Raw genomic sequence first — 115040 nt, 5'->3', positions numbered from 1 at the left:
TCGGCTCCGCCTCGCCCGGTCGGGCGAGGGTCGGCGGCCGGGCCGGGGTCGGTGGCGCGGCCGTCCCGAACGCGTCCGGCTCGGGCGGTGGATACGGCGCGGGTCGCTCCGGCGGTCGGGCGAGTGTCGGTGCCGCCTCGGTGAGTGGCGCGGGCGCCGGTGGCGCCGCAGGTCGGGCGACGGTCGGCCGGGCCGTGGTCCCGGTCTCCCCGGCCGGACCGGGTGGACCTGGTGGACCCGACGGCCCCGACGGGCCGACCGGTCCCGGTCGACGCGGTCGGCGCGGTGCCGGCGACGCGGACCCGGCGGCGGTACGCCGGGCCAAGAAGCGCAAGCGGATGAACATGATCATCGCGGCGTTCGCGGTGTTCATCATCCTGACCGGCGGTGGCGTGGTCGGCGCGACCTGGTACTCGACCAAGATGGTGATGCCGGACGAGCTGCCGTTGCCGGTGGCGACGACCGTCTACGCCTACAACAACAAGGACGTCATCGCCAAGCTGGGTGACCAGAACCGGCAGATCGTCACCATCCAGCAGATCCCGCTCGAGGTGCAGCGGGCGGTGGTCTCGGCCGAGGACCGGAAGTTCTACGACCACGACGGCGTCGACTACGTCGGTATCGCCCGGGCCGCCTGGAACAACTTCACCGGTGGCAGCAAGCAGGGTGCCTCGACCATCACCCAGCAGTACGCCCGTAACGCGTACGAGGAACTGAAGGACGACAGCTACCAGCGCAAGGTCAAGGAGGCGGTCCTCGCCTCGAAGCTGAACGACCAGCTGAGCAAGGAACAGATCCTCCAGCACTACCTGAACATCGTCTACTTCGGCCGTGGCGCGTACGGCATCGAGATCGCCGCCCAGACCTACTTCGGCAAGTCGGCCAAGGACCTGAAGGTGGAGGAGGGCGCGGTCCTGGCCGCGCTGATCAAGCAGCCGGAGCCGGACAAGTCCACCGGGCACAAGGGATACGACCCGGCGGACAACGAGGCAGAGGCCAAGGGCCGCTGGGACTACGTCCTCGGAGGCATGGTCGAGAAGGGCTGGCTGTCGGCCGCGGAGCGAGCCACGCTCCAGTACCCGAAGGTGAAGCCGAGGAAGAACGCCAACGAGGCGTTCGGTGTCGCCACCCCCCGGGGCAACGTGATCAACTACGTCAAGGCCGAGATGGCGCAGAAGGGCATCTGCACCATGGGCCCGACCGAGCCGAACGGGAAACCGAACTGCTCCGAGGCGCTCCGCGACGGTGGTTTCAAGATCAGGACGACCATCGACTGGAAGATGCAGAAGGCGGCGGAGGACGCCGCACAGCGCAAGACCGGCTCGGAGATCAAGGGGCAGCCGTCGAACCTGATGGCCGCGATGGCCGCGATCGACCCGAAGACCGGCCGGGTGCTGGCGTACTACGGCGGTGACAGTGGCGCCGGCTACGACTACGCCGGGCTCAACACCGACAGCTCCGGATACCTGAGCGGTGGGCATCCGCCGGGTTCGAGTTTCAAGATCTACACGCTGGCGGCGGCGATCAACGAGGGCATCTCGATCGACTCGCACTGGGACTCGACCGACTACAAGGTGCCGGACACCGAGATCGAGATCGAGAACGCGGGCCGCCAGCCCCGGTGCGCGAAGTGGTGCACGCTCGAACAGTCGACGATCGATTCGTACAACGTGCCCTTCTACCACATCACCGAGAAGATCGGCGCGGACAAGGTCCTGAAGATCGCCAAGGACGCCGGCATCAACACGATGTGGGAGACCAAGGACAACCCGCCGAAGGTGCACGACCTGACGAAGGAAGACCCGGAGGACCTGACCCCGTCGCCGTTCTTCAACGTGCTGGCCTACGGCCAGTACCCGGTCACCGTGCTCGACCACACGAACGGGCTGGCCACGCTCGCCAACGGCGGCGTCTACAACAAGGCCCACTTCGTCTACTCGATCGAGCAGCAGAACAAGGAGACCGGCAAGTGGGAGCGGAAAGACGGCGAGAAGCGCGATCCGAAGCAGCGGATCAAGAAGGAGGTGGCCGACGAGGTCACCTCGGTGCTGAAGAAGCTGGGCGCGGTCCAGCTCGGCGGCCGCGAGGCAGCCGGTAAGACCGGTACCTGGGAATACAGCAAGACCGAGTTCAACGCGCACGCCTGGATGGTCGGCTACACGCCACAACTCGCGTCCGCGGTCTGGGTCGGCAGCAAGGATTCCAAGAGACCCGAGATCAAGGACAAGAACGGTCGCAACATCAACGGTAGCGACCTGCCGGCCAGCATCTGGAACCGCTTCATGAAGGAAGCGCTCCAGGGCACGCCGCTGGTGGCTCTGCCGGACTCCAAGCACATCGGTGACAAGGACGCCGGCAACGGCACCGAGCCGCCGCCGCCCCCACCGAGCAACCCGGGCGGTCCGCCCGGTGGGCCGGGTGACTGCCAGGGCCCGAACCCCAGCCCGCTCTGTCCCGGTGGACCCGGTGGCCCGGGTGGCCCGGGTGGACCAGGAGGTCCCGGTGGACCAGGTGGTCCCGGGGGTCCCACTGATCCGGACAATCCCGGCGGCGGCATCGTCGTCCCACCGCCAGGCGGCGACGATCGCAACCGGACCGGCGGTTAACCGCCGGTCGGAACGGACGGCCATCGTCGGCCGGTAACCAGACAAACAGCAGTCGCGGGGGGGGGGGGGGCGGCCCCCCCCCCCCCCCCCCCGACCGCGTTTTGTGCCCCATTCGCCGACACGACCGAGCCGGGTCGCCCGGATCCCAGACTGGTACGGCAGGATGCCTGTTCATGAGCGCTCAGTCGACGGCTGGCATTGACGGACCTGAAAAGGTCGACCACCCGTCCCGGTCGGACGGCTTCGTCCGCGGGCTCTCCGAGGCCATCGGCGGCCCGATCGGCGAGCACGCGGTGGGAGCAGACCGGCGGGGATCCCAGTGGCGCGGCCGGTTCTGGACCGCGACCCGGATCGTGCTGGCCCTCACCTGTCTGACCCTCGCCCTGCACTGGGTGCAGAAGTCGCCCTGCCAGACCGGCGCCTGGCAGAACAACTCGCAGTACACCCGGTTCTGCTACACCGACGTCCTCGCGCTCTACTTCGCGGAGGGGCTGAACGAGGGCAAGGTGCCGTACCGGGACCACCCGGTCGAGTACCCGGTCGTCACCGGGTTCTTCATGGGCGCGCTCGGCCTGCCGGTGCACGACATCGGCGTGGATCGTCCCGAGATCAACCAGGCGCGGTGGTTCTACAATCTCAACGCCCTGGTGCTCGGTGCCCTCGCGGTCGCGACGGTGGCGATGATCCTCGCGTTGCGCCGTCGCCGACCATGGGACGCCGCGCTGTTCGCGCTGTCGCCGGCACTCCTGCTGACGGCCACGGTCAACTGGGACCTGCTGGCCATCGGACTCGCCGCCATCGGCCTGTACGCCTGGGCGAAACGACGACCCGTGGTCGCCGGCGTACTGCTCGGGCTGGCGACCGCCGCGAAACTCTGGCCGCTCTTCGTACTCTGGCCCCTGGCGGTGCTCGCCCTGCGTACCAACCGGTTCCGGGCGCCGCTGGTGACGATGGCCACGGCGGTCGGCACCATCGTCGCGGTCAACCTGCCGATCGCGATCCTCTATTCGGAGAACTGGCGACGGTTCTTCGACCTGAACAGTGAACGGGCGATCGACTGGGGCACCCTCTGGTACATCGGCCGCTACCTCGACGGCAAGTGGAACACCGGCGCGCCCGGCGACCAGGGGCCGTTCCAGTGGCTCAGCGAACACATCCCCACGCTGAACACCCTGTCGTACGCCCTGATCGTGCTCGCCTTCCTCGGCATCGGCGCGCTGGCCCTGTTCGCGCCGCGCCGGCCCCGGCTGGCCGCGCTGGTCTTCCTGATGGTCGCGGCCTTCCTGATCTTCAGCAAGGTCTGGTCGCAGCAGTTCACGCTCTGGCTGCTGCCGCTGGTCGTGCTGGCCAGGCCCCGCTGGGGTGCCTTCCTGGCCTGGCAGTTCGCCGAGGTCGGCTACTTCCTCGCGTTCTACGGTGAACTGCTCGGTGCCGCCACCAACAAGCCGGTCTTCCCGGAGGGCGTGTTCGTGCTCGCCGCCAGCCTCCGGCTGATCACCGTCGCGGTGCTCTGCGGCCTGATCGTCCGGGACATCCTGCGACCCGAGAAGGACCCGGTCCGGGCCACCTACGCCGACGACCCGGACGGTGGCGTCTTCGACGGTGCCCGGGACGCGGGTTGGCTGCGCGGGCTACGCAGCAGCCTGTCGGAACCACCGGTCCCCGCCCGGAGCTGACGCCGCAGGACCCCTAGAGGCGGTAGACCACCGTCTCGCCGACGTCCTCACGCTGGATGCCGAGCAGGTCGACCGGCTGGTCGATGCCGGCTTCCAGCGTCGTACCGGCGATCCGGTCCCGCAGCACCACCACGGTCCGCACCCCCAGTTGACGCAGGTAGTCGATACTCGCCGCGTCGGGGAAGTTCGCAGTGGCCTGCCGTACCTCTGCCAGTCGGGCCGGGGTGAACCCGCTACCGCCGTTGACGATGTCCTGGAACTTGCTGGTCGACCAGAGCATGACGTGCTGGTCGTTGTTCTGGTTCGACGGCAGCACCAGGATCGGGCCGGTCGCGGTACGCATCGCCGCCGGCTGCGGCGGCACGACCTCGTGCGGCGTGCTGTTGAGGCCCTCGACCAGGACGAGCAGCAGCGGCAGCAGAGTCACCAACCGGAGGAACGGCCCGGGTCGGGGCGGCACCCGTTCGGCCGCCGAGATCAACCGAGCCCGCTCGGCGAAGGCGCCGACCGAACCGGCGGCGAGGACGCCCAGCAGCAGGGTGGTCCAGAGCATCAGTCGACCCGGGGTACGCAGTCCGTCCCAGCCGGGCAGGTGCTCGAAGAGCGGCAGGTAGGTCCAGGTGCCGTCGAAGAACGCCGTGCCCATCGCCAGGATGCCGCTGACCAGTACTCCGGCGAGCAGCAGTAGCCGCTGACGGACGGTCCAGATCGACAGGAACAGGCCGGCGGCGGCGAGGGCGTAGAGCACAAAACCGGGCAGCAGGGTCATCTCCGGCGGCCAGGGCAGCCCGTTCCGGACGGTCTCGTGCAGCTGCCCCCAGATCAGCGACTCCTTGGGAGCGGTCACGAAGCCGCTCGGCGGCGGCGAGTAGGCGTGCAGGTCCGAGGCGGTACGCCGGGCCTCCGGGTACAGGTCGGCGACCTTGAAGTAGGGGATCGCCAACAGGACACCGGCCGCCGCGAAGGCCCCACCGCCGAGCACGTCGGCCAGCACCATCCGGAAGCCGAACTCCCGCCGCGGCCGGCGCCGGATCCGCCGCAGCAGCCAGCCGAGCAGCACCACGACCGAGATCAGCCCCAGCACGTACGCGAAGACCAGGCCGATGCCGAAGCCGAGGCTGAGCTGCCACGCCGCCACCAGCCAACCCGCGACGACCCAGCCGGGCCGACGGCGCTCCGGCCGGTAGCCGTGGCGCAGTGACCAGCCGTGTCCCCGGGCCAGCATGGCCAGCGCCAACGGGATGCCACCGTTGGAGAGGATGTGCAGGTGTCCGGCCTGGGCGAGCAGCCACGGCGCGTACGTGTAGCCGACCCCGGCCACGGCGGCGCCGATCCGACCGGACCCGAGCTGCCGAACCAGCGCGTACGCCCCGAACGTGGCCAGGGCGTGCGCCAGCAGGAAGACAATGTTGTAACGCAGGATCGCGGCTTCCGGACCGTGGCCGAGCATCCCGGCGGGCGCGTAGCCGAGGAGCGTGTCGGAGAACGCGAAGGTCCAGGTCTGCGGGAAGAACGCGTTGCTCTGCCAGAGCTGGGCCGGATCGGTCAGCAGGATGTGTCCCGACCAGGCGACCTGCCAGGCCTGAAGACTGGGGTCCCAGGTGTCCTGCGGCAGCTCGTAGAGCGGGTACTTCAGTGTGGGCCAGTTCATCAGGACGGCCAGTACGAGGCTGGCCAGCGCCGCCAGCGTCCACTCGTGTGTCAACCGCCGGCCCACGGCACGCCCGATCCGGCGCAGCCGTCCCGGTACCGGCTCGGGAGCCGGGGCGAACGAGGCGAACGGATCGGCCGGCTTTTCCGCGTCGGCCGATTTCCCTGCCTCGGCCGTCTTGCCGCTCTTGTCGTTCGTGGCTGCTGACTTGGTGGCGTCGGCCGGCTTCTCTGCGTCGGCCGTTTTGCCGCTCGTGTCGGTCGGCTTGTCGTTCGTGGCTGCTGACTTGGTGGCGTCCGCCGGCTTCTCTGCGTCGGCCGTTTTGCCGCTCGTGTCGGTCGGCTTGTCGTTCGTGGCTGCTGACTTGGTGGCGTCCGCCGGCTTCTCTGCGTCGGCCGTATTGGTGCCGTCCGCCGGTGGGTCGGTGGCGTCGGCCGCCTTGGTGGCGTCCGTTGTCTTGTCGCTGGCGTCGGCCGGCTTCCGGGCGGGCTTCCCGGCGTCGGCCGGTGTGTTCCTGATGTCCGCCGGTGTGTTGGTGTCCACCGGCTTCGCGGCGTCGGCCGGCCGGCCCGGAGTCGTGTTCTGCGCCACGGTGCGCTCGGCGGCAGCGCCCGACGTGCCGCGGTCGCTCGCCGGGTCGGTGACCTTGGACTGGTCCGTCGACATCCCCGCCCCTACCGGCCGAGTCGGTCGCGGAGGTACGCGATGTCCGCGGCCTGTCCCTCGACCCCGCCCGGCGTCTCGACGATCACCGGGGCACCGGCCCTGCGGATCACCTCGACCACCAGTTCGGGATCGATCGTGCCGCTGCCGAGGTTGTCGTGGCGGTCCTGGCCGGAGTTGAAATCGCCCTTGGAACCGTTGGCGTGGATGAGGTCGATCCGGCCCGTGATCGCCTTGACCCGCTCCACGACGTCGATCAGGTCCTCGCCGCCGGCGTGGGCGTGGCAGGTGTCGAGGCAGAAACCAACGCCGTAGTCACCCACCGCGTCCCAGAGCCGGGCCAGGTTGTCGAAGCGTCGGGCACAGGCGTTGTCGCCGCCGGCGGTGTTCTCGATGAACACCGGGGTACGGTGCCCTCCCGCCTCGGCGGCCTGGGCGAACGCCTTGCGCCAGTTGTCGAATCCGACCGCGAGGTCGTCGCCCGCGTTGACGTGCCCACCGTGTACGACCAGGCCCTTCGCGCCCACCTCGGCGGCGGCCTCGGCGTGGCTGGCCAGCAGTTTCCGGCTCGGGATCCGGATCCGGTTGTTGGTCGTCGCGAGATTGATGACGTACGGCGCGTGGATGTAGATGTCCACCTCGGAGGCGCGCAGCAGCGCCGCGTCCTCTCGTGGTCGCGGAGCCTTCCAGTCCTTCTGCGGATCGGCGAGGAAGAACTGGACAGCGTCCGCCTTCCGGAGGGCTGCCTCGTCCAACGGGTCGGTGGCATCGACATGGGCTCCGATACGCATGATGGCGAGCCTACGTCGTGCCGGTGTCAAGGCGGGGAGCGGCGGGTCGGGGGACGACTGTTCCGGCTGATCGGTCGGCGCTCCCCCTACCGCGTCACCTTGCCGAGGTTGCTTCGTTCTTCCTGGTGAGATCGACGGTGTCCGAGGTGTGGGCGCCGGGCGGACTCACAGGCTGTGCCAAGAAGGGAAATCGTCCGTGACCCTGTCGTTCCGATGCTGCCGAGCCGGTGTGGCGACTGCCGCACCCGGTGTCGGTGCGTCGTTGTCGGCATCGGGGAACGGTCCCGGTTTTCCCCGCCGGGTCGGCCGGAGGCGTCGAGGAGGAACCGGTACCGCGAGGTCCCGAAGCGGTCGGTTCCAGGCGTTCCGGGAGCTGCGGAACGCGGCGCCCGTGATGGCCCTCCGTCGTCCGACCGACCCGGCGGGGCCGCTGGTCAGCGAACCGGCAGGCCCGGGAGCCCCGAATCGGGCTATTTGCCATTAACGGCACAAGACTGGCTGTTGTCGCGTAAGATGACAATATAATAAGCTCCGCGGGGCGCCTCCCGTCCAACTCGTCGGTGTGGTCGTTCCTCCCCAGGTCCCACCCAAAGAATGCGGACGGGATGCGCCCCGCGGCTTCGTAGCGGACCCCGCTCCGGCACTCGCCCGGACGGGGTTCCGTCGTCTTCGGGCCGACCTGTCCCCGGTCGATCTTTCCCGGCCATCCGCGTCCGGGGTTGCCCACTCCCGCTCGGTACGGCGGCGGCCGACACGTTTCCGGCCGCGCCGGACACCGGACGCGCCCGCTCCCGGCACACCGGGTATTCTGCTCAGGTTGCCCGTGGCGCTGTGGGATCCCTCCCGAAACCGCCCCGGCAACGACGCACGACCTCCTGCCACGGAAGGACCGTGGCCGCTAGCCCAGAGGAGGTGAGCACGTCTTGCGTCATTACGAGATCATGGTCATCCTCGATTCAAGCCTCGAGGAGCGCACCGTCGCCCCATCGCTCGACACGTACCTCAACGTGATCCGGACCGCGGGTGGCTCGGTGGAGAAGCTCGACGTGTGGGGCCGCCGGCGCCTCGCGTACGAGATCGACAAGAAGACCGAGGGAATCTACGCCGTCATCGATCTGCAGGCGACGCCTGCGGCGGTGGCCGAGCTGGACCGGCAGCTCCGACTCAACGAGTCCGTGCTGCGTACCAAGGTCATCCGGCCGGAAACGCGCTGACGCGTTCCCGGCACGCCCGGATCAGCCTCAGCGGTCCTGTCGTACGGCTCTGGCAGCCTTGACCGGACTGAATGAGTGCGCGAGGAGATGGTCATGGCAGGAGATACCACCATCACGGTCATCGGCAACCTGACCGATGACCCCGAGTTGCGTTTCACGCCCTCCGGCGCCGCGGTCGCCAAGTTCCGGGTCGCCTCGACGCCCCGGTTCATGGACAAGGCATCCGGTGAGTGGAAGGACGGCGAGCCGCTGTTCCTTGCGTGCACCGTCTGGCGGCAGGCCGCCGAGCACGTTGCCGAGTCGCTGCAGCGGGGTGCCCGCGTGATCGTGTCGGGCCGGCTGCGGCAGCGGTCCTACGAGACGCGTGAGGGTGAGAAGCGCACCGTCATCGAGCTGGAGGTCGACGAGATCGGCCCCTCGCTGCGGTACGCCACGGCGAAGGTGCAGAAGATGGCGCGTTCCGCCGGCGGCGGTGGCGGCTTCGGCTCCTCGGGTGGCGGTGGCGGTGGAGGCCAGGGCGGCGGAGGCAACTTCGACGACCCGTGGGCCACGGCCGCTCCGGCCGCCTCGCGCTCGTCCGGTTCGGGCGGCGGAAACTTCGACGAAGAGCCCCCGTTCTGACCCCGGGCAACGCCCGTGGGCCGAGCGCCCGAGATCGCAAACCAGGAGCAAGAGCAATGGCAAAGGCTGCGGCACTGCGCAAGCCGAAGAAGAAGGTGAACCCGCTCGACAAGGACGGGATCACCTACATCGACTACAAGGACACCGCGCTGCTGCGGAAGTTCATCTCCGACCGCGGCAAGATCCGCGCTCGGCGGGTGACCGGGGTCACCTCCCAGCAGCAGCGCCAGATCGCCCGTGCGGTCAAGAACGCCCGCGAGATGGCGCTCCTGCCGTACACGGCCACGGCTCGCTGAGAGGAGACACCAAATGAAGATCATCCTGACTCAGGAGGTGTCCGGCCTCGGCAGCCCGGGTGACATCGTCGAGGTCAAGGACGGCTACGGCCGTAACTACCTGCTGCCGCAGGGCTTCGCGATCACCTGGACCAAGGGCGCGGAGAAGCAGGTCACGGTCATCCGGCGGGCCCGCGAGGCCCGCGAGATCCGGGACCTGGGCCACGCCAACGAGGTCAAGGCCCAGCTCGAGGGGCTCAAGGTCAACCTGACCGCGCGTGCCGGCAACGGCGGGCGGCTCTTCGGCTCGGTCACCCCCGGCGACGTGGTCAACGCGGTCCGGGCGGCCGGTGGGCCCTCGCTGGACCGGCGTCGGCTGGAGCTGCCGGGCGCCATCAAGGCGGTCGGCAGCCACAAGGTGCGGGTCAAGCTGCACCCCGAGGTGACTGCCAGCTTCGACCTGAAGGTCGTCCCCGGCAAGTAGCCAAGACGGAACGATCAGGGGTGTCATCCAGTCGGATGGCACCCCTGATCCGTCTCCGGCCGCAGATCGCGATGCCGAAGTGGCTCCCGGCGTTCCAGCCGCCGGCGCGGCGGCTGGGTCCAGAGCGCCGTTCGGCTGCCGGCGCGTCCAGGGAAGGTCGGGGTGGGTCGGTGTGGGACGGCCGGGCTTTGGGGCGCCGCTCGTCTGTCATCGCGTCCAGGGCAGGTCGGTGTGGGACGGCAGGCTCCCGGGTGGGTGCCGGGTGTCCGGAGCGCGGGGCGGGCCGGGCTCAGCCCAGCGGTTGACCGCTGATCACACTGAACAGCAGCGTGGAGAGCCCGCCACCGACAACGGCGGCGGCGAGTCCGATCGTCACGACCCGCCAGGTCTGGTTGACCCAGCGCAGCAGTGCGGCGATCACCAGGCTGGTCGCCAGCGCCGCGCCGAACCGGGGAAGGCCGTCGATCAGGGCGGCCATCGCCCGTCCCCGCTCCGACTCGCACCCGCCGGCCAGCTCCGGAACGCAGTCCACCGGCAGGCTGGCGTCGAGGGTGAGCACCCAGACGAGCATCGCCAGCACCGGTACGGCGTACCAGGCGGCGGCGTAGAGAACGGCACTGAGCGGACCACGGGGACGGGGATCGAGCAGGTCGTCCTCAAGCCGCCGGCTCAGTGGGGCGGCCCGGCGTCGGGCCGCCTCCGACGTCAGCTTCCGTCCGGGTGCCGTCGGCCGTCCGCCGGGTGTCCGGACGGCCGGATCGGCCCGCCGTGCAGCGGCCGTCGATCCGGTACGGCTGCCGGCCCGAGCCTCCGGGGCGGTGCGTTGCCGCGGTACGCGTACCTGCCCGGCGGGCTGGCGTGCGGGTGGTGCCGAGCGGCGCGGCGGCGGATAGACCACGGCCGGCGACTTGGGTGCGGAGTCGGGGATGCCCATCCACCGTGGATCGTCCTCGGCCAGACGGGTACCGGACCAGAAGGTCTCCTCACGATCCGGGCCGGGTACGCCCCGAGGCTCATCGTCGCGTCCCGCGCCGACGAGCTCGTCCCGGCGCCACTCGGTGGTGTCGGTGAACCGGTCCCACTGGCCGGTGTCGGTGAACCCGTCCCAGCGCGCGGCCTCCCCGCGCCGGCCCCAGCCACCGCCACTGGTCGGATTGGCACCGCCACTGGTCGGGCTTATGCCACCGCCGCTGGTCGGGCTGATGCCGCTGGTCGGGCTGATGCCGCTGGTCGGGCTGATGCCGGTACGGTCACCGCCGGTGAACCCGGTGCGACTCGGGCCGCCCGGGCCCGACGGCTCCCGACCGCCCCGGTCCGGTGCCCGACGGCGGCCACCGGTGACGTCGTCGGTGACCCGGTCCAGGATGCCGGTACCGGTGTCGCTGAACCGGTCCCAGGGGGCGGCCTCCGCCTCCCAGCCCCGCTGCGGCGGGTCGGCGTACCGGCGGGTCGGTCCGGTGTCGGTGTGCCGGCCCGGGTCGACGCCGGGACGTCGTACCGGGTCGGGATCGCTGTGTCGGCCGGCGGAACCGGGATCGCGTGGCCGGCGTACCGGTTCGGTGGGCCGGTCGTCACGCAGACGACGACGGCGGCCCTCGGTGCCGGCGCCGCCCGGCCTGCCGTCGGGGCCCCCGGCCGGGTCGTCGCCCGGGCCGACCTCGTTCGGCGACCGGATCCAGCGGGGGGCCGGACTGGTCAGGCCCCCCGGCTCGGCTCCCGGGGACTCGAACCCGTTCCGGCGTCCGGCAGCGGCCCGTCGGCCGCCCCGGTCATCCGCCGCCTCGATTCCGTCGCGCCCACCGGCCGGGTCGGCCCAGCCGGCGGCCGGGTTGCTTTCCGCCATGGTGGCGGAGCCGGCGAGCGTCTCCTCCGGGTCCGGCCGACGCCGTCGACCCGGCCTCCTCGGCCGGTCGTCGAGGTACCCCGGAGTGGTGCCGGCGCCGGCCAGGTCGGCCCGGCTCCAACTGTCGGCGTCGTCGTCGTCCGAGTGGCGCCCGGCCCGGGTCGGAGGGTCGTCGGACGCGCTGCCACTCCAGCCGTCGCCGGCCGGCGTCGGAACCTCGTCGGACGCGCTGCCGCGCCAACTCCCGCGGCCCCGCCGCCAACTGTCCGTGCTGTCCCCGGTGCTCCGCTCGGCGCGCCGACGTCCGACACCCGCGCTGTCGTCGTCGCGTGATCCCGTGGGGGTGCCCGCACCGTCGCGTCGACCGCCGATGTCCCGCCAACTCTCCGTCGTGGCCGCACCGGCGCGCCATCCACCGGGAGTGCTGTCGCTGTCGCGCGAGTCCCCGGTCGTCGGGGTGTCGCGGCTGTCCCGCCAACTGTCCGTCGAGGCTGTGCGCTCCTGCCAGCCCTCGGGTGGGGTCGTGCTGTCCCGCCAGCCGTCGGCGGTACGTTCACGTCGGCGGCGGGTGCCGGCGCCGCCGCCCGGGGGACGCCAGCCGCCTTCCACCTCGCCCGCCGACTCCGGTGGCTCGGTCACGCCCCAGCGCCGGCCCGGTCCGCTCTCCGGTGCCGCCTCGGCCCGGTGGTGCCGGCCGCCGTCGCGCGGCGACGTGCCGGTGTCGGTACGCCAGGAGTCGTCGGCACGCCACGTTTCGGCAGGCGGAGCCGGCTCCGGAGTGGAGCTCAACGCCCAGGGCGGAGTGTAGGTGTCGACCGGGTCCGGGGCCCCACGGTGCCGGGCCCGTCGGCGACTCGGCGTGCGGTAGCTGCCCTCGGGACGGGAGTAGGGGTCACTTGGCCGACCGGTGACCGGGTCGCCCCAGCCGACGCTTTCCTGCCGTTCGTGTCGGGCGAGGTCACCTCGCCCCCGGTCCCTGTGGTCCACGGCCGCAGCGTGACCTTTCTGCTGAGTCGATCGCGAGGAGCCGTACCGAAGATTGTCGCTGCCTGATGATACGCCGTCCGACTGACCCAGATTCAGGTGGTTTCTTTCCTCCACAAGGTGGGGACCGTGTTTGCCCAGCTCAGGGCGGGCTCAAGGTATCTTCCCCAGTTGTTTTCCACAACCTGTGCACAGGGCTGCGCACATCCCACCGACGGCCGTCCACAGGTTGTCCCGAGTTCCGTCCACCGCCGTTGTTGAGCAGCTGACCTCGGCTTACGTATGGTTGCGCCCTGGCCTCGTCAGGTCGCACCGACTTCCCCCGGTCGCGCGGACCGCCGGGGCCGACACGAACGGCACCGGTCGACCGCGGACGGCGGCAGCGGACCGACGGCGGCCGTCGGATTCGGGACCGGGCGTCGCCGGTGGCGAAACTGTCGTACGGCGGCGGTTCGCTAGGACCGGGTCGGGTGGACGAAGGGGGGATGGTCTGATGTCGATCACAGACGACATTCGCGGCGAGTCACGGTCGGCATCGTCGTCCGACGGTCCCGGCCCCCGCGACGGGCAGTACGACAAGACACCACCCCAGGACATCGCGGCCGAGCAGTGCGTGCTCGGCGGCATGCTGCTCTCCAAGGACGCGATCGCCGACGTCGTCGAGATCCTCAAGTCCAACGACTTCTACCGGCCGGTGCACGCCACCGTCTTCGACGCGATCCTCGACCTCTACGGGCGCGGCGAACCGGCCGACGCGATCACCGTCGCCGCCGCCCTCGCCGACTCCGGCGACCTGGGGCGGATCGGCGGCGCGCCGTACCTGCACACCCTGATCGCCAGCGTGCCGACCGCCGCCAACGCGTCCTACTACGCCCGGATCGTCGGCGAGCGGGCGGTGCTGCGGCGCCTGGTCGAGGCCGGCACCCGGATCGTCCAGCTCGGGTACGGCGCGTCCGGTGGCGGTGGGCGGGACGTCGACGACGTGGTCGACCTGGCCCAGCAGGCGATCTACGACGTCACCGAGAAGCGGGTCAGCGAGGACTTCGCCGTACTCGCCGACATGCTGCAGCCGACGCTCGACGAGATCGAGGCGGTCGGCGCGCAGGGCGGGGTGATGACCGGTGTGCCGACCGGCTTCACCGACCTGGACCGGCTGCTCAACGGCCTGCATCCGGGGCAGCTGATCATCGTTGCGGGACGACCGGGTCTCGGTAAATCGACCGCTTCGATGGACTTCGCCCGAAATGCCGCTATCCGGTCCAACTGCGCGAGCGCCATCTTCTCCCTGGAAATGAGCAAGGTCGAGATCGTCATGCGACTGCTCTCCGCCGAGGCCCGGGTGCCGTTGCACGTGCTGCGCAGTGGGCAGCTCTCCGACGACGACTGGACCAAGCTGGCCCGCCGGATGGGCGAGATCAGCGAGGCGCCGCTCTTCGTCGACGACACCCCGAACATGAACCTGATGGAGATCCGCGCCAAGGCCCGGCGGCTCAAGCAGCGGCACGACCTCAAGATGATCGTCGTCGACTATCTCCAGCTGATGAGTTCGCCGAAGCGCACCGAGAGTCGGCAGCAGGAGGTCGCGGAGCTGTCCCGGGGCCTGAAGCTGCTGGCCAAAGAGGTCGAGTGCCCGGTGATCGCGGTCAGCCAGCTGAACCGTGGTCCGGAGCAGCGGACCGACAAGCGGCCTCAGTTGTCTGACCTGCGTGAGTCGGGTTGCCTGACCGCCGATACTCGGATACTGCGAGCGGACACCGGCGCCGAAACGACCATGGGGGAACTGTTCGCCACCGGCGCCCGGGACGTGCCGGTGTGGGCGCTCGACGAGCGGCTGAAATACGTACGGCGGCACCTCACGCACGTATTCAGTACCGGTGAGCAGCCGGTGTTCCGGCTACGCCTGGCATCCGGGAGGGAAGTCCGCGCCACCGCCAATCACCCGTTCCTTGCCTACGAGGGCTGGACCCCGCTGGAGAGCCTGGCGGTGGGAGGCCGGATTGCCGCGCCCCGGCACGTGTGCGCTCCCGAGCAGGTAACCGCCTGGGATGACCAACAGGTCATCCTCCTGGCCCACATGATCGGCGACGGCTCGATGCTGCCCCGACAGCCAATCAGGTACGCGAGTATCGACGAGGCCAACCTCGAAGCGGTTCGCGACGCCGCGACGTTCTTCGGGATTACGACGCTTCGAGACGAGTATCCGCAGGCAAGACGCGTGACGCTTCGGCTGCCCGCTCCGTACCGGCTCGTGCGTGGCAAGCGCAACCCGGTAGCCGCCTGGATCGATTCACTGGGGTTGCTGGGCAAGCGTAGTCACGAGAAGTTCGTGCCTGCGGAGGTGTTCAGCCTGCCGAAGAATCAGATCGCGTTGTTCCTGCGCCACCTCTGGGCGACCGACGGCTCCGTGTATTTGAGACCGAACACGGTCGAGGGGTCAGTCGGCCAGGTCAGCTATGCCTCCACCAGCCGCCGGCTGGTGGACGACGTGGCCCGCCTGTTGTGGCGGTTCGGCATCCAGTCGCGGATCGAGACCGTCAGGAAGACCGGCTACCGGGACGGCTACCAGCTTTACATTTACGGGGTTGGAGATCAGGAGGCGTTCTGCCGGGTCATCGGCGTTCACGGGAAGCGCGGCGAGGCCGCCGAGCTGTTGCGTGAAAAGCTCAAGGATGTCAAGGCGAACACCAACGTCGACACCATTCCCCGAGTGGTGTGGCAACGGGTGAGAGACATCCTCGATGAACGCGGTACTACCCACCGCCAGTCTGCCGCCGCTACGGGCACGCAGCTTTGCGGCAGCACGTCGTGGACGCGCAACCCGTCCCGTGGCCGAATCGCGCGGGTCGCGGCCCTCCTGGACGACAACCGCCTGGAAATGTTGGCCACCAACGACGTCACCTGGGATGAGATCGTCGCCATCGAACCTGACGGTGTCGAGACCGTCTACGACGCCACGGTCGTCGGAGCGCACAACTTTGTTGCCAACGGCATCGCGGTGCACAACTCGATCGAGCAGGATGCCGACGTTGTCATCCTGCTCCACCGGGACGACTACTACGACAAGGAGTCCCCGCGGGCCGGCGAGGCGGACTTCATCGTCGCCAAACACCGGAACGGCCCCACCGACACGGTGACGGTGGCCGCCCAGCTCCACCTCTCGCGTTTCGTGGACATGGCGATCGTCTGAGCGACACGAGCAGTGGCAGCGGCCTCGGCCGCTACGCCGGACGGCCGTCGCCCGAGCCGCCGGTCGCGCCGGGGCCGGTGTCGCCCGAGCCGCTGGTCGCGCCAGGGCTGGTGTCGTGCGAGCGGCCGGTCGCGCCCGGACGGCCGTCGTGCAAGCCGCTGGTCGCGCCGGGGCCGGTGTCGCCGCGAACCGCCTGTCGCGGCCGGGCGGGGAGGCCCGCCGGGGCTCAGCCGAGCAGTGGGAACCAGCCGGCGGCCTCGCCGAGCGCCAGCCGGTCGGACGCGGTCAACGGCACGCGGCCGGTCGCCTTCAACAGATAGTCGAGATCCGACCAGTCGGCGGGGCGTACCGCGTCGTCGCTGAGTAGTCCGTCGAGCGTCGCGACAGCGATCTCCACCGCGGCCGGGTCGGGCTCCGGAGGGCTCGGCAGGTCGACGGTCAGGTCGAGATGGTGCACCACCGCCTCGGTGACCAGGGTGGCGAGGAACTCCGGCACCGCGAGCACATGCCCCTGGGTCGCGACAAAACCGGCCGGGTCGGCCAGCCCGGCGGCCCGTACCGCGGCAGGGGCGGTGTCCGTCCAGAGCCGGACCACCCCGGTCGGGCGGTCGAAGGCGGCGGCGGAGCGGCGTACCCAGGTGGCGTGCCGGCCCTCGTCCGGATCAACCGGCGTACGCCAGTAGCTGACCCCGTCCACGTCGGCCGGCCCGGCCGCCGGGGTGGCCAACGTGACCAGCGCCCGCTGGGCGTCCAGGGTCAGATGGAAGAGCAGGTCGACGACGAGCCAACCCCGGCAGCGCGTCGGCCGGAGCAGATCGGTGTCCGCGAGGTTGACGACGGTCGCGGTGATCAGGGCGTACGCCTCCGCGAGCGCGGCATGCTCGTCCGCCGATCCACGCGATCCGGGGCCGGGCCGCCCCGCACCGGGTCCGCTCAGCCTGCTCACCCCGCCCGTTGTGCCGCGCCACGCCACTCGGCTCAGCCGTCCCCGCGACCAGGGACCCGACAGGGTGCCCTGGTCACGAGGATTCCGAGCGTCGGCCGGACCGTCAGTCGAAGAGCTCGTTCAGGAAGCTCTTCTTACGCTTCTGCCGGTAGTGCCCGTGGTAGCCGTGGTGCTGCTGCCCATGGCCGTAGGCCGGAGCCGGCGGGTAGCCGTGGGCGGGCGGCGGCGGCGGGACATGGCTCGGGGCGCCGTAGCCCGGCTGGTGCGGGGCGGGCGGCGGAGGCGGGTAGCCCCCACCCGGCGCGGGCGGCACGTGCGAGGGCCGCGGCGCCTGCTGCTGGCTCCAGTTGGCCTCGGCCTCGAAGAGCTTCTCCAGCTCGCCTCGGTCGAGGAAAATGCCACGGCACTCGGTGCACTGGTCGACCGTGACGCTGCTGCGCTCGTACTGCCGCATCTCGCCACGACACTTCGGACAGGTCATCTGCATCACTCGACGGTACCCGGTGAAGTCACCCGGATCCCGTCAGCGCGGCCACCACTTCGGCATCCGACACCTCGTGGAAGTCTTCGTAGAAGCGGCTGACCGCGCCGAAGTCGGCCGGTCGCTGCGGGCAGACAACCTCGTCGGCGGTCTGGCTGAGCAGTGCGTACGCCTCGGGCGCGCCGACCGGAACGGCGACCACCACCCGGCGGGCGCCGAGTTGCCGGGCGACCCCGACCGCGGCCCGCGCGGTGGCTCCGGTGGCCAGCCCGTCGTCGACGATCACCCCGATCCGGCCGTCGAGCCGCAGCGGCGGCCGGCCCTCCCGGTACCGCCGCTCGCGACGTTCCAGCTCGACCGTCTCCGCCCGGACGACCTCGTCCACCTCGTCCGGGTCCAGCCGGTCGGCGATCTCCTCGTTGAGCACCCGCAGCCCGCCCGGCCCGACCGCGCCGAAGGCCAGTTCCGGCACCGCCGGCAGACCCAGCTTGCGGACGACCAGTACGTCGAGCGGGGCGCCGAGCCGGTCCGCCACCGCCGCCGCCACCGGTACGCCGCCCCGGACCAGCCCGAGCACCGTCACGTCCGACCGGCCGGCGAGGGAGTCCAGCCGGTCCGCGAGTACGGTCCCGGCCTCGGCCCGGTTCCGGTAGGTGGTGTCCACGTCTCAGGTTTACGCCCTACCGGCCGGGACTGCTGGCGGACCGACCAGAAATGTCCGGCAGGCACCGGTCCGAAGGCCGGGGTGCCAGTGTCGGTGCGGTGTACGGCGGTGTTGACGGCGGCCGGAGTGACAACCGGCGGGGTGCCCGGCGTCGGTGCGCTGAGCGGACGCCGGCGGGTTCAGCAGTGCTGGCCGACAACCCAGGGCACCGGCAGGGATCAGCGGTGCTGGCCGACGAGCCGACTTAGAGCCGCGGCGGGGGTCAGCGGTGCTGGCCGGCGAGCCAACCCAGAGCTGCGGCGCCGAGGCCGAAGGCGAGGGTGAGCGTGACGTTGAGTGCCGCCCAGCCGCGCCCGGCCGGTCCGGTCCCGGCCAGCCGTACCGTCTCGTGGGCGAAGGTGGACCAGGTCGTCAGGGCACCGCAGAAGCCGGTGCCGAGCAACACGCCCACCCATCCCGGCAGGGCGGTGCCCAGCCCGGCGAGCAGGCCGAGCAGGAAGGAGCCGGCCAGGTTGACGCCGAACGTGGCCCACGTCGAGGGCCGGGAGCGGCGTTCGACCAGCCAGTTGACCCCGAACCGGCAGACCGCCCCGACCGCGCCGCCGAGCAGCACCAGCAGCCAGGTCACGACGAACGGATCCGGTCGACGGCCCACATCCCGAGCCGTACGGCGAGCAGCGCCCCGGCGAGGGTGCCGAACAGGTAGCCGAGGGCGGTTCCGGGACGTCCTGCCCCGAGCAGCCCCCGGATCTCCACCGCGTACGTCGAGAAGGTGGTGAACCCGCCGAGCACCCCGGTGCCGAAGAACGGCCGGACCAGTCGGTGCGGTGCGACCTGGGTGCCGATCAGTTGCATCAGCACGCCGATCAGGGCGCAGCCGGCGAGGTTGATCACCAGGGTCGCCCAGGGGAAGCCGTGCGGTGGGTGCGGCCAGCCGAGCGACACGGCGTAGCGGGCGACAGAGCCGAGTGCCCCGCCGAGGCCGACGACCGCGACCACGTCCCAGCGGGGTCGGCCGCCCGTACCACCGGTCGCCGGTGGTGGCAGCGGTCCGGCGGGCGCGGCGGAGCGGGGCGGGCTCATGGGGTGGACGCCGCCAGTGAGTTCCGCCGGCTGTCCGCCGTCCGACCGGTGCTGCCGGCCAGCCGGAGGGCGGGGGCCCAGGCCAGGAAGGCGACCGGGTAGAGCAGATAGCCGAACCGGGTGGACGGCATCAGCAGGATCGCCGCGAGCAGTCCGTACCCGCAGAAGAGCGCGGTGGAGGCGGCGGTGCGCGGCGGACGGCGCAGCAGTTGGACGGCGATCGCCAGTCCGGCCGCGACCAGCAGCCCGGCCGCGACGAGCCGGCCACCCGGCAGCGCCTGGGCGATCAGATGGCCGGGGAACGGCGACTGGGCGGGACTGGTCACCAGTCCGTGGCCGAGCGGGAAGCGCAGCACGTTCTCGACCAGCGCGGCCGAGTCGACCAGTTGGGCCGGGATGAGCGTGACGAGCGGTAGACCGACCGCGCCGATGGCGAAGCGCGGGCCGGGACGGGTGGGCCACGGGCCTGCGGACCGGCGGTGTCGGGCCTGGACCACGGTGTGGATCAGCAGTACGAGCAGCACCGGCCAGGCGAAGAGCTTCAGCGCGGCGGCCAGCCCGACCGCCAGCCCCGCCCCGAGGTACCGGTCCCGGGCCGCGCAGGCGAGGGCGAGCAGGCAGAGCGCGAGTACGGGCAGGTCGTCGCCGCCGGTGGCCAGGGTCAGCGCGCAGACCGGCAGTACGGTCGCGAGCTGTACCGCCCGGACCAGGGCGGCGTCCCGCGCGGCGACACCGCCGGTGGGCGGCGTCGCATCCGGTGCCGCACCGCCGGTGGTGGACACGGCGGCGTCCCGGCGGAGCAGGCGCACAGCGGCGACCAGGGCGACGGCGGTGGCGACCGCGAACCAGATCCGCGCGTCGGTCCACCACACGGTGCCGACCGCCGCCCGGGGCAGGCCGAAGATCGCCATCCCGGGCTGGTACGGCGTGTAGCCGAGCAGTTGTTCGCCGGCCGGAAGTGCCGCGATCGCGTCCCGGGTGAGGTACGGCGTGCCGTGGTCGAGCAGCCGGGCACCGGAGTGCTCGATCACCAGCACCTCCTCCTGGGCCCGGTCCAGCCGTCCGCCGGCCCGTTCGACCGCCTGCCAGACCAGGGGCAGCAGGGCGGTGCCGGCCCAGGTGGCCGCGACCAGTACGGCCCGGCCGGCGGCGCCGGACAGTCGGCTTGCCGGCCGGCGACGTCGGACGAGCAGTTGACCGAGGACGGCGACGGTGGCGGCCAGGTAGCCGACCGCGGCGACCGCCCCCCAGGCCCGGTGCGGCAGCAGGGTGGAGGTGACCGCGGTGACCGCCGCGAACGCGGTGGAGAGCGCGTAGAGCACCAGGTCGGCGGCGAGCCCGCCGGCCGCCCGGTCGGCCCGGTGCCACCAGCCGATCAGCGGGGCACGGGCGGGGACCGTACGGTTCGGTGCGGCCCCTGGGTTGTCCGCAGCACTCACGCGGGCAAGTGTGGCAGACGCTCCGGACGTCGCGGACCGGATCGCCGGCCGGGTGACAGTCGTACCACCGCACCGCTGTCGTGCAGCGCGGGAGCGAGTGTGCCGGGGCGCCCCTCGGCTCCCTGTTGCAGGGCGGAGAGCAGCCGGGCGGCCGTCATCGGCCGGGCGAAAAGGTGTCCCTGGCCGGCGGTGCAGCCGAGTTCCCAGAGCGTACGGCGCTGCGGCTCGCTCTCCACCCCTTCGGCGACCACCGCCAGGTCGAGGCTGCGGCCGAGGTCGACGGTGGAGCGGATCACCGCGGTCGCCTCGGCGGAGGTCTCCATCGCGGTGACAAAACCCCTGTCGATCTTCAGTTCGTGCACGGGGATCCGGGACAGCACCGACAGGGACGAGTAGCCGGTGCCGAAGTCGTCGAGGGCGAGTCGGATGCCGGCGTCCCGGAGCTGGCCGAGCACCTGGTCGACCACTTCGAGCTGGCTGAGGGTCAGGGTCTCGGTGAGTTCGAGGACGAGCCGGTCCGGCGGCAGGTCGTGGGCGCGCAGCCGGGCGAGCACCGCACCCGGGAACCGGGCGTCGAGCAGACTGCGTGGCGAGACGTTGACCGCGACCGGCAGGTCGAAGCCGGCCTCCCGCCAGGTGCGGACGGCCAGCAGCGACTGGTCGAGGACCGCTTCGGCGAAGGCCGGCAGCAGACCGGAGCGTTCCACCGTCTCCAGGAAGCGGAGCGGGTCGATGGTGCCCCGGGCCGGGTGCCGCCAGCGGGCCAGCGCCTCGGCCGAGACCACCTCGCCGCTGCCGAGGTCGACGATCGGCTGGAAGTTGACCGTGAACTCCTGTTCGGCGACGGCCCGGGGCAGGTCGCCGCCGAGCGCCAGCCGGCCGAGGTCGGCGGTGTCCCGGGTCGGGGCGTAGGTGGCGATCCGCCGGCCGGCCCGCTTGGCCTGGTACATCGCCACGTCGGCGCGGCGGAGCAGTTCGGTCATGCCGCCGCTGCTCGGTGCGACCGCGATGCCGCCGCTGGCCTCGACGCTGATCCGCATCCCGTCCAGGTCGATCGGTTCGTGCAACGCGCTCAGCAGGGTTTCCGCCCGGTGCGCGGCGACCGCCGGGGCGGGCAGCGCGTGGAAGAGTACGGCGAACTCGTCGCCGCCGAGCCGGGCGACCAGGTCGTCGGCGTGTACGGCGGCCCGCAGCCGCTCGGCGACCCGGGTCAGCACCCGGTCCCCGGCGGCGTGGCCGAGGGTGTCGTTGACCTCCTTGAAGTGGTTGAGGTCGATCAGCAGCAGCGCCATCACACCCTCGGTGCGGCGCCGGCCGAGCTGTTCCGCGCCCCGGTCGAGGAGTTGCCGGCGGTTGGCGAGGCCGGTGAGCGCGTCGTGGCGGGCGGCGTGCGCGTGTTCCTCCGCGACCCGGTTCAGTTCGGCGTACGCGGTGGCGTTGCGGACCGCCGTGCAGAGCGCGGAGCCGAAGGTACGCAGGGTGTAGCGCTCCCGCTCGGACAGTTTGACCGGCCCGTGGAAGCGCAGGCGCAGCATGCCGATCGCGGTGTCGTCGTACCCCTTGAGCTCGATCGGGATGACGGTGCCGTTGATCGCGGAGGGCTGGTCGGGTGAGCCGTCGTAGGTGATGGTCTCGCTGTTGCCCCGTACCGTGCGTCCGGCCTCCTCCAACTCCACCTCGACCTCGTCGGCGGAGAAGAGGTTGGCGGCCTGCGCCACCGCGGTGTGCAGTACGGCGTCCAGGTCGACGACGTTGAGCGCGTCGGTGGTGTGTGCCAGTCGTTGCCAGGCCTGCCGTTCGGCCCGCGCCCGGACCCGGGTGGAGTACGCCAGGTGCAGGCTGAGCGCCAGTGGCGGTACCGCCACGAGCAGCCAGGGTTCGACCTTGAGCAGGACCAGGGTGACGAGGGCGACGACAAACCGTACGGCGAAGCCGATGATCCTAAGGTCCCAGTTCGTTTTGAACTGGTGGCGTATGGGTGTCCGGGAGGCGATGGCAACCACTGGAATGGCGAGGGCTTCGTCGAGCAGCGCCGCGACCAGGTACGCCACCGCGAGTGGAGCGACGATGTGACCGAGCCGGTCCGGTGGCCAGTCCCAGTCGAGAAGCGCCAATGCCAGCCCGGCTGCCGCGGCCAGCAGCATGTTCTTGCTGACGGTGAAGATCGTCTTTATCAGCGAGAGTCGCATGATCCGGGTCGCGATCGCGACTCCGAGGCCCGTGCAGAGCACCACCCAGGCGGTGGGCGCGACGGCGACGCCGATGACGATGGCCGTCTCGACCCAGGCGGTGGCGTGGGTCGCTGATCGGGTTCGAATCGGCACCTTGACCGGCAAACTGATCGTGACCGTAGCGAGCAACGTCGCGAGGACGAGCAGCTCTCGTCCTGTATCGGGCGGCGCACTGACGGTATGGAAGAGTGACAGGACCGCCGCACAACCGGCAAAAACAGCGACGAGACCGATGAGCAGCGGTAGCCGCTGATCGGTCCCGTTGTCGCGGTGCTGTCTCTGACTCACGCCGGGTCCTGTGTCTAGGGTGCTGAACTGTCACCGTAGCAACTTTGATGCCTCAGCGTGATGGACCTATCGCTCTCAGACCCACTCGGTGCCGCGCATGTCACGTCCTTTCCACGAAAGCCTCTCGGGACCCCATCCAAAAGATGGTGAATGGTCCGTCTATGCCTATTGCCTGAACGGCATGGACAAACCATAAAGGGGTTAGCGCATGGTTGGCGACAATAAATGTCGCAATGCTCAGTATTAGCCAACTACCACCTGATTCGCTACGCTCTGTCCATATATGAGAACTCAGAGCGGCGATCGGAAGGCTGTTCTTGGGGGCGGGAAGTGGCTTGGGGGCTTCATCTGGGATACCCCGTCGCGACGCGTAGCGGAAGATCCTCTCCGCGTCTTTCTGGCATTGCACCTGAGGACCCGGGCGCGGCTGTGGGGGGCACATGGCGATGTGATGCACTGCACTCGACTGGCAAGAGTGTCGCCGTAACAGCTGCCAGCTCGCATCGGATGACCTGCCAGAACTCGCCTCGTGTTGAGGAAATCACCCTACGTGCAGACCGGTGGACGAAAAGTGATCTTTGCGGAGATCGAGTCAACGGACATGAATGCGGACCGTGGTGACGCCCGAAAGGGAATGACGTCGGTCGATCTGTGACTTTCGTGGCCGATAGACTGCAGGGTCGCACCACCCGTGTCCTTTTCGCACGACGAGGACGATCAATGATCGAGGTACGGCTCTTCGGCGCGATGGAACTCCTCGTGGGGGCACCTCCCGACCGCTCGGTACGCCCAAGCAGCAGGTCACACTCGCCATGCTGACGGTGCGACCCGGCCGCCTCGTCACCGTCGAAGAGTTGGTCGACGAACTGTGGCCGGAAACGCCCCCGCCTCGGCGATCGCGAACACCCGTACCTACGCGGCCAACCTCCGCGGACCCTTGACGAAACGACGGCGACTTTCATCAACAGGCGGTCGAGGTCGGCGAGCGGGACGCCGAGGCGGCGGCACCCAACGATCTCGGGCTGACGCCCGCCGCATGGGCCAAGGCGAGTCGGCGGTCGAGGCGCATCGGAGGGCGCCCTGTTCGGCGGCGGGAAACTGCGATCGCGTACCAGATGCAGAAGTTCCTGGGCTGATCGCCCGCTCGGTAGGCTCGCGAGCGTGACCGAACCCGCGCACCTCACCCACGTCGATGCCGCCGGGGCGGCCCGGATGGTCGACGTCTCCGGCAAGACGGTCTCGGTACGGCGGGCGGTCGCCGCCGGCCGACTGCGTACCACCGCGGAGGTCATCGAACTGTTGCGCCGGGACGGCCTGCCGAAGGGCGACGCGCTCGCCGTCGGCCGGCTCGCCGGCATCATGGGCGCCAAGCGCACCCCCGACCTGATCCCGCTCTGCCATCCGATCGCCCTGCACGGCGTCACCGTCGACCTGGAACCCGGCACCGACACCGTCGAGATCACCGCGACGGTCCGGACCGCCGACCGGACCGGCGTCGAGATGGAGGCGCTGACCGCGGTCGCCACCGCCGGGCTCGCGCTGATCGACATGGTGAAGGCCGTCGACCCGGCGGCCTCGATCGAGGAGGTACGCGTGCTGCGCAAGGAAGGCGGCAAGACCGGCGACTGGACCCGACCGGCGGACCGGCCGTGATCCGGGCCCGGGTCGTGGTGGCCTCCAACCGGGCGGCCTTCGGGGTGTACGCCGACACGAGCGGCCCGCTGCTGGTCGCCGGGCTGACCGAACTCGGTTGCCAGGTCGACGAGCCGATCGTGGTACCGGACGGCGACCCGGTCGGCGAACAGCTGCGCCGGGCCGCCGTCGACGGGATCGACGTGGTGCTGACCAGTGGCGGCACCGGGATCAACCCGACCGACCGGACCCCGGACGTCACCCGCGCGCTGCTCGACTACGAGATCCCCGGCATCGCCGAGGCGATCCGGGCGTACAGCCGGGACAAGGTGCCGACCGCCGTACTGTCCAGAGGGCTGGCCGGGGTGATCGGCCGGACGCTGGTGGTCAACCTGCCCGGCTCGACCGGCGGGGCCAAGGACGGCCTCGCGGTACTCGGGCCGATCCTGGCGCACGCGGTCGACCAGTTGCGTGGCGGCGACCACCCCCGGACGGACTGATCCGTCGGGCCGGCCGCAGAGATTGATCTGACTCACCCACCGACGGTCGGACCCCGGCGATAGGCTCGGACGGTGAACGCGAGGAAGCGATGAGCGCCGGAGCCACCGTGAGCGCCGCCGGGGTGACCGTGGGTGCCCAACCCGCTGTCGCCGTTGACCCGGGCACGCTCGACTGGACCGAGGCCCGCGCCCGGGTCTACGCCGCCGGTCGGGCCGCCGCGCCGGAGCCGGTCGAGCTGCCGTTGGCCGAGGCGGACGGTCAGACCCTGGCCGACCCGTTGACCACCCTCACCGACCTGCCCGCCTTCCCGACCTCCAGTGTGGACGGCTGGGCGGTGTGCGGCCCCGGACCCTGGCGGATCGTCGGCCGGGTCCTCGCCGGCGGCACCCCGCCCCCGCTGCCCGGGGACGGCACCGCCGTCGAGATCGCCACCGGTGCGATGCTGCCGGACGGCGCCACCGGAGTCCTCCGCGTCGAGGAGTCGAGCCGGACAGCCGACGGGCTGGTCAGCGGCACGTTGCGGGAGACGCCGGAGTGGCGGGACCCGGGCGAGGAGGCGTACGCCGGTGAGGAGTTGCTCCCGGCCGGCACCGCGGTTGATCCCGGGGTGATCGGGCTCGCCGCCTCCTGCGGCTACGACACGCTCCGGGTCCGGCGCGCGCCCCGGGCCGCCCTGATCATCTTCGGTGACGAACTGCTCACCGCCGGCCGTCCCGGCGCCGGCCGGGTCCGCGACTCGCTCGGCCCGTCCGTGCCGGCCTGGCTGCGCCGGTACGGCTGCACCGCTACCGCCGACGTCGTCGGTCCGGTCGCGGACACCCTCGACGCGCACGTCGCCGCGTTGCGTCAGGCGCTGGAGACCGCCGATCTGGTCTGCACCACCGGCGGCACCATGAACGGGCCGGTCGACCACCTGCACCCGACGCTCGCCGCGCTCGGCGCGGAGTACGTGGTGAACACCGTCGCCGTCCGTCCCGGTTTCCCGATGCTGCTGGCCCGGGTCGCCGGCGCCGACGGGCGTACCCGGTTCGTCGCCGGCCTGCCCGGCAACCCGCAGTCGGCGATCGTCGCGACCGTCTCGCTGGTCGCGCCGCTGCTCGCCGGGCTGCGTGGCCGGCCGATGCCGGAGTTGCCGCAGGTGACGCTCGCCGAGCCGGTCGCTGGCCGGGGCGACCACACCCACCTGGCACTGGTCCGGGTCGACCCGGTACGCGGCACCGCGCACCCGGTACGACACGTCGGCTCGGCGATGCTGCGCGGGCTCGCCCAGGCGGACGGTTTCGCGGTCATCGCCCCCGGCACCGAGGGGCGCCCCGGTGACCGGGTGCCGGTCGTGCCGCTGCCGCTGCTGCCCGGTGAACGGTTCCAGGGAGGGGACAGATGAGCGTCGAGACCGAGCGGAGCGTCGAGCCGGGGGCGCCGCCCCGGGTGTACACCACGGTCGGCGTCGAGCCGCTGGACCTCGCCTTCCACGAGGCGTCGGTCGCCGACGTCAGGGCCGGGGCGGTCGTCTCCTTCCAGGGGGTCGTCCGCGACCACGACCACGGCCGGTCGGTGACCCGGCTGGAGTACGAGGGCCACCCGAGCGCCGCCGACGTGCTGCGGGAGGTGGCCGACGAGATCGCCGCCGACCCGGACGTCTACGCCGTCGCGGTGTCGCACCGGCTCGGGCCGCTGGAGATCGGCGACGTCGCCCTGGTGGCGGCGGTCAGCACCGCGCACCGGGCGGCGGCGTTCGCCGCCTGCGCCCGGCTGGTCGACGAGGTGAAGGACCGGCTGCCGGTCTGGAAGCGTCAGCTCTTCGTCGACGGCACCGAGGAGTGGGTCAACTGCGCCTGAGTCGCCCGACCGGTGCGGCGCCGACCGCGAGGGGCAGCGCCGACCGGATCAGCGGGGTGACCGGGTGCTGAGTCGACGCTCGAACCGCGTCTGCTCGGTGTAGAACGCCGGCTCCGCGCCCGGGCGCCACGGCAGGGCGGCGAGCAGCACGATGATCGCCAGCGCCAGCGAGTTCTCCATCAGGACGCCGAAGAAGCCGTCCTGGTAGTGCGAGACCTCGGGCAGTTGGTGCTCGTACGGCCAGATCGGCGAGATCAGGAAGAGCAGGTAGAGGCCGACCGCCGCGATCCCGTGCCGGAGCCCGACCAGGGTCGGGAACCAGATCGGCGCCCGCAGTCCGCCGAGGCTGGACAGACCGGAGCCGGCCGGCCCGAGCGGGGTCCGGTGCGCCGGTAGTCGACTCGCCGAGCGGCGTCGGCTGGCGGCGTCGGCGAGCACCAGGATCGCCGGGATGACCCAGACCAGGTGGTGCGACCAGGAGATCGGGCTGATCACGTTGGTGGTGAGCCCGACCAGGGTGAACGCGGTCAACTCGTCGCCGTCGGCGTGCGAGTGGGAGGCCCGGGAGAGTCCGAGGGCGAGGACCAGCATCGCGAACGAGAACCAGAGCAGGGTCGGCGTCTCGATCGAGTCGTAGAGCCGGGCGAGCACGCCGGCCAGGGACTGGTTCGGCGTCATGTCCGCCGCCCCGACCCGCTCGGTCTGCCACAGCACCGAGGTGAAGTAGGCGGTCGACTCCCGGCCGGTGACCGCGAAGGTGCCGATGGTGACGGCGACGGCGGCGCCGATCGCGGTCATCGCGGCCCGCCACTGGCGGGTCAGCATCAGGTAGACGATGAACAGCGCCGGGGTGAGCTTGATCGAGGTGGCCAGACCGATGCCGACGCCGGCCCAGGCGCCGCTGAAGAAGAGCCGGCGCAGCGGCCCGTCCGTCGGCCTGACCCGGGAGCCCCGGCGGGCCCGCCAGCGCAGTGCCACCAGGTCGGCCATGATGAGGCCGAAGAGCAGCAGGTTGACCTGGCCGTACCCGAGCGTCTCGCGGGCCGGCTCGATGGCCACCGCCGCCGGGACCGCGATACCCAGGGTGAACCAGAGCGACCAGCCCAGCCGGTCGGTGATCGGCTTGAGCAGCGCGGCGAGGATGACCGCGAGCGCGGCGACGCTGGCGATGCCGTTGAGCCAGCCGGCGAGGCCGAGCGGGATCTTCGCCATCGGCAGCATGACCAGCCCGGCGAAGGGTGGATAGGTGAAGCCGAGGGTGGTCCTGGGTGCGATGAACTCGTAAAGGTCGTGTCCGCTCGCCCACCAGACCACCGCGCCGTGGTAGATCTTCATGTCGAAGAAGTTGTACGGCCGTCCGAACGTGGCTATGGCGAGCCACGATGCGTAGCAGACGGCGGCGACGATGCCGACCCGTACGACTGCTCGACGGTCGATCCCACGAGCAAAGCGGCGGACTGGGGCGAGGCGGCTCAGCCGTCTCGCGACGGTCGCCGGCATGGCGTGGCCACCCCCGTACCGATGTCGGTGTTCCGCCCAGGTCCTCCAGGGAGCCTAGAACGGTGGGTCACTCGAATGCCTCCTGCGTTATGCGACCGTGTCCGATCCCACACTGGTTCGCGACATTTCCACCGCGTTAACGCAGGGAGTGCGGTTCAGGTGATTCACGGCCGCTCAGTGAGGCGAAACTAGCATATGTCCGGCGTGGACCAGGGCCGACCAGGCAAACTGGAAACCCTCCGAACTGGCCGTAGCGCCAGCGCCGAGGGTTACGCCCGGGAGCCGGCGCCGAGGGCCTGGCCAGGAGCCGGCACGGCCGGGCCGCTTCCGCACGTCACCCGGGCAGCTTCCGGGCCGCCGACGCGGACCGCACGGCGATCCGGGCGTCCCGGCGGGCGGTCCGCACGGCCCGGCGTACGGTGCGTTGCCCGGTCCCGACCGCGTGACCGGCCCGCCAGCGCAGTCCGGGCCGCCCCTGGGTGTCGGCGACCGCGAGCAGCAGCCCACCGAACAGGCCGAGGTTCTTCAGGAAGTGGATCTGATGGGTACGACGGTCCGTCGGGTCGTCGAAGTCCCAGAACGGGTGCCCGGCGAGCGTGGTCGGTACCAGCGAGCCGGCCAACAGGGCGGCGGCCGGCCGGGTCAGGTGGCCGGTGGCCAGCAACACGCCTCCGACGACCTGGGCGGCCCCGTTGAGCCGGACCAGGGTCGCGGCGTCGGTCGGGATCGAGGCGTTCATCCGGCCCAGCGCGGGTCCGACCGTGTCGGTCACCCGCTTCGCCCGCTCCACGTGCGCTTCCGGACTGGTGACGGCACGTGCCCCGCTGACCACGAAGATCGCGCTCAACAGCGTACGGGCGACGGTGCGTACGGGTCTCATGGGTCAAGTCTTACCCGTCCGGCGCACATTTCACCCGTGGATGGGACGGACTGGATGCTCCGGTACCGGTACCGTCGCCAGCTGTGACGACTGTACGGCTGCGACCGGAGCAGCAGTCCGACAGCGCGGTGATCCGACGACTCGTCGCCCAGGCCTTCGCCCGGCCGGACGGTGGCGTACCGGCGGAGGTCCGACTCGTCGAGACGCTGCGCCGCAGCGAGGCGTGGCTTCCCGAACTGTCCATGGTGGCCGAGGTGGACGGCGAGTTGGTGGGCTACGCCCTGCTCACCCGGGTCTGGGTGCAGCCGGGTCGGGTCCCGGCGCTCGCCCTGGGCCCGGTGGCGGTACGCCCCGACCGGCAGCGCCGGGGTTACGGCCGGGATGTCGTGCAGGCCGCGCTCGACGCGGCGGCCGAGCTCGGCGAGCGGCTGGTGGTGGTGCTCGGCAACCCCGCCTACTACGGCCGTTTCGGCTTCACCCCGGCGGCCCGCTCCGGCCTGACCAGCCCGTGGTCCGGGCTCGGCGACCCGTGGCAGGTGCTGGTGCTGCCGTCGGTCGACGGGACCGAGCCGGTGGTGCCCCGCGGTGAGGTGGCGTTCCCGGCACCCTGGTCCCAGGTCTGACCGCCGTCCGGACCCGGACGCGCTGAGCCAGCACACCCGTTGCCCGCGCCTGACCCTGGTCCCAGGTCTGACCGCCGTCCCGACCCGGTGGTCGCCGGTCAGGCCGGCTGGGTACGCAGGTAGCGGCCGAAGTGCGGCACGGTGAACGCCACCGTGCCCCGCTCGCCGGAGTAGATCAGGCCCTTCTTGATCAGGGCGTCCCGGGCCGGGGAGAGGCTCGCCGGTTTGCGGCCGAGTGACCGGGCGATCTCGGCGGTGGAGACCGCGGCGTCCATGTCGTCCCGGACCGTGTCCTCCCCGCCTCCGCCCTCGCCCGGCTCGACCAGGGAGAGCGCGGCCATCGCCCGCATGTACTCACGCTCTGCCGGCGTGGCCCGCTCGAACCGGGAGCCGAAGAAGCCGACGGCCAGTTCGGCCTCGGCCTCCGGCGCGGCGACCCGGACGTCGGCGGCGGTGACCGGGGACCGGGGCGCATGGTCCCAGGTGGCCTTGCCGTACGCCTGGACGAAGTACGGGTAGCCGCCGGACTTCTCGTAGAGCAGGTCCAGCGCCTTCTGCTCGTACTCCACGTCCTCCCGGGCGGCCGGTGCGCAGAGCGCCTGGTCGGCGGCGATCCGGTCCAGCCGGTCGATGCGCTGGTAGCGGAAGAGCCGCTCCGAGTAGGACTTCGCCGCGGAGAGTACGGCCGGCAGGTGTGGCAGCCCGGCGCCGACCACGATCAGCGGCGCACCGAGTTGGGACAGCTCGTGGCAGGCGGCGCAGAGCCCGGAGACGTCCTCCGGGCCGAGGTCCTGCATCTCGTCGATGAAAACGGCGACGCCGGTGCCGACGTCGGCGGCCACCTCGGCCGCGTCGGTGAAGAGTTCCACCAGGTCGATCTCGATGTCGCCGGAGTCGGCCCGGCCGCTTGCCGCCGGTACGTCGATCCCCGGCTGCCAGCGGTCCCGCAGCTTCGCCGGGCCGGCCGTACCGCGACCGGTCGGCGCGGCGCGGAGCGCGAACGCCTTGAGTACGCCGAGGAAGTCGTCGATCCGGTCCGGGGCGCGGTGCCGGGGAGCCAGCTCCCGGATCGCCATGTGCAGGGCGGCGGCGACCGGCCGGCGGATCGACTGGTCCGGCCGCGCCTCGATCTTGCCGGTGCCCCAGAGCCGGCTGATGGCCTGGGAGCGGAGGGTGTTGAGCAGCACGGTCTTGCCGACGCCGCGCAGCCCGGTGAGCATCAGGCTGCGTTCGGGGCGGCCCCGGGCGATCCGTTCCAGCACGATGTCGAAGACCTCGAGCTCGCGACCCCGGCCGGCGAGTTCGGGTGGGCGCTGGCCGGCGCCGGGCGCGTACGGGTTGCGGACCGGATCCACGTATCGCACCGTATCGGTCCGTCTAGCCGACGGGCTAGAGATGGATAGATCGGCGTAGGCGTGTCGCGGTCCGGGGTGGAGGGTCGCCGCGTCGAGCGGAAACTAGGGCTGTCTAGCGGATCCGCTAGACAGCCCTAGTTTTTTCTGTCATCACCGCCGTGCAGCTGTGCTCGTCGCCCTGGAGAGTGCTACCCGACTCGCCCTGGAGGGTGCAACCCGACCGACGTCGGCCGCCCCTTCCAGCGCCCGCGCCGGGCATGGTCCCCGGCCGCCGGCTCAGCGCTCCTTCAGGCAGAGCACAAAGTCGCCGATGTCCATCGAGTCGTCGTAGACGTAGTTGACGTCGGTCTGCGGCGAACCGAAGATCGGGTCGTCCTTGCACCGGTCGCCGTCGATGGTGAACGGGATCCGGGAGAGCACCTCGTAGGTGTTCGGGCCGCACGGCACCTTACGCAACTCGGGGTCGTCGTCGGAGCCGTCGTTGACCAGGCAGTCGCCCGTCTTGAAGTCCTCCTCGTCGCCCGTGGTCGGGGCGTCGGCCGTGGTCGGGGCGCTGGAGGGCCGGGACGGGCCGGCGGAGGCGGACGCCGACGGGGTCGGCGCGCCGACCGGGTCGTTCGGGTCGTCGTCACCCTGGTTGACCGCCCACACCACGCCACCGATGCCGCAGAGACAGAGCAGCAGGAGCACGATGCCGCCGATGATCAGGGCGATCTTCAGGCCGCCACCCTTCTTCTCCGCGGTCGGCGGACCGAGCGGCGCACCGGGCTGGCCGTAGCCCCCACCCGGCTGACCGTAGCCCGCACCCGGCTGACCGTACGGAGCGGCCGGCGGCCCGGACTGCGGCTGGTCCGACCCGTACGGTGGCTGCTGCGGCCCGCCGCTGGTCGGCGGCTGACCCCACTCCCCGCCAGTGGGCGGCGGCGGGTAACCGGGGTTGGCGGGCTGACCCCACTCCGGGGTCGGCGGCGGGTAGCCGGTGCCCGGTGGCGGCGGGTACCCGGACGCCGGGTCGGACGGCGGCGGGTAGCCGCCGGGCGATGACGTCGGGTAGCTGCCCGGCGGCGGTGGCGGAGGCGGGTAGCCACCCCCCGGCGGGCTCGACGAAGGCTGCTGCTGATAGGGGTCTTCGGGCTGGCCTGGGCTCGGAGAGCCGTAGATCGACATGTTGCTCCAGGGTCGGGGCCACGCTGGTTCACGGGACCTGGGGATGGTCAGGAGTTACGGAGTGGTGGAGCCGCGGGGTGACCGGCCGGCAGGTGTGGCCACACCGGGACGTCCGCACCACATTCTGGGTGACGGCGTCGAGCCGGTCGGAAACCCTTATCGTTCCCTGAGACAGAGCACGAAGTCCAGGTCGTCCAGTTCGCTGTTGAAGAAGTAATAGTTGGTATAGCTTTTCACCTTCGCGCACTTGGCCTTGGCGTCGGCGTCGCCGGTGGTGCGCTCGTCGATCCGGGCGAGCACCTCGTACGTCTCCGGCCCGCACTCGGCGATCACCAGCTTCGGCCGCTCGACCGAGCCCTCGTTCGCCACACACTGCCCCGCCTCGACGAACCGGGCGTCGGTCGACGGCGCCGGAGCCGGGGTGGTCGGAACCGGCTCGGTCGGCTCCGGCGATTCCTCGCCGCCGACCACACCGTCGGTCGGTTCCGTGGTCGGCAGCACCTTCGGGGTCGAGTCGTCCACGTTCGAGAGATAGATGCCGAGGCCGATCCCACCGAGCGTCAGGACCAGCAGTGTGGCGACGACCCCGAAGACGAGCCGCCCCGCACCCCGCTTCGGTGCCGGTACCGGCTCCGCCGTCGACCAGTTGGCGTCCGCAGCGGGCGGGGCCCACATCGACTCAGGGGGCTCGGGCGGCGTCCAACCGGGCGGCCCGCCGGCCGTCCCGGCGGGGTGGTGCGGGGAAGGACCGTACCCGGCGTCGTACCGACCGGTCTGCGGTTGGCCCGGTCCGGGCGCACCGGCACCGGACCCCGGATAGCCGTCGCCGGCACCGGACCTCGGATAACCGTCACCAGCGCCGACGCCCGGGTCCGGATAGCCGTGACCCGGCTGGCCGGGCGGAGTCTGGTACGGATATCCGGGATGGCTGACCGGCGAGCCAGGGCCGCCGGGCGGGACGGACGACGGTGCGCCGCCCCAGCGCTGCTCCCCACCGAACTGGTCCTGACCGCCCCACGGGTCGGCCGGTTGACCGTACTCGTCAGTGGATTCCCGGTCCGGTCGCGGCCAGGGCTCCGGCGACGAGCCGGGGTACGGCCCGCCGGGCGGTCCGTAGTTAGCCATCGGAGGTCCTCCTGGTACGCCGTCGTGAGAGGCACGCCACTCACCGGTTACGCGGGTTGCTGTGGTCACCGTAGCGTGACCCCCCGATGAGCTCACCTCTCGGAAACGCGCCAATCACCGCGACGAACGGCGGAGCGGGCGGACCGTGAACCCCGGCGTGGCGGCGACACTGGCCGGACTCGTCGGGGTCCTGCTGGGACCGTCGCTGCGCGGACAGATTCTCCGGTACGCCGTACCGGCCGGTGAACCGACCCGGCGACGCTGCCCACACTGCGCCGCGACACTGTTTCGTCCCGGCGTCCCCCGCCTGCTCGGCGCGGTGTCCCCCACCGCCAGGTGCCCGCACTGCCGGCAGCGGACCGGCCCCCACCCCGGCACGGTGGAGGTGCTCACCGGTGTCCTGCTCGCCGCCCTCGCCTGGCGGATCACCGAGCCGCTGCCGCTGCTGGCGTACGGCTGGCTCGCGCTCTGCGGAGTTGTCCTCGGCGCCGTCGACGTGGCGGTACGCCGACTCCCGGACCGGCTCACCCGGTGCGCGACCGGCGGCACCGTACTGCTGTTCACCGTCGCGGTCCTCGCCGGGGAACCGGCCGGCCGGCTCGGCGTGGCCCTGGCCTGCGGACTCGGCGTCGCCCTGCTCTACCTCGTCCTGGTCCTCGCCTCCCCGACCGGGCTCGGTGCCGGTGACGTACGGCTCGGACTCCTGCTCGGCACCGCCGCCGGCTGGTACGGCTGGCCCACCGCGCTCAACGCGCTGCTCGCCGGCCTGCTGCTCGCCAGCGGCACCGCCGCCGTACTGCTCGGACTGCGCCGGGTCAACCGCCAGGACCAGCTGCCGCACGGTCCCGCGATGCTGGTCGGCACCTTCGGCGCGGTCCTGCTCGCGGCGTGAGCCCGACCCCGGATGCCAGCCCGGCCCGGATGCCAACGCGGCCCGGGTGTTAGGAAGGGCCCCTTCCTATACAAAATGCGATAAGAAGGGGCCCTTCCTTACACCTCAGAGGAGGCGGAGCTGTCGGTCCTTCGGGCGTCGCGGCACGGTGTCGCCGAGCCGTTCGAACAGCCCCGGGTCAATGTCGGACAGGAACGGGGAGGGGGAGCAGTCCCGCTCCTGACCGTGGCGGAGTCGTCGTCCGACGTGGCTGACGTAGAGGCGGTCCTGGGCCCGGGTGAGACCGACGAAGAACAGCCGCCGCTCCTCCGCCACCTCGTCCTCGGTCGGGGTCGAGCCCGGGAACCGTAGCGGCAGCAGCCCGTCCTCGCAGCCGACCAGGAAGACCACCGGAAACTCCAGGCCCTTGGCGGCGTGCAGGGTGAGCAGGGTGACCGCCTCGGCGCGTGGGTCGAGCGCGTCCACCTCGGCCCCGGTGGCGAGCTGGCCGAGGAACGACGCCAGGTCGTCGCCGCAGCGCTGGGCGAGCGGGGTCAGCACCTCCACCGCCGACCAGATGTCCTCCGGGCCGACGCCGCCGGTCACGTCCAGGGTCGGTGCCGCGTACCGCTCGGCGAGGACCTGGCCGGCCAGGCGTACCCGGGCGGCGACCGAGCCGCCGAGGCCGTCGGCGTGCCGCAGTTCGCGGGCGATGACCGAGACGCCGGGCCGGTCCCGGAGCCGGTTGTGCGAGCGCTTCTGCACCGGCACGTTCGCCCGGGCCAGCGCGTCGCGGATCGGCGCCGCCTGGGTGTCGGTGCGGTACAGCACGGCGATGTCGGAGAAGGAGATGTCGGAGGTCCGGCCGTCGATCTGGCCGGAGTCCAGCGACCGGTGCGACAGTCCACCGACGAGGTCGTCGATGGTGCGTACGACAAAATCGGCCTCGTCCGCGACGGAGGCCGCCGGGTAGCGGCCGACCAGCGGAGCCTCCGGGTCCAGCCGGGCCGGGTCGAGCCGCCGACCCCGGACCAGGGACGACGGCGCGATCGCCTGTACGGCGGTGGCCAGGATCGGCGCCGACGACCGGTAGTTGCGGGTCAGTCGGACCAGCCGGGCGTCGACGAAATCCGCCGAGAAGCGCAGGAAGTACGCCACGTCCGCACCCCGGAACGAGTAGATCGCCTGGTCCGGGTCGCCGATCGCGCAGAGGTTGCCGTCCGCCGGGCTGAGCAGCCGGAGCAGCTCGTACTGGGTGGCGTCGACGTCCTGGTACTCGTCGACGAAGATCCACCGCCACCGGTCCCGGTACCGTTCGACCAGCGCCGGATCGTCGCGCAGCAGTTCGACCGGCAGGGTGACCAGTTCGTCCAGGTCGACCAGGTCCTGCGCGCGGAGCAGCTTGACGTACGTGGCGTCGTCGTCGCCGGCCTCGGCCCGGGCGGTCGCCCGTTCGGTGTCGTCGGCGATCCGGAAGGTGGTCGGCAACCCGGCCGCCCTGGCGTTCTCCCGCAGGATGGTCAGGCCGAGCGAGTGGAAGGTGCCGACGGTGACGTCCTCGGCGACCGGCCCGAGCAGTCCGTCGAGCCGGTGCCGCAGTTCCTCGGCGGCCCGCCGGGTGAAGGTGATCGCCAGGCAGTGCTCGGGATAGACGTTCAGCTCGGCGCAGAGGTACGCGATCCGGTGGGTCAGGGTCCGGGTCTTGCCGGTGCCGGGACCGGCGACGATCAGCAGCGGGCCGCCCGGCGCGGACGCGGCCACCCGCTGCATCGCGTCGAGCCGGTCGAGCAGCCCGGTGCCGACCTCCTCCATGCCGGCGAGCATCGGCTCGAACGGCTCGTGCGGGGAGGGCGCGGGGGGCAGCGGCGGGACCGGGTCGGCGGGGGCCGCCGGCTTCGTCCGTCGACGCGGCGGTTCGGCCGGCGCGGCCGCCGTCGTGCTCTTGGCCCGGGGCGTCGGTTTCGGCTCCGCCGCCGGTCGCGGTTTCGGCACCGGTACGTCGAACAGCGCGTCCGCGAAGAGGGTGTCGCCCTGCTGACCGCCCCGGCCGCCGGGCAGCTCACCGGGTTCGAAGAGGGTGATCACGCCGTACTCGCCGTCGTAGCCCGGAACCCGGCGGACCTGCCCGCGACGGAGTCGGCCGATCGCCTCGGCGAGCAGTTCGCCACCGACCCGGCGGATCTCGTCGACCGGGGTGACGGTGAGGATGTCCAGTTCGGCGCCGAGCGCGGCGACCAGGGTGTTGAGCTGCCCCTCCACCGTCTTCGACTTCGGCCCGACCTGGTTGACCTCGCCGACGATCTCGGCGAGTTGGATCAGGTGGGTGACCCGGGGAGCGTTCGCCGGGCGGTGTCCGTCCGGCCGGTCGGCGAGGTCCTCGACCCGGCTGAGTACGCCGACGGTGAGCGGTTTGCCGCACTCCGGGCAGCGTCCGCCCGCCTGGCGGGTCCGTTCCGGCTCCCAGTTGACCCCGCAGAGCCGGTGCCCGTCGGCGTGGTACTTCCCCTCCTCGGGGAAGAACTCGATGGTGCCGTGCAACCCGTCACCGGTACGCAGCGCCTGCCGGACCGCGTAGTAGTCGAGTGCGGTGTCGAAGACCGTGGCCTCCCGGGCCAGCGCCGCCGGCGAGTGCGCGTCCGAGTTCGAGACCAGCCGGTACGCGTCCAGACTGGACACCCGCCAGTTCATCGCCGGGTCGGAGGAGAGCCCGGTCTCCACCGCGAAGATGTGCTCGGCGAGGTCGGCGTAGCAGTCCGCGATCGCGTCGAAGCCGGACTTCGAGCCGAGCGCGGAGAACCACGGGGTCCAGATGTGCGCCGGCACCAGGTACCCGTCCGGGCTGGCCTCCAGGGTGATCTCCAGCAGGTCCCGCGAGTCGAGTCCGAGGATCGGCCGGCCGTCCGAGCCGAGGTTGCCGATCCGGCCGAGCGCGGTGTTGAACCGGGCCACCGCGTCCAGATCCGGCAGGTAGATCAGGTGGTGCACCTTCCGGGTCCGGTCGCCCCGCTTGTAGATGGTGGAGATCTCGACGCTGAGCATGAACCGCATCGGGGCGGTCTCGGCGACGCTGGCCAGCCGGGGCGGAAGGCGGCGGCTGATCTCCTGTTCCGCCTCCGGACTGAGCCGGTGCAGGCCGGGCTCCGCGGGACGCAGCGTCTCCCGCAGGTGCTCGTACCAGGCCGGGTGGGTGAAGTCACCGGTGCCGAGCAGGCTGATCCCCTTGCGCCGGGCCCACCAGGTGAGGTTCGGCAGGGTCAGGTCGCGGCTGCAGGCCCGGGAGTACTTCGAGTGGATGTGCAGGTCCGCGACGAAGGGCACGGCGGCGCTGGGAGAGCCGTCAGCGGGTGCGGTGCGCAACGGAGACACGCCGCATCCTGTCACGGGCCGGTATGTGAGCGCCTGTCGCCACGCGCGAATGTGATTTCTCGCCCGCGCCGCAGTCACTGTCAGTGGCGGCGGTCTGACGGCGACCACCGCCACCGGGAGCCGGCGCGGCAGCGCCGCCCGTTCGCACGGGATCGGGGTCCGGGGAGCCGGTACGGTCAGCAGCTGCGGCTGACCGTACCGGTCGGGTGGTGGATCTGCTTCCCGTTGACGGTGGCCTGGACGTACCAGCTGGTGGACGAGCGGGTCAGTTCGCTGCCGCCGACCGTCGGGTGGACCTCGCCGGAGAACGAGGTGCCGCTGCCGATGCTCCATCCGTGGTACGCGTAGTCGTCGTCCTGGGCGAATCCCCACACCGTGCTGGCGCTGCCGTTCTTCACCCGTCCCGTGATGCGTACCGACCAGGTGCCGTCGCTGTAGCAGATCGCCGACGCCGAGGCGGTGATGGACGGCGGCTCCGCCGGTGCCGGTGGGGCCTGCGACCGGGGCGTCCTCGGTGGCTTCGTCGTCCGTCTCGGGGTCGGTTCCGGCTGGTTGTCGTCGGCGGATGGTCGTCGCGGGTCGTCCGCCGGGTCCCGGTCACCGGCCGGCTTCCGGTTGTCGTCGCGCGGTCGGCCCGACCCGCCCGGCTCTGTCGGCGCGGTGAGCGCGGGTTCGATGCTCGGCAGACTGCTCGGCATCGGTTGGCCGACCGGTGCGGGCGGTGGCGGTACGGTGGCCTGCTGCCGCGCCGGATCGCCGTCCCGGACGAGTACGACAACGGTCCCGAACAGCAGCAGCCCGAGTACGGCGGCGGCGACGGCGAGGGTCCGACCGAGCGGTCTCGCCAGGCCCTCCTTCTGCCCCGTCGCGCCGTCGTCCGACCCGGTTCCGGTGCTCTGCGGGCCCGTCGGACCGTGCCCGGGCGGTGTTGCGCCACTGCCCGGCTTCGTGGCGGCATCGGCCGGTCCCGCGGCGACGATGCCCGGGTCCGCGCCGGTCCTGCCTGGTCTCGTGGTGGTGTCGCCCGGCGTGGGCACGGCCTGATCCGGCGTCGCGGCCGGCTCCTCCGGCGGGTCCGGTGTGTCACTGCCGGGGGCGGCCGCCGTCTCGGCGCGTTCCTCCCGCTCTTCGACGTCGGTCAGGGGCAGGCGGGCTCCGCACTCGGGCCGCAGACAGTACGTCGCCCCGGGCTCGGCGTCCTCTCCACACTTCGGACAGCTCATTCGGCCCGCCTCGGTCGATCGGTCGGTTGCGACAGTGAGCGGATGTTATAAGGGTGGGGTCTCGGCCGCCCTCCCGCCTTCCGGCCGGATCGGGCCTCGACGACGGTCGTGCCTCCCGAGACCGATCCGTGTTCCCAGGTCGACGGCCCGGCGGGCGGATACGGGGAGCGACCATCGCGGTCTGCGGTCTGTGTATCTGCTGTGTATGTCGCCCCTGCGGCAGTGGCCGGCCCGGCGTTCCACGCTGGCCAGAACCTCTGGCCAGACGACGGGTCGGACGTGGAGGTCGAGCCCTTCCTACCGTGGAGCCGCTGGTCTCCGGTCCGCGGTTTCCAGCGGCGGTTCGTGGTTGGCCTTCAGCGGCAGTTCGTAGCGGCTGACCGGGGTGGTCGGCCCGTCCTTCCGACGCTGGCCCGGAGCCCCGCCCACCGTCACGTCGCCCCGGTGGAGAAAACCGGCCGACTCGTAGTAGTCGCGCAGCCGCCGGTTGGTGGCGACGCAGTCCAGCCGCAGCGCGTCGCGGCCGTGTCGGCGTACGGTGTCGCCCGCCCAGGCCAGGAGGAGGGTGCCGAGGCCGGCGGTCGAGCGGCGTACCGCCGAGCGGTGCAGGTAACCGGCGTTGCCCCCGATGTCGTTCCAGAGCGGGTCGGACCAGTCCAGGGTGAAGGTCGCGGCGACCCGGTCGCCGACCCGGACCAGCCAGGTCTCGTTCCGACCGATCGCACCGGTCACCCAGCCCGGTTCGAAGCGCGCCGGCCACTGGCTGACGCCCCGCGTCCGGAGCCAGCCCGCCGCCTCGTCCAGCACGCCGAGTACGTCGGCCGTTTCGTCGATCCCGGCGGTCCGGAAGGTGACCGGTTCGCCGTTCCAGGTCCCTGTCACCCTTCAAGCTTCCATCTGGGACTCGTGCTTGGCGAGGTCGAGGTGTGGACGGCCCGCGGCGCGCCAATGTGGATCTTTGCGCTACACCTACGCCTGCTGTTTGTCGGCCACGGACGCCGCGGCCGGGACGGCTGACCAGTACGCCGCGCTCGTGAAGCTTGGCTACGGCGCGTGAAACGGTCTTCGTGGATACGTCGTAGTGGTCCGCCAGCTTCCCTGCCGAGGGGATCTGGGCGCCAAGCGGAAAGACTCCCTGCTCGATGCGCTTCACAAGATCGTCGATTCTGAGAGCGTCATGACCTGCGTTCGGCGGACCGGAAAGAGGTATAAAAGGGACATGACGGAACGGCGAGACGACCAGTCGATACCGACGATCCGCCGTCCGCGCGGTTCCGTCGAACCTCCGTCGTTCCTCGAACTCTTCTTCGATATCGCCTTCATCATCGTCTTCGCCCAGCTGTCGCAGGAGCTGACGCAGCATCTGACCGGTGAGGGCGCTTTCGAGACGGTTCTGCTGCTCCTGACCGCGTGGTGGGTCTGGGTACTGACTGTCTGGCTGACCGACCTGTTCAATCCGCGCCTGTCGAAGATCCAGGTGGTCACGATCCTGATCATGCTCGGCGTCATGTTGATGGCGCTGGTGATGCCGACCGCGTTCGAGACGCGCGGTCTGTACTTCGCCGGCGCGTACCTCGCCATCCATGTCGTGCGCGACGGTTTCCTCATCCCCAGTACCAGGGTCAACCGGACCGTGCAGGCCAGGAGCATCCGGGTCATCTTCTGGCACGGTCTCACCAGCCCGCTCTGGATCGGCGGGGCGATCGCGGGCGGTGACACCCAGTTGGTGCTCTGGTCCGCCGCGCTCGTCATCGAATACGTCTCGGCAACCGACGGATGGCCGACGCCGCGCCTTGGCCGGACCGAACTGGCCTCCCGGATCTTCGCCGGTCCCCACCTCTACGAGCGGCACCGCCAGATATTCGTCGTCGCGCTCGGGGAGATGATCCTGAGCGTGGGCCTGCGGGTCCTGCCGGTCGGACTCGCGACCGAGAGTGTCGCCGCGGCGGCGGCCGCGATCGTCGGCGCGCTCCTGGTCTTCCAGATTTACATCAACCGGGCGAGGGAACTGCTCGCCGGTGCGTCCATCGGACTCCTGGCGCAGGTGCGTCGCGGAATCCTCATGTCGCACAGCCACCTGGTGATGGTCGCCGGTGTCGTGGTGATGGCGGCCGCCGCCGACCTGGCCGTGCATGATCCGCTGCGCAGGGAGGAGGTGGCGTGGACGATCTGCGTGGTTGCCGGACCCACGCTCTTCCTGCTCGGCAGTGCACTGTTCGACCTGGTGGTCCACCGGTCGTTCCGCCCCCGGCTCATCGGGATGCTCGTCCTGCTCGCCACAGTGCCGGCCCTGCATGTGCTGCCGATGTACGCCGCGCTGGTCCTGATCGACGTCGTGCTCGCCGTGACGCTGGTCGTCGAGGTCACGGTCGCGTACCGCCGGCCGGTCGCGCCGGGCGTCCTCGGCCGAGGACGCTCGTAATGACACCGCCCCGCCCGCTCCCGCCAACGGACGTCGGTGTCGGGGTGGTGCGGGTTACGAGACGAATCAGTGACGTATCCGTGGGGGCGAGGCCTGTCGCGTTCGGAACTCGACCGTGTACGCGATCGCGACGCCGAGCAGGATCAGTGGAACGAGCGCCATGACGCTGAGTTGCGGGAGGACGGGAAAGGTGAGCACGAGCAGGCCGAGCAGGATGATTCCGACGGGGCGGGTCCAGGACACTCGGCTGAAGACGGTGTAGTCGAGCAGACCGCAGCCGACCAGGAACAGTGCCGGTCCGCCGAGAATGATCATGCCCCAGCCCAGGTGGGGGCGGCGCAACGGGTCGTCGATGGCGAGTGCGGTCCCGGCCGCCGTGAGGATGAGGCCAGCGACCATGACGAGGTGCCCCAACACCGCGAACTGACAGAACCTGGATGGGTTCGGCGAGGCGACGATCGCCTCGGGCAGCACTTCGCCGGCACGGAATATGTAGATCCGCCACATCAGCACCGCCGTCGCGAACGCCATTCCGAAGGCGGTGAGCCGGTGGATCGTGTAGTTCTCCGGGCCGATCGTCAGCGCGGCTATGAAGATCAACATGCCGAGCGCGATGACCAGAAACTCCCGGTAGCGTTCGGCGACGCGCTCACCGACGAGTTTCCACTCCCACCCTGAGGAGCGGCCGAGTCTCGGAGTGGGCCAGCCGAGCACCACCGCCACGTACTCGATCGATATCGCTACCGCCCAGAGCGCGGTGCGCGCGGTGTCGGGAAGGAACGCGCCGGCGAGCCAGGCCGTCCCGGAGATGCCGACCCAGAACAGGATCCGACGGTTACGGGTCCGTAGAATCTGTTGTCGACCGGCGATCACAAGATACGTGCTCGACCCGAAATGGATCGCGAGATATGCGATCGCGAAGAGCGGCCCCCGTTCGCTGAACGCCTGCGGAACCGCGATCGACATCACCAGGCTGCCCGTCATCACCCAGAAAACCTGCACCTGGCCGCGCGGATGATTCAGGTCGAAGGTGTCCGCCGCCCACGAGGTGAGGGCCCACACCAGCGAGAACGCCAGGAAAAGGATCAGCGTTTGTGCGGAGGCCAGCCAGGTCGGCGTCGCGGACAGGTCCGCCGCCAGCACGATGAACGCAAGGACGAACACCAGGTCGAAAAAGAGTTCGAGAAACGCCGGGCGGTGTTCTCCCGCTGCTTCCCGAACCACGCCGACGTCATCAGTCATTGCGACTTATTCTGCCAGGATCATTTTGTTACGGTGGTGGTAACGCCACTGCGGTGATGACGACCGTCCGAACCGATGACGACAAACTGTCGGTGCGGTTCGTGAAACGCTCACCGGTCAGGTTCGATCTCCTGCTCGGTGCCGGGATGGACGGCTCTTCCGTTGCGTCGCGAACGGACGGTGGCCAGGTCAGACCGAGCGGAGTTCGACCAGGGTCACCTGCGGCGGGGCACCGACCCGGACCGGCGGCCCCCAGAACCCGGCGCCGTTGGTGACGTACAGCTGGGTGCCGTCGATGGTGGCGTGGCCGGAGACGACCGGCTGCTGCAACCCGACCAGGAGATTGAACGGCACGATCTGACCGCCGTGGGTGTGCCCGGACAGTTGCAGGTCGACCCCGTGCTTCGCCGCCTCGTACACGTTGACCGGCTGGTGGGCCAGCAGTACCACCGGGCGGCTCGGGTCCCGGCCGCCCAGCGCGGCGGTGAAGTCGGGGCCCTCGGCGAAGCCCAGGTCGGCGCCGGCCGGGTCGTTCACCCCGGCCAGGTCGAGCGCCCCGCCCCGGGCCAGGATCTCCTGCCGCCGGTTCTGCAGCACCCGCAACCCGAGCCGGTCAACCTCGACCACCCACTCCTCGACACCGGAGTAGTACTCGTGGTTGCCGGTGACGAAGAAGCTGCCGTACCGGGAGCGGAGGTCGCGCAGTGGGGCGGCGGCGTCGCCGAGTTCGCCGACCGTGCCGTCGACCAGATCGCCGACCACGGCCACCAGGTCGGCGTCGAGCCGGTTGATGGTGGCGACGATCCGTTCGGTGTGGGCTTTACCGGTCAACGGTCCGATGTGGATGTCGGAGACGGTGGCTATCCGCAGCCCGTCCATGGCCCGGGGAAGCTTGGCGAGCGGGATCCGCACCCGGTCGACCCGTGGCGGCCCGAGCGCGGTGTGGACGCCGTAGCCGACGATCGCGGGGGCGGTGAGCCCGGCGAAGATCGCGGCGCCCCGGGCCAGCAGCCGCCGCCGGTCCGGATCGTGCCCGGGCTCGACCGACGGGGCACCGCCGGATGCCGGTGGCACCGTGGCCGGCTGGGGCGGCACGTCGCCCGGCCCGGCGGCCGGACCGGACGTCACCCCGGCCGGAGCCGACACCGACCCGGTCGAGGCCGTGGTGGCGTTCGGCGTCGCCGGCTCCGCCACCTCGGCGCCCGCCGGCACGGCAACCGGCAACCTGGTGGCCGGGCCGGCACGACGGGTACGCCGGCGCAGCACCAGCCGGGCCACCAGCGTCGGCACTTCCAGTACGACCAGGATGACCAGCAGGTAGAACATCACCGCGAGCCAGAGGTAACCCGGCCAGGCGAGCCAGTAGAACCCCTGCCGGGTGCTGATCAGCGTGGCCGGTGCGAGTACGGCCAGCACCAGGGCCGCGATCGTCCCGAGCCGACGCCAGCGCCCCGGCCGGGTGGTATCCCGGATCAGCCGTTTCCAGAGGTATAGGTGGATCAGGCTGATGGCCAGCACCAATGTCCCGACAAAGCCCAGGACCCCGAACAACTGGCCTCCTCAGCCGCCGGCGAACGGCGGCAGGACGTCCACTGTCGTGCCCGCCGGCAACGGGGCCTGACGATCATGACAGGCGACGCCGTCGACCAGGAAACTCGCCAAACTGAGCACCCTGCCGAGTTGCTCGCCGTGCCGTCGGGTCAGGTCACCGACGAGTTCGTCGAGGTTACGCCCGCCGGGAACGGTCTCCTCGGCGACTCCGGCGGCGGCCCGGGCCGCCGCGAAGTAGCGTACGACCACGGTCGTCCGGGTGGCCGCTCCGTCCACAGTCAACCCCCGATCGCGGACATCGGGCGTACCGGCTGCAGGAAGCTCGGATCGTCGATGCCGTGCCCGGCCCGCTTGCCCCACATCGCCACCCGCCACCGGCGGGCCAGCTCCTCGTCGTCCGCCCCGCCGCGCAGTGCCGCCCGCAGATCCGACTCGTCCATCGCGAAGAGGCAGTTCCGGACCTGCCCGTCGGCGGTGAGCCGGGTCCGGTCGCAGTCCCCGCAGAACGGCCGGGTGACACTGGCGATCACCCCGACCCGGGCCGGTCGGCCGTCGGCGGCGGTCCACCCCTCCACCAGCCAGGTCTCGGCCGGCGCCCCGCCCCGCTCGACCGGATCCGGCAGCAGGGTGAACTCGGCCCGCAGCGCGGCGAGGATCTCCTCGGCGGTGACCATCGTCGAACGGTCCCAGCCGTGCTGGGCGTCCAGCGGCATCTGCTCGATGAAGCGCAGCTCGTAACCGTGGGCCAGGGCGAACCGCAGCAACTCCGGAGCGTCCCCCTCGTTGACGCCGCGCATCAGCACCGAGTTGATTTTGACCGGGGTCAGCCCGGCGGCGACCGCTCCGGCCAGCCCGTCGAGCACGTCCGACAGGCGCGACCGTCGGGTCAGCGCGGTGAACCGCTCTGGATCCAGGGTGTCCAGCGAGACGTTGACCCGGTCGAGCCCGGCCGCGCGCAACGGCGCGGCGAGCCGGTCGAGCCCGATCCCGTTGGTGGTCAACGAGATGACCGGCCGTGGCTCCAGCGCGGCGACGGCAGCGACGATCTTCATCAGGCCGGGTCGGATCAACGGCTCGCCGCCGGTGAACCGGACCTCGGTCACGCCGAGCAGGCGTACCGCCACGCCGACGAGTCGGGCCACCTCGTCGTCGGTCAGCACCTCCGACTTCGGCAGCCAGGGCAGCCCTTCGGCCGGCATGCAGTAGGTGCAGCGCAGGTTGCACCGGTCGGTCAGGGAGACACGGAGGTCGGTGGCCATCCGACCGTACCGGTCGACGAGTCCCCCGACCTCCGGCCGGGAACCCGGAATGGTCATCGTTCGACGGTAGCGCGTCACACCGACAGCGCGGCGCGAGCGGCCGTACCTACCGCATTTCGATACGTCGCACCGAAGATCGCGGTGTGCACCAGCAGCAGGTGCAGTTGGTGCAGCGGAACCCGTGCCCGCCAACCGTCGGCCAGCGGCCACACCTCCTGGTAGGCGTCGAGGATCTGGTCCAGGTGCGGGGCGCCGCCGAAGAGGGCGAGCTGGGCCAGGTCGGTCTCCCGGTGCCCGCCGTGCGCGGCCGGGTCGACCAGCCAGGCCCGTCCGTCGGCGCCCCAGAGCACGTTGCCCGGCCACAGGTCACCGTGGATCCGGGCGGGCGGCTCGACTCCGCCGTACCCGTCGATCCGGGAGATCAGCCGCTCGACCAGGGTGACCTCGGCCGCGGAGAGCGCGCCGCCGTCGACCGAGCGCCGCAGGTACGGCGTGAGCCGGTGTTCCGCGAACCAGCCCGGCCAGTCGCCGTCGCTCGGGGTGTTGTCCTGCGGCAGCGACCCGATGAAGCCCGGCCATTCGGCACCGAAGGCGGGCGCACCGGCCCGGTGCAGCGCGGCCAGTTCGGCGCCGAACCGCCGGGCGGCCGAGGGCGTCGGCTCGCCCGGCTCCACCCACTCCAGGGCCAGCAGCTCCGGCAACGCCACGATCACCTCCGGTACCCCGACCGCGTCCGCCTCCCGCAGCCACCGCAGCCCGGCCGCCTCGGTGGCGAAGAAGTTCTCCGGGGCACCGCCGGCCGCTCCCGCCGGACCCTCGGGCCAGCTCTTGGTGAAGATCGAACTGCCGTCGTCCAGGGTCAGCCGGCTCGCGGTGCAGATGTTGCCGCCGGGCACCGGCGTCTCCCGGATCCGCTGGTGGGTGAGGAAGAGCGGGAGCTGCCCGGGATGCGCCCGCAGATACGCCAGGTCCATCAGGGCAAGGTAGCCGTTCTTCGGCAACCCGGTGCCGGGCGGCCGGGCGGCGGGGTAGACATGACTCTGTGAGCGCCGCCGTCATCCGTCCGTACCGGCCGGCTGACCATCGGGTCGGCCGCCGACTCTGGGCGGAACTCGCGGACCACCACCACGAGCTGTACGACGCCCCGGGCGACGACCCGACGTACGGCGGTGCCGACCCGGGAGTGGGGTTCGACGAGTACCTGACCCGCCTCGACCTCTCCGGGGTGTGGGTCGCCGAGCGGGACGGCGCGGGCGTGGTCGGACTGGTCGGCCTGATCATGGAGGGCCGGAACGGTCGGATCGAACCGGTGGTGGTCACCGCTCCGCTGCGCGGCCAGGGCATCGGCCGGGCACTGCTCGGTCAGGTCGCCGAGGAGGCCAGGCGTCGGGGGCTGCGACGGCTGACCGTGAAGCCCCGGTCCCGCAACGTCGCCGCGCTGCGTCGGCTGCACGCCGCCGGGTACGACGTCCTCTCCGCCGTCGAGCTGACCGTGGAACTCCGGCCCGGCCCGGGCACCCGTCGCGACGTGGTCGAGCTGCACGGCCACCGGTTCCACACCTGACGAACCGGCCGGCTCGGGTGGAAGCCGGGAGCCGGCCGGAATTCCACGGCGGCGCGGGACGGGCCGGGGTTCGAGCCTGACCAGGGAGACTACGCGGAGTAGCTGTGGATAGTCGGGCGTGTCGTCCACAGGCCGGCGAGCGCGTACTTCTGATCATCGATGCGTTTCGTCAGGCTGCCCGGCATGACCTCGACCGATCAGGCGACCCTCGCCGTCCGGTGCACCGCCGACCTGCTCGCCGCCGTGCCGTATCTGCTCGGCTTCCGTCCCGCCGACAGCGTGGTGGTGATCGCGCTGCGTGCCAACCGGATCATCTTCGTGGCCCGGGGAGACCTGCCCGACTTCCTCGCACCGGATCCGCCCGGCGTCGGCCCTGACCATCCGGCCGGCCGAGCCGGTGGGCCGGGCGAGGCCGCCGCGCAGCTCGCGGCCGTCGTCGCCCGGCAGGGTGTCGAGGCGACCACGATCGTCGGGTACGGCACGCCGGCCCGGGTCACCCCGATCATCGACTCCCTGACCGTCGCGCTCGGCCGGGTCGGCCTGCCCGTCCTGGACGCGCTCCGGGTGACCGGCGACCGCTACTGGTCGTACGTCTGTGCCGATCCGGGCTGCTGTCCCCCGGAGGGAACCCGGTTCGACGCCTCGACCAGCCAGTTCGCCGCGGCGGCCACCTTCGCCGGGCAGGTGGCGCTCCCCGACCGCGAGACGCTGGTCCGACAGGTGGCACCGGTCGACGGTCCACCCCGGCAGGCGATGCGTCAGGCGACCCGGAAGGCGGAGGTTCGGCTGCAGGAGCTGTTGGACCGGGCGTCGGCGGCCGATCCGCTGGGGCGACGGGCGCTGCGTCGGGCCGGGCGGTCCGCCGTACGGCTCGCGATGCTGCGGCACCGTACCGGCGGCCAGCTCACCGACGACGAGCTGGCCTGGCTCAGTCTGCTGCTGGTGCATCTGCCGACCCGGGACGAGGCCTGGCAGCGCACCGGCGGGGAGGACTGGCACCTGGCGCTCTGGACGGACGTGCTCCGCCGGGCCGAGCCGGACCTGGTCGCCGCCCCGGCGAGCCTGCTGGCCTTCGCAGCCTGGCGTACCGGGCAGGGAGCCCTGGCCAGCGTGGCGATCGAGCGGGCGCTGGAGGCGCAGCCCGACTACTCGCTCGCGTTGCTCCTCGCCGAGACACTGCAGGCCGGCATCCCCCCGTCCACACTGGACGGGTGGGGCGGGCCCGGCCGGTCGCGCCGGGAGGCGTTCCGTGCCCGGTAACGGGTGTGCGCCGTTCCGCCGGCCACTTCCGGCGCTGTTGACCGTACGGCGGCAACCCCGGTTACCGTTACCCGGATGACGGGGCCTGCGGGAGTGTCGCGCTTCGCGGCGGTGGTGCTGACGGGTGGCGCCGGCCGCCGGATGGGTGGCGTCGACAAGCCGGCGCTGCCGGTGGCCGGCCGTTCGATGCGGGAGCGGGTGCTCGCCGCCGTTTCCGACGCGGAGCCCCGGGTCGTCGTCGGTACGACCGAGGGCCTGCCGCCCGGGGTGCACGGGGTCCGCGAGCGGCCGGCCGGTGGCGGACCCGTCGCGGCCACCGCAGCCGGCCTGGCCCTGCTGATCATGGCGGGTACGCCCGACGGGAGCACGGCCACCGAAGAGGGCGCGGCCGACGACGCGAGCACGGCAACGGAAATCGACGCCGTCGACGGGAACGCGGCCGTCGACGCGGGCACGGTGACGGAAATGCGCGCCGTCGACGGGAGCGCGGCCGACAACGCGGGCACGGCAACGGAAATCGGCGCCGTCGACGGGCGCGGGGTGGCGACCGTGGCGCTGCTCGCCGCCGACCTGCCACTGTTGACGGCGGCGGCGGTGCGGGAACTGCGTACCGCACTGGAGCGGGTCCCGGACGCCGACGGTGTCGTCTATCTCGACGACGCCGGTCGTCCCCAGTGGCTGTGCGGGGTCTGGCGGGTCGCCCCGCTGCGGCGCGCGTTGGGCCGGCTCGCGGCCCGCCGCGACGGTGTGCTCACGGGTGCGTCGGTACGGACCCTGATGGCCGAGCTGACCGTGGCCGAGCTGGCATGGCGGGGATCCGGCCCCCCGCCGTGGTTCGATTGCGACACTGACGAGGACCTACGCCGGGCTGAGGAGTGGATTCGATGAGCAGGATGGACGACTGGGTGACGGCGGCCTGCGCCGAACTCGACCTGACACCGGCCGACGTCGACGTGCGGGTGGTGCTGGACCTGGCCCGTGACGTCGCCCACCACGTGCTCCGGCCCGGGGCGCCGGTCACGGCGTACCTGCTCGGGATCGCGGTCGGCCGGGGCGCCGACCCGTCCACGGCGGCGGCCGCCCTGGCCCGACTCGCCACCGGCTGGCCGAGCGCCGACTCCGACACGGCGACGCCGACCGGTACCAACCCCGCCGCCGCAGCAGCGGGCGAGTCCGACGGAACGGCGAGCGATTCCGGGGCTATCGCACCGGCCTGACCCACCACGGGCCGGCAACCGGGAGCCGTGCTCCTGCCGGGCGCGGTCGGGGTGACCAGCGCATCGGCGGGCGCTGTCGGGGTGAGCAGAGCGTCGGCGGGGGTGACTAGGGGGTCGGCGGGTCGGTCGGGGTGTTCCGGAGCCTGCCGAGGTCGGTCATCTTCTCCGCCAGCCAGCGGTACCAGGCGATCCGGGCCGGGAAACTGGCCAGCGCCAGTTCCAGGGTGGCGTACGCCCCGAACTGCGGATGGCGGGGGTCGTCCGCCCTGCGGGGAGGATTGTCCGCGTCCCGGGAGAGCAGGTCGGCGTGCTGTGCCCGGAAGTCGTCGAGCCGGCGCTGGTACGCCTCGGCCTCGGCGAGGTAGAACCCCCGCATCCGCTCCGGGTCGGCCGCCGCGAGCGCGTACGTCTTCAGCACCGCCTCGTCCCGGGGAGCGCGCGGCGCGGGCGGCTCGACCAGCCAGGCGGCCAGTGCCTCGCGGCCGGCGTCGGTGAGCCGGTGGGTCTTGCGCTGTCTCGGCCCCGGACCGGCATCGGCCTCGTGCTCGATCAGGCCGGCGGCCGACAGTCGGGCCAACTCGGGATAAATCTGACTCTGCTGCGCCGTCCAGTAGTAACCGATGGGTTTGCGCATCCTCCGCACGATGTCGTACCCGGTCAGCGGACCGCGGTGCAGGGTGCAGAGCAGGGCGTAACCCAGTGTGCTCACAGTGGCCAAACTGTTACCTCCCGGTACCTCCCGGCTGCAGCATAGCTATGTCAGTTTTGACATAGTGCCGGCGGCGACGACACGGCAGAACAACACCACACCGCAGAAGCGATGCGGTGCATCGAACGGGGGACTCATGTCGTGGAAGCTCGGACGCGGAATCCTGGCGGTAACGATCACGGCCGTGCTCGGCGGCACCATCGGCTGCGGCACGGACGAGGCGACGGGCCCGGGAGGCACATCGAACCCGTCGCGCCCGGCCCGGCCGGAGGTGCCGCCGGCGCCGGGTGACCACACGCTGGGTCTCGACCAGGCGGGCACCGAGCGCACCTGGGAGGTGCACGCCCCGCCCGGATACCGACCGGGTACGCCGACCCCGCTGGTGGTCGCCCTGCACGGCACCGACCAGAGCGTCGAGGCGCTCCGCGAGAACAGTGGACTCGACGCGATCGCCGACCGGGAGGGCTTTCTGGTCGCCTATCCGAAGGCGAAGAGTCGCCAGTTCAGCCGGCTGCCCGACGAGGGCGACGACGTCAACTTCGTCCGGGCGGTGGTCGACGAGCTGGTGAAGAAGTGGTCGGTGGACCCGACCCGGGTGTACGCGACAGGCTTCTCCTCCGGCGCCGGGATGACGTACACCCTCGGGGTCGAGGCCGCCGAGGTGTTCGCCGCCATCGCCCCGGTCAGCGGCCCGTTCTCCGGTGGCCCGGCCGGGAACGACCCCGGTTACAAGCCGTCCCGTCCGGTCTCGCTGATCACCTTCATCGGCAACGACGACCGTAACGCCGCCGGGATGTACTCCGGGCTGACGAAGTGGCACAGGAACCTCGGCTGCCAGGTCGGGGAGCCGGTCTGGGTCGACAGGGGCAAGACGGTGAACCGTACGGTCAGCGAGTGCCCGGACGGCAGCGAGGTGGTCGACTACACGGTGAACCGGATGGGGCACGCCTGGCCGTCGCCCACCGGATACCGGGCGGCCGTCGACGCCACCGAGGTGATGTGGGAGTTCTTCGCCGCCCACGCCCGCCGCGCCTAGCACACGTTCGCGCCCCGAAGCCGGCCTATTGTCCGATCCGGGTCCGCACTATCCCGTGCTTTCCGTTCGCTGGGTAGGGTGTGCGGTGCCTGACGGACGGAGGCGACTAATGACGGCTGACAACCCGGAACTGCCGGGAGGCGAGCTAGCCGAGGGACACCTGGCCGATCAGTACGAGCCGATCCTGCTCGACGAGCCCACCACCGCCGACCTGCGGGTCAAGGTGACCGAGGCGTGGCAGGACTTCGCTCGGGCGTTGGCCAACCAGGTGCGGGGTCTGCCACCCGGGACGCAGATCGCCCTGACCCTCGATCCGACCGCCTCCGGCACCGGGGACGCCGTCTACTCGGTCAGCATCGAGATCGCCGAGGACGGCCGGATCGACGTACGGGCGGTAGGCAACGCCGTGCTGCCGCAGGGTTACCGGCTCGACCGGTCGGCGATCGCCGACATGATCGCGCTCGGCTGGTCGCCGCCCGGTGTGGTCGAGGGTTCCGGCGACCACTTCGGGATGCGTACGACCACGACCGAGGCGAGCCGGCTGGCCACCACGGTGTCGCGGACCCTGCGCGACGTCTACGGGGCACCACACCCGGCCTTCCTGGTCTTCCTGGTGCACGACGCCGAGGACGAGCCGATCCCGGTCGAGCCGCTCGGCACCGCCCGGCCGGAGGTGGCCGCGGATGTGAGCGTGGACCTCGACCTCGAGGAGGCACTTTCCGCCGCCCGGGCCGCCCAGGCCGCCGACGAGTCGATGGCGTTGGAGGAGCGGGTCCGGACGGTCGTCTCGGCGATGATGAAGTCGTCGGCGGACCAGCTCCAGGTCGACTCCGACGGCGACATCGGCATCCGGGCCGGCTCGGCGATGGTCTTCGTCCGGGTCCGGGACAATCCGCCGCTTGTCGACGTGTTCTCCCCGGTACTCACCGAGGTCGAACCGACCGAGCAGCTCTACGTCAAGCTCTCCGAGCTGACCAACCGGATGCCGATCGGGCGGCTCTACTGCACCAACGACACCGTGTGGGCCTCGATCCCGGTCTTCGGCCGCAACTTCCAGGCCACCCACCTGATGCTCGCCGTGCAGGTGATGACCGGCCTGGCAGACGAACTCGACGACCGGCTGCACGGCGAGTTCGGTGGTCGGCGGTTCTTCGTCGAGGGGGACAAGCCGGGGCAGCGGGACAGCGAGCACCGCACCGGGATGTACCTCTAACCGGCCCACCTCCCGGTGCGGGAACGGACGTCGTTCCCGCACCGGCGGCGACCCGCCCGGCCCGAGGTCCTCGGCGTCGGACGACGCCGAGCCCGCTCAGAGCCGGACGACGCCGAGGGTGCCGAGCGTGGTCAGGTCGGTGGCCTGGAGAGCGGTGTCGGAGACGGTCCAGAGCACGTTGCCCACCACCAGCGACCGCCGGATCGAACCCGTCTCCGGGGTGGCCGACCCGGCGTGGTCCACCAGGCCCGCCTCGGTGAGGCTGTTGGCGCCGACCCGCAGCACCATCGCCCCGCCGCCCGGCGCACCACCCTGCGGCTGGTACGTGGTCAGCGGCACCACCAGGGTGCCGTCGTCCGGCCAGTAGAGGAACGCGTGCGGGTCGAACTCGGCCTCGGAGTGCCCGTATCGGACGTGGTGCTGGGCGATCCGGGTCGGCCGGGTGAGGTCGGAGACGTCGAAGAGCGAGATCTGGGTGCCCTGGGTACGCCCCTGCGTGTCCGCCTCCTGGCCGATCCCGATCAACCGGCCGTCGCCGAGCGGGTGCAGGTACGCCGAGTAGCCGGTGATCTTCAGTTCGCCGGTGACCCTCGGTGCCCGGGGATCCCGCAGATCGACGGTGTAGAGCGGATCGGTCTGCCGGAACGTCACCACGTAACCGGTGCCCTGGACGAAGCGGACGCTGTAGATCCGTTCACCCTTGCCGAGCCCGGTGACCCGACCGGTCTCGGTCAGCGTCGACCCGTCCGCGCGCAGGACGTACACCGCGGAGCTCGACTTCGGGTTCTCGCCCCAGCTCTCGCCGGTGGTGGTGGCGACCCGGAGGTGACCGTCCCACTCCGACATCGCGTACTGGTTGACCAGCCAGCCGGGTACGGCGGCGGCGGTGACGTACCGGGGTCGGCCGGGACCGGCGATGTCGAACTGGTAGATCTCGGTCTGCTCGTCCTTCGGGTCCGGAGTGGCGGCGGTGCCGTCGGCGCGCGTCGGCAGCGCCCGCCAGCGCTGGTCGGCGGCGATGTAGAGCCGACTTCCGTTGCTGTAGACGGCGTCGCCGTCGGCGGCGACCGTGACCGGGTCGCCGTCGCCGATGCGGTCCGCGCCGAGGTCGAAGCTGAGCAGCGAGACCAGCGAGGTACCGGAGTAGACCGCCGGTCGGCTCAGCCGCTCGCAGTCGACCCGGCCGGTGGTGACCCGGCCGTCCACGATGGTCTGGTAGCGGGGCAGCCAGGCGCCGATTTCCGCCTGTTCGACGATCCTCCGGTTGGTGGCGAGGTTCTTCCTCTCGTCGACCGGCTTCGGTCCCTTGTTCAGCGGGAAGGTCAGCCGTGGCCCGGAGCGGGCCACCACCCGGACGGTCGATCCGACCTGACGGGCGTCGACCAGGTCACCGTCGAACCGGTACTCGCCGAGCACCTTCGGCGCGCCGGCCAGGTCGACCAGGATCAACCGGGGACCGACAACCGCGTTCTCGTCGATCGGTGGCATCTCGGCCCCGCCCCGCCGGACCCCCGGGTCGGGCAGTGCGATGCCGTACTGCCGGACCAGCACCAGGGCCCGGTCGCCGTGCAGCAGGAGGTTCGCCTCGGGCCACCCGTCGCGGTCCGCGCCGGGATCCAGTTCGAGGCTGCCGGTCACCCGCCGGCTCGTCGGCTCGACCACCCGCAGTACGCCCCGGCTGACCGTGACGATGCGCCGGCCGTCGGTCTTCACCAGGTCGGGCTCGTCCACGCCGGCCTCGTGCGTGTTGGTGCCGGAGTGGCCCGGACCGGCCGGTTCGGCCTGGCGGCTTCCCGCGTCCGCGGCCCGCTCGCCGCCACCGGCGGTGTCCGTGGCCACCTCCGGGCCGCCGAAGGTGCGGGCCCGGCCGTTCTGGAAGCCGTACGGCCCGACGCTCGCGCCGGCGGCGGTGCGGAGTCCGGCCAGCGCGTCGGCGCAGGAGCTGAAGGAGACGAGTCGCATCCCACCGGCCGCCGGTACGCCGGGATCGCGCGGTGGCGTCGCCACCGGATCGGGCTCGGTGGTGCAACCGGTCAGCAGGGTGCCGGTGAGCAGTGCCAACCCCGCGGAGAGCGCGGTGCCGGCGGTGCGGGAGCGACGTGCCCGGTCAGCGGTCATGCCGGCTCTGACGCGACGGCGGGCGTTCGCGTTCCCACCGGCGACGGGCCCGGCCGGCGGCCGGTTGACGGATTCCCGCGAAGAAGCTGGTCAGACGGGCGCCGGGACCACCGTCGGCGAGTCGACCAGGCGGGAGAGCACGATCATGCTCCGGGTCGAGGTGACGAAGGGTTCGGCGCGGAGCCGTTCCAGGGCCTGTTCCAGGTGGGCGATGTCGGCGGCCCGCAGGTGCACCAGGGCGTCCGCCTCGCCGGAGACGGTGTACGAGCCGACCACCTCCGGGTGCCGCCGGGTCGCGACGGCGATCTGCGCCGGGGTGGTCCGCCCGGTGCAGAAGAGCTCGACGAACGCCTCGGTGTTCCAGCCGACCGCGGCCGGGTCGATGACGGCGGTGAATCCCCGGATGACCCCGACGGCACGGAGTCGGTCGACCCGCCGCTTCACCGCGGGCGCCGAGAGTGAGACCCGGGCGCCGATCTCCGCGTACGACATTCGGGCGTCGGCGACCAGTGACGCAATGATTCGCTGGTCCACGTCGTCTATCTGCAACGTTCAGCCTCTCATAGGCAACGGTTTCGGCTGTTAGTTAACCTGCACCGTACCTACCCTTGGATCCGTGAACCAGCCGAGGATCCCCAGAAAGCGGACATACCTTCTCTGTCCGCCGGAGTACTTCACCGTGGAGTACGCGATCAACCCCTGGATGGACGTCACCACCCCGGTCGACTCCGAACTCGCCGTCAAGCAGTGGTACCGGCTGCGGGAGACCCTGCTGGACCTCGGCCACACGGTGCACGAACTCACCCCGGAGCCGGGACTGCCCGACATGGTCTACGCGGCCAACGGTGCCTTCGTGGTGGACGGCACCAGCTACGGCGCCCGGTTCCGGCACCGGCAGCGGGCCGCCGAGGCGGAGAGCCACCGGGCCTTCTACGAGGCGTACGGCTGGCGTCACGTGTCGCCCACCGAGACCAACGAGGGCGAGGGCGACTTCGCCTACCTCCCCGACGCCTACGGCGGCCTGATCCTCGCCGGCTACGGCTTCCGTACCTCCGCCGCCGCGCACGCCGAGGCACAGGAGGTGCTCGGCCGGCCGGTGGTCTCGCTGCGCCTGGTCGACCCGCGCTTCTACCACCTGGACACCGCGCTGGCCGCGCTCGACGACCGGACCGTCGTCTACTTCCCCGAGGCGTTCTCCCCGGCCTCCCAGCAGGTCCTGGCCCAGCTCTTCCCGGACGCGATCCGGGCGGACGAGGCCGACGCGGTCGCGTTTGGGCTGAACCTGGTCAGCGACGGCCGGCACGTCGTACTGAACAGCGAGGCGACCGGGATGGCGGCCAAGGTCGCGGCGGCCGGCTACCTCCCGGTGCCGGTCGAGCTCTCCGAGCTGAAGAAGGGCGGCGGCAGCGTGAAGTGCTGCGTCGCCGAACTCCGGCCGTAGCCGTACCGGTCGTCCGTACCGGTCGGAGCGGAGTTCGTCTGTCGAGGTGTCGACGACCCTGTGCCGGGTAGCACCCGCCATGACGGACTCCGGTGTTCCTCCCCGGCCCCCGCTCGTCGCGCTCCTCGCCCGGCTGCGTCGGTACGCGACGGGCGCCAGGCGGCGGGGCACCGAGGAGACCCGGCTCCGGGTCCGACAGTTGGAGATCATCGTCGTGATCTCGGTGCAGGCGGGACTCGCGGCGGCGCTCGCCTGGTGGGTCGCCCACAACCTGCTCGGCAACCCCAGCCCGGTCTTCGCGCCCAGCGCGGCGGTGGGCACCATCGTCACCGCCATCGGGCAGCGCAGCCGACGCACCCTCGAGCTGCTGGCCGGCGTCGGGTTCGGCATCGCCGTCGCCGACCTGATGGTCTACGCCCTCGGCACCGGACCCTGGCAGATCGCACTCATCGTCAGCGTCTCCATCGGGATAGCCCTGGGCCTGACCGGCCGTACCGGAACGCTGGTCGCCCAGGTCGGGGGTACCGCCGTACTGATCGCCACCCTCTCCCCCAGCGAACGCGACCTGGAACTGCCCCGGATCGTCGACGCGGTGACCGGCGGTGTCGTCGGCCTGGTCGTGGTCGCGCTGCTGCTGCCGGTCAATCCGGTCCGGGTGGTCGACCGGGCGGCCGAACCGGTGTTCACTCTCCTCACCACACAGTTCAGGGAGATCAGCCTGGCGCTGCGCGAGCGCGACCAGGAACGGGCCCGCCGGGCGTTGGACGCGCTGTGCGGGATGGGACCCGACCGGGACCGGTTGCGGGACGCGATCAGCGGCGCGGCGGAGGTGGTTCTCCTCGCACCGGCGCGGTGGCCCCTCCGCCAGGAGTTCGAGCGGTACACCCGAGGGATCGACCGACTCAACCGGGTGATCGAGGGGAGTCAGGAACTCGCGCACCGCGCGGCGGTGACGATCGAATGCGGGGAGCCGGTGCCCCGTCGCCTGCCCGACGCGATCGAGCGGCTGGCGGACACCCTGGCCCACCTGCACAGCGCCGGGCGTGCCGGGCGGGACCTGGCACCGGTCCGGCGTCGTGCGGTCGTGGTGGCCCGGCTGGCGGGGCGGGCCCGCAGTGCGGGGCTGGACAACTTCGGTGACGCCATCGCCGCGCAGATCCGGATCTCCGCGGTCGACGTGATCCGGGCGACCGGCTGCCCGGGCGGCGCGGCCGTCCAGATGGTCCGGGGCGCCGCACAGCGCGGCGAGCACACCGGACGGCCCGGTGCCGGACGCGACGAGCGGGGTCGGCGGGATGGACCACGCGCCGGCAGGCTGACCAGGGGATTCAGCCCAACGTCGCCAACTCGTTGATCAGTACGTTCGACAGCACCTGACCGTCCCGCTGCACCCGGCGCAGGTACCACTTCTGCTGCGGGGTACGGGGCTGGTTGAACTGCCACGCCCCACGGGGGCTGTCGATCTGCCCGACCCGGCCGAGCGCCAGGTTCAGGTTCAGCGAGGTCAGGTCGTTGCCGGCGAGCCGGATCCCCTTGTCGAGCACCTGCGCCGCGTCGTACGACGCCATCGCGTACGTGGTCGGGGTCGAGCCGTGGGCCTTGCGGAAGGCGGAGGCGAACCGGCGGTTGGCCGCGTTGTTCAGGTCCGCCGAGTAGTTGAGCGAGGTGACGATCCCCTCGGCCTCGGCGACCTTGAGCTGGTCGAGCACGGTCCCCTCGGTGAGGAAGCCCGGCGCGTAGATGTCCTTGCGGTAGCCGGCCTCGTGCAGCCGCTTGAGGAACTCGACGGCGGAGTCACCGGAGAAGAAGCAGTAGACCGCCTCGGGATCACGGGCCATCACCTGGTTGATCACCGTGGCGTACGCGTTCTTGCCGGGTTTGCCCTTGATGTAGCTGGTCCAGATGACCGGGTCGGCGATCCGCTGGTCGGACTCGCCGAAGCTCTGCCGGAAGCCCTGGACCGCGTCGAACCCGGCGTCGTAGTCCGGCGCGACGATCGCGATCCGGCCGCCGGCGGGGATCCGCTGTGCCATGTACGGGGCCAGCGCCCGCCCCGGCTCGTCGTTGATGTACGAGGTGCGCCAGATGTAGACGACGCTCTGCAGCGTCGCCGGGGAGGCGTTGGAGCTGATCAGCGGAATCTTCGACTGCTCGACCTTCTCGCGGATCGCGGACATGACCGCCGAGGTGACCACCCCGGTCAGCGCCAGGACCCGCTTGCCGATCAGGTTGTCCAGCGCGGCGGTGCCGGACTGGACCGTGTCCCCCTCGTCGGCGATGATCAGATCCACCGGGTGGCCGCCGAGTCGTTGGTCGTTCAGGTCGAGGTAGAGCTGGAATCCCCGGACCATCTCGTCGCCGATCGCCTTGTAGGCGCCGGACTGGGCGGCGATCATGCCGATCCGGACCGGTTCGTCACTGAGCCCGTCCCCGGTCTCGCTGTTGCTCCACCGACCGCACGCGGCGGCCAGCCCGGTGGCACCCAGCGCACCCAGCAGCCTGAGGGCCTGTCTGCGGTCCATCTGCGACACGAATTTCCTCCCGGAGGGGCGGTCGGATCGCAGCCCCTCCGGCGTTCTACCGGCTACGCGACGCTGCGTCAATGGCGAGGAGATCACTCGACGAAGGAATGTAACGCGGCTATCACCGCAGACCACGCGGGGGATAGCGGGTCGATGACGGCGAAATGCTCACAGTCCGGCAACTCGATCAGACGGGGCCCGGCCGGGGTGAGCGTCGCGTAACCGACACTCAGTTCCACCGGTACCCGCTGGTCCTGACGTCCGTGCACGATCACGGTCGGTGCCTTCGGTGGAGCGTTCCGTGCCGGGTCCGCCGCCGCGTACCGTTCGGGCACCTCCTCGGGACCGCCACCGAGCAGCTCGGCGACCGCGCCACCGTCCAGGTCCAGCCGGTACGCCTCGGCCAGGTCCGTCACCGGGGCCAGGGCGAGTACGCCCCGTACGTCGTCCGGCGCCTGGAGGGCGTACCAGAGCGCGAGATGGCCACCGGCGGAGTGGCCGAGCAGGATCGGCCCGCCCGGGGCGACCCGACCGGTGGGGAGCGCCGCCCGGGCCAGCCCCGGCAGGGCGGAGACGCCGGCCAGGACGTCGTCGAAGGTGCCCGGCCAGCCGCCGCCCGGTTGACCGGTCCGCCGGTACTCCAGTTGGGCCACCGGCCAACCCCGGACGGCGAGGTCGGCGGCGAGCGGGCCGGTGTGCTGACGGTCGTACTCGACCCGCCAGAAGCCGCCGTGGATCACCACGACCAGTGGCCGGGGCGGTCCAGGGGCGGGTATCCGCAAATCGGCGACCTGATCGGGGTGATCGCCGTACCGGATCCGCAGGTCGGGCGGCGGTGCCGGCCGGTCGAGGACGGCCCGTGGGTCGGCGGGCGCGGCCACCGGTTCGCCGGAGACGGCGGCGGGGTTGTCGGCCATGCGCGGACCGTACCGGGGGGTGCCCGCCCACCCACAACCGGTGCCGTACCGACGGGCGGAGCGGTGCCGACGCGCGCCGACCCGACCGGTTGCGCAAAGATGGGAGCATGACCGACGTGCCACGCTCCCCGGAAGACAACAACGAGTCGACCAGCCAGGGAAACCGGCCCGGCGGTGCGGTGCTGGTGGTCGGCCCGGACGGGCGGCCGGTCGGCACCGTGCCGACCGAGGGCGATCATCCGGGCGAGGACCCGTCCCGGCTGATCGAGCAGCCGGCGAAGGTGATGCGGATCGGCAGCATGATCAAGCAGCTGCTGGAGGAGGTCAAGGCCGCCCCGCTGGACGACGCCAGCCGGCAGCGGCTCCGGGAGATCCACCAGCGGTCGATCGTCGAGCTGGAGGACGGGCTCGCTCCCGAGCTGCGCGAGGAGCTGGCCCGGTTGTCCCTGCCGTTCGGCGAGGACGCGACGCCGAGCGAGGCCGAGCTGCGGGTCGCCCAGGCCCAGCTGGTCGGCTGGCTGGAGGGGCTGTTCCACGGCATCCAGGCCGCTCTGGTCGCCCAGCAGATGGCCGCCCGGATGCAGTTGGAGCAGATGCGTTCCGGCGGTCGCCCGGCACTGCCGATGGGTCCCGCCGGCATGCCCGGGATGCCTGGCGGCCACGGGCCGCAGGGTGAAGGACCCAGCCCCGGCCAGTACCTCTGAACTCCGCCGCCGGTCACGAACCGTGACTCGGGAGAGAGCCGGTCGGTCCGGCCCGGCTCTCAGATCCGGACGGCCGGTCGGGGCCCCGACGGGGCGCCCGGCGTCTCCCGGGTGGCCGGACCCGGCCGACGACCGGAGCGGACGAGCGCGAAGGCGAGCACCGCGCCGACCAGACCGAGCGCGCCGGCCAGCAGGTAGCTGGTGTTGAGCGCGGTGGCGACGTCGGCGGCCGGCCCGGCCGGTCCGTCGGCCGCGGCGAAGACGCTGCCCAGCACCGCCACCCCGATCGCCAGCCCGAGCTGGCGGGCCGAGTTGAGCGCACCGCCGGCCATCCCGGCCCGCTCCCGGGGCACCGCGCCGAGCAGCGCCGACGACAGCGGCGGCAGGGCCAGCCCGGCACCCAGGCCGACGCAGACCATGCCGGGGATGAGCACCTCCGCGCCCGAGTCGGCGTGCACCCGGGCCTGCAGCAGGTCTCCGACCCCGATCAGCAGCAGCCCGACCGAGACCGACCAGCGGGCCGGCACACCGTGCCCGAAGCGGCCCATCAGCAGCGGCACCACAAACGAGACCAGACTCATCGGCATGATCACCAGGCCGGTGCCGACCGGCCCCAGCCCGAGCCGGTCCTGCATCCAGATCGAGGCGTACGGGAACATCGCCCACGCCGACAGGGACAGCAACGCCCCGGCCACGATGAGCCCGACGAACGTCCGGTTCCGGAAGAGCCCGAGGTCCAGCATCGGCTCGGCGGTCCGGCGCTCGACGGCGACAAACGCCAACAGCGCCAGCGCGGCCAGCAGCAGCGGAGCCCAGGAACCCGGCTCGGACCAGCCGGCCTCGCCGCTGTGGATCAGCCCGTACGTCGCCGCACCCGCCGCCACGGTGAAGGTGAGCATGCCGAGCGGGTCCAGCCGTCGGTGCCCCCGCCCGTGCCCCGGGGCGACGGTCAGCAGCGTGATCACGATGGCCAGTACCGCCACCGGTACGTTCACCGCGAAGATCCACGGCCAGCCCAGGTGTTCGGTGAGCAGCCCGCCGATGATCGGGCCGGCGGCCGCGGCGGCGCCGTTGACCGCCCCCCAGACGCCGAACGCCAGCGCCCGGTCCCGCCCGTGGTACGTCGTACCGAGCAGGGCGAGCGTGGTGGCGAACATCGCCGCCGCCCCGATCCCCTGCACCGCTCGTCCGGTGATCAGCAGTCCGGTCGACGGGGCCAGGGCGCAGCCCAGCGAGGCGAGCGCGAAGAGCCCGAGCCCGCCGACGTAGACCCGGCGGTGACCGAGCCGGTCGGCGACCGTACCGGCGCCGAGCAGCAGCGCGGCCAGGGCCAGCGCGTACATGTCGACGACCCACTGCAGGCCGCCGAAGGACGTACCAAGGTCGGCCGACATGGCGGGCAGCGCGACGTTGACGATGGTGACGTCGACCAGCAGCATGAACGCGCCCAGACCGACCGCGACCAGTGGACACCACTTCCGCATGGGCTGCGCTCCCGAGGTACGACCCGACAGGTCCGTGTCCCACTCTGCGGCCGGGAGAACCGGAACGACTCGTTCCACCGCCTACTGCGGCGGAAACCCGCATTCGCCCAGACTGGGACGGTGGAAAGCGGCATGGACGAGCGCGACCAGTGGATCATCCAGGCGCTCCAGTTCGACGGCCGGGCCTCCTTCGAACGGATCGGCCGGGCCGTCGGGCTGCCCGCCCAGACCGTCGCCCGTCGCTACCAGCGACTCCGTGCCGACCGGACGGTACGGGTGGTCGGGCGCAGCCCGTACTGGGCCGTCGGCGCGACGCCGTGGCTGCTGCGGATCCAGTGCACCCCCGACCGCGCCGACCGGATCGCGCTGGCGCTGGCCGAGCGGACGGCCACCACCTGGGTACGTACCTCCGGCGGTGGCGAGATCGTCTGCGGGCTGCGCGCCGGTTCGCCCGAGGAGGAGGAGAACCTGCTGACCCGGCTGGACCGTACGCCCCGGGTGGTCGGCTTCACCGCGTACTGCATCCTGCACCGGTTCCGGGCCGGTCGGGCGCCGTGGCGCGGCTGGCCCGCCCCGCTCGACCCGGCCGCGGTGGCCCTGCTCACCGCCGACCAGCCCCCCACCCCCCACCCGGCGGCCCCCGACCGGGCCGAGCCGACGGGCCGGGGCCAGCCAGCCGACCCGCCGCAGGACAGCGGGCGGCGGCGAAGACCCGAACTGACCCCCGTCGACCTGCACATCCTGGCGGAACTGGGAGTCGACGGCCGTACCCCGGTCAGCGACCTCGCCGCCCGGGTCGGCGTCTCCGAGTCAGCGGTCCGGCGCCGGCTCCGGGCACTCCAGGAGGCCGGCGTGCTCCACTTCGAGGTGGACTTCGACCCCCGGGCCGTCGGCATGCGCACCGAGGCGATGCTCTGGCTCACCGTGCCGCCGTCCGCCCTCGCCGAGGTCGGCGACACCCTCGCCGGGCACCCCGATGTCTCCTTCGCGGCGGCGACCAGCGGCCCGGTCCCGCTCGCGGTCAGCCTGCTGCTGCCCGACCTGTCGGCCGTCTACGCCCATCTGACCGGTACGGTCGGGGCGCTGCCGGCGGTCAGCCGGGCCGACACCACGATCTTCGCCCGCACCTGGAAGCGGCAGGGCGGCCCGCCGCTCAGCGGTGTGCCGCGTCGGAGTCCGGGCTGACCTCCCGACCGGCGGTCCCGAGCAGCGTCTCCAGGTACGCCGCGACCCCGTCGGCGTTGTGGTCGTCGGTCACGTCGTCGGCGATCTCCCGTACGGCGGGATGCGCGTTCGCCACCGCGACCCCCCGGCCGACCCAGGTCAGCATCGGTACGTCGTTCGGCATGTCCCCGAAGGCGATCACGTCGGCCGCGTCCACCCCGTGTCGGGCGCAGTACCAGGCCAGTCCGGCCGCCTTGGTCACCCCGACCGCCGAGATCTCCACCAGCCCGCTGTACGAGGAGTGCGTCGACTCGGCGAGCCCGGCGAGCGCGCCAGCGACGACCCGCAGGAACGCGTCCGGATCCTGCTGGCCGGCGCGGACCAGCAGCTTCACCGCTGGTGCGGCGTGCAGTTCGGTCGGGTCCCCGACCTCCCGGCTGGTCGGGATCCCGTAGTCCCAGCGCGCCTCGTAGCCCGCCTCGTGCCGGAACTCCCGACCGTCGGTGATCTCCACGGCGAAACTCGCCCCGGGCACCTCGGCGCGGAGTCGCCGGACCACCTCGGCGAGCAGTTCGGGGGCGAGCGGGTCGGCGCGCAGCACGGTGTCGGTGTGCGGGTCGTACACCACCGCGCCGTTGGCGCAGACGGTCGGCAGCGGCTCGCCGAGCTGGTCGTACACGTGGTGCAGCCAGCGGATCGGACGACCGGTGACCAGGACGACGCCGACCCCGGCGGCGGTGATCCGGCCCAGCGCCTCGACAGTGCGCGTGCTCAGGGTGCCGTCGGAGCGGAGCAGTGTGCCGTCGAGATCGGTGGCGACCAGCCGGGGTAGTTCTCCCATCAACGGGAGAGTAACCGATCGAGGTAGACCGCGACGCCGTCGTCGTCGTTGCGCAGGGTGACCTCGTCGGCGGCCCGCCGGACCAGGGGGTGGGCGTTGGAGACCGCCACCCGGGCCCAGCCGGCCCACTCGAACATCGGCAGGTCGTTGGGCATGTCGCCGAAGACCAGGACCTCGGCGGGGTCGACGCCGAGGGTCTCGGCCACGACGGCGAGCCCGGTCGCCTTGTCCACCCCGGGCGGGCAGATCTCGATGAATCCGAGGCCGGCCTGGGTGACCGTGGCCTGGGTCGGCGGCACGATCCGGCGGGCGATGGCGAGCAGGGTGTCGACGTCGTGTTCCGGCGCCCGGGCGAATGCCTTGATCACGTCGTTGCTCAGGCAGTCGAGGCGGGCCCGCGCCTCGAACCGGTCCTGGTAGGGCCAGCTCGGGTCGAAATCACCCCAGAGCGGGGCGTTCGGCGCGTCCGACGCCTCGACCATCACGGTCATCGGGCCGACCTCGGCCTCCAGCGCGTGCAGCAGCGCGGCCAGCGTCGGGCCGGACAGCCGCTCGTCCCGGAGTACCACCGGGCCGGCCGGGTCGGTCTGGTCGACCACCCGGCCGCCACCGGCCATCACCAGGAAGTCGGCGGCCCGGATGTCGTTACGGGTGAGCTCGGTGAGGCGTGGGCCACGACCGGTGGCGCCGACCACCGGGATGCCGGCGGCCCGCACCCGGTCCAGCACCTCGTGCGTGTACGCCGAGACGGTGTCGTCGGTGCGGACCAGCGTTCCGTCGAGGTCGGTGGCGATCAGCTTGGGCAGTCCGGGTCGGGGCATGGCTCCTCCTTCCGCCCTGCCACCCGTCGGCCGCCCGTGAACAGCGGAAACGCCGGTCCTACCGGGTCAGCTGGCGATGGCGGGGCAGCAACCGTACCTCACGTTGTGCTGCCGTTCCATGACTTTTGTGTGAAGTACGGCTCGCCTTCCCGGGTCAGTTCGGTTCGAGCACATCCCGACCGCCGAGGTACGGCTGGAGTGCCTTCGGGACCCGTACCGAGCCGTCCGGCTGCTGGTGGTTCTCCAGGATCGGCACCAGCCAGCGGGTGGTGGCGAGGGTGCCGTTCAGGGTGGCGGCGGTCTGTGGCCGGCCCTGCTCGTCCCGGTACCGCACGTTCAGTCGACGGGCCTGGAACGTGGTGCAGTTCGAGGTCGAGGTGACCTCGCGGTACCGACCCTGCGACGGCACCCAGGCCTCGCAGTCGTACTTGCGGGCGGCGCTGCTGCCGAGGTCGCCGGCGGCCACGTCGATCACCCGGTACGGGATCTCGACCTTCGCCAGCATCTCCTCCTCCCAGGCCAGCAGTCGCAGGTGCTCGTCGTGCGCCTCCTCCGGACGGCAGTAGGAGAACATCTCCACCTTGTCGAACTGGTGCACCCGCATGATGCCCCGGGTGTCCCGGCCGTACGAGCCGGCCTCCCGACGGAAGCAGGACGACCAGCCGGCGTACCGGATCGGCCCGGTCAGGTCGAGGATCTCCCCCGAGTGGTACGCGGCGAGCGCGACCTCGCTGGTGCCGACCAGGTAGAGGTCGTCGGCCTCCAGCCGGTACACCTCGCTGGCGTGCGCGCCGAGGAAACCGGTGCCCTCCATCGACTCCGGCTTGACCAGGCTCGGGGTGATGCTGGGGACGAAGCCGTACTCCACCGCCTGGGCGATCGCCAGTTGCAGCAGGCCGAGCTGGAGCAGCGCACCGACCCCGGTGAGGTAGTAGAAGCGGCTGCCGGACGCCTTCGCGCCCCGCTCGACGTCGATCGCCCGCAGCCCCTCGCCCAGTTCCAGGTGGTCGCGCGGGTTCTCGATCTCCGGCTTGGTGCCGACCTCGCGGAGCACCAGGTAGTCGTCCTCGCCGCCGGGCGGCGTACCCGGCTCGACGACGTTCGGAATCGCCAACTGGGCTCGACGCAGGGCCGCCTCGGCCTCGCCGACCCCCGCCTCGGCCGCCTTCACCTCGGCGGAGAGTTCCTTGGTCCGGGCCAGCAGCTCCGTCCGCTCGGCCGGGTCGGCCTTCGGCATCCGCTTGCCGAGCTGTTTCTGCTCGGCCCGGAGCGCCTCGAAGCGCTGGACCGCCGCCCGCCGCTCCTCGTCGGCGCGGAGCAGGTCGTCGACCACGGATTCGGATTCGCCACGGGCACGTTGGCTGGCACGTACGGTGTCCGGGTCGTCGCGGAGCAGGCGCAGGTCAATCACGGGAACCGAGCCTACCGGGGGCGGCGGCACGCCCGCATCGACATATGCCCGGGCCCGGAGGGCGGGACCGCCCGGTCCGGAGTGACTAGCGGACGAAGGGCTTGGTCGGACTGACGGTCAGGTCGATCGGTGCTCCCCGGCCGTCGTCGTCGACCGGTTCGGACGGGTCGGCGGAGCGCGGCCGGCGCCATGGCCAGTCCGACTGTTCGCGCTGGTCGGCGTCGACCCCACCCGAGTTGGCGCCGGCTCCGGGCGGGGCCGGTCGGTCGACGCCGGGAGCCGGGACGAAGCGGCCGGCGAGCAGCAGGGTGAGGCCGAAGATCCCGGTCCCGAGGTACGCCAGGACCAGGCCACGGCCGTGGATGGTCTCCATCCCCTCGACCTGGCCGTACACCTGTAAGCGGTCGGTGACGACGGCGTCGAGCGATCCGGTGGCGCCGGCCAGGACGGCGAGCACCGCGCCGACCCCGGCCAACCCGGCCACCCGGGCGTTGTGCCGCGACCCGGGCGTACCGAAGAAGACCAGCGCCAGACAGCCGAGCACGCCGAGCACCCCGATCAGGTATCCGGCGCCGAACGTGGTTATCTGGCCCAGGCCGTTGGTCAGCTCGATCATGCTGGCGTCCCCGACCGCGTTCTCACCGCCGTCGGGAATCCGGGTGACCGCCCACTCCTCCACCAGGGAGCCGAAGAACGCCAGCGCCCCGAGGCCGGCGACCATCGGCAGGAGGCGCCCGTCCCGGGCGAGCCGGCCGAGGGAACGTCCCGCCCGTCCGCCGCCGCGTACGCGGTCTCCCCAGGCGACGACGCTGGCGCCGGCGTCCGTTGTGGCCGTCGCGGAACTGCCCCGCCCTGGCGGTTCCTCCGGCGTGGCGGGGACGTCCGGCGCGGATTCCCGGTGGTCGGTCGCACCGTCCGGCCGGGGCACTCCGTCCTGCCGGGGAATGGGGAAGCCCTCGGCCATCTCCTGCCCCCTCACGCGGTGCGGATCCTGACGTCGATGATGGCACAGCAACCCGCCCGGTACCCGTGAGCGCGAGCCGGGTCTGCGAGTCCCGCAGCGCGACACGACCGGTTAGCCCCGCCACCCCTGCGGGGAGAGCGTCGCGTCGCCCCGGCCCATGAGCTAGCGTCGTGACCATGCCTATCCGCACCGCATCCGCCCGCTGGCAGGGCAATCTGACCGAAGGTTCCGGCACGATCCGCACCGGCAAGGGCGGACTCGAGGGGGCCTACTCGTTCAAGTCGCGTTTCGAGGAGGGGGAGGGCACCAACCCCGAGGAGCTGATCGGCGCGGCCCACGCCGGGTGCTTCTCGATGGCCTTCTCGAAGGCGCTGGCCGACGCCGGCCACACCGCCACCTCGGTGGAGACCACCGCCAAGGTGCACCTGGACAAGACCGACGCCGGCATGACGGTGACCCGGATCGACCTCGACACCGTCGGTGAGGTTCCCGGCATCGACGAGGCCGAGTTCCAGAAGCTGGCCGAGGCGGCCAAGGCCGGCTGCCCGATCTCCCGGCTGCTCTCCCCGGGCGCCGACATCTCGCTGACCGCCCGTCTCTCCGCCTGACCCGAGCAATCTTCCCGGTCGCGGTGACCGGAACCTGAGCCTGGCGGAAACCGCCGCAGGCCTGGTCACCGCGACCGGTACGCCCGCGCGCCGTCCGGGCACCCCCGCCGCCCCGCTGCGGCCGACCAGCCCGGTGGGCGTACGGGTACGGCACAATGGGTGCCGTGCCGGTCGAGATGAGCCGCGAACGTTTTGAGGAACTGGTCGCCGAGGCTCTCGACGAGGTGCCTGAGGAACTGCTCGGCCTGATGAGCAACGTGGTCATCCTGGTCGAGGACGATTCGCCGGAGGGCGAGCCGGAGCTGCTCGGCCTCTACGAGGGGCACGCGCTGACCACCCGGGGCTGGGACTACGCCGGGGTGCTGCCGGACCGGATCCTCATCTACCGGAACCCGATCCTGCGGATCTGTGACAACGACGACGACGTGGTCGACGAGATCGCGATCACCGTCGTGCACGAGATCGCCCATCACTTCGGCATCGACGACGACCGCCTCCACGAACTCGGCTGGGCGTGAACCGGCCCGGACGTCGGCCCGTGTGAGGTAGGTGGTCGGCCTCCGGCTCCTTGCACCGGTTGCCTACCCTCGCCTCAGCCACTCATCAGGAGGAACGTGATGCGCAGCGCCCTGTTTTCCGCGGAGAACCTGGAGAAGGAATCCCACCAGCCCGGCATGCGGCTGCAGAACTCGAAGATGTTGAAGATCGAGCTCAACGGCGAGGCGATGGCCCGGGTCGGCTCGATGGTGGCGTACCAGGGGAACGTGCAGTTCCAGGCGCTGGGCTCCGGCGGCCTCGGCAAGTTCCTCAAGCAGAAGCTCACCGGCGAGGGTGTCCCGCTGATGAAGGTGAGCGGCCACGGGGACGTCTTCCTCGCCGACTACGCCGCGGACGTACACCTCATCGACCTGGAGCCCGGTGACGCGTTGTCGATCAACGGTTCCAGCGTGCTCGCCTTCGACTCCACCCTGCAGTACGACATCAAGATGGTCGGCGGCGCCGGCATGATGTCCTCGTCCGGGCTGTTCAACTGTGTCTTCAGCGGTTACGGGCGGATCGCGATCACCACCAAGGGCACCCCGGTGGTGCTCAACGTGGACGCGCCGACGTACGTCGACCCGCAGGCGGCGGTCTGCTGGTCGGCGAGCCTGCAGACCGGCTACCACCGGGCCGAGCAGCTCGGTCTCGGCACGCTGCTCGGACGTCGTACCGGGGAGGCGTTCACGATGAGCTTCGCCGGCCAGGGCTTCGTGATCGTCCAGCCGTCCGAGGAGCCCCCGCTGATGGGTAGTGGCCAGCAGGGTGGCAGCCAGGGCGGCGGCGGTTTTCTGGGCGGCCTGCTGGACGACTGACCGGCCCGCCGGGCCCGACCAGGATCGGGCCGGGCCGCCGGACGACCGGCCGGGCTGCCGGGAGCGGGCCGGCCCGTCGATCGGCCGGCGCCTCGACAACGTCGGCGGCCCGCTCCGCTCGGCGGCGGGTCAGCCGAGTTCGCCGGCGCGGAGCCGGGCCAGCCAGGCCGTCGCGTCGGCGTAGTCGTGGTCGGACAGACCCGCCGGGGCCGGCACCGGCCGGTCCGCGGCTCCCGCCGCCCGGCGATGCCTGGGATACGACCCGAGGAACCGGACCTGGGCGCAGATCCGGTGCAGCCCCTGCAGTGCCTCGCCGACCCGGTCGTCGGCGACGTGCCCGGTGCAGTCCAGGAAGAAGGCGTACCGCCCGAGCGCCTCACCGGTCGGCCGGGACTCGATCCGGGTGAGGTTGACGCCGCGTACCGCGAGCTCCATCAGCACGGCGAGCAGTGCGCCGACCCGGTCGTGCGCGATGTAGACGGCGAGCGAGGTCAGGTCGTCACCGGTCCGGGGCGGCGGTGGGCCGGGCCGGGTGAGCAGGACGAACCGGGTCACCGCGTCGTCATGGTCGGCGATCTTGTCGGCCAGTACGGCCAGCCGTTGCCGGGTGGCGCTGAACGGCGCGCAGATCGCGGCGTCCTGCCGGCCCTCGACCACGGCGCCCGCCGCGGCGGAGTTGGAGAGTACGTCCACCACGGCCGCGTCGGGCAGGTGCTCCCGGAGCCAGCGCCGGCACTGGGTGGACGCCTGCGGGTGGGCCGCCACCGTGCGTATCTCGGTGAGGTGCCGGCCCGGTCGGGTGGCGAGCACGAACTCGACCGGCAGCACCACCTCGCGGGTGATCACCAGGGGATCGCCCTCGACCATCTCGTCCAGGGTGACCGCGACAACGCCGCCGATCGAGTTCTCCAGCGGCACCAGGGCGGCGTCGGCATCACCGGTCCGGACCGCGTCCAGGGCCTCGGGCACACTGCGGGCCGGCGTACGGGTCCCCCGCTCGGCGGCGGGAATCGTCCGCAGGGCCTGCTCGGCGAAGGTCCCCTCGGGGCCGAGGTAGACGAAGCGGGTCGGTGGCGTTCCGGGCATGACGTCCAGCCTACGTAACCTTCGGTGGGTCGGCGGATTCACGCGCAGGCGACGGTGCGGATTCCCGCCGGCGCTTCGACGCGTACCCGGATGTTGCACACGTCGTTGCCGGCGGTGACCAGCTTGAGCTTGTCGGCGGGCCCGGTGGTGACCACCTGGAGCAGGTCCCGGCCGGGCACCTCGATCACGCTGTACTGCCAGTCTGCGGCACAGACCGGTGCGTTCCGGAAGGTGACCCGGGCGCTGCGGGGCAGCAGGTCGACCCGACGCAGCAGCGCGACGACCTGGTCCCGGCTCGGCTGGCCGCCGCAGTCGACCGCGATCGCGCCGTTGCCGCTCGGCGTCGTGGTCGGGGTCGGTGGCGGAGTCGGGATGGCGGTGGGGGTGGCGGACGCCGTCGGGGTCGGAGTCGGGGCGGGTGGGGTCGCCGCGCGGGACTGTTCAAGCTCGGGCGGCACGCCGCAGGCTGCCGTCGCGACGCAGCCGATCAGGGTGAGCAGCACGAGGAGCGGTACGCCGCCGGTCCGTCGGCGGGCCGTCGTCGTGGCGGGTGACGGGGACATGGACAGTGCCGGATCCTCGGGCGTAGGTGGACGCCGTGGTGCTGGCGGCGGAATCTTCCGGCCAATGGTAGGGCGTGGCGTCCGGCGGGTGCCGTCGACCGGTGCGCAGCGGCTCAGACCTCGGAGAAGAAGGTCAGTGAGCCGACCACCTCGCCGTGCGCCAGGATCGGGGTGGCGATCGCGTCGACGGTGGCGTCCGCCCCGTCCGCCCCGGCGCGTTCGACCCGGAGCAGGCCCCGGGCGAGCCGCTCCGAGCTGACGGCGAGCAGCGGGGGGATCCGCTCGACGTCCTGCTCGGTCAGCTCACCCCGGGCGGCGGTGAAGTCGAGCAGTCGGAGGGTGCCGAGCAGCGGACGGCCGAAGACGGCGCGTGGGCTGCCGAACCCGAGCAGCTGGCAGCAGGCGGACGAGACCGCCGCGACGGTGGTGTCCTTGGCGATGAGCAGGCAGGGTTCGGCGGCGACCGAGACAGTGTCGCCCCACTGGTCGAAGCCGTCGCCCTCGGGCTCCGCGAATCCGGCCGGGTGCTGACCCGGCGCCGAGGTCGCTGACGGCGCGAACGCCTCCGAGATCGAGAGTTCGACGTGGGCCACCCGCGCCTCCTATTCAACTAACCTGCACACCCACGCTAGCCGGTCCGCGCCGGGAGTCGCGACTCCCGGCGCGCGCCGGACGAGCTGGGTCGTCCCGCCGCCCCCACCCGTCGGCCCGTGGTCGGCCGTTGACGGTCGGTCACGTCCTGTCGGCCGTGAATGTCCGGTGGATGCGTCGGGTGGTGACGCTACCGCCGACCGGCCGGCTTGTCAGCGGCCATTCGGCCGTCCTCGTACCACCGGTAGTCCGCCGCCGACCGGTAAGGGGCGTTCAGCCAGGTGGACGGTGACTGGGCGACCCGGGAGAGCTTCTCGGCGGTCGCCGCGCTGATCCGGTTGCCACCCGCCACGAGCAGCCGGTCCAGCTCCCGGTGCGTAGCCACCAGGCATTCCTTCGGCAGCCCGTAGACGCTGAGATCGCCGGAGCCGACGAAGGTCAGCACCGGCGTCACGGGAATGGTGAGGCCCACGGCCGCGGAGAGCGCCTTGCTGGCCCGCTTCGCGTCCCGGCGGGCCTCGGTGACGTACGCCGGCCGCTTGCCGTTGATCTGCACGACGTCTCCGGCGATCAGGACCCGGGCCCGTCCGTGGTCGGCCACGGTGACCGCGAAGAGGCCGCTGGGACCGATCGCGAGGAAGCCGGCCCGCTCGTCCCGGGACCGGTAGTCCAGGTCGAGGAGACTGGCGTCGGTCAATTCGGTACGCGGCCACTCGACAACGTGCCACGATGGACCGAGGTGGTCCAACCGGCTCAACGCCCGGGCTCCCGCCGCTTCGATCCGTCGTTCCACCCGCTCGGCCCGTCGCCGACGTGCCCAGTCCATCGGGGTCGGCCGGACGGCCTCCAGCGGTGGTGGTGAACCGGTCGGTGCGGGCGGCAGGGCCCGGGGGGCGGGCACCGCTGATCGTGCAGAGAAGACAGTCATCGTGACCTCCGGCAAAAGGTCCCTCGAAGTTATCTTCTCACTACGGTACGTGGCCAGCCCCCGGGGTCGGCAAGTCGAAGCGCCGGAGTGAGTGTGGATGAATGCCCCATTCATCCGAAGCCCTTTTTCCCGGATGGTGCCAACTGCTGCCTTACGCTGCGAGGATGACCCATTTCGTGGACAGCGAGGTGGGGCGTCTGCGCACCGTTCTCCTGCACCGCCCCGGACCGGAACTCGCCCGACTCACGCCCCGCAACAACGACTCGTTGCTCTTCGACGCCATCCCCTGGGTCGGTCGGGCCCAGGAGGAGCACGACGCCTTCGCCGCCGCCCTGCGCGAGCGTGACGTCGAAGTGCTCTACCTCGGCACCCTACTCGCCGAGACGCTGGCCGTGGCCGACGCCCGCACCGAACTCACCGAGCGGGTACTCGCCGACCCGCGACTCGGCGACACCCTGCGTCGGCGGGTCGCCGAACACCTGTCCTACCTCGACCCGGTCGCGCTCGCCGGCGTGCTGATCGCCGGGCTCGCCCACGAGGAGTTACGGCTCGGTTGGGACCGTGGCGGCGGACTGGTCTACCGGTTGATGAACCGGCAGGACTTCGTGATCGACCCACTGCCGAACCTGCTGTTCACCCGCGACTCGTCGACCTGGATCGGTGACCACGCGGTGGTGACCAGCCTGGCCATGCCGGCGCGCCGCCGGGAGACCACGCTGACCGACACCATCTACCGGCACCACCCGCGGTTCGTCGGCACCCCGTTCGGGTACGCCCCCGAACTGGAGCCCCTGGAGGGCGGCGACGTACTGCTGCTCGCCCCGGGAGTGGTGGCGGTCGGGGTCGGCGAGCGGACCACCCCGGCCGGCGCGGAGCGGCTCGCCCGCCGGGTCTTCGCCGCCGAACTGGCGCACACCATCCTGGTCGTACCGATCGCCCAGGAACGCGCCACCATGCACCTGGACACCGTCTGCACCATGGTCGACTCGGACGCCGTACTGATGTATCCACAGGTGGCGGACACGCTGTCGGCGTACACCGTGATCGCCGACGCGGACGGAGAACTCCAACTCGACGGGCCGGCGCCGTTCCTGCGGGCGGCGGCGGACGCGATGGACCTGAACACCCTGCGGGTCATCGACACCGGACTCGACCCGGTCACCGCCGAACGGGAACAGTGGGACGACGGCAACAACACCCTGGCGATCGCGCCCCGGCTCTGTGTCGCGTACGAACGCAACGTGGAGACCAACGCCCAGCTGGAACGGGCCGGCATCGAGGTGATCCGGATCGCCGGCTCGGAACTCGGCTCGGGCCGGGGCGGACCACGCTGCATGTCCTGCCCACTGGTCCGGGAACCGTTCCGCCGGACCGACCCGCCGGAGGAGGTCGCCCGGCTCGGTCAGCTCACCGGAGTGTGAGCTGACCGGTCGCTGGGTCGTGCGCGGACGACCTACGCGAGATCCAACAGACGCAGCTCGTCGCTACGGATCATCCAGTCGTCCCAGTAGCCGAGCCGCCCGCACGCGACACAGCGACTCGTGATGGCGATCGCCCTGATTCCGCCGCGATCGGCGTAGAGGGAGTAGCCCACCGCGACATTGAAGTCTTCCTCGTCGCCGTCACCGTCGCACTCGCAGACCATGATGCCGAACCTGGTGTCGTCCCAGTACTCGCCGCTGTCCGCGATGAAGTGCTCCGAGCCGCAGCCACGACATACGCGCTTCGCCGCTTGGTTCTCGAGATCACCATGGATGCCGAAGACAGATCCGCCGCACTCCGCGCACCCGCACAGCCGTACCTCATGCACGTCGTAACCCTCGGCGCCCTGCGCCAACGCGTACTCGGTGAGGTCCTTGAGATCCTCGCCTCTCGGCCAGCCGTCAACTTCGCTGATCGCCACATCCGCCATCTGACCATGCCGTCGTGGCGGTGCCGACTGTCGGACCTCGGCGCTATCTTGCCGGCCACGGCGATCCCCGAGCGTGCGCCGACCCTGGTTCAGCGGCGGCGTGGTACCCAGTGGAGGAGCTGCCCGACGATCAGCGCGGGGTGCCGGTCAGGCAGTTCCCGCATCGCGTGGGCGAGGTGGGCGCCGAGGTACATCAACAGGCCGACCCGGTCGCCCTCGAAGCCGAGGAGCAGGGACATCCGGGCCTCCCGGCACGGCCACGGGTGCTCGCACTCGCGGCAGTCGTAGGTCCGGGTCGGGAGGTGTACGCCGGCCCGGCGTTCCTGCCGTCGCCGTCGTCGTGCGGCGGACCGCTCCCAGCGTGCCCATGGCCCGATCACCGGTCACGCCCGCCCACCGCGCCGGGCGCGGTGCTCCTGTCCCGGGTGAGGGCTCCTGGCCGGCCGTTGGCCAGGTACGGGCGGGTGGGTGCGTTCCAGACGGTTCGCTGGTTGGTCGCCCGGTGTCGATCCGCAGCGGGCGGTGCCGGTGGGGTGTCCGACGTCAGGGCGCGGATCTCGGCCCGTTCGCCTCGGTCAGCTCGATCCGTGAGGGCGCCTGCGGCGGCGGCACCTGCGACGGCGCGGGCGCTGCCGGCCGACACCGGTGACCGCACCGGCAGTAGCGCCAGAGCTGCCACCAGGCACGGCGGTGGCGGGGGGTGAGAAGGCGGACGTGTCTCATCTGTTGCCTCCCGTTGGCGAGATGGGAACGGGGTGCGGCGCCGGCCCGGAGACCGGCGCCGTACCCCGTGGACGCTCCGCCCGGAGTGGAGGGGGCAGTGAGGGGGACGAGCGGGGCGCTTGACCTCCACCCTGGAGGTTTCACACCTTGTAACGAAAGGCATGCAGAGGGGAATATAGATGTCTATAGCATCCCTCTCTGCATGTGGGAGTACTACGTGAACGACTTGCGGGAAGTTCTCCGGAGGCACCGGATCGCGCGGCGGATGACCCAGGCACAGCTCGGCAGGGCGATCAAGGTGAGTGGTTCCCTGATCGCCGCGATCGAGCAGGGCCGGCTCATCCCCCAGCCCGAGACCGCCGTCCGGCTCGACGAGTTCTTCGGTACCGAGGACGAAATCCAGCAGGCCGCCGTCGAGGCCCGGCAGGACGCTCGACCGCCCTGGCTGCGGCCGTGGACCGAGCACGAGGAACGCGCGACCCTGCTCCGCTGGTGGGAGCCGCTGCTGCTGCCGGGCCTGCTGCAGACCGAGGAGTACGCCCGCGCCGTGCTGCGCGGAGGATGGCTGTCGGACGAGGTGGTCGACCGCACCATCGACGTCCGGCGGGACCGGCGGGCCGTCACGATCGACCGGCCCCAGCCGCCGAGGATTTCCGCCCTCATCGGCGAGTTCGCGCTGACCTGTGGTGAGCCCGAGGTGCGTCGGGAGCAGTTGAAACACCTGCTGGACCTGAGCCAGCGGCCGACGGTCCAGGTGCTCGTGGTGCCTCGGTCAGCCGGCCTGCATCGCGGCCTCCAGGGCGCGTTTGTGCTGGCCACGTTGCCGGCGGGCCGCCGGGCCGGCTACGTGGACGACCAGTTGCAGGGTCGGGTGGTGACGGACAGCGGAGATCTGGACCAGTTGGAAGTATCGTGGGAGATTGTCAGCGGTCTGGCCCTCCCCGTGCACACGTCACGGGACCTCATCCAGAAGGCGATCAACGATCATGACTGACCTGTCGCCCCGGTGGCGTAAGAGCACCCGTAGCGGCGCGAACCAGGGTGCCTGTGTCGAGGTGGCCGACAACCTGCCCGGCCGGGTGCTGGTCCGGGACACCAAGAACCGGGACGGTGGCACGCTTGTCTTCGGCCCGGCCGGTTGGCAGGCGTTCGTCGACCTGGCGAAGCGAATCGGCCCGGTCGGCTGACCGGTCGCCCCGACACTCACCGCTCCACCCCGACGAGGGCGCCGAGGCGCAGTGGGCGGGCGAGGCGAAGATCGCCGGCCGGGCGGTCGCCGCCGGCCCGATCACCGAAGGCCCGGCCGGCGACCGCTTCCACGCCGACATCACCGAGGTGGTGCCCACCCACCTCAACCCGGAGGCGACGATGCTGGTCATCGAGTGGTGGACGCCCAAGCACGGGCTGCGCACCGTCGCCCGCGAGTGAGGTTGGGGCGGTGGCTGTGACAAATCAACGTGTCTTCACCAGGGCAGACGCGAGCAAGGTGGGCCGATGGCGACGATAAGACGATTCGACCACGCCGACGCCCCCGCCGTGGCGGGCCTCATCCAGCGCTGCCTGCGTGAGGTCAACAGTCGGGACTATCCGAGCGAACTCATCGAGCGGATGTGCGACCACTTCACGGAACAACGCATCAAGGAACTCGCCACGCAACGACAGATGTTCGTCGCGGAGGCAAACGGGATCGCCGGCACGGTCTCCCGCGACGGCAACAAGGTCTACACCATGTTCGTGCACCCCCGGGCCGCCGGTCGCGGCATAGGACGGCTGCTCATGCGCCACATCGAGGCGCTGGCCGTGATCGACGGATATGACCGCATGGAAACCGGCGCGAGCATTACCGCCCATGACTTCTACCGCCGGCTCGGCTACGTCGACGTCCGCTCCACGGAGACAGATTTCGGCTTCAACTACATCCTGCGCCGCGATCTGCCCTGACCAAAACAACCGCCGGAGCCGGACCCAGGTGTTCCCTCATGCCGCCCTCCGGGGCAGCAGCCACGTCAGCTTGCCGTGCCGTACGACCGGTGCAGCGCGACGTCCGGCTTCATCCGTAGCCACAGAGCGGAGGCCGGCGACCCGTCCGGGAAATCGACCCGTAGCAGGTAGCTGACCCGCCGATAGACGTGCCTCCTCACGCCAGTTGCTGTCCAGTCGCTGTCCAGTCGCTCTCCGTAGGCTGTCGCCACTTTGATCACTTTCTGGTCTGCAGGAGGCGCTGATGAGTCGATTCGTGCAAAGAAAACTGATTGCCGTACTGGTGGTGGCGACCGCCGCGCTGGCACCGACGGGCGCGGCGTCGGCCGCCCCGGCCGACGCCGACCGTCTGCCGGAGCCGCCGGCCGAGGCGGTCGCCGCCGCGGAACGGGCCGGCACCGGCCCCGTCCTCACCGAGAAGTGCGCGAAGGAGCGCCGGCAGGCGGTCGCGGCAGCACGGGCCACGGCCGGCGACGCGACCGGCAAGGCGACGGTGGCGACGTGCAGCGACTACAAGCCCGCCAATGGAGCCGGCGGCGCCCGGCCCAACGCCGTTCCGAGCAACTGCCCCAGCACCTGGGGCTACACCCGTACGACGGGGTGCATCAACACCACGGCGGGGGTGATCGTCTACATCGTCCAGACCGGCGCGATCGTCGGCGGGTTCGACTACCAGGTTGTCAGCTACGCCAACGTTTCGGTGACGTCGAGGTCCTGGACGCACGAAACCGAGTTCACGATGCTGCTGGCCTGGGGCCAGGTCGCGGGCACGTTCATCCGGGGTGACGCCTGGTGTACCGGGCCGTGCTCGGGCAACCCGTCGGTACCGGACCAGTGGTTCTACGCGCTCACCGCCAGGGCGCGGATGGCCGTCACGGCCAACGCGATCACCGGTGGTGAGCCGGTCAACGTGCAGACCAACGTCGGCTGGTGGTTCTGCAACGTAGCCTGGTACAACGGCTGCACCAACGCCCTCATCGCCACGCCCCAGCCGGTGCGATGCGACACCTCGGTCCCGGGCGCGTCGCCGGGCTGCGTCTTCGGCCATGTGGTCCCGGTGTTCAACGTGTACAGCTTCGAGCATCCGAGCTTTGCCCGGCACGTGGCGCTGGCCATCGGCTACGGAATCAAGTCCCGGCTGACCCGGCTGACCGACCCGACCAGTCAACAGAACAACGGCAACCGGGCCTGCCCGGCCAGCATCCCGAAGCCGAGCAGTGACTGGAGCTGCGACGAGTACCCGTTCCGATCGACGTGGGAGGGCGCCTACACCGGCGGCCACCAGTACGGGCGCACTTTCGAGGGCTGCCAGATCGCCCCGGACATCGCGCAGGTCAGGCAACCGGGTGACAGCGGCGGGTACAGCATCTGCCTGATTCCGGCGTCGGAGAACAGCGGCGGCGGCACGGACCTCAGCGTTTTCTACCGGACCAATCGGGTGCTCGAACGTGAGGCGTTCGACGTGGTCGTCAACTGACTCCCCGCGTGTACCCCCCGAGGACCATTTGGTCCTCGGGGGGCTGTCCCTACGCGGGCTCACCGGCTTCACCGTTCGTGGCAGCACCAACCACTTCGCACCGTTGACCCTCGAAATCCTCGACGGCCCGCGCGATTCTCCATGGTCTTCGCGCTAGCGGATCACGCTCGGTGCCGGCATGGGCAGCCAATGTGAGAGCGACAGCCCAGACGCCTCGACCGAGGGCCTGACCGGGCCTGGCCGGGCCACGGGCGCAGGTCAAGGAACAGGTCGCCGATGAGCGGATGCCGGTGACGGTGATCGACGCCGGACCCGGGAAAGGACACAGGCGGGCGGTTGAACGCTGGTCGTAGCCGTAGAGATGAATGCGATCGCACCTACCGCAGTGACGTCGTTCCGGGCATTGCCTTCTCTACGGCCGCGACCAGTTCGGCGGAGTCCGGGGTGACGGTGGGAGCGAACCGTGCCACAACCGTACCGTCCGGCCCGACGAGGAACTTCTCGAAGTTCCACCGGATGTCGCCGGTGTATCCCTCGTCGTCCGGAGTGTCGACCAGCTCCTGGTAGAGCGGGTGTCGTCCGGCGCCGTTCACCTCGACCTTCTCGGTGAGCGGGAAGGTCACCCCGTACGTGGTCGAGCAGAACTCGGCGATCTCGTCGGCGGTGCCCGGCTCCTGGCCGTGGAACTGGTTGCAGGGCACCCCGAGCACGGTTAGCCCCTGCTCGCGGTAGCGCTCGGCGAGTGCCTCCAGGCCGGCGTACTGCGGGGTCAGCCCACACCGGGAGGCCACGTTCACTATGAGTAGTGCCCGGCCTCGGTACTGGCCGAGATTCGCCGAACCGCCGCCGAGGGCGCCGATCTCCACTTCGAATACTGACATGGGCCCGACGCTACCGCGCCGCCCCGCCGACCACCCGACTCGGCGGATCCGATCACCTAGCGCAGTGTGAGCTGGCGCCCCAACAGGCCCTGCCGCGCCCGGCGTCCGGCGGCGTCGAGTTCGGTCGGGTCGGCGAGCGCCGCCGCGTACCGTTTCGCGAAGTCCGCCAGCGGTGACTCCCACGACTCCGGCGCGGCGTTCCGGGGGATGTCCCAGACCGGTACGAGTCGGCCGTGTGCCCGGAACATGCCGGCGAACTTCGTCTCGTCACCGAGCGTGAGCTCGCCGGCGGCGGAGAGCCGGGACAGCGCGGCGAGCGCGGCGTCCTCGTCGTCCGGCAGCACCCAGCGGACGTGGCTCTTGTCGCTGACCTGGCACCAGTACGCGGCCGGCGCGGCGGTGAGTTTGGTGGTCGGATAGATCGAGGCGTCCGCCCGTTCGAGTGACGCCTTCACGTTCGGGTCCTCGTCGGCACCCGGGTCGAGCCAGAACTCGAAGCCGTCGTGCATGGTGATGTCGAGCGGCCCGTCGACCAGCACGTCCTGCAGCCGGGGCCCCTCGCCGGGCAGCGGCGGCACCGAGACCGTCCCACCGGGCTCGGTACGCAACGCGCAGAGCAGCGCCTCGGCGAGATCCCGGGAGACGTCACCGGACTGCACGTGCCGCTGCAACCCGATGAGGATCCGTCCGTCCGGTTTCGCGATCGCCGGCATCGCCATCGGCAGCACCGTGGCCAGGGTGACCGGCCGCTCCCCGAACTGCTCGACGAGCTCGGCGGTGAGGGTCAGCGGGGCCGAGGCCGCCGGCACCAGTTCGCGCAGCGCGATCCACTCCGCCTCGTCGGTCAGCCCCTCGAACGGGCGGGGCACGAAGATGTCGCGTACCTTCTGGCGCTTCTCCGCCCGTCCGCCGGCTCCGCTCGCGGAACCGGTCAGATCGGTGGACCGGGAACTCTTTCGACGCTTACCCACGGCGAGACAGCCTAGGCCCATCCGGCCTACGCCGTGCACCCGGCGGGGTGCCGGAGCTTGGCCCAGACGCTCTGACCCAGCCCGTCGCGGGCCACACCCCAGTCGGCGGCCAGCGCGGCCACCAGGTACAGGCCCCGGCCGTCGGCCGAGTCCGGGCCCACCCGGCGGATCCGTGGGGTGGCACCGGCGCCACCGTCGGTCACCCGGATCTCGACCACCTGGCTCGTGGTGTCGGTACACAGCCGCCAGGAGAGCCGGACCGTTCCGCCGGGCAGCGGCGCGGCGTGCCGTACCGCGTTGCCGAGGAGTTCGGCCGCCACCGTCGTCGCGTCGGTGAGCAGTACGGCCGGTACGGACTCGGCGAGTTCGGCCCGGAGACGGTGCCGGGCGGCACGGGTGCCCTGGGCGTGGTGTGGCACGGTCATGTGCCACGAACGCTCGGTCGCCACGTGCCTTCCGCCCGTAGCGGCTGACGCTCCGGGCGTCGGGACGGCTGACGCTCCGGGCGTCGGGACGGCTGACGCTCCGGGCGTCGGGACGGTCGACATCGTGGACGCCTCCTCAGCGGGCCGTGGGGCCAGGTGCCGTGGGTCAACCTCGGGGCAGCCGCACCTCTGCGACCGTACCGCCGCCGTCGCGTGGACGCAGCGAAACCCATCCGTTCTGTCGCTCGATGATCCGTCGGACGAGGTAGAGACCGAGGCCGGCACCCGGATAGCGGCGCCGGTCTCCCGACTCGGCCTGCCAGAACCGCTCGAACGCCCGCTCCACATGGTCTGGACGTACCCCGATTCCCCGGTCGCTCACCCGGAACGCCACGGTCCGCCGGTCCGACTCGGCGGTCAGCTGCACCGCGCTGCCGTCCGGGGAGTACTTGCCGGCGTTCGTGACCAGCTCCGTGAGCACGGTGGCCAGGCTCGCCCGGTTGCCGAGCGCCTTCGGCAGGTGCTCCGGCAGTCGGATGGTGAGCCGGTGGCGCAGGTCCGCGGGCAGGTCGGCGGCGGCGGCCCGGAGCGCCTCGGCCAGGTCGAAGGGTACCGGCGGCGCGCCGCCCACCGTGCCCGCGTCGTTGGTGCTGGAGAGCAGCCGGTCGACCAGCCGGGCCAGCTCGCCGGCCCGCTGGCCGATCGCACCGGCCGCCTGCCGGCGATCCGACTCGGAGAGCGAGTCCCAGTGCGCGGTCAGGGTGTCGGCGTACCCCTTCACCACGGTGACCGGAGTTCGGAGTTCGTGGCTGGTAACCGCGACGAACAGGTCCCGGTCGTGGTCGCGGAGGTGCTGCTCCCCGCTGTCCGAGAAGGTGACCACCCGGGCGGCGCCGCCGGGCAGCTCCCCCGAGGTGATCTTCAACCAGCGCCCGTCCGGCAGTCGGTGGTCGACCACCTGACCCGGCGGCGGGACGGGAAACGGCAGACGCCGGTCGAGCAGGTCCGCGACGCGCAGACCGGTCACCTTCTCCGCCGCCGGGTTCCAGAGCTGGACGGTGCCGTCCCGGCTGACGATCGCCAGACCGTCGGCGAGTGCGGCCACCACGCTGCCGTCGCCGTGTACCGGCAACCCGGCCTGGTCGCGGTACAGGTGCGCGACACACGCCGCCAGGTAGCCGAGCACCGCCTGGTGCGCGGCACTGCCCGGGCGCTCCCGATCCGGGTACAGCGCGTGCAGACTGCCGATGGTCAGGCCGCCGATCTCCACCCGGGCGGCGAGCAACTGACCCAGGCCCGAGTCGTCCAACTCCTGGGCCAGTTCGGGTGGAAGCACGTCGACACCGAGGGCCCGTACCCGGGGGCCGGTCAGCAACTGCTCCGCCATCCGGTCGGCGGCCGGGAGCGGGCGGCCCACCGCCCACTCGACGCTGCCAATGGCGGCGACGACCCGGCCGCCACTGGGCGCGTACTCCACGAACGCGACACCGGGGGCGCCGAGTGTCCGGGCGGCGACCTGGAGCAGGCGGTCGAGGATCGGCAGACCCACCTCACCCGAATTGACCGCCTCCAGCACGGTCAGCTGGCCGGCGAGGAGAGCGGAGTAATCGGGGTGTTCCGGCATGCCCCGAGTCTGCCCGTTCGGTCTCACTTTGGGCAGTGGCCGGGAGCGTCAGCGGCCCAGCCGGTCGAGCACCATGGCCGGCCGGTCGGTGATGATCCCGTCAACCCCACGGGCCAGCGCGAGGTCGAGGGCGTCCTCGTCGTTGACGGTCCACACGTACACCCGGTTCCCGGCCGCGTGCAGCGCCGGCACCAGGCCGGGACGGGTGTTGAGCAACTTGACGCTCGGACCGGCGATCCGGGCGCCGTACGGCAGCCGACCCCGTCGTACGACCGGCGGCAGCAGGTCCATCAGCAGTACGGTCGACAGTCGCGGGGCGAGTCGGTGGACCTGTCGTACCGCCAGGGGTGAGAAGGACATCACGGTCGTCCGTACCGGATCGCCGGGCCGGGGATCGGCCAACCCGTACCGGTGCAACAGCGTGACGAGGCGCCGCTCGACGGCGGAGCCGGACCGGGTCGGATGTTTCGTCTCGATCAGCAACTCGATCTCCCGGCCGGCGTCCCGGACGGCCCCGAGCAGCGTGTCCAGCGTGAGCAGCCGGGTACGGTCCGGGTCCGGCGGTACGTCGTCGCCGGCTCCCGCACCGGTGTGCCACGAGCCGTAGTCGAGACGTTCCAACTCGGCCAGGGTGTACGCGCTCACCCGGCCCCGCCCGTTGCTGGTCCGCTCCAGCCGACGGTCGTGTACGCAGACCAGGTGGCCGTCGCGGCTGAGTCGGACGTCGCACTCCAGCCCGTCCGCGCCCTCCTCGATGGCCCGCAGGTACGCGGCGAGGGTGTGCTCCGGCAGGCTCGCCGACGAGCCCCGGTGCGCGAAGACCAGCGGTCCCCCGGACCGTGGCTCCGTCGGCCCGCCGACCCGTGGCCGGGGCGGCCCGACACGCCACACGCCCCGCAAGCCCCGCAGACCCCGCAGACCGCGCTCACTCCTCGCGCTCACGGGGCTGGCGGTCTGTTCGCGCTGCGGGGCTCGCACACCCCGCTCACTCCTCGCGCGCACGGGGCTGGCGGTCTGTTCGCGCTGCGGGGCTCGCACACCCCGCTCACTCCTCGCGCTCACGGGGCTGGCGGGTTGTTCGCGCTGCGGGGCTCGCACACCCCGCTCACTCCTCGCGCTCACGGGGCCCACATCTTTCTAGATGACCCGCGCCGGCTGGCCGTCCTCGCTCAGCATCGGCTGGCCGGCGGCGGCCCAGTCGCGCATCCCGCCGTCGAGGTTGCGGACGTTGTCCCAGCCGTTGTTCATCAGGTAGCCCACCACCTGCGCCGAGCGACCACCGGAACGACAGACCACCACCACGTCGCCGTCGGTGGGGATCTCGGACATCCGGGCGGGGATCTCCATCATCGGCAGGTGGTGGGCGCCCGGGGCGTGTCCGGCCGCCCACTCGTCCGGTTCGCGGACGTCGAGGAGGTAGGCGTCGGTCGGCACCTGGGTGGCGGTCACGGAGGGAAGATTGGCTGCGAACACGGTTACCAAGCGTAGACCCGTCGGCGGGTCCGCACCTCTCGGTACCGGGCGGGTCGGCCCGGCGACTCTCAGAGCCGGCTGACCCATTTCGGGTTGGCCCGTGCCCAACTGTCCAGATCCGCGTTCTGGATCGAGGTGAAGAGGGTGTTCGCCGGCTCGTCCATCAGCACGTACGACACCTCGTCGATCGTCTCGGCGTGGGCGGGCAGTCGGATTCCGTGCAGGGCGTCGGCACGCATCCGGCGCATCCCGAAGATCAGGTCCTCCAGCGGTACGCCGTTGGTGTCGACGGTGAACGAGGAGCCGATGGCCCGGATCACCTGGTCCAGTCGGATCGGGTTGCGCAGCATGTCCGTCGCGGTGGCCTTCTCCATCATCGCCTGGAGCAACTGCTGCTGGTGACGCTGCCGGTCGAAGTCGCCGTTCGGCAGGCCGTACCGCTGACGGGCGAAGTCGAGGGCCTGTGCGCCGGTCATCTGGTGACAGCCCGGGGTGAAGACGGCCTGGGTGTGGATCGACCGGACCTCGGTGTCGACACACATCCGCACTCCGCCGAGCAGGTCGATGGCCCGCTGGAAGCCGGCGAAGTTGACCAGGGCCGCGCCGTCGAACCGTAGCCCGGTGAGCTGGGTCAGGGTCGCCGAGAGCAGTTGGGTGCCGCCCTGGCCGCCGCCGCCGTACTGGAAGGCGGCGTTGACCTTGTCGGCTCCGCCCGGCCAGCCGCTTGCCGGCGACGCGGGGATCTCGACGAGCAGGTCCCGGGGTACGGAGATCAGGTACGCGCGGTCCAGTCCGGCCGGCAGATGGGCGATCATGATGGTGTCGGACCGCTGGTCCGTACCCGGGGTCGCGTTCACCCGCTCGTCCGAGCCGACCAGCAGGTAGTTCAGCGGACCTGAGACGTCGCCCCGCTCCTCGCGGGCGGCCGGGTCGAGGAGCAACTCCTTGACCACGGCGTTGTCGTAGCGGTTGGCCAGCATGCGCAGGCCCATCCCACCGACAGCGGAGAGCACCACCAGGACCACTCCGAATCCGAGGGCCAGCTTGGCCCAGGCCGGCGCTTTGCGGCGCGGTCGGGCGGGTGTGGCGTCCTCCGTGGCAGGGCCGGAGCCGGGGGCGGGATCTCCTCGCCCCTCGGGTTCGTCCGGAGCCGACCGTCTCGATGTGAACGTGACCCCTCCCCGGACCCGGCTGAGCGAAGCTTCTTCACCTCAGGCTAGGGGTCCGTTTTGGGTGTCCAGTGGCTTTTGCGATTTCCGGTCGCCCCACCGTGCCGTCGGGGCGACCGGAATGCCGAGGCTGTGCCCGGTTGACCGGGTACGTCATCACCCGCCGTTGCCGGCCGGGCTCTCCTTCGGGGTGACGTTCGCGGTGACCCAGGCGTCCATGGTGTCCTTCGCCATCGCCTGGTACATGGCGAGCGCCTTCTCCCGGTCCGAGACCACCACCGACTCGCCGTTGATGGTCTGGCTGCCGAGGTGCGGGCTGGTGATGAACTGGAGGTTCTCGCCCCGCAGGTTGCGGAACTGGACCGCCATGTCGACCAGGGAGAAGCCCTCGTCCACGGTGACCGCCTTGGTCACCGACTTGAGGAAGGCGTTGAGTTTGCCCGGATTGGTCAGCGTTCCGCTGCTGGCCGCCTTGTCCATCAGGGCCCGGAGGAACTCCTGCTGGTGGCGCATCCGGGCGAAGTCGCCGTCGGGGAACTGGTAGCGCTGGCGGACCCAGTCCAGCGCCTCCGCCCCGTTCATGTGGTTGACGCCCTTCTTGAACTTCCGGAACGGCTTGTGGATCGAGGTGATGTCCCGTTCGACCTTCAGGTCGACCCCGCCGAGGGCGTCGGTCACCTCTTTGAAGCCGGCGAAGTCGATCGCCATCACGTGGTCGATCCGGACGTCGGTGAAGCACTCCACGGTGCGGACCGCCAACGGCAGGCCGCCGATCGCGAACGCCGAGTTGATCTTGTGTCGTTCGCCGCTGCCGCACTCCGCCTTGGCGTTGTCCGGAACGGGCACGTAGAGGTCGCGTGGGATCGAGACCAGGTACGCCTTGTCGTGGCTGGCCGGGATGTGCATCACGATGATCGTGTCGGCCCGCCACTTGCTGGCCTGGTCGACCGGGGCGTCCGGGTCCCGCGAGTCGCTGCCCACCATCAGGATGTTCAGCGCGCCGCTGACCGACTTGGGCCGGCCGCCGGCCAGTTCGGCGAACGGGTCGGTCCGCTTCAGGTCGTTGTCGAGCCCCTTGACGTACACCCAGAGGCCCCCACCGGCGAGCAGCCCGAGCACCAGCACCGCGATGCCGGCGACCAGGGCGATCCGCTTCCAGCGGGGCCGGGGTCCGCGCCGGGCGGGGCCGCCGGGGCCGCCCGGCAGACGCGGGCCACCGGGACCGCCCGGACCACCGGGACCGGGTGGACCGTCGTACCCGGTACGGGGCTGGCCGGGCACGCCGACCTGGGCGCGTCCGGAGATCCGGCTCGGGCTGGCCGCGCCGGGCGTCGACGCCCCGCCGGCGGCACCGCCAGGGGTCATCCGGTGGCCGTGGACAGGTCCGTTCGGGGGATGGCTCGCGAACATGGCCTCAGGGTACGTAGCGGAACCAAGAAACCGCTGGGTGCCACGTCCGACCTGGCACGAACCTGGTACTCTGCCCCGCCCCGGCCGCCCGGTGGCTGCCGTCTCCGGTCAGCCCAGCCGGTGGCTGAAGTGTTCGATCGTGCGGCGCAGCCCCTCCTGCGGAGAGATCGTCGGCTGGTAGCCGAGTCGCTCCCGGGCGAGGGTCAGGTCCGGTCGACGCATCTCCGGATCGTCCGCGGTCCGGGTGACGTAGGTGATGTTCGACTCACTCCCGGTCAGCGCCACGATCGTCTCGGCGAGCTCCCGCATGGTGACCTCGTGCTCGGTGCCGCAGTTGATCGGACCGGTCTCGGTCGAGTCGAGCAGCAGCAGGATGCCGCGGACCAGGTCGTCGACGTAGCAGATCGACCGGGTCTGGGTGCCCGTGCCGTGCACGGTCAGCGATTCGCCGCGTAGTGCCTGGGTGATGAAGGTGGGAATCGCCCGGCCGTCGTCCGGCCGCATCCGTGGGCCGTACGTGTTGAAGATCCGGACGATGCCGACGTCGAGCCCGTGGTAGCGGTGGTACGCCATCGTGCTGGCCTCGGCGAAGCGCTTGGCCTCGTCGTAGACGCTGCGTACGCCGACCGGGTTGACGTTGCCCCAGTACGTCTCGACCTGGGGGTGCACCTGCGGGTCGCCGTACGCCTCGGAGGTGGAGGCGAGGATGAACCGGGCCCGGTCGGTGACCGCCCGGTCGAGCAGGTGCAGGGTGGCCAGCGAGCCGACCCGGAGGATCTCGATCGGGATGCTGGCGAAGTCGGTGGGGCTGGCCGGTGAGGCCAGGTGCATGATCGCGTCGAACGGCTCGGTCATCGCCGGGTGGTGACTCGGCAGTCCGTCCGAGACGTCGGCCTCGACGAGGGTGAACCGGGGGTGGTCCGCCAGGTGGGCGACGTTGTCCTTCGAGCCGGTGATGAAGTTGTCCACCGCGACGACCGTGCAGCCCCGCGCGACCAGCGCGTCGACCAGATGGGAGGGGACGAATCCGGCACCACCGGTGACGAGGACACGGTGTTCTGCTCCGAAGCGCTGGGCTACCGCCATGTCGCCAGCCTACCCAGGACGCTGATCTCGGGCAGGGTGAGGGAGTGTCGGATTTGCCCTCGGGGGCGTACGACGGAACGGGTGGCGCCGGGTAACTGACGCTACCCGACACCACCCGTCACTTGGCGGTGACTCGCGGTCGAACCACCGGGTCAGTGCGCTCCCGAGCCGGTGAGTGCCCGGACCTCGAGTTCGGCGTACTTGTCGGCGTCCGTCTCCTTGGAGACCAGGGTGCCGATCCAGCCGCAGAGGAAGCCGACCGGGATCGAGATGAGCCCCGGGTTGGACAGCGGGAACCACTGCCAGTCCTGGTTCGGGAACATCGAGGTGGCCGCCCCGGAGACCACCGGGGAGAAGAAGACCAGCCCGACCGCGCTGATCAGACCGCCGTAGATCGCCCAGACCGCGCCGGAGGTGTTGAACCGCTTCCAGAACAGGCTGTAGAGGATCGCCGGCAGGTTTCCGGACGCCGCCACCGCGAAGGCCAGGGCCACCAGGAAGGCGACGTTCAGGTTCTGCGCGAAGATCGACAGCACGATCGAGATCGCGCCGATCACCAGTGCCGAGATCCGGGCGACGTTGACCTCCTGCCGCTCCGACACCTGCCCGCCCTTGACCACGTTGGCGTAGAAGTCGTGGGCGAGGCTGGACGAGGAGGCCAAAGTCAGCCCGGCCACCACGGCGAGAATGGTCGCGAAGGCGACCGCCGCGATGATCGCGAGCATCGCCGCACCACCGACGTCACCGCCGAGGAAGTCGACGCCGAGCGCCTCGGCGAGCTGCGGCGCGGCGGTGTTGCCGGCCGCGTCCTGCGCGGTGATCGCCTCCCGGCCCACCAGGGCCGCCGCGCCGAAGCCGAGGGCCAGGGTGAACAGGTAGAAGGTGCCGATGATGCCGATCGCCCAGAGCACGCTCTTCCGGGCCGTCTTGGCGGTCGGCACCGTGTAGAAGCGGATCAGGATGTGCGGCAGCCCGGCGGTGCCGAGCACCAGCGCGATGCCGAGCGAGAGCAGGTCCATCTTGTTGTAGAAGGTCTGCGCCGAGTTGCCGGCCACCTCCACGCCGTACCGCAGCCCCGGTTCGAGGAACGCGCTGCCCTTGCCCGACGCGTTCGCGGCGTCACCGAGCAGGTTGGAGAGGTTGAACTTGTAGTGGGCGAGCACCAGGATGGTCATCACCAGGGCGCCGCTCATCAGCAGGAACGCCTTGACGATCTGTACGTAGGTGGTGCCCTTCATGCCGCCGACCGTGACGTAGATGATCATCAGGGCACCGACCATGATGATCGTGGCGATCTTCGCCGCGTCCGCGTCCATGCCGAGGAACGTCGTACCGGGGCGGATGCCGAGCAGGAGCGCGACCAGGGCGCCCGCACCCACCATCTGGGCCAGCAGGTAGAAGATCGAGACGGTGATCGTGGAGACCGCCGCCGCGGTCCGGACCGGCTTCTGCCGCATCCGGAACGCCAGTACGTCGGCCATCGTGTAACGGCCCGAGTTCCGGAGCAGTTCGGCGACCAGCAGCAGGGCCACCAGCCAGGCGACCAGGAAGCCGATCGAGTAGAGGAAGCCGTCGTAGCCGTACAGCGCGATGATGCCGGCGATGCCGAGGAAGGACGCCGCCGACATGTAGTCGCCGCCGATCGCCATCCCGTTCTGGAAACCGGAGAACGAGCGACCGCCGGCGTAGTAGTCGGTGGCCGTCTTGGTCTGCCGGCTGGCCCAGACGGTGATCCCGAGGGTCACCGCGACGAAGACCAGGAAGAGCGTGATGGTGAGGGTACGGGCGGTGCTGTTGCCCGCCTCCGCCGCCAGCAGGATCCCCTTCACTTGGCCACCTCGCTGTCCGCGCTCCCGCTGTTCTCCGCCTGCGGCGTTGCGTCCATCTCCTCCCGGATCCGGTCGGCGACCGGGTCCAGCTTCCGGCCCGCGTACCGGGCGTAGAACCAGGCGATCAGGAAGGTGGAGACGAACTGCAGCAGCCCGAAGACGAGGGCGACGTTGATGTTGCCGATCAGCTTGGTGCCCATGAAGTCGCGGGCGTACGCGGAGAGGATGACGTAGAGGGCGTACCAGATGAAGAACGCCGCGGTCATCGGGAAGACGAAGCCGCGCAGCGCCTTACGTAGCCCGACGAACTCATCCGATCGTTGTATCGCGACGTACCGGTCCGGCGTGGCGCTGGCCGGTGCGGGCGTATCCGTGGACATGCAGGTCTCACCACCTTCACAGGGGGTCCGGAGTTTCGCGCACCGTATGAAGTGCCCCGGAGATCGGAAAGCGGTGATCCGAAGGCCGGTCGACGGCTGCGCCGAACGGACCGGTGGCTGCGCCGAGTGACGCCGGTCACGCCATTCGGCGACACGGCCCGTCGGTAAGGAAGGGCCCCTTGTTGACACGTTGACCGGTGGTGAGGGTCAGCCGTCCAGTTGCCGGTAGCGGCCCCGGTGGTGCACCAGGGGCGGTGCCTCGGCGGTGAGCTCAGTCGTCTCGACCGTCGCCTCGACCAGCAGGGACCAGCCGTACTCCCGGAAGGCGTCGAGCCGGCAACCGGCCCAGCCACCCGCGTCGGCCGGCACCGGCCCGTACGGCGTACCCGTCCACTCGCCGGTGGCGAAGAGGCCGCCCGGCGCCGGGGACAGGCCGGCGAAGCGGTCCGCGAGCTGCCGGTGTGCCGGACCGAGCAGGGCGACGGCGAACCGCCCAGCGGTCGACACGGCTTCCCACAGCTCCGATTCCTCGTCGACCAGGCCAAGCAGTCGGGCCGGTTCCCCGTCGGCGACCAGCGTCGACGAGACGGTCAGTCCGGCCGGCGCACCGGGCCGGGCGGCGGTGCCGGATCCGCTGTCCGGCGGATCGGCGTACGCGGTCCAGAGGGTGACCGGCGCGGCGAGCCGGCCCCGCAGCCGACGGGCCGGCGAGCGCTGCTGCTCCGGGGTGGCGAACGGATCGCTGTGATGGATCCGTCCACCCGGCGGCTCGGCTCGGTTCACGCCGCCCATTGTGCCGGCCACACCGGCCCGGTTGGCTGACCGGGCTCTTGCCGGCGGTGCCGGACCGGGGGTCGTCAGCCCGGCCCGGTTGGCTGACCGGGCTCTTTCCGGCCGTGCCGGACCGGCCCCGAATCCGGCCCGACGGTCCGGCCGTGCCGGACCGGCCCCGAACCCGGTACGACGGTCCGGTGGCGGTGCGCGGCGGGAAGCCGGACGGGTGAAACCTGGGACGGGCCCCGGGGGTGACAGCGGTAGTGCTCTCGACGGGAGGGGCGATGGCCCAGGAAGACAACTTCGAGGACTTCTACCAGTCGACCCGCCACCGGGTGGTGACCGTCCTGTACGCGCTCAGCGGCAACCTGGCGGACGCCCAGGACGCCACCCAGGAGGCGTACGCGCGCGCCTGGCAACGGTGGCCGAGGGTCGGCTCGTACGCGGACCCGGAGGCGTGGGTCCGGACGGTTGCCCGACGGATCCAGCTCAACCGCTGGCGCAAGCTGCGCAACGGCCTGGCCGCCTATCGCAGGCATGGGCCGGATCCTGCGGTCGCGCCTCCCTCGGAGAACACGATGGCGCTGGTGGCGGCGCTGCGTCGGCTTCCCGACGAGCAACGGGAGTCGATCGTCCTGCACCACCTGGTGGACCTGCCGGTGGCGGAGGTGGCGAGGCAGCTCGGCGTGCCGGTCAACACGGTCAAGACCCGGCTGGCCCGGGGGCGCCGGGGCCTGGCCCAACTGGTCGGTGACCAACCCACGGAGGAGAACGTCCATGCCTGACCCACTCTTCGACGACCTGTACCGCGAGACCGAACAACTGCGTTGGGCACCGGCGGACCAGGTGCGGCGACGCGGCGCGCGGCTGGCCAGGCGGCGGGCCGTCACGGCGCTGGCGGCGGCGTCCGTACTGGTTCTCTCCGGTGGTGTCGGGGCGTACAACGCGCTGGCCGACGAGGGTCCGGAGGCCCCGAACCTGGTGGCGACCGCGCCGACCGGGAAGGTGCCGTCGCCGCCTCCGGCGACGCCGACCGAGACGCCCACCCCGGGCGGCGGCCGGAACACCGGGGACCCGTTGCCGCCGGGCGGTGCCGGCGGCCCCGGTACGGCGATTCCGGGCGCGGCGTTCCTGCAGGCCCCCGACCTGCCGTCCGGGTACCAGCTGGACAAGAGGGGCCACGGCGGTGACTGGACCGTGCAGGCACTGTCGACGGTCTGCGGCAACCAATGGGCGGCCGCCGGAATCTCGGAGACGGCGAGCGCGGAGCGCTACTTCAGCACCGGCCGGGAGCATCTCCAGCAGCGGATCGAGCGGTACGCCGGCACCGACGCGCATCGGTACGTCCCGGTGCTGCGCAGCAATCTGCAGGGCTGCCGGGAGTACGAGGTCACGGTTCGGGACGTACGGCTTCCGGGGGACGAGGCGTTGGTGGTCGGCACCGCTGACAACAGTGGTTGGCTGGTGCTGCGCCGGGGTGACCTGGTGACCCAGGTCGCGGTCGACGACATCACCGATCCGGCGGCGTTGGGTGAGCTGGCCGGTCGGGCGGCCGATCGGCTCTGTGCCGGCACCGCCAGCTGCTGAACCGCACCGGCGGTCCGGTTGAGCCGAGCCGCGTCGACGTCGGCCATCCGTTCACTTCGGCCTGCGATGGCGACCCCCGGAGTCCCGGCGCCTGCCCGCGCCGACGACCCGGTACACCGAGGCGGCGGTGTGCCGGCCCGTCACCCCTGGCAGGACCGCCGACGCGTCCGGCCGTCGCCGCCTTGACGATCACTATTCGCTCAGTGAATAGTGGCGGTCATGTCCACCCCACACGTGCTGCTCGGGCTGCTGGCGACCGGGCCGAAGCACGGTTACGACCTCAAACGTGACTACGACCTCCGGCTCCCCAAGGCCAAACCCCTGCCGTACGGGCAGGTCTACGCCACCCTCGGCCGGCTGGAACGGGACGGTCTGGTGGCCCGGGCCGGCCAGGACCGGGAGGCCGGCCCCGACCGGACGTCGTACGCGGTCACCATGCCCGGCCAGGACGCCCTCGACGGCTGGCTCGACGCGGTCGAGCCCCCGCTGCCGCACCTGAACAGCGTGCTGCTCGCCAAGGTGATCATCACGTTGCTGGTCGCCGACATCAGCCGGGCCCGCGACTACCTGAGCCGGCAGCGGCAGGCGCACACCGTCCGACTGCGTGAACTCACCGCGGTCAAGACCGACCCGACCGCCTCGGTCGCCGACGTGATCGCCGCCGACTACGGCATCAACCACCTCGACGCCGACCTCAGGTGGTTGCACACCACCCTGGACCGGGTCGTCGACCTGCACCGAGAGGTGACCACCCGATGACCTTCCTGGGTACCCGAGCGGCCGTGAAGTCGTACGGCCCGACGCCGGCGCTGCGTGGCGTCACCGTGGACGTGGCCGAGGGCGAGATTCTCGCGGTGACCGGCCCGAGCGGCTGCGGCAAGTCCACCCTGCTGCACTGTCTGGCCGGCATCATGCGGGTCGACGCCGGCGAGGTCGTCTACCGGGGACGGCGGATCGACACCACCTCCGAGGGCGAACGCGCCCGACTGCGCCGTACCGAGTTCGGGGTGCTGTTCCAGTTCGGCCAGCTGGTCGCCGAGCTGACCGCCGCCGAGAACGTGGCGTTGCCGCTGCTGCTCGCCGGCGCCCGCCGTCGGGACGCGCGGACCGCGGCGATGTCCTGGCTGGACCGGCTCGGCGTGGCGGACCTGGCCGACCAGCACCCCGGCGAGATGTCCGGCGGGCAACAGCAACGGTGCGCCCTGGCCCGGTCCCTGGTCACCGAGCCACGGGTGCTCTTCGCCGACGAACCGACCGGTGCGCTGGACACCCTCGCCGGGGAGCAGGTCCTCGGTCACCTGGTCCGCCTCGCCCGCGAGCAGCGGACCACCGTCGTGCTGGTCACCCACGACGCGCGGGTGGCCGGGTACGCCGACCGCGAGGTGATGCTCCGCGACGGCGCGCTCGATCCGACCGGCCTCGGTCTCACGGCGGTCCGGTCGTGAGGCCCACCGTCCTGCTCCGGCTCGCCCTGGCCGGCAGTCGTACGGACACCGTCCGGGTGGTGCTGACCGGGTTCAGCGCCGCGCTCGCCACCCTGGCGATCGTCGCCGCCCTGACCGTGGCGGCGATCCCGATCGTCCACGACGGCAACAGCAACGTCTCGCCGCAGTACCGCAACCCGCTGATCGCCGAGGCCGGGCTCCGGATCGGGGTGGAGATCGCACTTGTCCTGCTGACCATCCCGGTCCTGGTCCTGGCCGCCCAGTGCGCCCGACTCGGCGCGCCGGCCCGCGACCGTCGACTGGCGGCGATCCGGATGGCCGGTGCCGGGCCCCGGCAGGCGGTGGCGATCGCCGCCACCGAGGCGTCCCTGGCCAGTGGCCTCGGCGCACTCGCCGGGCTCGGGATCTACCTGGTCGGTCGGCAGGTGCTGGGCCGGCCGGGTGCCGACGGCAAGCTGGCCCTGCCGACCGACGTACTGCCGCCGGCCTGGCAACTCGCCGTGGTGGTGATCAGCCTTCCGGTGCTGGCCGGGCTGATCGCGACGCTCCTACTGCGCCGGGTCGCGATGACCCCGTACGGGGTGGTCCGTCGGGTCCGGACCCGGGCACCGGGGCCCTGGGCGGGACTGCTGATCCTCGGCGGCCTCGGAGTCGCCGCGCTGCTGCCCCCGGTCACCCGTCACCTCGAAGCCCGGGGCCGGAGCGTGTCGTTCGAAGTGTTCGGACTGGTCCTGCTCGTGTCGGAACTGGCGGTCACCGTCGGGGTGATCGTCGGCACCGGCTGGATCTCCCACTTCAGCGGACGAGTGCTGCACCGGTTCGCCCGCCGTCCCGCCGCGCTGCTCGCCGCCCGACGCCTGATGGCCGACCCGTGGACCGGCAGCCGTACCCTCGCCGCCCTGCTGGCCGCCGTGCTGTTCGGTGCCTTCACCGCCGGGCTCCGGATCAGGATGAGCACGACGTTCGCGGCGGAGGACGAGCACCAGCGGCGGATGGCGGCCGCGCAGAACCAACCGTACGTCCCCACCGACCACACGTTCTACGAGCGGGCGTACGAGATGGTCTACCTCGCCCTCACCGTCGCCCTGGTGATCACCGCCGGTGGTCTGCTGGTCGCGTTGGCCGAGTCCATCGTGAGCCGGCGCCGGGCACTCGCCGCGCTGGTCGCGACCGGAGTACCCCGGTCCATCCTGGCCCGGGCCCTCGCCTGGCAGACGCTGACCCCGGCGGTCTTCGGCATCGGGGTGGCCGCCGCGATGGGCATCACCCTCCAGCGCGGCCTGTACGACGGCGACGTCTCCAGCTCCTCGACGACCGTGTGTTCGGCCGAGAACCAGTGCGTCGACCTGCCGAGGATCGTGCACACCGTGCCACTGCCGCTCGCCGACGTCGCCGGGTTCGCGGGCGTCGCCCTCGCGGCGGTGCTCGTACTGCTCTCGGTCAGTCTGCTCTTTCTGCGGAACAGCACCGCTCTGGACGAACTCCGCGCGGCGTAGACAGGTGTTAGGAGGGGGCCCTTCCTATACAAGAAGCGATAACAGGGGGCCCTTCCTTAGATGTCAGAGGCGGAGGGCCTCCGGGGCGTGCAGCCGGAGCATCGTCGCCGCCACGTCCGACGGGGCCCGGCGTCGGGTAGCCCACGAGGCGGTGACCATCACGGTGAAGGCGAGCGGCACGGTCCAGGCGGCCGGCTGGGCGATCAGTACGGCGGGCCAACCGGACAGTTCCGGTCCGACGACGGTGAAGAGCACCGCCCCGACCGCCGCCCCGCCACCGGCCAGGATTCCCGCCGCCGCCCCGACGTCGGTCAACCCTCGCCACCAGATGCCGAGCACCAGCAGCGGGCAGAAACTGGACGCGGCGACCGCGAAGGCCAGCCCGACGACCTGCGAGACGTCCAGCCCGGAGACGTTCAGCGCCAACACCACCGGAACCGCTCCGGCGACGATCGTGGCCAGCCGGAAGTCGCGTACCGAACCGTGGCCGAGCACGTCGGTGGAGAGCACTCCGGCCACGCTGGTCAGCAGTCCGGACGAGGTGGAGAGGAAGGCGGCGAACGCCCCGGCGGCGACCAGGGCGGCCAGCAGCTGCCCGGTCAGCCCACCGCCGAGCGCCGCCTCGGGCAGCAGCACCACCACGGCGTCGGTCCGGCCGGTCAACAGCAGCTGTGGGGTGTAGATCCGGCCGAGTACGCCGTACAGGGTGGGGAAGAGGTAGAAGGCGCCGACCATGGCCAGCACCACCAGGGTGGTCCGGCGGGCGGCGGCGCCGTCCGGGTTGGTGTAGAAGCGGACGAGTACGTGCGGCAGCCCCATCGTGCCGAGGAAGGTCGCCAGGATCAGTGAGTAGGTGGCGAAGAGTCCCCGGTCGTCGTCGCCGGCCATGCTCGGCAGCAGCCAGTCGGGTCCGTTGACGGCGTCCACACTGGAGATCTCCGGCACCGGGTCACCGGCCGCGAACGAGAGCTGCTCGCCGGGGCGTACCTCCCGGGTCGTGCCGTCGGCCAGGGTGAGCGTGGCGGCCTGCTCGACCGTGACGGTGGTCGCGGCCGGGAAGACCGCGCCGGCCTCCGGCGTCACCGCCGGCCGGCCGTCCGACTGCCACTGCAGGACCAGGAAGATCGCCGGTACGGCGAGCGCGGTCAGCTTCAGCCAGTACTGGAACGCCTGCACGAAGGTGACCGCCCGCATCCCGCCGAGTGCCACGTTCGCGGTCACCACCGCCCCGACCAGCAGTGCGCCCAGCTCGTACGGCCCGCCGGCGACCGTGGTCAGGGTCAGCCCGGCGCCTTGCAACTGCGGCACCAGGTAGAGCCAGCCGATGAAGACCACAAAAACCGTGGCGAGCTTGCGCAGCCGCCGCGAGCCGAGCCGCAGTTCGCAGAAGTCGGGCAGGGTGAACGCCCCGGACCGGCGCAGCGGCGCGGCGACGAAGAGCAGCAGCGCCAGGTAGCCGGCGGCGAACCCGACCGGGTACCAGAGCACGTCGACGCCGTACTTGAGCACCAGGCCGGCGATGCCGAGGAAGGAGGCGGCGGAGAGGTATTCACCGCCGATCGCCGCCGCGTTCCAGGTCGGACTGACCATCCGGGAGGCGACCAGGAAGTCGGAGGTGGTCCGGGCCAGGGTCAGGCCGTAGAAGCCGATCGCGACCGTGACCAGGGTCACCGCGATGATCGCCGGCACCGTGTACGGGTTGCCCACCGCTCAACGCTCCGGCCGCTGGACGACGTCGGTGAAGTCCTGCTCGTTCCGTTCGGCCAGGTGCACGTACGTCCAGCCGACGGCGACCAGGAACGGGAACGCGGCGGCCCCCAGCAGCAGCCAGGGCAGGTTGACCCCGAACAGTTTCGCCGCCCCCGTCTCCGGGGCGATGGCGAAGAGCAGCGGCAGCCCGCCGAGACCGACCGCGACCACCAGGGACAGCCGCAGCGCGAGGGCGAGTTGGGCCCGGACCAGTCCCCGCACCAGTGCCTCGCCGACCTGGGTCTGCTGGGTCAGCTCCGCCCGGGTCGCCTCGGTGCCGGTCCGTCGCCGGGTCACCTCGGCCAGCACCACCCGGGTCCGTCGGGGCGGTGCCGCCGGCGGACCCGGATCCGGTGCAGGATCGATGGGGCTGGCCATTCCGGCAGTCTCACCGCCCCGGCCCGGATGTCAAGTGGTGCGGCCCGGATGCCGGACGATCGGACGGGTCAGCTGCACCCGGTGGATGGCAGGGACATCGACGACCGTGCCGAGGGGACCGGATGTTCGGTGAGAATCCGCCGGGCCTCGGCACGGCCGAGATTGAACTCGTGCCAGTCGTCGTTCCGCTCGCGCCGGTTGTCGCGGAACCCGTTCGCGTCGCCCCGCTCCGCCAGCTCGGTGAAGATCGGGGTCAGGGCGCAGCGGCGCAGCGACTCGGGCAGCCGGTCCAACGCCGGTACCGCGTCGGCGGAGAGCCCGGAGAGGTACCAGATGTCGATCCGTCCGGTCTTCGCCCACAGGTCGACGTTGCGTTCGGCGATCAGCCGGTCGGGGTTGGCGATCGCGAGGCCGAGCAGGGCGAGCACCGCCGTACCGACGGCGAGCCGGGGCAGCCAGGCGCCGGTCAGCCGGATCCCGGCCGCCGCGACCAGGACGAAGAGCAGTCCGATCCAGAGTTCGCAGACCGCCACCAGCAGGCGGAGCCGGGTGGCGCCGTACGCGTCGGCGTAGACGTCCATCCGGTACAGCGCGGAGCCGACGATCACCAGGCTGAGCAGGGTGAGCGCGCCGAGCAGCAGTCGGATCAGCACCCGGTCGGTACGCCCGTTCCGGGGCGCCCACCAGCCGGCGGCACCGATCACCAGCAGGACGAGTACCGAGACGGCCAGCAGTTGCCAGAACCCACTGCGGGCGTACTCGGCGTAGGTCAGTCCGGCCGTACGCAGCACGTGGTCGTCGCCGCCGAACAGGGTGGTGAGCTGGACGGCGACGAAACCGGCGAAGAGCAGGTCCAGCAGGGCCACCGGCAGCATCCACTCGAAGCGGCGCAGCCGGCCCCGGCCGGTCCCGACGGCCAGGCCGGTCAGGTCGGGCGGGGCGGCGAGCACGTACGCCGCGCCGATCAGGCCCGCGCCGACCGCGACGAACAGGAAGATCCACCGGAACACCACGGGCACCGAGAGGTCCGGCAGTACCCGGTCGAGTTGCACGGCGAAGGCGGCGTCGGCCGAGGAGAGCAGCAGTCCGAAGACCAGCAGCAGGAGGAGCGAGACGGCTACGGCGCCGAAGGTACGGCCGAACCTGCCCCCGCCCTCCGGGCGTTGCGGGCCGTTCAGTCCCCGGGCGGCCCAGGGCAGCGCCCGCAACACCGCCGCCAGCGGGATCAGCCCGGAGAGCAGGAGTCCGCGTAGCGAACGTCCGTCCGCCACGGTCAGTGCCGCGGTCACCCCGGCGGTCAGCAGGCAGAGCACGAACAGCCAGCCGGCCGCCCGTACGGTGCCGACCGCGAGCAGCGCCAGGGTCGCGAGCGCCCAGAGCGGCCGGGTCGGGCCGATCCGCCGCAGCCGCCCGACGGCCGGGCCGGTGACCTGTCCGGCGTCGGTGCCGGGATGCTGCCGGTTGGCGGGTGCCGCCGGATCCTGGCCGGTGCCGGTGCCGGTGCCGGTGCCGGTGGCGGTGGCGGTGGCGGTGGCGGTGCCGGTGGAGGCGGTGGCGGTGGCGTCCGGGCGGGTGGCGGGCTCCGACGGTTGGGTGGCGGAGGTCCCGGTCGACTGTCCTCCGTCGGTTGCCGCCGGTTGTCCACTGTCGGCCGCCGCTGGCCGGCCGTTCGCCGACCAGGCGGCGACCACCAGCGCGGCCGTACCGGCGATCCCGGCCAGCAGCCAGCCGAGGCCGGGTCGGCTCAGCGGGATGGTGACCGCCGCGACGGCCGCCGCCGCGGCCACACTGCCGACGACCGCGCGAGGTGCGCCGGCCCGGGGCCCGGGCCAGCGCCGGTGCAGCACCGACGGCGGTCGGGGTGCGTGCCAGCCCGCCGCCATGGCCGGATAACCGGTGCGGTCCGCCCACGCCGGCGCACCAGCCGGCCGCCCGGCCGCCCCCGGCGCCGCGCCTGCGGGTACGCCGGTCATCGTGGCAACTGCCGCCCCCGGCGCCGCGCCTGCGGGTACGCCGGTCATCGTGGCAACTGCCGCCCCCGTCGGCGTACCGCCGGCACCGCCCGGGACAGCGCCAGGGCCACCGCCCGGGACGGCGTTGGCGCCGCCCGGGACAGCGCCAGGGCCGCTCGGGACGGCGTTGGCATTGCCCGGGACGGCTCCGGGGCCACCGCCCGGGACGGCGTTGGCGTTGCCCGGTGCGGGCCTGTCGGCGGGTGCCCCACCCGGTGGCTGCCAACCTCCGGACGGCTGGCCGCCGGACGGCTGGCCTCCGGGCGGGAGCACCCCCTCCGGCACCGACCCCCGTGGTGTCGGTGCCGGAGTGGGCGTCGGTCCCGGTTTCGGGTCACGGCCCGCCGTCGGTGCGGACTCGTTCGGTTCGGTGCTGCTCATCGTCGCTCCAGGAGGGGATCGGACAGCTCGACTTCGGTGGACAGCGGCAGGCTCACCTGGATGCGACAGCCGCTCGGAGGCGCCGCACCGGGCTGGTCGGCGGTGGTGACCGGCGGGTCGGTGACCGCGATGGTGCCGCCGTGCAGTTCCACGACCCAGTGCGCGATGGCGAGTCCGAGGCCGGTCCCGCCGCCGCTGGGTCGTTCGCCTCGGGTGAAGCGTTCGAACACCTCCGACCGGAGACGTTCCGGGATGCCCTCGCCCTCGTCGATGACCTCGAACCGCAGTTGGTTGCCGACCCGGTCGGCGGTGACCAGCACGGTGCCGCCGGGCGGGCTGTGTCGGGCGGCGTTGTCCAGCAGGTTGGCGAAGACCTGGTGCAGTCGCCGGGGGTCGGCCTCGACGTGCAGTTTCGTCAACTCCGGGCGTACCTCGAACCGGACGTCGCGCCCGGCGCCGACGGCGTTGACGGTGGCCTGTTGGACGACCTCGTCCAGGAAGTCGGCGACGTCGAGTTGCTGCCGACGCAGCGGCAGCACACCGGCGTCCAACCGGGACAGGTCGAGCAGGTCGGCGACCAGGTGGCCGAGCCGCTCGGTCTGGGTCAGCGCGATCCGCAGGGTGGGCAGGTCCGGCTCCGCGACGCCGTCGACGATGTTCTCCAGTACACCCTGCAGCGCGGTGATCGGCGTACGCAGTTCGTGCGAGACGTTGGCGATGAGTTCCCGGCGCCGCCGGTCGGCCTCGGCCAAGTCGCCGGCCATCTGGTTGAACGCCACCGCCAGCTCGCCGACCTCGTCCCGGGAGGTGGCCCGCACCCGCCGGGTGTAGTCGCCCCGGGCCATCGCCCGGGCCGCGGCGGTCATCTCGCGCAGCGGGGAGGTGACGCCGTGGGCGAGGATCTGCGAGGTCAGCAGGGCGAGCCCGATCGCGGTGAGGGTGGTCTTCGGTGGCAGCCAGCCGATGCCGAGCCGGAACACCAGGATTCCGACAGCTCCCGAGCCGACCAGCAGGATGCCGAGTTTGAACTTGATCGACCGGATCGGGTCCAGCGGCCTGGGCAGTACGTCCATCGCCCGGTCGTACGCGGTCAGCAGGGCTTTCACGCCGGGACCTCCAGGGCGTAACCGACACCGTGCACGGTTCGGATCAGATCGGGGCCGAGTTTGCGGCGCAGGGCCTTGACGTGGCTGTCGACGGTCCGGGTGCCGAAGCCGTCCGCCCAGCCCCAGACGTCGGCGAGCAGCCGTTCCCGGGGCAGTACGGCGCGGGGCCGGCTGGCGAAGTGGACCAGCAGGTCGAACTCGGTCGGGGTCAGGTGTGCCTCGACCCCCTGCCGTCGGACCCGGCGTTCCGCCTGGTTGATCTCCAGGTCGCCGATCCGGAGGATCTCCGGGCGCTGACTCGCCGCGCTCGCCGCCCGGTCGACCCGGCGCAGCAGTGCGTGCACCCGGGCGGCCAGCTCGCGCAGCGAGAACGGCTTCGTCAGGTAGTCGTCGGCACCGACCGCGAGCCCGACCAGCAGATCCGTCTCGTCGTCGCGGGCGGTCAGCATCAGTACCGGCACCGGGCGGTCAGCCTGGATCCGGCGGCAGACCTCCAGCCCGTCGAAGCCGGGCAGCATGACGTCGAGCACCACCAGTTCGGGGCGGTAGCGGCGGAAGGCGTCGACCGCACCCGGCCCGTCCCGGGCTATCTCCACCAGGAATCCCTCGGCCCGCAGTCGGGCCGCGACCGACTCGGCGATGGTGTGTTCGTCCTCCACGACCAGGATCCGGCGTTCATGCATGCCGCCGACTGTAGGGACCGGGCGTGGTCAATCGGGGCTGGCGTTGTGAACAACCTGTGGAGAACCGCGCGGCCCTGTGGATAACCGGTGGACCGCCGGCGATCCGGGGTGGTTCAGGTCGTCACCCGGTGCTGCGTTCGCCCGCCCGTGGCGCCGGGCCCGCGGCTCAGTCGGCGGGTCCGCCGAGGTCGGCCGCGTGGAGCAGGCTGACCAGCCGTAGCTCGCTGGCCACCGCCGGTGGACATTCGGCGATGATCGCGCTCGTCCCGACCACCGTGGCGCCCCGGGCGGCGACCAGTTCGTGCAGGGCCCGCAGTTGGGCGCCGCTGGCCACCCAGTCGTCCACCACCAGGGCCCGGTCGGCGGGGCCGAGGTGCCGTTCGCGTACGCCGAGGGCGAGCCGGCGCCCCCGGTAGTCCGTTCCGGTCCAGGCCCAGGTGGTCGCTTCGGCGATCTGCCGCTCCCCGGTGTTCTTGTACGCCGGCAGGAAGCCGGTGCCGAGCGCGTACGCCACCAGCGGGCCGAGCAGCAGGCCGGTGGCCTCGGGGGCGATGACGACGGTGGGCTGTGCCGCCCGGAACGGCTCGGCCAGGGCCGGTCCGAGGGCGCCGAGGATGGTGGGGTCCCGCCACCAGCCGGAGGTGTCGCTGACCAGGTGGGTGCTCTCCGGACCGGGGTCGGTCCAGCGGAACGCTTCGATCAGCCGTCCGGTCAGCTCAGCCCGCATCCTGGCCATTCTCCCGGTCCGGGCCCGGCCTGGACCGACGTGGGCCCGTACGACCCAGCGGGGGTCGGATGATCGGCTAGAGGTTTCACCACAAATCCGGACGAATAGCCGTGATCACGTTGACTTCCGAAGTACCGCTCTCGTTACGGTCCGACCCGATCTCAGTCGTCGTACGAAAGGACGCGCCCGTGGCGGGAAAGCATGCCCGAGTACGGTTCTTCAGGTCCCGGACCGGCCTGGTGGCGGCCGGCGCGGTCGCCGTCGCGCTGGTCGGTGGCGGTGCCGCCGGGGCGGTGCAGCTCAGCGCCGGGCAGGACACCGCGGCGGTGTCGTCCGTGGCGGACACGGTGACGCCGACGGGTCTGGACACCCCCACCCCGACCGCGACCAGCCCCATCCCGAGCCCGACCACCGTCGCGCCGACCCGCGCGCCGGAGCACGCCTCCAGGTCGACGACCCGGCCGACCCCGTCCCGGTCCACCCCCACCAAGCGGTCGACCGCGACCAGGAAGCCGTCGCCCAGCAGCACCGCCAAGGAGCAGGTGGTCGGGAGCGGGTCCTGCGGAGCGTCGTACTACGACCAGGGCCAGGTCACCGCGAACGGCGAGGCGTTCAACCCGGACGCGTTGACCGCCGCGCACAAGACCCTGCCGTTCAACACCCGGGTACGGGTCACCAACCCGGCGAACGGCAAGTCGGTGGTGGTCCGGATCAACGACCGGGGCCCGTACGTCGACGGTCGCTGCATCGACCTGTCCCGGGCGGCGTTCGCCGCGATCGCCCCGCTCGGCCAGGGCGAGGCCGACGTCACGTACCAGATCCTCGGCTGAACGGGTTCCGGAGGTCGGGTCGCCGCATGCCGGCGGGTCGGCCGATCCGGAGTGTGAGGAATGTTCATTCGACCTGCAACCGTTGGCTGACCGCCTGACGAAGTCCGGCGGAACCGTGAGGGTTGGATGCGCCAGTGGCCAGAACCCGCTCGGACGAGGAGCCAACTTCGTACAATCGCGCGCGTCGATCAGGCATGCTGTTCCGCGTACCCATGCAACTGATGCCATCGGGCGGTCGCCCGCTGAGCCCTGGTTCCCGCGCCGGTCTCGGCGCGGCCCTCGTGCTGCTCGCGCTCGTCTCGGCGCTGGAACTGGCCGACAGGGAATCGAAGGTCAGCTATGTCGGGCTGGTCGCGGCGGCACCCTTCCTGGCGGCCGCGCTGGCGTCCTGGCGGATGGTCCTCGCGGTCGGCGCGGTGGCCGCCGTGCTCGCGGTGTCGTTGGCCAGCAGCGGGCACGTCAGCCCGCTCGTGGCCGTCGTCGACATCGTCGGCATCGTCCTGACGACGACCGTCGCCGCCCTGTTCGCGGTGATCCGGCAGCGGCAGGCGGAGCGGATCGTCGAGTTGTCCAAGCTCGCCTCGGTCGCCCAACAGGCCGTGCTGCGTCCGGTCGGTCCGCAGGTCGGCAGTCTGGCGGTGGCCGGCCACTACATCTCGGCCACCGCGAAGGCGGACATCGGCGGTGACCTGTACGAGGCGATCGACACCCCGTACGGCGTACGGATCATCATCGGCGACGTACGGGGCAAGGGGCTGGACGCGGTCCGGCTGGCCAGCATCGTCCTCGGCTCGTACCGGCACGTCGCGTACGAGCGGGCGGACCTGCGGGCGATCGTCACCGATCTCGACCGGGCGGTGGCCCGCAACGTCGGCGACGAGGACTTCGTGACGGCGGCGCTGGTCGAGGAGCGGGGCGGCACGCTGACCATCGTGAACTGTGGTCATCCGCCGCCGCTGCTGCTCCGGCGGGGGCAGGTGATCCCGTTGGAGCCGCCGGCGCCCGCGCCGCCGCTGGGCTTCATGCCGGTGGTCCGGCCCCGGGTCGAGCGGCTCGAGCCGGGCGACCGGCTGCTGCTCTTCACCGACGGTCTCGGCGAGGCGCGGCGGGACGGCGAGTTCTTCCCCACCGCGGACCGGGCCTGGCGGCTGCTCGGGCACGGCACCGTCGGTGACGGGCTGGCCTCCCTGGAGACCGCGCTGGTGGAGTGGGTACGCGGTCGCCTCGACGACGACATCGCCCTGGTCCTGTTGGAGTACCCCGGGCCGCGCCCGGCAACCACCGTCGCCGTACCGAGTTGGGAGGTCGGCAGCTCGGACGGCTGAGCCGACCGTGGGCGGGGTGTGGCGGTCATCACTCGGCAGGCGGGACCGGACTTTACTACCCACGAGTAATATAGCCTCAGTTACTGCCGGGTAACACGTGTTCGGAGGCGGGGGGCCAAGCGTCATGACCCACTACAGGAGCAACCTGCGCGACCTCGAGTTCAACCTCTTCGAGGTCTTCGACGCGGGCCAGGCGTTCGGCCGGGAGCCGTACTCCGAACTGGACGTCGACACGGCCCGCAGCGTGCTCGCCGAGGTCGACCGGCTGGCCCGGACGGAACTCGCGGCCAGCTACGCCTCCAGCGACCGCACCCCGCCGGTCTTCGACCCGGCCACCCACACCGCGCCGCTGCCGGAGGCCTTCAAGAAGTCGTACCGGGCGCTGATGGCGTCCGAGTTCTGGCGGATGGACCTGCCCGCCGAACTGGACGGCACCCAGGCGCCCCGCGCGCTCTGGTGGTCGGCGGCCGAGCTGATCCTCGGCGCCAACGCACCACTGTGGATGTACGCCGGCGGCCCCTCGTTCGCGCACACCCTCTACCGGGAGGGCACCGAGCGGCAGAAGAGGTGGGCGCAGCTCTTCGTCGAGAAGCAGTGGGCCTCCACGATGGTGCTCACCGAGCCGGACGCCGGCTCGGACGTCGGCGCCGGGCGGACCAGGGCGATTCCGCAGCCCGACGGTTCCTGGCACATCGAGGGCGTCAAGCGATTCATCACCAGCGGTGAGCACGACCTGACCGACAACATCATCCACTACGTCCTGGCCCGGCCGGTCGGCGTCGAGGGGGTCGGCGGTCCGGGCACCAAGGGCCTGTCGCTCTTTGTCGTGCCGAAGTTCCACTTCGACGAGGAGACCGGCGAGCTGGGCGAGCGCAACGGCGTCTACGCCACCAACCTCGAGCACAAGATGGGGCTCAGGGTCTCGAACACCTGCGAGATGACCTTCGGTGAGCACGGCGTACCGGCCAAGGGCTGGCTGCTCGGTGACGTGCACGACGGCATCCGGCAGATGTTCCTGATCATCGAGTACGCCCGGATGATGGTGGGCACCAAGGCCATCGCCACCCTCTCCACCGGCTACCTCAACGCCCTGGAGTACGCGAAGAACCGGGTGCAGGGCGCCGACCTGCTCCGGTCGACCGACAAGAACGCCCCCCGGGTCACCATCACCCACCACCCCGACGTCCGCCGTTCGCTGATGCTGCAGAAGGCGTACACCGAGGGGCTGCGTGCCCTGGTCTGCTACACCGCGACGTGGCAGGACCGGATCAACGTGGCGGAGGCGGCCGGTGACGAGTCGACCGCGAAGCGGGCCAAGGGCGTCAACGACCTGTTGCTGCCGCTGGTCAAGGGTGTCGGCTCGGAACGGGCGTACGAGCTGCTCGGTCACGAGTCGCTGCAGACGTTCGGCGGTTCCGGTTTCCTCCAGGACTACCCGCTGGAGCAGTACGTCCGCGACGCGAAGATCGACACCCTCTACGAGGGTACGACCGCGATCCAGAGCCTCGACCTCTTCTTCCGGAAGATCGTCCGGGACGGCGGAAAGAGCCTGCTGACGGTGGCCGGGGAGATCCAGGCCTTTGTGGAGTCGGGTGCGGCCACCGGGGTGGAGTCCGCCGACAAGGGCGACGGACAGCTCAAGGAGGAGCGGCTCGCGCTGGGTCGGGCGCTCGGTGACGTCCAGGCCATGCTCGGCACGATGACCGGTTGGCTCGGCGAGTCGCAGGACGACCCGCGCACGCTGTACAAGGTCGGGCTGAGCAGCCGCCGGTTCCTGCTCGCCGTCGGCGACCTGATCGTCGGCTGGCTGCTGCAGCGGCAGGCGGACGTCGCACTGCGGGCGCTCGGCGGCGAGGTCTCCGAGGCGGACAAGGCGTTCTACACCGGCAAGCTGGCCGCCGCCCGGTTCTTCGCCCGCGAGGTGCTGCCCCGCATCGGTGCCGACCGGCGGATCCTGCAGGGCGCCGACCTGGACCTGATGGACCTTCCGGAGGACGCTTTCTGAGCTGTTCCAGGGCCATCTCGAAGGCCGGCGAGCGGACTGCTCGCCGGCCTTCGCGCTATTCTGGAGACGGTGCCAGGAGCACTTTGACCGGCCTTGTGAGCATGGCCGTTTTTCTTCGCACAGGGCCGGATCTGTGGCCTGGAGCAGATTAGTTGCGCAGAGCCGGATTTGTCATGAAAGCCCACGAGCCATCGCACGGGGGAGTGCAGCGGACATGGGCATCGGTACGGGGATTTTTCTCATCACACTGGGCGCCATCCTGACGTTCGCCGTACGGGCGAACATCTGGTGGCTGGACCTGCGCGCCGTCGGCTGGGTCTTCATCGTGGCCGGCGCCGCCGTCCTGCTCACCACCCTCTGGTACTGGCAGGACCGGAAGAAGCGGGCCCGGACCCTCATCGTCGAGGAGAACCGGTTGTCCCATCCGACCGCCATGATGCCGCCACCACCCGATCCGCCACCACCGAGCGCGCCGCCGACCTGACCGGCCACGGCACCGTCCGGAGAACTGTCCGGTTCAGCCCCGGGCGGTGTGCCACTTGACGATCGGGCCGGCCTGCTCCCGTAGCTCCGCCCAGTCGCCCTCGACCCGGTGTACCACGATGCCGCCGGTCCGGAGCCCGTCCGGAGCGGCGTGCACCGGATCGAGCAGAGTGGACAGCTCGGAGATGGTCGGGTTGTGCCCGATCAGCAACAGCGTGGCCACGGCCGGATCGGTGGCCCGGACCAGGTCGAGCAGGTCGCCGGCGTACCCGTGGTAGATCTGTGCCGTGTACCGGACGGTCGGTGCGGCCATCGCGGTGTCCGCGCCGGGTTGGGTGGTGAGCGGACGCGTCGGGGGCGCCGCCATGCCGAGCGCGACGTCGTGCCAGGTCTGCCGGGTGCGCTTGGCCGGGGAGCAGCTGACCGCCTCCGGCAGGTAACCCTCGTAACGCAGCCAGGCGCCGGCCGCGGCCGCGTCCGCGTGCCCGCGCGCGGTGAGCGGCCGGTCGGCGTCCTGCATGCCGTTGGTCGGCTGCCCGGCCTTCGCGTGCCGGAGCAGCACGAGGTGCCGCACCGACCCGCCCGACGGTACGTCCGGACCGCCCGTCGCGGCCGCCTGGTCGTCTGTCACCCTGCTCCCACTCCTCCACTCGGTACGGTCCCTGCCCCCGGTGGCCTCCGTGCCGTCCGGTACGGCGCCGGCGTCACCCGGCTCCCGGGAGGCCGGCCGGCCGCTGTCCGCGAGGTTGTCACCAGCTTGCCTGATTCGGTTTTGTGCCGCCTGGGTATGTCGATGTGTGCCGCGATCCCGAATGGGCGCGGCGGCCGGTCCAGGCCGGTCGAACCGCACGGCGACAGCCTAGAGAGGCGGAACGATGGGCATCGGTGGAAGCATCTTTCTGATCGCCTTGGGGGCGATCCTCGCGTTCGCGGTGAACGTCGGTACGGGTTGGCTAGACCTGAACGTCGTCGGCTGGGTACTGATGCTCGCCGGTGTGGTGGGTCTGGCCATGACCGCGTACTTCTGGCGCAGCCGTCGTCGTACCGTCGTCGCCACCCCGGCGACCCCGGAGCCGAGGGTGGTGCCGAGCCCGCGGGACCAGGTCGTCGAGGAGTACCGCGAGGTACGTCGTCCCGCCCGTCCGCTCTGAGCGGTCAGGCGAACAGGGCGAAGTAGATCGCCACGTGGTGACAGATCGCCGCCACCAGGGTGCAGGCGTGGAAGAACTCGTGGTGGCCGAAGACGGTGGGCCAGGGGTTGGGTCGGCGTAGGGCGTAGCAGACGGCACCGATGCTGTACGCGGCCCCGCCCGCCACCAGCAGCACCAGGATGGTGACCCCGCCGCGGTGCAGGATGTCCGGCAGCACCGCGACGGCGACCCAGCCCAGCGCGAGATAGAGCGGCGCGGAGACCCAGCGGGGCGCCCCCGGCCAGACGAGTTTCGTCGCCACCCCGAGCAGCGCGCCGACCCAGACCGTCAGCAGCAGCACGGTCGCCTTGGGCGCGGAGAGCACCAGCAGACAGAACGGCGTGTACGTCCCGGCGATGAACACGAAGATCATCGAATGGTCCATCCGCCGCATCAACTGGTAGCCGCGCTCGGACCAGACCCGACGGTGGTAGAGGGCGCTGGTGCCGAAGAGGCCGCAGACCGTGATGCTGTAGATCAGGCAGCTGACCAGCGGTGTCCAACCGGGCCGGGTCGCCGCGATGCCGCAGAGCACGGCCCCGGCGACCAGCGCGACAAAAAACGCGTACGCGTGCAGCCAACCGCGCATCCGGGGCTTGCCCAGGTCGACGGGGCGCAGTCGAATCGGTGGGGAAGCGCTCACCCAGACAGGTTACGACACCGTAGGTTACTCGGCGGTAGTGTGACGCGTCACGTACCGGCGGAAGCACCCGCGACGTCGACCCACGGCGGTCGGACCAGGACGGCCAGCAGGCCGGGCGGTGCCCCACAGCCACGGGAAACGGCCACGTCGGCCCACGGCGTGGCCGACGTGGCGTGGCGTTTCAGCTGTCCAGGCCGCGCAGGACCAGCGGCAGCCGGTGTACGCCGTCCGACGTGATCCGCACCGGCACCCCCCAGTCCTGCCGGGTCAGGTGACAGGCGGCGTACTCCGCCTCGGCGTCGCAGGTGGCGGCCTGGGCGACGACCTGCAGCACCCCCTCGGTCACCTGGTCGTTCAGCACCAGCCGCCGGGACAACTCGGTGCCCGTCCCGGCGCCGTCGATCAGTAGCTCCGGCGGGGACGCCGAGACCTCCAGCCGGGTCGATGGCCCGAACGAGTCGTCCAGCTTCTGCCCCGGCGGCGGCTCGAAGATCACGTCCAGGGTCAGTTCGCCGGCGGCCAGGTCGGTCGGCGGCCGCTCGGTCCGGTGCCGGGCCCCGGCCACCGTGCTGGCACCGGCCGCCGAGAGCGCCCCCGGCGCCAGCCGGGTCAGCCGGTGCGCCGACGACTCGACCACCAGCACCCCGCCGTCGGCGGTGAGCACCAGGTCGCTCGGCTCGCCCAACCCGTCCGCCACCGTCGAGACAAGGTCGGTCTCCGGGTCGTACCGGCGGACCGCCCCGTTGTAGGTGTCGGCCACCAGTACCGAGCCGTCCGGCAGCGCACAGACGCCCAGCGGATGCTGGAACAGCGCCTGCCCGGCCGGGCCGTCCACGTGGCCGAAGTCGAAGAGCCCCTGCCCGACGGCGGTGTGCAGCGCCCCGTCCTCGACGTACCGCAACGCGCTGGTCTCGCTGTCGGCGAGCCAGAGCCGCCGGCCGTCCGCCGAGACGGAGAGCCCGGACGGCTGGGCCAGCCAGACATCCGGCAGCGGCCCGTCCCGCAACGCCTCCACCGTGGTGCCGGCGTATACCCCGGCGGTCCGCTTCACCGGGTCGAACCACCAGAGCTGGTGGATACCGGCCATCGCGATGACGACCTTGTCGTCGTACCAGGCGAGATCCCAGGGGGAGGAGAGGTCGATCGCGAGGGCGTCGTGCGCGTGGTCGTCGACCGTCGAGCGCCACTGCCGGCCCGAACCGGCGACCGTGCTCACCTCACCGCTCGCCAGCCGTACGCCCCGGAGCAGGTGGTTGACGGTGTCGGCGACGACCAGGTCGTACCCGGCGATCTCCGCCACGTGCGCGGGCAGCCGGCACAGCCCCTGCGGCTCGGAGAACTCGGCGGCCTCGGCAAGCCCGTCGGTACGACCACGCTCGCCGGTGCCGATCCGACGCAGCACCGTCTCGCCGTCGGCGGCCAACTCGACCAGCGAGTGCCGGGCCGAGTCGGAGACCAGCAACGTGCCGTCGTCGAGTGCCAGGGCCTTGCCGGGAAAGCGCAGCACGGTGTCCGGCTCGGCGGGCGGCACGTACGGGCCCTCGCCCCGGTGCAGGGTGCCCCTGGCCTCGTGAGTCTCGATCAACTCGTCGATCAGCCGGGACAGCCCCTCGGCGTGCCCCTCCCCGGCCATCGAGGCGACCACGTACCCCTCGGGGTCGATCACGCTCAGGGTCGGCCAGGCCTTCGCGGCGTACTGCTGCCAACTGATCAGTTCCGGATCGTCGAGGACCGGGTGGTGCACGCCGTACCGCTCGACGGCGGCGGCCAGGGCCTCCGGGTCGCGCTCGTGCTCGAACTTCGGCGAGTGGACCCCGATCACCACCAGTACGTCGCCGTACTTCTCCTCGAGCGGACGCAGCTCGTCCAGCACGTGCAGGCAGTTGATGCAGCAGAACGTCCAGAAGTCCAGAATCGCGATCTTGCCGCGTACGTCGGAGAGAGTCAGCTCCCGACCGCCCGTGTTGAGCCAACCGCGACCCCGGAACTCCGGAGCGCGGACCCGGGCGGTACGTATCTCAGCCATGGCCCCCATCCTGCCCCAACGTGTCGCACCGCCTGCTCGGCGGTCCCGGAACCACTCCGGCACACGACGGCGCCCCCGGCACCGGGTCGAACCGGGTGCCGGGGGCGCGTGGTCGGAAGCTCTGGTCAGCCGGCGGCGGCCGGTTGGAGGCAGAGCACCTCCTTCTTGTCACCGGGCAGCACGATCGTCGGCTGGCTCCGGTCCTCGCACTTCTCCGCGTTGTCGACCTTCGCGACCACCTTGAACGCGCCGCCCTCGGCACAGTCGGCGGCCACCGGCTCGTTGCCCGACTCCTTCACACAGGTGCCCACCGCCGGGTTGAAGCTCGCCGGTGACCCGGAGTCCCCGCCACCCATCTTGCCGAGCGCCCAGAGCGTGCCGAGCGGGATGGCCAGCAGCAGTACGGCAGCGGTCAGCACCAGGAGCAGTACCCGGCCGTTGCGTACCTGCGGCACCGGCGGCTCGGCTGTCGGTTCCGGCTTCGGTTCCGGCTTGAACGAGTCGAACCGCCCCTGCTCGGAGTCGCCCGGTCCGCCCCAGCCGGGACCGGCCGGAGCGCCGCCGAAGCCGCCCCCGGGTGCCGGTGGCGGGTACGCCGGTGCCGGTGCTCCGGGCGCGGCTCCGTAGCCACCCGGGCCGAACCGGTCGGTGTCGAGCCCGCCGGGCGCGCCGGCCCGGGCCCCGTTCTGCCCCGCCGGTCCGCCAGGCCCCATCAGGTCGCCGAAGGGAGCACCGCCCGGGCCGACGGTGCGGACGTCACCGCCGGGTCCGAAGGGCCCGTCGCCGCCCGGTCGACCGCCGGGTGCGGCGCCGAAGCCGCCGTCGGGACCGAACGGGCCGCCCGGCCCCGGCCGGTTGCCCGGACCGGCGCCGAAGCCGCTGTCCGGACCGAACGACGGGTCGCCCGGTCGTGGCCCGAACGGACCGTCCTGGCCGGGGTGCTCGCCTGGGCGTGCGCCGAACGGGCCGTCCTGCCCGGGACGGGCACCGAACGGGCCGTCGGGCCCGGGGTGCTCGCCGGGAGGGGCGCCGAAGGGCCCGTCCTGTCCTGGGCGTGCGCCGAACGGACCGTCCTGCCCGGGACGGGCACCGAATGGGCCGTCGGGCCCGGGGTGCTCGCTGGGAGGGGCGCCGAAGGGCCCGTCCTGTCCTGGGCGTGCGCCGAACGGGCCGTCCTGGCCGGGGCGGCCGCCCGGAGCGGTGCCGAAGCCGCCGTCCGGACCGAACGACGGGTCGCCCGGTCGCGGTCCGAAGGGGCCGTCCTGCCCGGGGCGGTTGCCCGGGCCGTACGGGTCGCCCGGTCCCGCGAGGTTGTCGGGACTGAACGCGCCCTCGCCGTCCGGTCGCTCGCCAGGGCGTGGTCCGAAGCCCTCGTCCGCGCCGGGCCGGGGGCCGAAGCCCTCGTCGTGCCGGTCCCCGGGGCGTGGTCCGAAGCCCTCGTCGGCGCCGGGCCGGGGGCCGAAGCCCTCGTCAGCCCGGTCGCCGGGTCGTGGTCCGAAGGGGTTGTCCGGCCCGGGGCGGTTGCCCGGGCCGTACGGGTCGCCGGGTCCGGCGAAGTTGTCAGGTCCGAAATCGCCCGGAGCGGGCCGCTGGTGCGGCAGTCCGGCCGGTGGTGCGTCAGCGTCGGGCGCGGCGTTCCGGCCGGCCGGGCCAGCGAAGGCACCGGCGGCCGCCGGCCCGGGGTGGGCGGGCGGCATGCCGTAGATGCCCGCCCCCGGCTGGTCACCGGCATCCGGACCCGGGCGGTCGGCGTCCCAGCCGCGCTGCTCGGGCACGTTCGGCTGGTCGGCGTCCCAGCCCCGCTGTTCGGGTGTGCTCGGGCGGTCGGCGTCCCAGCCCCGCTGTTCGGGTGTGCTCGGGCGGTCGGCGTCCCAGCCGCGCTGCTCGGGCACGTTCGGCCGGTCGGGCTCCCAGCCCGGTTCGGGAGTGCTGGGCTGCTCGGGCTCGTCGGAGCTGGCGGGGCGGCCGTACACCCGGGGTTGCGGAGCCGGCATCTGCGACGCGCCCCCGAGATCGCCGGGGGTGACCCGGCTTCCCGGCGGTACGGCGGCGCTACCGGCCACCGCGCGGCCGGTGGCCGCCCGAGCCGGTTCGGCCTCCGACTGTTCCAACCCGGGCACGGAGACCCGGCCGGCCGCCGACTCGGTCGGCGTACGGGGTTGGGGGACCTGGGCAGCGGGAGACTGCGGAGCCGCCTCGGCGGCGCTGTCCGGGTAACCGCCCGGCGTCCAGCCGCCCGGCTCCCGCCCCGCCGAGAAATCGGCCTGCGGGGCGAAGCCGCCCTGCGGGGGGTAGTCGGAGGGTGTGTAGTCGGCCGGTGGTTCGGCGGCCAGGCTCGCCCCGGGGACACGGGTCTCCTGAGGGGGCAGCGGCACCGGGTTGCCGGCGGCGAAGCCGGGTGCCGGCGGCGGCTGGTAGCCACCTGCCGGGCCGGCCGGCTCGCCCCGGTCGGACTCGGGCCGGGGCGACTCGAAGGCACCGGGCGGGGTACCGACGCCGGCTCCGGCCGGCGGCGACCAGCTCGGCGGCTGCGGCGCCCAGGTCGCCGGGGACGGGAATCCGCCGGCCGACGGGTCCGGCTCGGGGCGGGAGAAGTCGGGCGACGGCTGCGGGGAGTCGGTCGGTGCGGATTCCGCCCGGGGGGCGGCCGAACCCCATGCCTCGTTGGCCGGCCAGGGCTCGGGCATGGCCGCGGCGCCCCGGTTGGGCAGCGGGTAACTCGGCGGGCCGCCGGCGTCGCCGGGCTGGCCGGGGTACGGCGCGGGGCCGCCCGGTGCCGGTGGGCCACTCTGCTGCGCGGGGGGTACGGCGGACGGCGCGGACCCGCCCCAGGCCGGTGGGCCGTCCGGGTTCGGGGCGGCGCCCCATTCCGGCGGGTAGTTGCCGGCGTCACCGGCCGGTCGGGGCGGAGCGGCCGGCGGGGCACCCCAGGCGTCCTGCTGGGGGCGCGGACCACCGGACTCGGGACCGGGGGCTCCCCAGCCGGGCGTGCCCGGCTGGCCTCCGGCGGGCTCGTCCCACGGGCCGGGGGCGCTGGCGCGGCCGGCCGGTGGCGGCGGGGGTGCCCACCCGAAATCGGGCGGCGGGGTACCGGCACCCTGCGGCGGGAACCGGTCGTCGTGCGGTGCGTTGCTGCCGTACGGGGCTGGGCCTGCGGCGCCCGGCGCAGCCTCGTCCGGCCAGCGGCCGGGGTGCTGCGATTCCTCGGACGTCATGCGCGCGCCTCCTCAATCACGTGTCGGCCGCGCCGATCTCGCGCGCCGTTTCTCCGGCCCGGTTGCCGGGGGACGGCGGCGCGGAACCGGCTGGGCAAGCTTCTCGCACCGTAGCCGGTCGAGACCGGTGCCGCCTGAGCAGCACCGGTCGCCGGCCCCGGTCAAACGAGCGCATCAAGCTGTCGCGGTCCACCCGGAAGCCCGGGCGGCCGGTCGGGCGACGACCGTGCCAACCGTACCGGTCGGTGTGCGGGCGACGGAATCCCGGTGGCTCGCGGTGCCGGAACGCCGACGGCCCACCCGGGGAGGACCGGGTGGGCCGTCGATCTGGTGAGGAGATGAGGAGAGTCTGTGGAGGTCAGCCGTAGAAACGCTGCGCGGCGATGAGGATCTCGTCGCGTACCGCGGGCGAGTTGGTGGCCCGCAGTGCGCGCTCGATCGCCCGCGCGCGACGCGCGCTGTTCCGACGGTTGCGGAATCGGTCGATCATGCTCATTGGTGGTGCGCCCCCTGCTATTCGGTTGTCTTCGCGCCTGATGAGTCCATTGAACCGCACGGGGGACGGCGGTGCCAACGATTATTAGGTGAGGTGCACCACCGGCCGAAGAATCTTAGGTAGATGGCCACCCCGGATCGATGGTTCTTCGTAACCTAATGGAAACAGCTGGTGTGCCCGGCGGTCACCCGAGGCACACCGACTGTCCGGTGCCCACGCCGCGTCGCGGCGACGGAACGGTACGTCAGGTCCAGCCGAGCAGGGCCGCCTCCGGATCGGTGAGGAAGTCGCCCACGTCACGCAGGAACCGCGACCCCAGCTCGCCGTCGATGATCCGGTGGTCGAAGGAGAGGCCCAGGGTGGTCACCTGGCGGACCTTCACCTTGCCCTTGTGCACCCAGGGCATCTCCCGTACGGCGCCGAACGCCAGGATCGCCGACTCGCCCGGTGGCAGGATCGGCGTACCGGTGTCGACACCGAAGACGCCGACGTTGGTGATGGTGAACGTTCCGCCCGACATGTCCGTCGGGGCGGTCCGACCCGCCTTCGCCGTCTGCACCAGCCCGGTCATCGCGTCGGCCAGCTCACGCAGGGTGAGTCGACCGGCGTCCTTGATGTTCGGCACGATCAGGCCACGCTCGGTGGCCGCCGCGATGCCGAGGTTGACGTACTCCTTGACCACGATCTCGTCGCCGGTCCAGGTCGAGTTGACCATCGGGTGCCGACGGACCGCCAGCAGCACCGCCTTCGCGACCAGCAGCAGCGGCGAGACCCGGACGTCCCGCCACTCCCGCCGCTCACGCAGCCGGTCCAGCGCCTTCATCGAGCGGGTCATGTCGATCGTCAGGAACTCGGTCACGTGCGGCGCGGTGAACGCCGAGTTGACCATGTTCTGCGCGGTCAGCTTCCGGACGCCCTTGACCGGGATCCGCTGCTCGCGGTCCGGTCCGAA

Annotated in this window: 105 protein-coding genes and 2 pseudogenes (1 of these 107 running past the window's edge); 43 read left to right on the top strand and 64 right to left on the bottom strand. The window is 71.7% G+C overall.

The genetic code is table 11. The annotated features are described in order from the left end of the window. Nucleotides 1–140: 140 nt before the first annotated feature. Both V1633_RS07975 and V1633_RS07970 read left to right on the top strand, forming a co-directional pair. Nucleotides 141–2606, top strand: a complete 2466-nt coding sequence (locus V1633_RS07975) for a transglycosylase domain-containing protein (RefSeq protein ID WP_331213542.1) — start codon at nucleotides 141–143, stop codon at nucleotides 2604–2606. 173 nt (nucleotides 2607–2779) lie between these two features. Next, complete coding sequence (locus V1633_RS07970) at nucleotides 2780–4282, top strand: glycosyltransferase family 87 protein (protein ID WP_331213541.1); 1503 nt, start codon at nucleotides 2780–2782, stop codon at nucleotides 4280–4282. Nucleotides 4283–4295: 13 nt separating this feature from the next. On the opposite strand, the gene V1633_RS07965 is transcribed toward V1633_RS07970, so the two are convergent. Together V1633_RS07965 and V1633_RS07960 are read right to left on the bottom strand one after the other, a co-directional pair. Next, nucleotides 4296–6599 carry a hypothetical protein gene (locus V1633_RS07965; RefSeq protein WP_331213540.1) on the bottom strand — a complete coding sequence of 768 codons (2304 nt, stop codon included), beginning with the start codon at nucleotides 6597–6599 and terminating at the stop codon, nucleotides 4296–4298. Between the two features lie 8 nt (nucleotides 6600–6607). After that, nucleotides 6608–7387: a deoxyribonuclease IV gene (locus tag V1633_RS07960; protein ID WP_331213539.1), complete on the bottom strand. Its 780-nt coding sequence runs from the start codon at nucleotides 7385–7387 to the stop codon at nucleotides 6608–6610. Nucleotides 7388–8310: 923 nt separating this feature from the next. Here V1633_RS07960 and rpsF point away from each other — a divergent pair. The 4 genes from rpsF to rplI all read left to right on the top strand — a co-directional run bounded on the left by rpsF (nucleotide 8311) and on the right by rplI (nucleotide 9981). Continuing rightward, entirely contained in the window at nucleotides 8311–8601 is a 291-nt protein-coding gene (rpsF, locus tag V1633_RS07955; protein WP_331213538.1) for a 30S ribosomal protein S6, read from the top strand. Nucleotides 8602–8676: 75 nt separating this feature from the next. Further along, nucleotides 8677–9222, top strand: coding sequence for a single-stranded DNA-binding protein (locus V1633_RS07950; RefSeq protein ID WP_331213537.1), 546 nt, complete (start codon nucleotides 8677–8679; stop codon nucleotides 9220–9222). Nucleotides 9223–9278: 56 nt separating this feature from the next. Further along, entirely contained in the window at nucleotides 9279–9518 is a 240-nt protein-coding gene (rpsR, locus tag V1633_RS07945) for a 30S ribosomal protein S18 (protein WP_007073789.1), read from the top strand. A gap of 13 nt (nucleotides 9519–9531) precedes the next feature. Further along, complete coding sequence (rplI, locus tag V1633_RS07940; RefSeq protein WP_331213536.1) at nucleotides 9532–9981, top strand: 50S ribosomal protein L9; 450 nt, start codon at nucleotides 9532–9534, stop codon at nucleotides 9979–9981. Between the two features lie 289 nt (nucleotides 9982–10270). Here rplI and V1633_RS07935 read toward each other — a convergent pair whose 3' ends face one another. Further along, nucleotides 10271–12811, bottom strand: coding sequence for a hypothetical protein (locus V1633_RS07935; RefSeq protein WP_331213535.1), 2541 nt, complete (start codon nucleotides 12809–12811; stop codon nucleotides 10271–10273). Nucleotides 12812–13301: 490 nt separating this feature from the next. Between V1633_RS07935 and V1633_RS07930 the strand changes: the two genes are divergently transcribed. Then, a complete protein-coding gene (locus V1633_RS07930) occupies nucleotides 13302–15995 on the top strand; it encodes a replicative DNA helicase (protein ID WP_331213534.1) in 2694 nt (897 codons plus the stop codon). A 226-nt stretch (nucleotides 15996–16221) separates the two neighbouring features. Here the strand turns inward: V1633_RS07930 and V1633_RS07925 are convergent, their stop codons facing one another. The 7 genes from V1633_RS07925 to V1633_RS07895 all read right to left on the bottom strand — a co-directional run bounded on the left by V1633_RS07925 (nucleotide 16222) and on the right by V1633_RS07895 (nucleotide 23127). After that, nucleotides 16222–16941, bottom strand: a complete 720-nt coding sequence (locus V1633_RS07925) for a maleylpyruvate isomerase N-terminal domain-containing protein (protein ID WP_331213533.1) — start codon at nucleotides 16939–16941, stop codon at nucleotides 16222–16224. A 103-nt stretch (nucleotides 16942–17044) separates the two neighbouring features. Next, a complete protein-coding gene (locus V1633_RS07920; RefSeq protein ID WP_331213532.1) occupies nucleotides 17045–17431 on the bottom strand; it encodes a TFIIB-type zinc ribbon-containing protein in 387 nt (128 codons plus the stop codon). Between the two features lie 19 nt (nucleotides 17432–17450). Further along, nucleotides 17451–18086, bottom strand: coding sequence for a phosphoribosyltransferase (locus V1633_RS07915; RefSeq protein WP_331213531.1), 636 nt, complete (start codon nucleotides 18084–18086; stop codon nucleotides 17451–17453). Between the two features lie 262 nt (nucleotides 18087–18348). After that, complete coding sequence (locus V1633_RS07910) at nucleotides 18349–18714, bottom strand: fluoride efflux transporter FluC (protein ID WP_331213530.1); 366 nt, start codon at nucleotides 18712–18714, stop codon at nucleotides 18349–18351. Further along, nucleotides 18711–19169, bottom strand: a complete 459-nt coding sequence (gene crcB / locus V1633_RS07905) for a fluoride efflux transporter CrcB (protein ID WP_331213529.1) — start codon at nucleotides 19167–19169, stop codon at nucleotides 18711–18713. Before crcB ends, V1633_RS07910 begins: the two co-directional genes overlap by 4 nt. After that, on the bottom strand, nucleotides 19166–20548 hold the full coding sequence (locus V1633_RS07900; RefSeq protein WP_331213810.1) for a glycosyltransferase 87 family protein: 1383 nt from the start codon (nucleotides 20546–20548) through the stop codon (nucleotides 19166–19168). The genes crcB and V1633_RS07900 overlap by 4 nt, the downstream gene beginning before the upstream one ends. 56 nt (nucleotides 20549–20604) lie before the next feature. Further along, nucleotides 20605–23127 (bottom strand): putative bifunctional diguanylate cyclase/phosphodiesterase, encoded by a 2523-nt coding sequence (locus V1633_RS07895; protein ID WP_407951979.1) that lies wholly within the window; start codon nucleotides 23125–23127, stop codon nucleotides 20605–20607. 1161 nt (nucleotides 23128–24288) lie between these two features. Here V1633_RS07895 and moaC point away from each other — a divergent pair. From moaC to V1633_RS07875, 4 genes are all read left to right on the top strand, one after another. Continuing rightward, entirely contained in the window at nucleotides 24289–24780 is a 492-nt protein-coding gene (gene moaC, locus V1633_RS07890) for a cyclic pyranopterin monophosphate synthase MoaC (protein ID WP_331213528.1), read from the top strand. Next, the gene (locus tag V1633_RS07885; RefSeq protein ID WP_331213527.1) at nucleotides 24777–25259 is read left to right on the top strand and encodes a MogA/MoaB family molybdenum cofactor biosynthesis protein; all 483 of its coding nucleotides are present in this window, start codon (nucleotides 24777–24779) and stop codon (nucleotides 25257–25259) included. Before moaC ends, V1633_RS07885 begins: the two co-directional genes overlap by 4 nt. Before the next feature lie 89 nt (nucleotides 25260–25348). Further along, a complete protein-coding gene (locus V1633_RS07880) occupies nucleotides 25349–26644 on the top strand; it encodes a molybdopterin molybdotransferase MoeA (RefSeq protein WP_331213526.1) in 1296 nt (431 codons plus the stop codon). Next, a complete protein-coding gene (locus tag V1633_RS07875; protein WP_331213525.1) occupies nucleotides 26641–27099 on the top strand; it encodes a molybdenum cofactor biosynthesis protein MoaE in 459 nt (152 codons plus the stop codon). The genes V1633_RS07880 and V1633_RS07875 overlap by 4 nt, the downstream gene beginning before the upstream one ends. A 48-nt stretch (nucleotides 27100–27147) precedes the next feature. Here V1633_RS07875 and V1633_RS07870 read toward each other — a convergent pair whose 3' ends face one another. Further along, on the bottom strand, nucleotides 27148–28599 hold the full coding sequence (locus V1633_RS07870; protein WP_331213524.1) for a glycosyltransferase 87 family protein: 1452 nt from the start codon (nucleotides 28597–28599) through the stop codon (nucleotides 27148–27150). 334 nt (nucleotides 28600–28933) lie between these two features. After that, on the bottom strand, nucleotides 28934–29479 hold the full coding sequence (locus V1633_RS07865; RefSeq protein ID WP_331213523.1) for a DoxX family protein: 546 nt from the start codon (nucleotides 29477–29479) through the stop codon (nucleotides 28934–28936). Nucleotides 29480–29562: 83 nt separating this feature from the next. Here V1633_RS07865 and V1633_RS07860 point away from each other — a divergent pair, with 83 nt between their 5' ends. Continuing rightward, on the top strand, nucleotides 29563–30102 hold the full coding sequence (locus V1633_RS07860; RefSeq protein ID WP_331213522.1) for a GNAT family N-acetyltransferase: 540 nt from the start codon (nucleotides 29563–29565) through the stop codon (nucleotides 30100–30102). Between the two features lie 98 nt (nucleotides 30103–30200). Here the strand turns inward: V1633_RS07860 and V1633_RS07855 are convergent, their stop codons facing one another. From V1633_RS07855 to V1633_RS07845, 3 genes are all read right to left on the bottom strand, one after another. Continuing rightward, on the bottom strand, nucleotides 30201–31457 hold the full coding sequence (locus tag V1633_RS07855; RefSeq protein ID WP_331213808.1) for an ATP-binding protein: 1257 nt from the start codon (nucleotides 31455–31457) through the stop codon (nucleotides 30201–30203). Nucleotides 31458–31733: 276 nt separating this feature from the next. Further along, the gene (locus V1633_RS07850) at nucleotides 31734–32624 is read right to left on the bottom strand and encodes an LppU/SCO3897 family protein (protein WP_331213521.1); all 891 of its coding nucleotides are present in this window, start codon (nucleotides 32622–32624) and stop codon (nucleotides 31734–31736) included. Nucleotides 32625–32780: 156 nt separating this feature from the next. Beyond that, nucleotides 32781–33749: an LppU/SCO3897 family protein gene (locus V1633_RS07845; protein ID WP_331213520.1), complete on the bottom strand. Its 969-nt coding sequence runs from the start codon at nucleotides 33747–33749 to the stop codon at nucleotides 32781–32783. 145 nt (nucleotides 33750–33894) lie between these two features. Here V1633_RS07845 and V1633_RS07840 point away from each other — a divergent pair, with 145 nt between their 5' ends. Beyond that, complete coding sequence (locus V1633_RS07840; RefSeq protein ID WP_331213519.1) at nucleotides 33895–34641, top strand: prepilin peptidase; 747 nt, start codon at nucleotides 33895–33897, stop codon at nucleotides 34639–34641. A gap of 105 nt (nucleotides 34642–34746) precedes the next feature. Here the strand turns inward: V1633_RS07840 and V1633_RS07835 are convergent, their stop codons facing one another. The 4 genes and pseudogenes from V1633_RS07835 to V1633_RS07820 all read right to left on the bottom strand — a co-directional run. Next, nucleotides 34747–37986 (bottom strand): UvrD-helicase domain-containing protein, encoded by a 3240-nt coding sequence (locus V1633_RS07835; RefSeq protein WP_331213518.1) that lies wholly within the window; start codon nucleotides 37984–37986, stop codon nucleotides 34747–34749. 176 nt (nucleotides 37987–38162) lie between these two features. Beyond that, nucleotides 38163–39209 (bottom strand): ribosomal eL19 family protein, encoded by a 1047-nt coding sequence (locus tag V1633_RS07830; RefSeq protein ID WP_331213517.1) that lies wholly within the window; start codon nucleotides 39207–39209, stop codon nucleotides 38163–38165. Nucleotides 39210–39506: 297 nt separating this feature from the next. Beyond that, the gene (locus tag V1633_RS07825) at nucleotides 39507–40091 is read right to left on the bottom strand and encodes a GNAT family N-acetyltransferase (protein WP_331213516.1); all 585 of its coding nucleotides are present in this window, start codon (nucleotides 40089–40091) and stop codon (nucleotides 39507–39509) included. A gap of 124 nt (nucleotides 40092–40215) precedes the next feature. Then, nucleotides 40216–40362, bottom strand: a pseudogene (locus tag V1633_RS07820) (GntR family transcriptional regulator); the annotation flags it as partial. Nucleotides 40363–40428: 66 nt separating this feature from the next. On the opposite strand from V1633_RS07820, the gene V1633_RS07815 reads away from it, so the two are divergent. Next, the gene (locus V1633_RS07815; protein ID WP_331213515.1) at nucleotides 40429–41631 is read left to right on the top strand and encodes a low temperature requirement protein A; all 1203 of its coding nucleotides are present in this window, start codon (nucleotides 40429–40431) and stop codon (nucleotides 41629–41631) included. Between the two features lie 66 nt (nucleotides 41632–41697). On the opposite strand, the gene V1633_RS07810 is transcribed toward V1633_RS07815, so the two are convergent. The 5 genes from V1633_RS07810 to V1633_RS07790 form a co-directional block, all read right to left on the bottom strand. Beyond that, a complete protein-coding gene (locus tag V1633_RS07810) occupies nucleotides 41698–42873 on the bottom strand; it encodes a low temperature requirement protein A (protein WP_331213514.1) in 1176 nt (391 codons plus the stop codon). 189 nt (nucleotides 42874–43062) lie between these two features. After that, entirely contained in the window at nucleotides 43063–44424 is a 1362-nt protein-coding gene (locus V1633_RS07805) for a metallophosphoesterase (protein ID WP_331213513.1), read from the bottom strand. 9 nt (nucleotides 44425–44433) lie between these two features. Continuing rightward, nucleotides 44434–44706 (bottom strand): MoaD/ThiS family protein, encoded by a 273-nt coding sequence (locus V1633_RS07800; protein WP_331213512.1) that lies wholly within the window; start codon nucleotides 44704–44706, stop codon nucleotides 44434–44436. Beyond that, nucleotides 44703–45740, bottom strand: a complete 1038-nt coding sequence (gene moaA / locus V1633_RS07795; protein ID WP_407951978.1) for a GTP 3',8-cyclase MoaA — start codon at nucleotides 45738–45740, stop codon at nucleotides 44703–44705. Before moaA ends, V1633_RS07800 begins: the two co-directional genes overlap by 4 nt. 17 nt (nucleotides 45741–45757) lie before the next feature. Further along, nucleotides 45758–46657, bottom strand: coding sequence for a fructosamine kinase family protein (locus tag V1633_RS07790; RefSeq protein WP_331213511.1), 900 nt, complete (start codon nucleotides 46655–46657; stop codon nucleotides 45758–45760). Between the two features lie 68 nt (nucleotides 46658–46725). Between V1633_RS07790 and V1633_RS07785 the strand changes: the two genes are divergently transcribed. From V1633_RS07785 to V1633_RS07770, 4 genes are all read left to right on the top strand, one after another. After that, on the top strand, nucleotides 46726–47247 hold the full coding sequence (locus tag V1633_RS07785; RefSeq protein ID WP_331213510.1) for a GNAT family N-acetyltransferase: 522 nt from the start codon (nucleotides 46726–46728) through the stop codon (nucleotides 47245–47247). A gap of 183 nt (nucleotides 47248–47430) precedes the next feature. Further along, nucleotides 47431–48507 (top strand): DUF4192 domain-containing protein, encoded by a 1077-nt coding sequence (locus V1633_RS07780; protein ID WP_331213509.1) that lies wholly within the window; start codon nucleotides 47431–47433, stop codon nucleotides 48505–48507. 75 nt (nucleotides 48508–48582) lie between these two features. Beyond that, nucleotides 48583–49395, top strand: coding sequence for a molybdenum cofactor guanylyltransferase (gene mobA / locus V1633_RS07775; protein WP_331213508.1), 813 nt, complete (start codon nucleotides 48583–48585; stop codon nucleotides 49393–49395). Further along, a complete protein-coding gene (locus tag V1633_RS07770; protein WP_331213507.1) occupies nucleotides 49392–49724 on the top strand; it encodes a DUF6457 domain-containing protein in 333 nt (110 codons plus the stop codon). The genes mobA and V1633_RS07770 overlap by 4 nt, the downstream gene beginning before the upstream one ends. Nucleotides 49725–49830: 106 nt before the next feature. On the opposite strand, the gene V1633_RS07765 is transcribed toward V1633_RS07770, so the two are convergent. After that, nucleotides 49831–50433, bottom strand: coding sequence for a PadR family transcriptional regulator (locus V1633_RS07765; RefSeq protein ID WP_331213506.1), 603 nt, complete (start codon nucleotides 50431–50433; stop codon nucleotides 49831–49833). A 136-nt stretch (nucleotides 50434–50569) separates the two neighbouring features. On the opposite strand from V1633_RS07765, the gene V1633_RS07760 reads away from it, so the two are divergent. Further along, complete coding sequence (locus V1633_RS07760) at nucleotides 50570–51469, top strand: extracellular catalytic domain type 1 short-chain-length polyhydroxyalkanoate depolymerase (RefSeq protein WP_331213505.1); 900 nt, start codon at nucleotides 50570–50572, stop codon at nucleotides 51467–51469. Between the two features lie 109 nt (nucleotides 51470–51578). Beyond that, nucleotides 51579–52682: a T3SS (YopN, CesT) and YbjN peptide-binding chaperone 1 gene (locus V1633_RS07755; protein ID WP_331213504.1), complete on the top strand. Its 1104-nt coding sequence runs from the start codon at nucleotides 51579–51581 to the stop codon at nucleotides 52680–52682. Nucleotides 52683–52778: 96 nt separating this feature from the next. Here the strand turns inward: V1633_RS07755 and V1633_RS07750 are convergent, their stop codons facing one another. Next, nucleotides 52779–54800 carry a beta-propeller domain-containing protein gene (locus tag V1633_RS07750; RefSeq protein WP_331213503.1) on the bottom strand — a complete coding sequence of 674 codons (2022 nt, stop codon included), beginning with the start codon at nucleotides 54798–54800 and terminating at the stop codon, nucleotides 52779–52781. A 90-nt stretch (nucleotides 54801–54890) separates the two neighbouring features. Further along, on the bottom strand, nucleotides 54891–55349 hold the full coding sequence (locus V1633_RS07745) for an Lrp/AsnC family transcriptional regulator (protein ID WP_331213502.1): 459 nt from the start codon (nucleotides 55347–55349) through the stop codon (nucleotides 54891–54893). A 67-nt stretch (nucleotides 55350–55416) separates the two neighbouring features. Here V1633_RS07745 and ddaH point away from each other — a divergent pair, with 67 nt between their 5' ends. Both ddaH and V1633_RS07735 read left to right on the top strand, forming a co-directional pair. Next, the gene (gene ddaH / locus V1633_RS07740; RefSeq protein ID WP_407951977.1) at nucleotides 55417–56241 is read left to right on the top strand and encodes a dimethylargininase; all 825 of its coding nucleotides are present in this window, start codon (nucleotides 55417–55419) and stop codon (nucleotides 56239–56241) included. A gap of 79 nt (nucleotides 56242–56320) precedes the next feature. Beyond that, entirely contained in the window at nucleotides 56321–57595 is a 1275-nt protein-coding gene (locus V1633_RS07735) for an FUSC family protein (RefSeq protein ID WP_331213501.1), read from the top strand. On the opposite strand, the gene V1633_RS07730 is transcribed toward V1633_RS07735, so the two are convergent. Both V1633_RS07730 and V1633_RS07725 read right to left on the bottom strand, forming a co-directional pair. Continuing rightward, nucleotides 57570–58772, bottom strand: a complete 1203-nt coding sequence (locus tag V1633_RS07730) for an ABC transporter substrate-binding protein (RefSeq protein ID WP_331213500.1) — start codon at nucleotides 58770–58772, stop codon at nucleotides 57570–57572. The two genes, V1633_RS07735 and V1633_RS07730, sit on opposite strands and share 26 nt — an antisense overlap. An 83-nt stretch (nucleotides 58773–58855) precedes the next feature. Then, on the bottom strand, nucleotides 58856–59680 hold the full coding sequence (locus V1633_RS07725) for an alpha/beta hydrolase family protein (RefSeq protein ID WP_331213499.1): 825 nt from the start codon (nucleotides 59678–59680) through the stop codon (nucleotides 58856–58858). Between the two features lie 107 nt (nucleotides 59681–59787). Here V1633_RS07725 and V1633_RS07720 point away from each other — a divergent pair, with 107 nt between their 5' ends. Further along, on the top strand, nucleotides 59788–60384 hold the full coding sequence (locus V1633_RS07720) for a bacterial proteasome activator family protein (protein ID WP_331213498.1): 597 nt from the start codon (nucleotides 59788–59790) through the stop codon (nucleotides 60382–60384). Nucleotides 60385–60443: 59 nt separating this feature from the next. Here the strand turns inward: V1633_RS07720 and V1633_RS07715 are convergent, their stop codons facing one another. Continuing rightward, on the bottom strand, nucleotides 60444–61868 hold the full coding sequence (locus V1633_RS07715; protein WP_331213497.1) for an MFS transporter: 1425 nt from the start codon (nucleotides 61866–61868) through the stop codon (nucleotides 60444–60446). Between the two features lie 120 nt (nucleotides 61869–61988). Here V1633_RS07715 and V1633_RS07710 point away from each other — a divergent pair, with 120 nt between their 5' ends. Then, a complete protein-coding gene (locus tag V1633_RS07710; protein ID WP_331213496.1) occupies nucleotides 61989–63053 on the top strand; it encodes an Lrp/AsnC family transcriptional regulator in 1065 nt (354 codons plus the stop codon). On the opposite strand, the gene V1633_RS07705 is transcribed toward V1633_RS07710, so the two are convergent. From V1633_RS07705 to V1633_RS07690, 4 genes are all read right to left on the bottom strand, one after another. Beyond that, nucleotides 63022–63873 (bottom strand): HAD family hydrolase, encoded by an 852-nt coding sequence (locus V1633_RS07705; RefSeq protein ID WP_331213495.1) that lies wholly within the window; start codon nucleotides 63871–63873, stop codon nucleotides 63022–63024. The genes V1633_RS07710 and V1633_RS07705 overlap by 32 nt on opposite strands. Beyond that, nucleotides 63873–64694, bottom strand: a complete 822-nt coding sequence (locus V1633_RS07700) for an HAD family hydrolase (RefSeq protein ID WP_331213494.1) — start codon at nucleotides 64692–64694, stop codon at nucleotides 63873–63875. The genes V1633_RS07705 and V1633_RS07700 overlap by 1 nt, the downstream gene beginning before the upstream one ends. A gap of 154 nt (nucleotides 64695–64848) precedes the next feature. Further along, nucleotides 64849–66105 (bottom strand): serine--tRNA ligase, encoded by a 1257-nt coding sequence (serS, locus tag V1633_RS07695; protein ID WP_331213493.1) that lies wholly within the window; start codon nucleotides 66103–66105, stop codon nucleotides 64849–64851. A gap of 85 nt (nucleotides 66106–66190) precedes the next feature. Next, nucleotides 66191–67084, bottom strand: a complete 894-nt coding sequence (locus V1633_RS07690; protein ID WP_331213492.1) for a hypothetical protein — start codon at nucleotides 67082–67084, stop codon at nucleotides 66191–66193. Between the two features lie 161 nt (nucleotides 67085–67245). On the opposite strand from V1633_RS07690, the gene V1633_RS07685 reads away from it, so the two are divergent. The 3 genes from V1633_RS07685 to V1633_RS07675 all read left to right on the top strand — a co-directional run bounded on the left by V1633_RS07685 (nucleotide 67246) and on the right by V1633_RS07675 (nucleotide 69029). Beyond that, nucleotides 67246–67677 (top strand): OsmC family protein, encoded by a 432-nt coding sequence (locus V1633_RS07685; protein WP_331213491.1) that lies wholly within the window; start codon nucleotides 67246–67248, stop codon nucleotides 67675–67677. Between the two features lie 155 nt (nucleotides 67678–67832). Then, nucleotides 67833–68195, top strand: coding sequence for a metallopeptidase family protein (locus V1633_RS07680; RefSeq protein WP_331213490.1), 363 nt, complete (start codon nucleotides 67833–67835; stop codon nucleotides 68193–68195). A gap of 99 nt (nucleotides 68196–68294) precedes the next feature. Further along, nucleotides 68295–69029 (top strand): AIM24 family protein, encoded by a 735-nt coding sequence (locus V1633_RS07675; protein ID WP_331213489.1) that lies wholly within the window; start codon nucleotides 68295–68297, stop codon nucleotides 69027–69029. Between the two features lie 129 nt (nucleotides 69030–69158). Here V1633_RS07675 and pheA read toward each other — a convergent pair whose 3' ends face one another. The 4 genes from pheA to V1633_RS07655 all read right to left on the bottom strand — a co-directional run bounded on the left by pheA (nucleotide 69159) and on the right by V1633_RS07655 (nucleotide 72197). Then, a complete protein-coding gene (gene pheA, locus V1633_RS07670) occupies nucleotides 69159–70115 on the bottom strand; it encodes a prephenate dehydratase (RefSeq protein WP_331213488.1) in 957 nt (318 codons plus the stop codon). 38 nt (nucleotides 70116–70153) lie between these two features. Then, a complete protein-coding gene (locus tag V1633_RS07665; RefSeq protein WP_331213487.1) occupies nucleotides 70154–70678 on the bottom strand; it encodes a hypothetical protein in 525 nt (174 codons plus the stop codon). Between the two features lie 113 nt (nucleotides 70679–70791). Beyond that, nucleotides 70792–71271 carry a hypothetical protein gene (locus V1633_RS07660; RefSeq protein ID WP_331213486.1) on the bottom strand — a complete coding sequence of 160 codons (480 nt, stop codon included), beginning with the start codon at nucleotides 71269–71271 and terminating at the stop codon, nucleotides 70792–70794. A 188-nt stretch (nucleotides 71272–71459) separates the two neighbouring features. Then, nucleotides 71460–72197, bottom strand: coding sequence for a hypothetical protein (locus V1633_RS07655; RefSeq protein ID WP_331213485.1), 738 nt, complete (start codon nucleotides 72195–72197; stop codon nucleotides 71460–71462). Nucleotides 72198–72361: 164 nt separating this feature from the next. Between V1633_RS07655 and V1633_RS07650 the strand changes: the two genes are divergently transcribed. Then, the gene (locus V1633_RS07650; protein WP_331213484.1) at nucleotides 72362–73618 is read left to right on the top strand and encodes an arginine deiminase; all 1257 of its coding nucleotides are present in this window, start codon (nucleotides 72362–72364) and stop codon (nucleotides 73616–73618) included. A gap of 32 nt (nucleotides 73619–73650) precedes the next feature. Here V1633_RS07650 and V1633_RS07645 read toward each other — a convergent pair whose 3' ends face one another. Both V1633_RS07645 and V1633_RS07640 read right to left on the bottom strand, forming a co-directional pair. Further along, the gene (locus tag V1633_RS07645; protein WP_331213483.1) at nucleotides 73651–74109 is read right to left on the bottom strand and encodes a hypothetical protein; all 459 of its coding nucleotides are present in this window, start codon (nucleotides 74107–74109) and stop codon (nucleotides 73651–73653) included. A gap of 89 nt (nucleotides 74110–74198) precedes the next feature. Continuing rightward, complete coding sequence (locus V1633_RS07640; protein ID WP_331213482.1) at nucleotides 74199–74348, bottom strand: hypothetical protein; 150 nt, start codon at nucleotides 74346–74348, stop codon at nucleotides 74199–74201. A gap of 686 nt (nucleotides 74349–75034) precedes the next feature. Here V1633_RS07640 and V1633_RS07635 point away from each other — a divergent pair. The 5 genes from V1633_RS07635 (at nucleotide 75035) to V1633_RS07615 (ending at nucleotide 78289) form a co-directional block, all read left to right on the top strand. Continuing rightward, nucleotides 75035–75826, top strand: coding sequence for a helix-turn-helix domain-containing protein (locus V1633_RS07635; RefSeq protein WP_331213481.1), 792 nt, complete (start codon nucleotides 75035–75037; stop codon nucleotides 75824–75826). Further along, complete coding sequence (locus V1633_RS07630; protein WP_331213480.1) at nucleotides 75819–76019, top strand: DUF397 domain-containing protein; 201 nt, start codon at nucleotides 75819–75821, stop codon at nucleotides 76017–76019. The genes V1633_RS07635 and V1633_RS07630 overlap by 8 nt, the downstream gene beginning before the upstream one ends. Continuing rightward, nucleotides 75952–76260, top strand: a complete 309-nt coding sequence (locus V1633_RS07625) for a hypothetical protein (protein ID WP_331213479.1) — start codon at nucleotides 75952–75954, stop codon at nucleotides 76258–76260. The genes V1633_RS07630 and V1633_RS07625 overlap by 68 nt, the downstream gene beginning before the upstream one ends. Nucleotides 76261–76326: 66 nt before the next feature. After that, a complete protein-coding gene (locus tag V1633_RS07620) occupies nucleotides 76327–76773 on the top strand; it encodes a GNAT family N-acetyltransferase (protein ID WP_331213478.1) in 447 nt (148 codons plus the stop codon). 283 nt (nucleotides 76774–77056) lie between these two features. After that, on the top strand, nucleotides 77057–78289 hold the full coding sequence (locus tag V1633_RS07615; RefSeq protein WP_331213476.1) for a NucA/NucB deoxyribonuclease domain-containing protein: 1233 nt from the start codon (nucleotides 77057–77059) through the stop codon (nucleotides 78287–78289). 377 nt (nucleotides 78290–78666) lie between these two features. Here the strand turns inward: V1633_RS07615 and V1633_RS07610 are convergent, their stop codons facing one another. The 12 genes and pseudogenes from V1633_RS07610 to V1633_RS07555 all read right to left on the bottom strand — a co-directional run. Continuing rightward, the gene (locus V1633_RS07610) at nucleotides 78667–79170 is read right to left on the bottom strand and encodes a glutathione peroxidase (protein ID WP_331213475.1); all 504 of its coding nucleotides are present in this window, start codon (nucleotides 79168–79170) and stop codon (nucleotides 78667–78669) included. 56 nt (nucleotides 79171–79226) lie between these two features. After that, nucleotides 79227–80141: a DUF5926 family protein gene (locus V1633_RS07605; RefSeq protein WP_407951976.1), complete on the bottom strand. Its 915-nt coding sequence runs from the start codon at nucleotides 80139–80141 to the stop codon at nucleotides 79227–79229. 26 nt (nucleotides 80142–80167) lie between these two features. Further along, nucleotides 80168–80566: an ATP-binding protein gene (locus V1633_RS07600; RefSeq protein ID WP_407951990.1), complete on the bottom strand. Its 399-nt coding sequence runs from the start codon at nucleotides 80564–80566 to the stop codon at nucleotides 80168–80170. A gap of 166 nt (nucleotides 80567–80732) precedes the next feature. Further along, on the bottom strand, nucleotides 80733–82190 hold the full coding sequence (locus tag V1633_RS07595; protein WP_331213472.1) for a sensor histidine kinase: 1458 nt from the start codon (nucleotides 82188–82190) through the stop codon (nucleotides 80733–80735). A 48-nt stretch (nucleotides 82191–82238) separates the two neighbouring features. Next, nucleotides 82239–83015 (bottom strand): glycerophosphodiester phosphodiesterase, encoded by a 777-nt coding sequence (locus tag V1633_RS07590; RefSeq protein WP_331213805.1) that lies wholly within the window; start codon nucleotides 83013–83015, stop codon nucleotides 82239–82241. A 312-nt stretch (nucleotides 83016–83327) separates the two neighbouring features. Then, the gene (locus tag V1633_RS07585; protein WP_331213471.1) at nucleotides 83328–83663 is read right to left on the bottom strand and encodes a rhodanese-like domain-containing protein; all 336 of its coding nucleotides are present in this window, start codon (nucleotides 83661–83663) and stop codon (nucleotides 83328–83330) included. A gap of 68 nt (nucleotides 83664–83731) precedes the next feature. Next, nucleotides 83732–84688, bottom strand: coding sequence for an LCP family protein (locus V1633_RS07580; protein WP_456238634.1), 957 nt, complete (start codon nucleotides 84686–84688; stop codon nucleotides 83732–83734). 300 nt (nucleotides 84689–84988) lie between these two features. Further along, complete coding sequence (locus V1633_RS07575; RefSeq protein ID WP_434062855.1) at nucleotides 84989–86242, bottom strand: LCP family glycopolymer transferase; 1254 nt, start codon at nucleotides 86240–86242, stop codon at nucleotides 84989–84991. 108 nt (nucleotides 86243–86350) lie between these two features. Then, nucleotides 86351–87328, bottom strand: a complete 978-nt coding sequence (locus tag V1633_RS07570; RefSeq protein ID WP_331213469.1) for a UDP-glucuronic acid decarboxylase family protein — start codon at nucleotides 87326–87328, stop codon at nucleotides 86351–86353. Nucleotides 87329–87480: 152 nt separating this feature from the next. Then, nucleotides 87481–89148, bottom strand: a complete 1668-nt coding sequence (locus V1633_RS07565) for a solute symporter family protein (RefSeq protein WP_407951989.1) — start codon at nucleotides 89146–89148, stop codon at nucleotides 87481–87483. Between the two features lie 5 nt (nucleotides 89149–89153). Further along, entirely contained in the window at nucleotides 89154–89537 is a 384-nt protein-coding gene (locus V1633_RS07560) for a DUF485 domain-containing protein (protein WP_331213467.1), read from the bottom strand. A gap of 207 nt (nucleotides 89538–89744) precedes the next feature. After that, nucleotides 89745–90344, bottom strand: a pseudogene (locus tag V1633_RS07555) (flavin reductase family protein); the annotation flags it as partial. Nucleotides 90345–90595: 251 nt separating this feature from the next. Here V1633_RS07555 and V1633_RS07550 point away from each other — a divergent pair. The 5 genes from V1633_RS07550 (at nucleotide 90596) to V1633_RS07530 (ending at nucleotide 94839) form a co-directional block, all read left to right on the top strand. Next, entirely contained in the window at nucleotides 90596–91096 is a 501-nt protein-coding gene (locus V1633_RS07550; protein WP_331213466.1) for a SigE family RNA polymerase sigma factor, read from the top strand. Next, nucleotides 91089–91898, top strand: a complete 810-nt coding sequence (locus V1633_RS07545; RefSeq protein ID WP_331213465.1) for a hypothetical protein — start codon at nucleotides 91089–91091, stop codon at nucleotides 91896–91898. The genes V1633_RS07550 and V1633_RS07545 overlap by 8 nt, the downstream gene beginning before the upstream one ends. A 219-nt stretch (nucleotides 91899–92117) precedes the next feature. After that, nucleotides 92118–92657 carry a PadR family transcriptional regulator gene (locus V1633_RS07540; protein WP_331213464.1) on the top strand — a complete coding sequence of 180 codons (540 nt, stop codon included), beginning with the start codon at nucleotides 92118–92120 and terminating at the stop codon, nucleotides 92655–92657. Next, entirely contained in the window at nucleotides 92654–93343 is a 690-nt protein-coding gene (locus V1633_RS07535) for an ABC transporter ATP-binding protein (protein WP_331213463.1), read from the top strand. The genes V1633_RS07540 and V1633_RS07535 overlap by 4 nt, the downstream gene beginning before the upstream one ends. Then, complete coding sequence (locus V1633_RS07530) at nucleotides 93340–94839, top strand: ABC transporter permease (RefSeq protein WP_331213462.1); 1500 nt, start codon at nucleotides 93340–93342, stop codon at nucleotides 94837–94839. The genes V1633_RS07535 and V1633_RS07530 overlap by 4 nt, the downstream gene beginning before the upstream one ends. 63 nt (nucleotides 94840–94902) lie before the next feature. Here the strand turns inward: V1633_RS07530 and V1633_RS07525 are convergent, their stop codons facing one another. From V1633_RS07525 to V1633_RS07500, 6 genes are all read right to left on the bottom strand, one after another. After that, on the bottom strand, nucleotides 94903–96546 hold the full coding sequence (locus V1633_RS07525) for a sodium/solute symporter (protein WP_331213461.1): 1644 nt from the start codon (nucleotides 96544–96546) through the stop codon (nucleotides 94903–94905). A gap of 3 nt (nucleotides 96547–96549) precedes the next feature. After that, a complete protein-coding gene (locus tag V1633_RS07520; RefSeq protein ID WP_331213460.1) occupies nucleotides 96550–96966 on the bottom strand; it encodes a DUF485 domain-containing protein in 417 nt (138 codons plus the stop codon). 68 nt (nucleotides 96967–97034) lie between these two features. Further along, nucleotides 97035–98987, bottom strand: a complete 1953-nt coding sequence (locus tag V1633_RS07515; protein ID WP_331213459.1) for a DUF4153 domain-containing protein — start codon at nucleotides 98985–98987, stop codon at nucleotides 97035–97037. Between the two features lie 368 nt (nucleotides 98988–99355). After that, nucleotides 99356–100465, bottom strand: coding sequence for a HAMP domain-containing sensor histidine kinase (locus V1633_RS07510; protein ID WP_456238633.1), 1110 nt, complete (start codon nucleotides 100463–100465; stop codon nucleotides 99356–99358). Continuing rightward, complete coding sequence (locus tag V1633_RS07505; RefSeq protein WP_331213457.1) at nucleotides 100462–101148, bottom strand: response regulator transcription factor; 687 nt, start codon at nucleotides 101146–101148, stop codon at nucleotides 100462–100464. Before V1633_RS07505 ends, V1633_RS07510 begins: the two co-directional genes overlap by 4 nt. 166 nt (nucleotides 101149–101314) lie before the next feature. Continuing rightward, complete coding sequence (locus tag V1633_RS07500) at nucleotides 101315–101875, bottom strand: phosphoribosyltransferase (protein WP_331213456.1); 561 nt, start codon at nucleotides 101873–101875, stop codon at nucleotides 101315–101317. Nucleotides 101876–102063: 188 nt separating this feature from the next. Here V1633_RS07500 and V1633_RS07495 point away from each other — a divergent pair, with 188 nt between their 5' ends. The 4 genes from V1633_RS07495 to V1633_RS07480 all read left to right on the top strand — a co-directional run bounded on the left by V1633_RS07495 (nucleotide 102064) and on the right by V1633_RS07480 (nucleotide 106519). After that, on the top strand, nucleotides 102064–102705 hold the full coding sequence (locus V1633_RS07495; RefSeq protein WP_331213455.1) for a septal ring lytic transglycosylase RlpA family protein: 642 nt from the start codon (nucleotides 102064–102066) through the stop codon (nucleotides 102703–102705). 194 nt (nucleotides 102706–102899) lie between these two features. Next, nucleotides 102900–104030, top strand: coding sequence for a PP2C family protein-serine/threonine phosphatase (locus V1633_RS07490; RefSeq protein WP_331213454.1), 1131 nt, complete (start codon nucleotides 102900–102902; stop codon nucleotides 104028–104030). Nucleotides 104031–104154: 124 nt separating this feature from the next. Next, nucleotides 104155–106035, top strand: a complete 1881-nt coding sequence (locus V1633_RS07485) for an acyl-CoA dehydrogenase (protein WP_331213453.1) — start codon at nucleotides 104155–104157, stop codon at nucleotides 106033–106035. Between the two features lie 214 nt (nucleotides 106036–106249). Further along, nucleotides 106250–106519 (top strand): DUF6458 family protein, encoded by a 270-nt coding sequence (locus V1633_RS07480; protein WP_331213452.1) that lies wholly within the window; start codon nucleotides 106250–106252, stop codon nucleotides 106517–106519. Nucleotides 106520–106552: 33 nt separating this feature from the next. Here V1633_RS07480 and V1633_RS07475 read toward each other — a convergent pair whose 3' ends face one another. Continuing rightward, a complete protein-coding gene (locus tag V1633_RS07475) occupies nucleotides 106553–107149 on the bottom strand; it encodes a SixA phosphatase family protein (RefSeq protein WP_331213451.1) in 597 nt (198 codons plus the stop codon). 244 nt (nucleotides 107150–107393) lie between these two features. Here V1633_RS07475 and V1633_RS07470 point away from each other — a divergent pair, with 244 nt between their 5' ends. Continuing rightward, the gene (locus V1633_RS07470; protein ID WP_331213450.1) at nucleotides 107394–107669 is read left to right on the top strand and encodes a DUF6458 family protein; all 276 of its coding nucleotides are present in this window, start codon (nucleotides 107394–107396) and stop codon (nucleotides 107667–107669) included. Nucleotides 107670–107673: 4 nt separating this feature from the next. On the opposite strand, the gene trhA is transcribed toward V1633_RS07470, so the two are convergent. The 5 genes from trhA to V1633_RS07445 form a co-directional block, all read right to left on the bottom strand. After that, nucleotides 107674–108297, bottom strand: coding sequence for a PAQR family membrane homeostasis protein TrhA (trhA, locus tag V1633_RS07465; protein WP_407951988.1), 624 nt, complete (start codon nucleotides 108295–108297; stop codon nucleotides 107674–107676). A 235-nt stretch (nucleotides 108298–108532) separates the two neighbouring features. Next, nucleotides 108533–110368 (bottom strand): NHL domain-containing thioredoxin family protein, encoded by a 1836-nt coding sequence (locus tag V1633_RS07460; RefSeq protein ID WP_331213802.1) that lies wholly within the window; start codon nucleotides 110366–110368, stop codon nucleotides 108533–108535. Nucleotides 110369–110502: 134 nt separating this feature from the next. Then, nucleotides 110503–113592, bottom strand: a complete 3090-nt coding sequence (locus V1633_RS07455; protein ID WP_331213448.1) for a hypothetical protein — start codon at nucleotides 113590–113592, stop codon at nucleotides 110503–110505. 358 nt (nucleotides 113593–113950) lie between these two features. Next, the gene (locus tag V1633_RS07450) at nucleotides 113951–114082 is read right to left on the bottom strand and encodes a hypothetical protein (protein ID WP_331213831.1); all 132 of its coding nucleotides are present in this window, start codon (nucleotides 114080–114082) and stop codon (nucleotides 113951–113953) included. A gap of 250 nt (nucleotides 114083–114332) precedes the next feature. Then, a protein-coding gene (locus V1633_RS07445; RefSeq protein ID WP_331213447.1) for a dihydrolipoamide acetyltransferase family protein crosses the window boundary here: on the bottom strand, nucleotides 114333–115040 show its 3' end. Its footprint extends 759 nt past the window's final position; 708 of the gene's 1467 nt are visible here — the last part of the coding sequence; its start codon lies beyond the right edge, outside the window; the stop codon is at nucleotides 114333–114335.

It is taken from the genome of Plantactinospora sonchi, assembly GCF_036422035.1.
GTDB lineage: Bacteria > Actinomycetota > Actinomycetes > Mycobacteriales > Micromonosporaceae > Plantactinospora > Plantactinospora sonchi.
Note: the sequence above shows the minus strand (reverse complement) of the source record. Positions and strands in the feature narration are given on the sequence as shown.

Coding starts and splice junctions, on each gene's coding strand:
- V1633_RS07535 (WP_331213463.1), top strand. CDS start 92,654: ATGACCTTCCTGGGTACCCGAGCGGCCGTGAAGTCGTACGGCCCGACG.
- V1633_RS07680 (WP_331213490.1), top strand. CDS start 67,833: ATGGGTGCCGTGCCGGTCGAGATGAGCCGCGAACGTTTTGAGGAACTG.
- V1633_RS07540 (WP_331213464.1), top strand. CDS start 92,118: ATGTCCACCCCACACGTGCTGCTCGGGCTGCTGGCGACCGGGCCGAAG.
- V1633_RS07865 (WP_331213523.1), bottom strand. CDS start 29,479: ATGAGACCCGTACGCACCGTCGCCCGTACGCTGTTGAGCGCGATCTTC.
- V1633_RS07570 (WP_331213469.1), bottom strand. CDS start 87,328: ATGGCGGTAGCCCAGCGCTTCGGAGCAGAACACCGTGTCCTCGTCACC.
- V1633_RS07715 (WP_331213497.1), bottom strand. CDS start 61,868: ATGCGGAAGTGGTGTCCACTGGTCGCGGTCGGTCTGGGCGCGTTCATG.
- V1633_RS07655 (WP_331213485.1), bottom strand. CDS start 72,197: ATGACTGTCTTCTCTGCACGATCAGCGGTGCCCGCCCCCCGGGCCCTG.
- V1633_RS07455 (WP_331213448.1), bottom strand. CDS start 113,592: ATGACGTCCGAGGAATCGCAGCACCCCGGCCGCTGGCCGGACGAGGCT.
- V1633_RS07790 (WP_331213511.1), bottom strand. CDS start 46,657: ATGGACCTGGCGTATCTGCGGGCGCATCCCGGGCAGCTCCCGCTCTTC.
- V1633_RS07735 (WP_331213501.1), top strand. CDS start 56,321: ATGACGGACTCCGGTGTTCCTCCCCGGCCCCCGCTCGTCGCGCTCCTC.
- V1633_RS07780 (WP_331213509.1), top strand. CDS start 47,431: ATGACCTCGACCGATCAGGCGACCCTCGCCGTCCGGTGCACCGCCGAC.
- V1633_RS07560 (WP_331213467.1), bottom strand. CDS start 89,537: ATGTCCACGGATACGCCCGCACCGGCCAGCGCCACGCCGGACCGGTAC.
- V1633_RS07615 (WP_331213476.1), top strand. CDS start 77,057: ATGAGTCGATTCGTGCAAAGAAAACTGATTGCCGTACTGGTGGTGGCG.
- crcB (WP_331213529.1), bottom strand. CDS start 19,169: ATGAGCCCGCCCCGCTCCGCCGCGCCCGCCGGACCGCTGCCACCACCG.
- rplI (WP_331213536.1), top strand. CDS start 9,532: ATGAAGATCATCCTGACTCAGGAGGTGTCCGGCCTCGGCAGCCCGGGT.
- V1633_RS07490 (WP_331213454.1), top strand. CDS start 102,900: ATGCTGTTCCGCGTACCCATGCAACTGATGCCATCGGGCGGTCGCCCG.
- V1633_RS07755 (WP_331213504.1), top strand. CDS start 51,579: ATGACGGCTGACAACCCGGAACTGCCGGGAGGCGAGCTAGCCGAGGGA.
- V1633_RS07970 (WP_331213541.1), top strand. CDS start 2,780: ATGAGCGCTCAGTCGACGGCTGGCATTGACGGACCTGAAAAGGTCGAC.
- V1633_RS07575 (WP_434062855.1), bottom strand. CDS start 86,242: ATGTTCGCGAGCCATCCCCCGAACGGACCTGTCCACGGCCACCGGATG.
- V1633_RS07720 (WP_331213498.1), top strand. CDS start 59,788: ATGACCGACGTGCCACGCTCCCCGGAAGACAACAACGAGTCGACCAGC.
- trhA (WP_407951988.1), bottom strand. CDS start 108,297: ATGCGCGGTTGGCTGCACGCGTACGCGTTTTTTGTCGCGCTGGTCGCC.
- V1633_RS07635 (WP_331213481.1), top strand. CDS start 75,035: ATGTGGGAGTACTACGTGAACGACTTGCGGGAAGTTCTCCGGAGGCAC.
- V1633_RS07810 (WP_331213514.1), bottom strand. CDS start 42,873: ATGACTGATGACGTCGGCGTGGTTCGGGAAGCAGCGGGAGAACACCGC.
- moaA (WP_407951978.1), bottom strand. CDS start 45,740: ATGACCATTCCGGGTTCCCGGCCGGAGGTCGGGGGACTCGTCGACCGG.
- V1633_RS07500 (WP_331213456.1), bottom strand. CDS start 101,875: ATGCGGGCTGAGCTGACCGGACGGCTGATCGAAGCGTTCCGCTGGACC.
- V1633_RS07550 (WP_331213466.1), top strand. CDS start 90,596: ATGGCCCAGGAAGACAACTTCGAGGACTTCTACCAGTCGACCCGCCAC.
- V1633_RS07480 (WP_331213452.1), top strand. CDS start 106,250: ATGGGCATCGGTACGGGGATTTTTCTCATCACACTGGGCGCCATCCTG.
- V1633_RS07545 (WP_331213465.1), top strand. CDS start 91,089: ATGCCTGACCCACTCTTCGACGACCTGTACCGCGAGACCGAACAACTG.
- V1633_RS07705 (WP_331213495.1), bottom strand. CDS start 63,873: ATGGGAGAACTACCCCGGCTGGTCGCCACCGATCTCGACGGCACACTG.
- V1633_RS07505 (WP_331213457.1), bottom strand. CDS start 101,148: ATGCATGAACGCCGGATCCTGGTCGTGGAGGACGAACACACCATCGCC.
- V1633_RS07760 (WP_331213505.1), top strand. CDS start 50,570: ATGTCGTGGAAGCTCGGACGCGGAATCCTGGCGGTAACGATCACGGCC.
- V1633_RS07850 (WP_331213521.1), bottom strand. CDS start 32,624: ATGTCGATCTACGGCTCTCCGAGCCCAGGCCAGCCCGAAGACCCCTAT.
- V1633_RS07725 (WP_331213499.1), bottom strand. CDS start 59,680: ATGGCCGACAACCCCGCCGCCGTCTCCGGCGAACCGGTGGCCGCGCCC.
- V1633_RS07700 (WP_331213494.1), bottom strand. CDS start 64,694: ATGCCCCGACCCGGACTGCCCAAGCTGATCGCCACCGACCTCGACGGA.
- V1633_RS07650 (WP_331213484.1), top strand. CDS start 72,362: ATGACCCATTTCGTGGACAGCGAGGTGGGGCGTCTGCGCACCGTTCTC.
- V1633_RS07640 (WP_331213482.1), bottom strand. CDS start 74,348: ATGTCCCTGCTCCTCGGCTTCGAGGGCGACCGGGTCGGCCTGTTGATG.
- V1633_RS07675 (WP_331213489.1), top strand. CDS start 68,295: ATGCGCAGCGCCCTGTTTTCCGCGGAGAACCTGGAGAAGGAATCCCAC.
- V1633_RS07750 (WP_331213503.1), bottom strand. CDS start 54,800: ATGACCGCTGACCGGGCACGTCGCTCCCGCACCGCCGGCACCGCGCTC.
- rpsR (WP_007073789.1), top strand. CDS start 9,279: ATGGCAAAGGCTGCGGCACTGCGCAAGCCGAAGAAGAAGGTGAACCCG.
- V1633_RS07485 (WP_331213453.1), top strand. CDS start 104,155: ATGACCCACTACAGGAGCAACCTGCGCGACCTCGAGTTCAACCTCTTC.
- V1633_RS07595 (WP_331213472.1), bottom strand. CDS start 82,190: ATGCCGGAACACCCCGATTACTCCGCTCTCCTCGCCGGCCAGCTGACC.
- V1633_RS07880 (WP_331213526.1), top strand. CDS start 25,349: ATGAGCGCCGGAGCCACCGTGAGCGCCGCCGGGGTGACCGTGGGTGCC.
- V1633_RS07630 (WP_331213480.1), top strand. CDS start 75,819: ATGACTGACCTGTCGCCCCGGTGGCGTAAGAGCACCCGTAGCGGCGCG.
- V1633_RS07770 (WP_331213507.1), top strand. CDS start 49,392: ATGAGCAGGATGGACGACTGGGTGACGGCGGCCTGCGCCGAACTCGAC.
- V1633_RS07960 (WP_331213539.1), bottom strand. CDS start 7,387: ATGCGTATCGGAGCCCATGTCGATGCCACCGACCCGTTGGACGAGGCA.
- V1633_RS07620 (WP_331213478.1), top strand. CDS start 76,327: ATGGCGACGATAAGACGATTCGACCACGCCGACGCCCCCGCCGTGGCG.
- mobA (WP_331213508.1), top strand. CDS start 48,583: ATGACGGGGCCTGCGGGAGTGTCGCGCTTCGCGGCGGTGGTGCTGACG.
- V1633_RS07515 (WP_331213459.1), bottom strand. CDS start 98,987: ATGACCGGCGTACCCGCAGGCGCGGCGCCGGGGGCGGCAGTTGCCACG.
- V1633_RS07610 (WP_331213475.1), bottom strand. CDS start 79,170: ATGTCAGTATTCGAAGTGGAGATCGGCGCCCTCGGCGGCGGTTCGGCG.
- V1633_RS07870 (WP_331213524.1), bottom strand. CDS start 28,599: ATGCCGGCGACCGTCGCGAGACGGCTGAGCCGCCTCGCCCCAGTCCGC.
- V1633_RS07845 (WP_331213520.1), bottom strand. CDS start 33,749: ATGGCTAACTACGGACCGCCCGGCGGGCCGTACCCCGGCTCGTCGCCG.
- V1633_RS07965 (WP_331213540.1), bottom strand. CDS start 6,599: ATGTCGACGGACCAGTCCAAGGTCACCGACCCGGCGAGCGACCGCGGC.
- V1633_RS07600 (WP_407951990.1), bottom strand. CDS start 80,566: ATGACCGTGCCACACCACGCCCAGGGCACCCGTGCCGCCCGGCACCGT.
- V1633_RS07665 (WP_331213487.1), bottom strand. CDS start 70,678: ATGTCCCCGTCACCCGCCACGACGACGGCCCGCCGACGGACCGGCGGC.
- V1633_RS07450 (WP_331213831.1), bottom strand. CDS start 114,082: ATGATCGACCGATTCCGCAACCGTCGGAACAGCGCGCGTCGCGCGCGG.
- V1633_RS07685 (WP_331213491.1), top strand. CDS start 67,246: ATGCCTATCCGCACCGCATCCGCCCGCTGGCAGGGCAATCTGACCGAA.
- V1633_RS07520 (WP_331213460.1), bottom strand. CDS start 96,966: ATGGCCAGCCCCATCGATCCTGCACCGGATCCGGGTCCGCCGGCGGCA.
- V1633_RS07470 (WP_331213450.1), top strand. CDS start 107,394: ATGGGCATCGGTGGAAGCATCTTTCTGATCGCCTTGGGGGCGATCCTC.
- V1633_RS07815 (WP_331213515.1), top strand. CDS start 40,429: ATGACGGAACGGCGAGACGACCAGTCGATACCGACGATCCGCCGTCCG.
- pheA (WP_331213488.1), bottom strand. CDS start 70,115: ATGCCCGGAACGCCACCGACCCGCTTCGTCTACCTCGGCCCCGAGGGG.
- V1633_RS07645 (WP_331213483.1), bottom strand. CDS start 74,109: ATGGCGGATGTGGCGATCAGCGAAGTTGACGGCTGGCCGAGAGGCGAG.
- V1633_RS07930 (WP_331213534.1), top strand. CDS start 13,302: ATGTCGATCACAGACGACATTCGCGGCGAGTCACGGTCGGCATCGTCG.
- V1633_RS07830 (WP_331213517.1), bottom strand. CDS start 39,209: ATGAGCTGTCCGAAGTGTGGAGAGGACGCCGAGCCCGGGGCGACGTAC.
- V1633_RS07875 (WP_331213525.1), top strand. CDS start 26,641: ATGAGCGTCGAGACCGAGCGGAGCGTCGAGCCGGGGGCGCCGCCCCGG.